We start from the raw sequence: 115,343 nt of genomic DNA, 5'->3' as shown, positions 1-115,343 counted from the left end.
GAGGACCGGACCCGGGTTCGTCCCGGCCACCCCGGCACCCCGGGCCGGCACCGTCAAGCTGCTGGATGTGCGGTGGACACCGCTGGGCGGCGGTGCCCATGAGGACCACCTGCAGGGCCATCTGCCCGGGGCGGTCTACGTCTCCCTCAATGATCAGCTGGCCGGCCACGGTGAACCCCAGGACGGGCGGCATCCCCTGCCCAGCCCCGAGGACGTCAGCCGGGCGGTGCGCATGTGGGGGATCGACGACGGCGACACCGTGGTGGTCTACGACGACTCCGCCGGAACCTCGGCGGCACGGGCCTGGTGGCTGCTGCGCCACGCGGGCATCCGCACGGCCTATCTGCTGGACGGGGCACTGCAGCTCTGGCGGGAGGCCGGGCTGCCGCTGCAGGCCGGGGAGGTCATCCCCGTGCACGGGTCCGCCCGGACCCGGTGGGACGGGATGCCGGTGCTGGACATCGACGCCGCCGCCGCCTTGCCGGAGCACGGTCTGCTGCTGGACGCCCGCGCGCCCGAACGGTTCCGCGGCGAGCAGGAGCCCCTGGACCCACAGGCCGGACACATCCCCGGCGCGCTGAACGCCCCGGCCACCTCTCACCTCGGGCAGGACGGCCGCTTCCTGCCGGCCGAGATGCTGGCAGAACGGTTCGCCGCGCTCGGTGCCGGTCAGGACGGACGGACCGAGGTCGGCGCCTACTGCGGCTCGGGCGTGACGGCGGCCCATGTGGTGGCCGCCCTGCAGATCGCCGGGATCCGCGCGGCGCTGTTCCCCGGGTCCTGGTCCGCCTGGTCCCACACACCCGGACGGCCCGTGGCCACCGGGGACTGAACTGCGTCGCAGACCGCACGACCCCCATTCCAGACAGACCGACCGAAGGAGAAGCCCATGAGCCCCTCGACCACCGTCTTCAGCCGCATCATCAACGGAGAGCTGCCCGGCCGGTTCGTCTGGAAGGACGAGTCCTGTGTGGCCTTCCTGTCCATCGGGCCGATCGCCCACGGACACACCCTGGTGGTGCCCCGTGCCGAGGTGGACCTGTGGACGGACGCCGACCCGGAGCTGGTGGGGCACCTGGCCCGCGTGGCCCAGACCATCGGCCGGGTCCAGGTGGAGGCGTTCGGCGCCCGCCGGGCCGGACTGATGATCGCCGGCTATGAGGTCCCGCACCTGCACGTGCATGTCTGGCCGTCCAATTCCCTGGACGACTTCGACCTGAGCCGCGTGGACAACAACCCGGACCCTGCGGATCTGGACGCCGCCGCAGAGAAGATCCGCGCCGGGCTACGGGTGGCCGGTCACGCCGAGTTCGTCCCCGAGGCCTGATCCGGGCTGTCCGCCTCCTCCGATCCTCTGTTCAGCCGGCGGCTGCCTTGAGCGCCTGGCGCACCCGCTTCTCGGACACGGAGACCGCGGTGCCCAGCTCCTGGGCGAAGTAGCTCACCCGCAGCTCCTCGATCATCCATCGGACCTGGTCCAACGCGGCCGGGATCGGCTGCCCCGGACGGCGTGCCCGCACCTGCTGCACGGCGGCGTCGAAGGCGTCCTCCAGCTCCTGGACCACGGCCATGTCCCGGGCATCGCGCTGCACGGCACCGCCGGCCTGAAGCTTCTCGATCCGCTTCTGCATCCCTTCCAGGTAGCGGGGCAGATGCTGCAGATGGGCCCATCCGGTGGTGGCCACGAACCCGGGGAAGACCAGCTGCCCCAGCTGGGACTTGATGTCGTTCAGTGCCGGGGCCATGGCCAGTGAGACGGTGCCCTTGAGGGCCTTGCGCACCTGTACGCCTCGAGAGAGGATCCGCTCGACCACGGCGGTCACCGCGAACACGGTGTCGATCAGTTCGGCCTGCACCCGCTCGAAGAGCCGGCGGAACTCGGCCTCGGTGTACGGCAGATCCTCTGGCAGCAGCCGGTCGATCGCCGCACGGGTGCAGTCGGCCACCAGCTGGTCCACGGACCCGTGGGGGTTCTGGGTGAAGGTCAGCTTCTCTCGGTTGTCCAGGTGGTCCAGCACGTAGCGCTGCGGGCTGGGCACCTGGGCCAGCAGCAGCGCGCCCACTCCGCCACGGTGCGCGGTGCGCTGGTCCTCTGGTGTGCGCATCACGGTCAGGCCTGCCGCGGGGGATCCGTCCGGCAGGGTCTCGGCCACCAGCGCCGGGTACCCGGTGATCTGCTGCACGCTCTGCCCGGTCCGCACGGTGCTCTCCACCCTGCGCGGCAGATCCCCGACCTCCCAGGCGGTCATCCCGTGACGCTCGGCCACCGCGGAGGTGCCGGCCCCTGGATCAGCTCCCGACGACGGCCCCGCCTCTCGGCCTCCCCGGTCACCGGGGGTGCCCCCCGGCACGGAGCCCGCGGCACCTGCAGCGTTCTTCCCACCGCGGCGCCCGGCACCGGTGCCCGGCCCACGCCCTCCGGGAGAGGGCGCTGGGACCGGTGCGCCGCCGTCGGGAATCAGGCCGGTGCCACCGGCCTGGGCGAGGGACTCGGCGATGGCCGTGCGGTTGGCCTGGGCCAGACGATCCTGCAGTGCGGCCAGGTCAGGACCGGCGCCCACCACGGCTCCGCGGGAGTCCACCACGCGGTAGTCCATCCGCAGGTGGTCCGGGACGGAGGCCGGGTTCCAGGAGTCCGGGGGGATGACCACGCCGCGCATCCGGCGCAGGGTCAGCTCCAGGGCGGGCAGCAGATCGTCGTGGAGGGGATCTGCCTCCTGGTCCAGCTGCTCCACGGCCGTGCGGGCCACGTCCGGGGCGGGGACGAAGTTCTTGCGCACCGCCTTGGGCAGGGAACGGATCAGTGCGGTGACCAGTTCGGCGCGCAGCCCCGGCACCAGCCAGCGGAATCGCTCTGGGTCCATCTGGTTCAACAGCAGCACCGGGATGGTCACCGTGATGCCGTCCGACTCCTGCGGCCCGGCGGCCGGGTTGAACTGGTACTCCAGGTCCAGCTCGATCCCACCGCCATCCGTGGGGTGGTGGAAGGTGGTGGGGAACTGATCGGTGTCCAGCTCCTCGGCGTCAGCAGCGAGCAGGGATTCGGTACTGATGTCCAGCAGCTCCGGGGTCTGATGCCGAGCCTTCTTCCACCAGGAGTCGAAGTGCCGTTCGGAGACCACATGGGCTGGGACGCGCTCATCGTAGAAGGAGAAGAGGTCTTCGTCGGAGATGCGCAGGTCACGCCGGCGCAGCCGGGACTCCAGCTCCTCCACCTCGGCCAGGGCCTGCTGGTTGCGGGCATAGAAGCGGTGCCGGGTGCGCCAGTCGCCCTCCACCAGGGCGTGACGGATGAACAGCTCACGGGAGAGGACCGGGTCGATCCTCCCGTAGCGCACCGCGCGGTCCGGGATCAGGGTGACACCGAACAGCGTGACCTTCTCCCGGGCCACCACGGAGCCGGCGCGGCGGGACCAGTGCGGCTCGTTGTAGGTGTGCTTGGCCAGGGACCCGGCGGCCTCCTCCGCCCACTCCGGCTCGATCCTGGCCACCATGCGGGCCCAGAGCCGGGAGGTCTCCACCAGCTCGGCGGCCATCACGAACGGGTGCCTCTTCTTGAACAGCGCCGAGCCGGGGAACACTGCGAACCGGGTGTTGCGGGCGCCGGCGTACTCTCGCTTGCGTTCGTCCCAGGAGCCGATGTGGGAGAGCAGGCCGGTGAGGATGGAGCGGTGCACCGGCTCGTGCTGACCCACCGGGTCCACGGGGCCGGCCGAGACCGAGATGTCCACGGACTTCGCCAGCTGGCGCAGCTGCTGGACCAGGTCCTGCCACTCGCGCACCCGCAGATAGTTGATGTGCTCGGCGCGGCACATCCTGCGGAACTGGTTGCCGGAGAGCTCCTTCTGCTGATCGCGCAGATACGCCCACAGGTTCAGCAGCCCGGTGAAGTCCGAGTTCGCATCCGTGAAGCGCGCGTGCTGCTCATCCGCGGCGGCCCGCTGTTCGGTGGGACGCTCGCGGGGATCCTGGATGGTCAGCGCCGCTGCCAGGACCATGACCTCGCGCACACATCCCCGGGTGCCGGACTCCAGGATCATCCGGCCCAGACGGGGGTCCACGGGCAGCCGTGCCAGCTTCCGCCCCACCGGAGTGATGGTGCCCTTGGGGAAGGTGCGGGTCCGGCCCTGCGCATCCCGCTCCGGCTGACCGGAGTTCAGGGCGCCCAGCTCGGTGAGCAGGGTGGCGCCGTCGGTGACCTGACGGGTGTCCGGGGGCTGCAGGAACGGGAAGTCGGCCACATCCGCTGGGGTCCGGGCCACGCCCATGGCGCACATCTGCAGGATCACGGCGGCCAGATTGGTGCGCAGGATCTCCGGGTCGGTGAACTCCGGGCGGGAGGCGAAGTCCTCCTCCGAGTACAGCCTGATGGCGATGCCGTCGCTGGTGCGGCCGGAGCGGCCCGAGCGCTGGTTGGCACTGGCCTGGCTGATCCGCTCGATCGGCAGCCGCTGGACCTTGGTGCGGTGTGAGTAGCGGGAGATGCGCGCGGTGCCGGTGTCGATCACGTACTTGATGCCCGGCACGGTCAGCGACGTCTCGGCCACATTCGTGGCCAGCACGATCCGCCGTGTCGTTCCCGTGCTGAACACCCGGTGCTGCTCGGCCATGGAGAGCCGACCGTAGAGCGGCAGGATCTCGGTGCCGGCCAGTCGCCGATTGGCCGCCACGCGCGGAGCCAGGGCCTCGGCCGCATCTCGGATCTCGCGCTCGCCGGGGAAGAACACCAGGATGTCTCCCGGTGCCTCCCGGGAGAGCTCGTCCACGGCATCGCAGACCGCGTCCACCGGGTCGCGGGTCTCCTCGGCGTCGTCGGTCTCCTCGTACTCGTCATCCGCTTCCGCCGGTGCGGAGAGGGGACGGTAGCGGATCTCCACGGGGAAGGTGCGGCCGGACACCTCGATCACCGGGGCGGGGACGACCCCGTCCACCGCGCGCTCGCGGTCCTGCCCGGAGTCCTGCTCGGTCAGGGGCCGGCCGAAGTGGCGGGCGAAGGAGTCTGGATCGATCGTGGCCGAGGTGATGATGACCTTCAGATCCGGACGCTGGGGGAGCAGCCGCTGCAGGTAGCCCAGCAGGAAGTCGATGTTCAGAGAGCGTTCGTGAGCCTCGTCGATGATGATCACGCTGTACCGCGAGAGCATCCGGTCCTGCTGGATCTCGGCCAGCAGGATGCCGTCGGTCATCACCTTGACCTGGGTCTGCTTCGAGGTCTCGGCGGTGAAGCGGACCTGATAGCCGACCGTGCGCCCGATCTCGGTGTCCAGCTCGTGGGCCAGGCGCTCGGCCACAGATCGTGCCGCGATACGGCGGGGCTGAGTGTGCCCGATCATCCCGTGCTCGGCCAGGCCCAGCTCCAGGCACATCTTGGGCAGCTGGGTGGTCTTGCCGGACCCGGTCTCACCGGCGACGACGACCACCTGGTGACGCTCGATCGCCTCCTTGATCTCGTCCCGGCGGGCAGAGACCGGCAGGTGCTCGGGATAGGTGATCTGGGGTGCGATCGCAGGCTGTGACATGGCACCGGCCAGTCTACGGTGGCCGGTGCCCTGGGCTCTGCCGTCACCTGACAGGGCCGAGTCAGCACGAAATCTGCATTGATTCTGATCAGGTGATCCGATCTGCCCGATTAGCCATCGAGAAAGAATCATGGAACGGTAGACGTCAAATCCTGTTGTCCCCGGGCCGACCTGTGCCCGGAACCCCGGGCGACAGTGCACCGAGACAGACCAGACAGAACTGAACGACGCGAGAGGAATCCTTGATGGATCAGGATCAGATCTTCAAGATCATCGCCGTCGGGCTGTACTTCGCCGCGATGCTGGGCATCGGGCTGTGGGCCTCACGGAAGAACAACGACCTGGACGACTACATGCTGGCCGGACGCAGGATGTCCCCGGGGGTGGCCGCGCTGTCCGCCGGCGCCTCGGACATGTCCGGCTGGCTGCTGATGGGCCTGCCCGGCGCGGTCTACGCCGCCGGGCTGGTGGAGGCCTGGATCGCCATCGGCCTGACCGTCGGCGCCTGGCTGAACTGGAAGTTCGTGGCTCCGCGCCTGCGCTCCTACACCGAGGTCTCCAACAACTCGATCACGGTGCCCTCCTTCCTGGAGAACCGCTTTTGTGATCGCACCCGCCTCCTGCGGATCGTCTCCGGACTGATCATCCTGGCCTTCTTCACCTTCTACGTCTCCTCGGGCATGGTGGCCGGCGGCAAGTTCTTCGAGTCCTCCTTCGGCTCGACCTACCTCTTCGGCATGCTGCTGGTCGCTGCCATCACCGTGGCCTACACCTTGTTCGGCGGCTTCCTGGGTGCCTCCCTGACCGATGTCGTCCAGGGGCTGATGATGCTGCTGGCACTGATCGCCGTGCCGGTGGCCACCATCGTCACCATGGGCGGCTGGGATGCCATCGTGGACTCGGTCCGCGCGGTCGACGCCGCCTCCGGCGAGGGTGTGGACCACCTCTCGCTCTTCGCCAACGCCACCTGGATCGGCACCATCTCCGCTCTGGCCTGGGGCCTGGGCTACTTCGGTCAGCCACACATCATCGTGCGCTTCATGGCCCTGCGCTCGGCCAAGGAGGCCGCCGTCGGACGTCGCATCGGCGTGGCCTGGATGGCTATCTGCGCCCTGGGCGCCGTGATGACCGCCGTGGTCGGACTGGCCTACTTCCAGGCCAACCCCACCACCCTGGACGACCCTGAGACCGTCTTCCTGGTGCTGAGCCAGGTGCTGTTCCACCCGCTGGTCGCCGGCTTCGTCCTGGCCGCCGTGCTGGCCGCGATCATGTCCACCGTCTCCTCGCAGCTGATCGTCTGCTCCTCCGCCCTGGTGGAGGACCTGTACAAGATCTTCGGCAAGGAGGCCACCCCCCAGCGCCAGATGTGGATGGGCCGCGCCGGTGTGCTGGTGGTCGCCGTGATCGCCGGACTGCTCGCCCTGGACCCGGAGTCCAGCGTGCTCGAGCTGGTCGGCTTCGCCTGGGCCGGATTCGGTGCCGCCTTCGGCCCGGTCATCCTGCTCGCGCTGTTCTGGAAGCGCTTCACCGCCATGGGTGCCCTGGCCTCGATGCTGGTGGGTGCTGTGGTTGTGGCGATCTGGGGCAACGTCTCGGACGAGGTCTGGGAGGGTTTCGCCCTCTACGAGATCGTCCCCGGATTCCTGTTGGCCTTGATCGTCGGTGTCCTGGTCTCCCTGGTGACCTTCAAGCACCAGCCCGGCGTGGAGGCCGAGTTCGACGAGGCGGCCTCCATCGCCGCCGGCAACGAGCCGACGCGCGCCGTCTGATCCACTGGCTCGGACGGCTGACCCGCCACCACGAAGCAGTGGCCCGCTCTCCTCGGGGGGAGCGGGCCACTGCTGTGCCGGGGCCGGCATGATGGCCGAGGTCAGTCCAGCGGCCGGGGGCCTCGGTAGCCGCGGAGGGAGACATCGGTTCTGAATCCCACGGACTCATACAGCGCACGGGCGGAGGTCTTCTCCTCTTGCACGGTCAGGTGCACATGGGTCAGGCGATCAGGATCAGCCGTCTCCACCAGGCGACCGGTCAGCGCCAGGATCAAGGTCCGCCCCAGTCCTCGGCGGCGTGCGGCAGGATCCACCGCGGTGAAGTCGATGTAGGCCTGGCCGTCGTCCTGGATCTGTCCGCTGGCGTATCCGAGCACCTGCTCGTCCTGCGTGGTCACCACGGTGAGGTGGCGTGTCAGCAGCTGCGAGGTGGTGGCATAGGCGTCCGGGAACTCGGACTCATGCAGATGCGCCAGACTGGGCAGGTCATCCTCGAGGACATCCCGTACGGTCACGGTCGACAGGACACTGCCCAGCTCCTTCACCACAGACCGTGCAGCCTCCACCGGCAGCACCATGGCGTGGTTCACCTCCGTGGGCTGCCACCCCAACCGATCCGCCAGGTCTGCCATGGCTGAGTTGCGGACCTCGCCGCAGATCTCCAGGGTGGTGATCTCAGCGGGCAGCTGCTCCACCATGGCTGCCATCAGTGGCTCACCCCAGGTCTCTACGGCATCCTCGCTGCCCCAGGGGCCCTGGATCCACGCGGTGGCGGGCTCCTCGTCCCACTCCACGGCGCACGCGGCCACCGGCTGGCCCTGGACGGTGACCACGCGGACGGTGTCCGTCCAGTCCTGGTCCAGGCCTTCCAGCTCGGCCCGCACCCCCTCCGCGGTGCCCCCGAGGTAGGCGGTGCCCGTGGCTGGATCGGACTGGCAGGCGATGATCCACTCCAGCAGCCGATCCGAGCCGAGCCAGGACTGGTTCAGGGCAACAGGTCCCTCGGCGGGTGAGGTCAGCGCGAAGGTCTCGGAGTCGCTCATGGCCCTCATTCTGGCACGCGCCGTGTCCGCAGCCTTCGGTGACCCGCGCCTCCCGGACATCTCGACGCCTCCGGACGCCACGACGCCCGGTGCCTTCTTGCTGGAAGGCACCGGGCGTCGTCGGGAATCCGCACCGGCCGGTCAGGCCGGGGGAACGGAACCCCTCCATGGGGCAGGGAGGGTCAGTCCTCGTCCACCACGTAATAGAGGCGCTTGTTCACGAACTCCTCCATGCCCAGCGGGCCGAGCTCGCGGCCGTAGCCGGAGCGCTTGACACCGCCGAAGGGCATCTCGGCGCCCTCTGCGGCGTAGGCGTTGGCGTTGGCCATGCCCACCTGCAGCTTCGAGGCAAGCTTCTCCGCGCGGCCGTCCTCGGTGGCGAACACGGCACCGCCCAGACCGAAGGGGGTATCGTTGGCCAGCTCCAGCGCCTCCTCATCCGAGGTGACCTGGTAGACCACGGCGGCCGGACCGAAGAGCTCCTCGTAGTAGGCGCGAGCCTCCTTGGTGACTCCGGTCAGCACAGCGGGCTCCACGTAGTAGCCGGGTCCGTCCACGCGCTTGCCACCGGCGTGCAGGGTGGCGCCGTTCTTGACGGCGTCCTCGATCTGCTCCACCAGGGCGTTCGCGGCGGCCTCGGAGGAGAGTGGCCCGTAGGTGCCCTCCTGCGGGTTCAGCGGATCGCCGGGCTTCAGGGCCTTGGCCTTCTCCACCAGGCCGGCCACGTAGTCGTCGTAGATGTCATCCATGACGATCATGCGCTTGTTGGAGTTGCAGGCCTGGCCGGTGTTCTCCAGACGGATGGCCAGGGCCTCCTCGGCGGCGGCCTTGGGGTCCTCGGCGGAGAGCACCACGTAGGGATCGGAGCCGCCCAGCTCCAGCACGACCTTCTTCAGGTGGCGTCCGGCCTGCTCGGCCACGGAGGCACCGGCACGCTCAGAGCCGGTCAGCGAGATGCCTTGGATGCGCGGGTCGGCGATGATCGTGGAGATCTGGTCGTGGGTGGCGAAGACGTTCTGGTACACGCCCTCGGGCACTCCGGCGTCGTCCATGATCTGCTGGATGGCCAGGGCCGACTGCGGGCAGATCTCAGCGTGCTTGAGGATGATGGTGTTGCCCAGGACCAGGTTCGGCGCGGCGAAGCGGGCCACCTGGTAGTAGGGGTAGTTCCAGGGCATGATGCCCAGCAGCGGGCCGATCGGCAGCCGCTCGATCACGGCCTTCTGCCCGTCGATGTCCTTGACGACCTGGTCCTTGGTCAGCTCCTCGCCGTTGTCGGCGTAGTAGGAGAAGATGGCGTCGCAGAACCGAGCCTCGCCGCTGCCCTCATTGGCCGGCTTGCCCATCTCGCGGGCGGCCAGCTGGGCCAGCTCCTTGCGCCGCTCGGTGAAGAGGGAGGCGACCTTCTTCACGATGGCCGCACGCTCGGACATGGGCCGCTTGGACCACTCCTGGTAGGCCTTCTGGGACTTCTCCAGCGCCTGCTGGATCTGCTCGTCCGTGGCGGTGTCGAACTGCTTCTCCACCTCGCCGGTGGCGGGGTTCTGGGTGCGGTAGCCCAGGTCTGCAGTGGATGGTGCGCTCATGTGTCACTCCTTGATGGGTCCAGCGGCGCCCGGGGTGATCCGGACGGGGGAGGGAGTCGCCGCACAGCGGTTCTCCCGTCACCGTCCATCCTCGCCGTTTTGGCCGGTGAAGTGAACCAGCGCACGGTGAACGGCGTTCATTTTCGCTGTCAGTGGACGCTGCGGAACCTGAACCACGGGGAGGGCCGGGCGCTGGGGCGGACTCCCGACGACGGCCCCGTCACCACACCCCGGAGGTGCCCCGCCTCCAGGACCCCACCAGATGGGTGTCCACCATCCCCACGGCTTCCATCAGTGCGTAGGCGGTGGTGGGGCCGACGAAGCGGAACCCCCGGCGCTTGAGCTCCCGGGCCAGCGCGGCCGACTCCGCGGACTGCGTGGGGACCTCAGCCACGGTCATCGGCGCCGGGGTGCTGGCAGGCTGGAAGGACCAGAGCAGCTGGGGCAGGTCACCGGGCAGGTCAGGGTCCTCGCGCAGGGCCAGGGTGGCTCGGGCATTGCCGATGGTGGCCAGGATCTTGGCCCGGTTGCGCACGATCCCGGCGTCGGCCAGCAGCCGCTCCACGTCGGCGTCGCCGAACTGCGCCACCGCCTCGGGGTCGAAACCAGTGAAGGCGGCACGGAACGCCTCGCGCTTGCGCAGGATGATCGCCCAGCTCAGGCCTGACTGGAACGCCTCCAGGCTCAGCCGCTCGAAGAGTCCCCGTTCATCGCGCACCGGCATGCCCCACTCGGTGTCGTAGTACTCCCGGAGCAGAGCGTCCCCGGACGCCCATGCCGGACGCAGCCGGCCGTCGTCGCCCCTGATCAGGTCAGGGGAGACCGGGGAGGCAGGGGAAGGAACCGAGACCGGAGCGGTCTGAGGATCCTGTTCAGCCGGCACGGGTGGGCTCCGGTGCGGAGGTGGAGGACGCCCGCCGGCGCCGTCGGTGCAGGGCTGCGGTGACCAGCAGCATCACGATGATCACGATCCCCGCGTAGCCCAGCAGCGGATAGACGATCCCGACCAGCTGGGAGAAGCCCACGCCGGAGAGCACCGCCGTGACCAGGGCCGTGCCGGCCGCCACGGTCCACACCGGGAGCCGGCGCAGGGCGTGCACCCGGCGCAGACGCTGGACGGAGCCGAACAGGCAGGAGACCGCGGTGGTGAACTGTGCCAGCAGCAGCACGGCCAGGAACAGGAAGGAGGCCCACGGGCCGATGCGCGCCGCCAGATCCACCATGGGCAGCTCGGCCTGGCCCACCGCCGAGGCGTTGACCATCAGTGCCGCCATGATCGCCCCCGCCATGGCCACCAGGGCCAACGCCCCGAGGAGCGCGCCGCGGCGCAGACCCCGGCCGGAGACCGCTGCGGCGCCCACCGGGGCGAGCACGGCGTAGGCCAGCTGGATGTTGAACGCCACATAGAGGATGCCGGACATCCACCAGGTGTTGATCAGCGGGGAGGAGTTCACCAGGGCCGTGGCGTCCTGGCCGGTGGGCGCCTCCGGTGTCAGGATCGCCCAGATCGCCACTCCCAGGGCCACCACGATGATCACCGGCACCACGGCCTGCTGCACGCGCACCAGCCCGGTCACCCCGGCCAGCACGCTGAGCACGCAGACCCCGGCCATGATCAGCGCGCCGATCAGGGGCGGCACGCCCAACGGCCCGGTCAGGGCGGCTCCGGCCCCGGCGAGCATGATCACCAGGGTGCCCAGCAGCGAGACCGTGATGCACAGGTCCGCGAACCGAGTGGGCCAGCGGCTGGAGGTGGGATTGACCAGATCGTGGATGTCCTGGGTGCGCAGCCGGTGGGCCAGGGTGAGCACTGTGGCCGAGAGCACGAAGAAGAGCAGGCCGGCGATCAGCAGGGCTCCGATCCCACCCCACACACCGAAGCTGACGAAGTACTGCAGGATCTCCTGACCCGAGGCATAGCCAGCACCGATCGTGGTGCCGATGAACGTGGCCGCCACGCCCAGGACCATGCCTGTCGTCGAGAGGGGGCGCCCCGCGAGGGCGGAGGAGTGCGGTGCTGCGGTGGAGGTCATTCCCTCCACTCTGTCACTGTTGAGGGCCATCCCGACGACGGCCACGTCAGCTCGGTCGGCAGCCCACGGCTGCACGGAGGTGAGGGAGGGGAAGGCCAGAGAATGGTGCCCCCGGCAGGATTCGAACCTGCGGCCTTCTGCTCCGGAGGCAGACGCTCTATCCCCTGAGCTACGGAGGCGGGGGTCCCGTGACGGGACTCGACCACAGTACACCGTCGCGCCCGGTGGCACCGAATCGACGCGGAGGGATCGCGGGGGCGGACGCATCCCGGCCGCGTCACGGGAGGCATCGGATTGGGGAGGGCCAGCGCCAGAACCCTAGACTGTGGCAGGTGACCCCCGAAGAACTCTCCTCCCTGCTCTCTGCCTGCCTGCGCGAGTCCATCGACGCCGGCGAGATCTCTCTGGACGCCGCTGACGTCCCGGCCACCGTGAAGGTGGAGCGACCCAAGAGCCGCGAGCACGGAGACTGGGCCACCAATGTAGCGCTGCAGCTGTCCAAGAAGGCGGGGATGAACCCGCGCGAGTTCGCCACCGTGCTGGCCACCCGTGTGCAGGACCGTGACGGCATCGCCTCGGTGGACATCGCCGGACCCGGGTTCCTCAACATCACCCTGGACGCAGCCGCCGCCGGCGAGCTGGCTCGGGCCATCGTGGAGGCCGGAGCGGAGTACGGCCGCAACGCGGTGCTGGCCGGACGCACCGTGAACATGGAGTTCGTCTCCGCCAACCCCACGGGTCCGCTGCACATCGGCCACACCCGCTGGGCGGCCTTGGGTGACTCGATCGCACGCCTGCTGGCGGCCTCCGGCGCGGATGTCACTGCCGAGTACTACATCAACGACGCCGGTTCGCAGATGAACGTCTTCGCCCAGTCTGTCTACAACCGCCTGCACGGCCTGCCCGTGCCGGAGGGCGGGTACCCCGGCGCCTACGTCCAGGAGCTGGCCGATCAGGTGCTCACCGAGCACCCGGACGTGCGCAATCTGACCGAGGAGGCCGCCCTGCCGGTCATCCGGGAGTCCGCCTACCGTTTTCAGCTCCAGGACATCCGGGACACCCTGGATGCCTTCGACGTCCACTTCGACGTCTGGTTCTCGGAGAAGGATCTGCACGAGTCCGGTGCGATCGAGGACGCCGTGGCCCGGCTTCGGGAGCAGGGCCACATCGAGGACCGGGACGGCGCCGTCTGGCTGCGCACCACCGACTTCGGCGATGACAAGGACCGCGTGCTGATCCGCGCCAACGGTGAGCCCACCTACTTCGCCGCCGACGCCGCGTACTACCTCTCCAAGAAGGACCGCGGCTTCCCGGAGAAGATCTATCTGCTCGGCGCCGACCACCACGGCTATGTGGGACGGCTCAAGGCCATCGCCGCCTGCGCCGGCGACGACCCGAACCACAACATCGAGATCCTCATCGGCCAACTGATCTCGGTCAACGGCGCCAAGCTCTCCAAGCGTGCCGGCAACATCATCGAACTCAAGGACCTGGTCCAGTGGCTGGGCAAGGACGCGCTGCGCTATTCGCTGGCCCGGTATCCCGCGGACTCGCCGATCACCATCGATCCCGAGGTGCTGCAGTCCCGCACCAACGACAACCCGGTGTTCTACGTGCAGTACGCCCATGCCCGCACCCGCGGTGCCGCGCGCACCGCCGAGGCCGCCGGCGTGGACCGGGGGGCGTTCGACGCCGCGCTGCTCACCGACCCCACCGAGTCCGAGCTGTTGGCCCGTCTGGGCGAGTTCCCCTCGGTCGTGGGCCAGGCCGCCAAGCTGCGCGAGCCGCACCGGGTGGCCCGGCATCTGGAACTGCTGGCCTCGGCCTACCACTCCTGGTATGCGGTCTGCCGGATCGTCCCGGTGGCCGGTGAGGACGGCCCCGGGGAGATCTCGGATCTGAACCGCACCCGTCTGTGGCTCAACGAGGCCACCGCCCAGGTCCTGGCCAATGGCCTGGCGCTTCTGGGCGTCTCCGCCCCGGAGCGGATGTGATGGCCGCCCACACCGCCTCGCCCCTGGCACCGGACTGGCTGCAGGTCCCCGAGGACGGCAACGCCCTGGACCCGGTGATCTTCTCCTCCGGAGTGAGTCGGCACGACGACGGCCAGCTGGCGGTGCAGGGCATCCCCGCCTCCCAGCTCGCAGCCGACTACGGAACCCCGCTGCTGGTGGTGGACGAGGACGACTTCCGGGCCCGTGCCCGATCCTTCCGTGATGCCTTCGACGCCGCATTCGAGGACTTGTGCGGGGGAGTGGACGTCTACTACGCCGGCAAGTCCTTCCTGGTCACCCCGGTGGCCCGCTGGATCGCGGAGGAGGGCCTGTGTCTGGACACCGCCTCCGGCGGGGAGCTGGCCGTGGCGCTGCGGGCCGGGGTGGACCCCGCTCGCATCGGCCTGCACGGCAACAACAAGTCTGATGGCGAACTGCGCCGCGCCCTGGAGGTCGGGGTGGGCCGGATCGTGGTGGACTCCCTGGATGAGCTGACCCGTCTCGCCGAGCTGGCGCAGGAGGCAGGTCTCACCGCACCGGTGATGCTGCGGCTGACACCGGGCGTGCACGCGCACACCCACGAGTTCATCGCCACCGCCCACGAGGACCAGAAGTTCGGTCTGTCCATGGCCGACTCCTCCTTCACCGAGGGGCAGGACCCGGACCTCTCCGCCGATGCGCAGCGGATGGACGGGCCGATCCCTGGAAAGTCTCCGGCGGCCCAGGCCGTGGCCCAGGCGCTGGCCGCTCCCTCGATCGAGCTGCGGGGCCTGCACTGCCACATCGGATCCCAGATCTTCGAGGCTGACGGCTTCGCCCTGGCCGCCGAACGGCTGCTGACCTTCCTGGCCGCCATCCGCCAGGACCACGGGGTGGAGCTGGAGGAGCTGGACCTGGGCGGCGGCCACGGCATCGCCTACACCAGCGCCGACGAGCCTCGTGCACCCGAGCAGATCGCCACGGCCTTGGCCGCTGTGGTCCGCGCGGTCTGTGAGCGGCTGCAGATGCGCTGCCCCCGGATCTCGATCGAACCGGGCCGGGCCATCTCCGGTCCGGCCGGACTGAGCCTGTACACCGTGGGCGTGCGCAAGACCGTGGCCGTGGACCATGCGGACGGGACGTTCCCGCGCCGCTACGTGGCCGTGGACGGCGGGATGAGCGACAACCCCCGTCCCGTGCTCTACGACGCCGACTACACCGCCGTCCTGGCATCACGGACCACCGAGGCGACCCCCGTCCTCTCACGGGTGGTCGGCAAGCACTGCGAGTCCGGGGACATCGTGGTGCGAGACGCCTACCTGCCGGAGGACCTGCAGCGCGGTGACCTGCTGGCCGTGCCTGCCACCGGCGCCTACTGCCATGCCCTGTCCAGCAATTACAACCTGCTCACCCGGCCGGCCGTCGTCGCCGTCAAGGACGGTGTCTCTCGGCTGATCATCCGCCGCGAGACCGAGGACGACCTCTTCGCCCGCGAGACCGAGTGAGACCGACCGATTCCTACGGAGGACCATTGACCACCACGCACGAGCCCCTCAAGATCGCCCTGCTGGGTGCCGGCAACGTCGGCTCCCAGGTGGCGCGGATCCTCACCGAGGACGCCGAGATGCTCCAGGCCCGCGTCGGGGCACGTCTCGAGCTGGTCGGCGTGTTCGTGCGCCGCACCGACGCCGAGCGCGAGTATCAGCTGCCCGGTGAGCTCTACACCACCGACGCCGAGGCCCTGGTGGACCAGGCGGACATCGTGATCGAGCTGCTGGGCGGGATCGAGCCGGCGAAGTCGCTGATCCAGCGGGCCATCTCCCGCGGCGCCGCCGTGGTGACCGGCAACAAAGCTCTGTTGGCCCAGCACGGCTCGGAACTGTACCGGGCCGCGGCCGAGGCCGGCACCCAGCTGTCCTTCGAGGCCTCCGTGGCCGGTGCCATCCCCATCCTGCGTCCGTTGCGGGACTCCCTCTCCGGCGACCGCGTCACACGGATCATGGGCATCGCCAACGGCACCACGAACTACATCCTGGACCAGATGGACACCACCGGGGCGACCTTCGACGACGCCCTGGCCGAGGCCCAGCGCCTGGGCTACGCCGAGGCCGATCCCACGGCGGACGTGGAGGGGCATGACGCCGCCGCCAAGGCCGCCATCCTGGCCAACCTGGCCTTCCATGCGCCGTTCACCCTGGACCAGGTCCACTGCGAGGGCATCACCGCCATCACCGCCGCAGACAACGAGGCGGCTGCTGAGGCCGGCTATGTCATCAAGCTGCTGGCCATTGCCGAGCGCATCACCACGCCGGGCGGGGACGGAGCTGACTCCACGGAGGGAGCTGTGCTGCGCGTGCATCCCACGCTGCTGCCCCGTCAGCACCCCCTGGCCGCGGTCCACGGGGCGTTCAACGCCGTGTTCGTGGAGGCGGAGAACGCCGGCGAGCTGATGTTCTATGGACCCGGGGCCGGAGGAGCGCCCACCGCCAGCGCCGTCATGGGGGACACCGTCTCCATCGCCCGTCGTCTGGTGCGCGGGGGACCGGGCCGCACCCACACCCCGCAGGCCACCCTTCCGGCGCTGCCGGTCGGTGACGCCACCACCAGCTACCTGGTGGTGCTGGAGGTCAAGGACCAGGCCGGTGTGCTGGCTCAGACCGCCGGTGTCTTCGCCCAGCACGGCGTCTCGATCGAGGCCATGCGCCAGGTGCCGCTGCCGGAGGGACACTCCGGGCATGCCGAGGCCGAGTCCTCCCTGCGTTTCATCACCCACCGGGCCCTGGAGCGGGACCTGGAGCAGACCGTGGCCGAACTGACGGCCCTGGACGTGGTCACCGATGTGATCTCCGTCCTGCGAGTGGAAGGCAACTGACCATGGCACACCAGTGGCGCGGAGTGGTCCGCGAATACGCCGATCGTCTGCCCGTGACCGAGCAGACCCGGGTCGTCACCCTGGGCGAGGGCGGCACCCCGCTCATCCCTGCACCGGCGCTGTCTGAGCTGGTCCAGGGCGAGGTCTGGGTGAAGTTCGAGGGGATGAACCCCACCGGCTCCTTCAAGGACCGGGGCATGACGATGGCCATCACCGCCGCCGTGGAGCAGGGGGCGAAGGCCGTGGTCTGCGCCTCCACCGGCAACACCTCTGCCTCGGCCGCCGCCTACGCCACCCAGGCCGGTCTGACCTGCGCGGTGCTGGTCCCGGACGGCAAGATCGCCCTGGGCAAGCTCTCCCAGGCCATCGCCCACGGCGCCACCCTGCTGCAGGTGGACGGCAACTTCGACAACTGCCTGGACGTGGCGCGCAAGCTGGCCGAGAACTACCCGGTGTTCCTGGTCAACTCGGTGAACCCGGCGCGCATCGAAGGGCAGAAGACCGGTGCCTTCGAGGTGGTGGACGCCCTCGGCGACGCCCCGGACTATCACCTGCTGCCCGTCGGCAATGCCGGCAACATCACCGCCTACTGGAAGGGCTACCGCGAATACGCGGCCCCCTACGTCAACCCGCATGAGGGGACCTCGGACGAGGAGCTCCCGGCCGTGTCCACCAAGACCCCTGTCATGTGGGGCTTCCAGGCCGCCGGTGCCGCACCGATCGTGCTGGGTCACCCGGTGACCGAGCCGGACACCGTGGCCACCGCCATTCGGATCGGCAACCCGGCCTCGTGGGAGCAGGCCGAGGCCGCCCGTGACGAGTCCGGCGGCATCATCGACTCCGTCACCGACGAGGAGATCCTGGAGGCCCACCGCTGGCTCTCCTCCAAGGAGGGTGTCTTCGTCGAGCCCGCCTCGGCCGCAGGCGTGGCCGGATTGATCAAGCACCATGCCCTGGGCAACGTCCCGGCCGGCAAGCGCTGGGTCATCACCGTCACGGGGCACGGTCTGAAGGACCCCCAGTGGGCGCTGAAGAACGCGGACGGCTCCGATGTCACCCCCCAGAAGGTGGACTATGACGTCGTCTCGGTGGCCGAGGCCCTGGGGCTGGTCTGATGGGCACCTCACCAGCGGTGCCGGGCCCCCCAGCAGAGTCCCGACGACGGCGCACGCTGCCGGCCGGGATCGAGGTCACCGTCTCCGTTCCGGCCACCTCGGCCAACCTCGGACCGGGATTCGACACCATGGGCCTGGCACTGGAGCTGCGCGATGAGGTCACCGTGCGCACCCTGGAGGCCGGCGAGGGCTTCCACGCTGAGGTCACCGGGGAGGGCGCCGGCCACCTGCCCACGGACGGCCGGCACCTGATCATCACCACGGTGCGTGCGCAGCTGGCGCGCGCGGGATGGGACCTGGGCGGACTGCAGCTGACCGCCCACAATCGGATTCCCCACGGGCGTGGACTGGGCTCCTCGGCCACCGCCCACGCCACGGCGGTGCTGATCGCCCAGGCGCTGCTGCCCCTGGAGGATCGATCCACCGAGGAACAGGTCCTGGACGCCGCCTCCGAACTGGAGGGCCACCCGGACAATGTGGCGCCCGCCCTGAGCGGGGGCCTGGCCCTGTCCTGGCAGGATCCGGCCGGGTACCGCTCCGTGCGGCTGGAGCCGCACGCACAGCTGGTCCCGGTGGTCGCTGTGCCCTCGGAGCCGTTGAGCACGGAGACCGCGCGTGGACTGCTCCCGGCTCAGGTCCCGCATGCTGACGCCGCCGCCAACGCCGGCCGTGCCGCCCTGCTGGTGCACGGGCTGACCACAGACCCCAGCGTGCTGCTGGCAGCCACCGAGGACCGGCTGCACCAGGAGCACCGAGCTCCCGCCATGCCCGAGTCCCTGGCCCTGGTGCATTCCCTGAGGGCGGAGGGGCTGGCCGCCGTGGTCTCCGGTGCCGGGCCCACCGTGCTGGTGCTGACCTCGGGCGCAGAGCAGGCCGAGCGGGCCGAGCGGCATATCCGCGAGGCCACCGCCAGCTCGGAACAGCAGTGGCGTGTCAGCGTTCTGCCCGTGGACCGCACGGGTGCTAAGGTGAAGGGACACCGCTGAGAACGAACCGGTCGGCCCTGCGCCACTCCGGAGAGCAGCGGGGACGTTGACGGGATCCGCACTGCACCTCTTCCCGGTGTCGGCCCCTTGGCCACGGAGTCCCGTGTGAACGTCATTCCCCTCAGACCCGGCACGCGCCAGCAGGCGCTCCTGTGGTCTGAACAGGCACCAGCCGGTGCCGCCCCCACCGTCCGGACCGCCGGATGGGTGGATCTGCATCCCGGTCTTCTGCAGCACGATCCTGTGCGGCGGCCGGACAACACCAGCAGGCTCGCTCCGTGCGACAGACCTGCCTGACGAGGGAGAAGGAAACCTTCGTGACCGACACCACTGACACCCCCGTGAGCACCGAGGACTCTGCCGCGCAGCGCCCGGCCGCCTCGAACGGGTTGGCCGGCCTCAAGCTGGCCCAGCTGCAGGCTCTGGCCTCGCAGCTCGGCATCACCGGCGGCTCGCGCATGCGCAAGTCCGATCTGGTCGAGGCCATCTCACGTCATCAGCGCGGCGGCGCCGTCGCCGACCGTGAGGCCGCCCAGCGCAGCTCCGCCGCCTCGAGCGAGGACTCCGCCGAGAAGACCGCCGACCAGGGCGGGGCCGAGTCCGCTCCCGCATCGTCTGCCCCGGCCGAATCCGCCGGTGAGGGCGAGTCCGCTCCCACTCGGGGCCGCCGTTCGCGCGGACGCCGGGCCGAGTCGCCCGCCGGTGCGGCCGAGTCCGCTCCGGCCCAGGAGTCCGGCTCCGAGTCCACCGCTGGGGACCAGCAGGCCGCCTCGACCGAGGAGCAGGGTGGTCAGGACCAGCCCTCCGGCCGCAGCCGCCGTGGGCGTTCCTCCCGTGGTCAGCAGGACCAGCAGGGCTCCGGCCCGTCCGGTCAGGAGCAGTCCGCTCCGCAGGAGCAGGGCGGACAGGACCAGAACACCGGCGGGGAGTCCTCCGAGCAGGACCAGAACGGCCGCGGCCGCGGCGAGCGCGGGGAACGCCGCAGCCGCAACGACCGGTCGAACCGGGGCGATCGCCAGGATGACCGTCAGGATCGCCAGGACCGCAACGAGAAGTCCGACCGGAACGACCGCGGCGAGCGTTCCCAGCGCAACGACGATCGTCAGGATCGCCATGACCGCAGCGATCAGGGCGGCTCCTCGAACCGCGGTGACCGCAACGACCGTCAGAACCGCAACGACCGCGACGACGAGGGCGGCTCGCGCCGCAACCGCCGCAACCGCAACCGCAACGATCGCCAGGATCGCAACGAGCGCGGACGCAACCGTCGTGGCCGCGGCGGCCCCGAGGTGGATGACACCGAGCTGACCGAGGATGATGTCCTGCTGCCCGTGGCCGGCATTCTGGACGTGCTGGACAACTACGCCTTCGTCCGCACCTCCGGCTACCTGCCCGGTCAGAACGACGTCTACGTCTCGCTGTCCATGGTCAAGAAGTACGGGCTGCGCAAGGGCGACGCCGTGATGGGCGCCATCCGTGCACCCCGTGAGGGCGAGAGCCAGAACAACTCCAACCGCCAGAAGTTCAATGCGCTGATCAAGCTGACCAGCGTCAACGGGCAGCCGGCCGAGGAGAACCCCACTCGTCAGGACTTCTCCAAGCTGGTGCCGCTGTACCCGCAGGAGCGGCTGCGCCTGGAGACCGAGCCCAAGAAGATCGGTCCGCGCGTGATCGATCTGGTGGCGCCCATCGGCAAGGGCCAGCGCGGTCTGATCGTCTCGCCCCCCAAGGCGGGCAAGACCATGATCCTGCAGTCCATCGCCAACGCGATCACCACCAACAACCCTGAGGTGCACCTGATGATGGTGCTGGTGGACGAGCGCCCGGAGGAGGTGACCGACATGCAGCGTTCGGTCAAGGGCGAGGTCATCGCCTCCACCTTCGACCGTCCGGCTGACGACCACACCACCGTGGCGGAACTGGCCATCGAGCGCGCCAAGCGACTCGTGGAGATGGGGCGTGACGTCGTCGTGCTCCTGGACTCCATGACCCGTCTGGGCCGTGCCTACAACCTGGCCGCTCCCGCCTCGGGCCGCATCCTCTCCGGCGGTGTGGACTCCTCGGCGCTGTACCCGCCCAAGCGGTTCTTCGGCGCCGCCCGCAACATCGAGAACGGCGGCTCGCTGACCATCCTGGCCACGGCTCTGGTGGAGACCGGGTCCAAGATGGACGAGGTCATCTTCGAGGAGTTCAAGGGCACCGGCAACATGGAGCTGCGTCTGTCCCGTCAGCTGGCGGACAAGCGCATCTTCCCGGCGGTGGACGTCAACGCCTCCGGCACCCGGCGCGAGGAGAACCTGCTCTCCTCCGAAGAGGTCAAGATCATGTGGAAGCTGCGTCGCGTGCTCTCGGGTCTGGACACCCAGCAGGCGCTGGAGCTGCTCACCAACAAGATCAAGGACACCCAGTCCAACGCCGAGTTCCTCATGCTGGTCTCCAAGACCACTCTGGGACTCAAGGGCGAGGACTAGGACCCCGACGGCGGCCCCCGGCCTTCCGCAGACCCACCGGCTCCACCGGTGGTCACCGCGGAGGGACGGGGGTCGACCCGTCTCTGCAGATCCGGCTGACCCGACCCCCTCCCAGGAGTGATCCCCGTGAGCATGTTCGACTCCGTGCAGGAGCTGCTGGATGAGCACCGCCAGCTCACCGACCAGCTGGCCGATCCCGCCGTCCACCAGGACCAGGGTCTGGCCCGCCGTCTGGGCCGGCGCTTCGCCGAGCTCAACGGGATCGTCTCCGCCCACCGCGCCTGGCAGGCCGCCTCCGAGGACCTGGCCGACGCCACCGAACTGGCCCAGGAGGACGCCGACTTCGCCGCCGAGGTGCCCCGTCTGACCGAAGTCGAGGCGGAGGCGGCCGAGCGGCTGCGCCGGCTGCTGATCCCGCGTGATCCGGACGACGGCCGGGACGCCATCTTGGAGATCAAGGGCGGCGAGGGCGGCGAGGAGGCGGCCCTGTTCGCCGGGGACCTGCTGCGCATGTACACCCGGTATGCCGAGTCCCGCGGCTGGAAGACCGAGATCCTCTCCTCCACGGAGTCCGACCTGGGTGGCTACAAGGACGTGCAGCTGGCAGTGAAGCGTCCGGCCTCCTCCACCGACCCGGCCGAGGGCGTGTTCGCGCATCTGAAGTTCGAGGGCGGGGTGCACCGCGTCCAGCGGGTGCCCGTCACCGAGTCCCAGGGGCGGATCCACACCTCGGCCGCCGGCGTGCTGGTCTTCCCCGAGGTGGACGAGCCCGAAGAGCTGGAGATCGCCGCGAATGAGCTGAAGATCGACGTCTACCGCTCCTCAGGACCGGGCGGACAGTCCGTGAACACCACCGACTCCGCCGTGCGCATCACCCATCTGCCCACCGGGATCGTGGTGGCCATGCAGAACGAGAAGTCCCAGATCCAGAACCGCGAGGCGGCCATGCGCGTGCTGCGTTCCCGCCTGCTGGCCCATCAGCAGGAGCAGATCGACGCGGAGAACGCCGCCACCCGCCATTCCCAGGTGCGCACCATGGACCGCTCCGAGCGGATCCGCACCTACAACTACCCGGAGAACCGGATCGCCGATCACCGCACCGGCTACAAGGCCTACAACCTGGAGGCCGTGCTGGACGGCGACCTGGGCCCGGTGCTGCAGTCCTGCATCGAGATGGACGAGGCCCACCGCCTGCAGGCACTGGGCTCCTCCGACGAGGCCTGAGCCGTGCAGACCCCTGAAGCGCAGCCGTCACCGCTGGAGCTGGGCCCGTGGATCCGGCATGCAGAGCGCAGGCTCGCCGAGGCCGGTGTGGACTCGCCGCGCGCGGACGCCGAACTGCTCGCCGGGCACGTCCTGGGCGTCTCCCGCGGCCGGGTCGCCTCCCTGGCCGTGATGGGCCACTCCCTGCCTCCCGACGACGTCACCCGCCTGGACGAGCTGCTCGCCTCCCGCGCGGCGCGGGTTCCGCTGCAGCACCTCACCGGACAGGTCATCTTCCGGCAGTCCCTGCTGCACGTGGGGCCCGGAGTGTTCCTGCCGCGCCCGGAGACCGAGGACGTGGCCGGACTGGCCGTGGACGCCCTGCTCGAGTCGAGTCGCAGGGCACCGCAGCACAGCGTCGTGGCCGTGGACCTGTGCACCGGGTCGGGAGCGATCGCCGCGGCCCTGGCCGATGAGGTCCCGGCTGCCGTGGTGCACGCCGTGGAACTGGACGCCGAGGCCGCCCGGTGGGCTGCGGCGAACCTGGAACGCCGCGGTGTCGCCCTGCACCTGGAGGACGCGCGGACCGCACTTCCCGGTCTGACTGGCCAGGCCGACGTCGTGGTGTCCAATCCTCCCTACGTCCCGGACGGACGGATCCCCCCTCAGGCCGAGGCCGCCCAGGACCCGGCGCTGGCGCTCTACGGCGGGGGAGCGGACGGCATGCAGATGCCCACGGCGATCATCACCACCGCTGCACGGCTGCTGCGACCGGGCGGGTTCTTCGTGATGGAGCATGACGAGACCCAGGGGGACACGGTGGCGCTTGCCCTGGAGCACACCGGGATGTTCACCCGGATCACCGGGCATGCAGACCTGGCCGGGCGGCCGCGCAGCACCTCGGCCCGGCGGATCGGCTCGCCGGGACCGGAGCAGCACCCTGTGGATGGGAGAATGTCAGCGTGAGTGAGCGAATCGACTGCACCGACCCCGAACGGCTGGCCGAGGGGATCGAGACCGCCCGTGAGGCCCTGTCCCGGCGAGAGTGCGTGGTGCTGCCCACGGACACCGTCTACGGGATCGGCGCCGACGCCTTCTCCCCGCAGGCCGTGGCCGTGCTGCTGGCCGCCAAGGGCCGGGGGCGCACCATGCCTCCGCCCGTGCTGATGGGCAGTGCCGATGTGCTGGATGGACTGGCCATGGATGTGCCTGAGGCGGCGCGGGAGCTGGCCCGGGAGTTCTGGCCCGGCGCGCTGACGCTGATCGTGCACTCTCAGCCGACCCTGACCTGGGACCTGGGGGAGACCCGGGGCACTGTGGCCCTGCGCGTGCCGGCTGATGAGATCACCCGGGGACTGCTGCAGGCCACCGGCCCGCTGGCCGTCTCCAGCGCCAACCGGACCGGCATGCCGGCGGCCACCACCGTGGACGAGGCCCAGCAGATGCTCGGCGAGTCCGTGGCCGTCTACCTGGACGGCGGCGAGCGCTCCAGCCAGCAGCCCTCGACCATCGTGGACTGCACGGTGGAGCCCTTCCGCGTGGTGCGCGAAGGTGCGATCCCCGAGGAGACGCTGCGGGCCCTGGTGCCGGAGGCCTTCGAGGCGGACGCGGTGGATGCCCCGGACGCCGAGTCCGCCGACGCCGCTGATGCAGCTGAGGACGCCGAGTCCGCACCGCAGTCAGGAGAGCGCTCCACTCCGTGAAGGTCTACCTGATCCTGCTCGCCCTCACCGCCCTGGTCACCTTCGCGCTGACCCCGGCGGTACGCGCGCTGGGCATCCGGGGCGAGGTCTTCACGCCGCGGCGCAAGCGCGATGTCCACCGCGAGCCCATCCCCAAGCTGGGCGGAGTGGCCATGGTGGTGGCCGTCGTCGTGGCCCTGGGCCTGGGTGGGCTGATCCCGTTCCTGGAGGGGATCTACACCGACCCGATGCCGCTGCGCGGTGTGCTGCTGGCGCTGCTGACCATCACCGTGGTGGGGGTGGCGGACGATCTCTGGGACCTGCACTGGAGCCTGAAGCTGACCGGCCAGATCGCCGCCGGGCTGATGATCGCCCTGCACGGCATCCGGGTGGAGGCCATGCCGGTGGGATGGATCCCCGTGGGCGCCGAGCCGGTGCAGATCGGGCTGACGGTGTTCGTGGTGGTGCTGACCATGAACGCCATCAACTTCGTGGACGGGTTGGACGGGCTGGCGGCGGGCATGGCGGCGATCGGCGGCTCGGCGTTCTTCATCTACACCTATGTCCTGACCCGGACGATCAACGAGTTCGACTACTCCAATCTGGCCACCCTGCTGATGGCGATGCTGGTGGGCGTGTGCATCGGCTTCCTGCCGCACAACTTCCACCCGGCCCGGATCTTCATGGGGGAGACCGGTGCCCTGCTGATCGGGATGCTGATGGCCACCGCTGCCGTGGCGGTCACCGCCGACGTGGGGGCCATGGAGGGCTTCCGCTTCCGCAACGTCCCGGCCTACATGCCCATCCTGCTGCCGATCGCCGTGCTGCTGCTGCCGCTGCTGGACCTGAGCATGGCCGTGCTGCGACGCACCGCCCGCGGGTCCAGTCCGTTCTCGGCGGACCGCGGACACCTGCACCACAAGCTCGTGGACGGCGGTTACACCCATCGACAGGCCGTGCTGCTGCTCTACCTGTGGTCTTTCCTGGTGGCCTACGGTGTGGTGTCCCTGAACTTCTTCGACGATGTCTTCGTCCTGCCGGTCCTGGGCGTGCTGCTGCTCGGGGCCGGCTGGCTGACCCTGCACCCCTGGGTGCGCCGGGGGCCGGCCGTGGAACGTGAGGAGAGCGCATGAGCCGCTGGACCAACCGCAACGGCTGGTGGGGGATCCTGAACCGCTGCCTGGTCGTGAGCGTCCCCGCTGTCCTGATCGGCGTGGTGGCCACCTGGTCGATGCGTGGTGCCGGGGAAGGCCAGGCCGCCGCCTCACTGGGACTGGGCGGAGCCGTCGTCGTGCTCCTCTCGGCGCTCACCCTGGCCGTGACCGCCTGGGTATGGGACAGATCACGCGACCAGGCCGTGGTGGTCTCGCTGGGGGCCTTCGTGGCCAAGGTGGTGCTGTTCGGTCTGCTGCTGACCGTGGTGCCGCGGCCGGAGTGGATCCAGGCCGTGCCGGCCGGAATCGGCGCGTTGGTGGGCATCCTGGCCTGGCAGGCCGCGGAGGTGCTGGCCTTCATGCACACCCGGCAGCAGATCTACGACGACGCCCCCTCCCGGTGAGCAGACCGTGATCCGACCGTGATGTCTCGAGCCGGAGCTGAGCGCACGTTCTGACCGGCCGTGATCGCACGGATTCTGCGCTGGATCTCGCCGCGACATGGTCAGGACCACTGCCCGCTGTTTGATAGGATCATCAAGGATTCATAACGACGGCCAGGACGGGCTGCCGCGACCTTCACTGAAGCAGCAACGGCGCCGCTGTGCATGTTCCGTTGACGAACACTTCCAGAGAGGACCAGCGTGCTCCCGATCGTGCTCGCCAGCACCACTGACCAGGGCGGATTCACGCCCCCGACCATCAGTGATGCTCACCTGCCCGACATCCTGCCCTGGGCGGCCGAATACGGCACCGGCTTCGGCAAGCAGATGCTCATGGTCATCCTCTCGGTGATCCTGATCTCGGCGTTCTTCATGATCGCGATGCGTCGGCCCAAGCTGGTCCCCACCAAGATGCAGTGGCTGGCCGAGTCCGGCTACTCCTTCGTCCGCAACGGCATGGGCCGCGACATCATCGGCGAGAAGGACTTCCGCCCCTGGGTCCCCCTGCTGTTCGGCCTGTTCTTCTTCGTGCTGCTGAACAACATCTTCGGCGCCATCCCCTTCCTGCAGCTGCCCTCCTTCTCGCATGCCGGCTCGGCCTATGCGCTGGCGCTGATCGTCTACATCATCTGGATCGGCGTGGGCATCCGCCACCACGGGCTGAAGTACTTCAAGCTCGCCGTGGTCCCCTCCGGTGTCCCCGGATGGATCCTGCCGCTCCTGGTGCCGCTGGAGATCATCTCCACCTTCATCGTGCGCCCGCTGACCCACTCCCTGCGTCTGATGGCCACCATGCTCTCCGGCCACATGATCGTGATGCTGGCCGGTGCCGGCGCCGCCTACCTGATCACCGAGACCGGCAACCTGGCCCTGCAGGGCACCGGCATCCTGGTGATCCTCGGCTCGGTGGCCATGTACTTCCTTGAGCTGCTGATCATGTACCTCCAGGCCTTCGTCTTCACCCTGCTGACCGCCATCTACATCCAGGGCGCGATCTCGGCGAACGACCACTGACCCACAGACTCCTCGGCGCCGGCGACGGCGGCGAGACCGCGGTGACCGGACCCCGTCCACCGCACCACCAGACTTCCTGATCCGGCCTCCATCGGGTCGTGGGAGGGACTACCTCACAACCTGCCGGATCCCACCGGCATCTTGAAAGGAACACCATGGAAATCACCGGCAACCTGAACCTGATCGGCTACGGCCTGGCCTCCATCGGCTCCGCCATCGGCGTGGGCCTGATCTTCGCCGCCTACATCAACGGTGTGGCCCGTCAGCCCGAGGCTCAGCGCATCCTGCAGCCCATCGCCCTGCTGGGCTTCGCCCTCGCCGAGGCCCTGGCCATCCTGGGCCTGGTGTTCGCGTTCGTCCTCTGATCATGCCCCGCCCGGGCAGTGCCCGGACAGGAATGACTGGAACACATCACCGAAGGATGGTTGATCAATGATCGGGACTGACGTGATCCTCGCTGCAGGCGAGGGCGCAAACCCGCTGGTTCCCAACTGGTGGGAGGTGCTCGTCACCGCAGTCGGCTTCGCCGTGCTGATGTTCATCGTGGTGAAGTTCATCGCCCCTGCCTTGGAGAAGTCCTACCAGGATCGCGTCGACGCGATCGAGGGCGGACTGGAGAAGGCCGAGAAGGCCCAGGCCGAGGCGAACGCCATGATGGCCGACTACCAGCAGCAGCTGCAGGACGCCCGCGTGGAGGCCAACCGCATCCGCGAGGAGGCCCGCACCGAGGGCGCTCAGATCCTGGCCGAGTTCAAGGAGAAGGCGGCAGCCGAGTCCGCTCGCATGACCGAGCAGGCCCAGGCGCAGATCGCCGCGGAGCGCCAGCAGGCCGTGTCCTCGCTGCGGTCCGAGGTGGGCACCCTGGCCACCTCCCTGGCCGGCAAGATCGTCGGGGAGTCCTTGGACGACGACGCCCGCTCCCAGCGCGTGGTGGATCGCTTCCTGGCCGACCTGGAGCGCAGCGAGTCCGCTCGCACGACCAGTGCAGGTGCTGCTGAGTAATGGCAGGAGCATCGAGCGATTCACTGGCCGCCGCACGACAGGCTCTGGAGCCCACGCTGGCCTCCGGCGGACTGCAGCTGGCACGCGACCTCTTCTCCACGCTGGACGTGCTGGACGAGAACGGACCGCTGCGCCGGGCCCTGACCGATCCCTCGTGGACGGTGGAGCGCCGGTCCGGTGTACTCCGCTCGCTGTTCAGCGGTCGGCTCTCCGAGCAGGCGCTGCAGGTCTTGACCGACCTGGCAGGTCGCCGTTGGTCCGGCGAGCGTGACTTCGGTGACGCCGTGGAACAGCTGGCCGGCACTGCTGTGGCCGCCTCCGCCGAGCGCGACGGCCTCTCAGGGCTGGACCGCCTCTCCCAGGAGCTGCTCTCCTTCCACCACGTCGTGGAGGAGTCCCACGAGGTCCAGCGGGCCATCACCGACCAGCAGGCTCCCGCGCAGTCGCGGGGGAACCTGGCTGAGCGGCTCACCGGCAACGGGTCCGAGGAGGTCCGCCTCCTGGTCCGTCAGGCGGTGGAGAACCCCCGCGGGCACAAGCCCGCCGAGCTGGTGCGTCGTTTCGCCGCGGCCGTCGCCGGGCGCCAGCGCCAGTGGATCGCCGACGTCACCGTCGCGCGACCGCTGAGCGATGAGCAGCAGCGGCGACTGGCCGAGGGCCTGCGCCGGACCTTCGGCCGTGACCTCAAGCTGGACGTGACCGTGGATCCTGCCCTGGTGGGCGGGGTGCGCGTGAAGGTGGGAGACGACGTCGTCGACTCCACGGTGGCCACCCGGCTGCATGACCTCCAGCGGAAGATGGCCGGCTGAGCCGGCACTGACGAATCCAGACGAAATCATCCGGTCGTCGACCTGCACTTCGCGTCGATGATCACCTATCAAGAGAGCAGGGACTGCAGATGGCCGACTTGACCATCAACGCTGACGACGTCCGCAATGCCTTGAACGAGTTCGCGGCATCCTACGAGCCGGCCGGAGCCGAGCGGGTAGAGGTCGGTCGCGTCGTGTCCGCAGCAGACGGCATCGCCCGGGTGGAGGGTCTTCCCTCCGTCATGGCCAACGAGCTGCTGCGCTTCGAGGACGGAACCCTGGGCCTGGCCCAGAACCTGGACACCCGTGAGATCGGTGTCGTCGTCCTCGGCGAGTTCAAGAACATTGAAGAGGGCCAGGAGGTGCACCGCACCGGGGAGATCCTCTCCGTGCCGGTCGGTGATGGCTTCATGGGCCGCGTGGTGGACCCCCTGGGTCAGCCGCTGGACGACATGGGCCCGATCGAGGCCGAGGGACGTCGCGCCCTGGAGCTCCAGGCTCCCACCGTGACCCAGCGCAAGTCGGTGGAGGAGCCCCTCCAGACCGGCATGAAGGCCATCGACGCGATGATCCCGATCGGCCGTGGCCAGCGCCAGCTGATCATCGGTGACCGCCAGACCGGCAAGACCGCGATCGCCGTGGACACCATCCTGAACCAGAAGGCCAACTGGGAGAGCGGCGACGTCACCAAGCAGGTCCGCTGCGTCTACGTGGCTGTGGGTCAGAAGGCCTCCACCATCGCCGGCGTCCGCGCCACCCTGGAGGAGCACGGCGCCCTGGAGTACACCACCATCGTGGCCTCCCCGGCATCGGACCCCGCCGGCTTCAAGTACCTGGCACCGTACGCCGGCTCGGCCATCGGCCAGCACTGGATGTACGGCGGCAAGCACGTCCTGATCATCTTCGACGACCTCTCCAAGCAGGCTGAGGCCTACCGTGCGGTGTCTCTGCTGCTGCGTCGTCCGCCGGGACGCGAGGCCTACCCGGGCGATGTGTTCTACCTGCACTCCCGGCTGCTGGAGCGTTGTGCCAAGCTGTCCGACGACATGGGCGGCGGCTCGATGACCGGTCTGCCGATCATCGAGACCAAGGCCAACGACGTCTCGGCCTACATCCCCACCAACGTCATCTCCATCACCGACGGACAGATCTTCCTGCAGTCGGACCTGTTCAACGCCAACCAGCGCCCCGCCGTGGACGTGGGCATCTCGGTGTCCCGCGTGGGCGGCGCGGCTCAGGTCAAGGCCATGAAGAAGGTCTCCGGCACGCTGAAGCTGGATCTGGCGCAGTACCGCGACATGCAGGCTTTCGCCATGTTCGCCTCGGACCTGGATCCGGCCACCCGCCGTCAGCTCCAGCGCGGTGAGCGTCTGATGGAGCTGCTCAAGCAGCCCCAGTACTCCCCGTACCCGGTCGAGGAGCAGGTCGTCTCCATCTGGGCCGGCTCCAAGGGCCACCTGGATGAGGTCCCGGTCGAGGATGCGCTGCGCTTCGAGCGGGAGTTCATCGACCACCTGCGTCGCAAGAACGTGGTGCTGGGCCCGATCGCTGAGACCGGCAAGCTGGAGGACTCCACGCTGGAGGCCATGGAGACCGAGATCGAAGAGTTCAAGAAGGGCTTCTTCGGCGAGGGCGACAACCAGCTGGTGGCCGCAGGCCATGAGGAGCACGACCCTCTGGCCGACGAGAAGGTCACCCAGGAAAAGATCGTCAAGCAGAAGCGCTGACCCGTCGGAGTGGGCCGGATCGACGTGACGTCGAGCCGGCCCACCCGGTCGAAGGAAAGGACCACCATGGGAGCCCAGATCCGGGTCTACCGCCAGAAGATCGCATCGACCTCGTCGATGAAGAAGATCTTCAAGGCGATGGAGCTGATCGCCACGTCCCGCATCGGCAAGGCACGCGACCGTGTCGCCGCCTCGATGCCGTACGCCAACGCGATCACCCGCGCCGTGTCCGCCGTGTCATCGCAGCAGGACATCGACCACGTGCTGACCGCCGAGTCAGACAATCCACGCCGTTCCGCCGTGCTGATCATGGCATCGGACCGTGGCATGGCCGGCGCCTACTCGGCCAACGTGCTGCGTCACGCCGAAGAGCTGCTGGAGAAGCTGCGCAGCGAGGGCAAGGAGGTCGACACCTACCTGGTCGGCCGCAAGGCACAGGGCTACTTCGACTTCCGGCACCGGGAGTACAAGAAGGTCTGGACCGGGAACACCGATGCCCCGCAGTTCGAGACGGCCAAGGAGATCGGCGAGGCACTGGTCTCCGCCTTCCTGCAGAACACCGACGAGGGCGGCGTGGACGAGATCCACGTGGTCTACACGGAGTTCCACTCCCTGGTGAAGCAGAGTCCCACCGTCGTCCGACTGCTGCCGCTGGAGGTGGTGGAGGAGGAGATCACCGAGGACACCGAGCTCCTTCCGCTGTACGAGTACGAGCCGGCTCCGGAAGACGTCCTGGACGCGCTGCTGCCGAAGTACATCGAGTCCCGGATCTTCTCGGCGATGCTGCAGGCCGCGGCCTCTGAGCTGGCCAACCGCCAGCGCGCCATGAAGTCCGCCGGCGACAACGCCTCCGACCTGATCAAGGAGTACACGCTGCTGATGAACAACGCCCGCCAGGCGGAGATCACCCAGGAGCTGACCGAGCTGATCGCGGGCGCGGACGCCCTGAACGCGTCCTGACCCGCCACCCCACGACATCCGCCATCCACAGAACGAAGTGAGAGAGATGACTGCCACCTTCAACGAGCAGGCCTCCGGCACCGCCACCGGCGGAGCCACCGGTCGTATCGCCCGTGTCATCGGCCCCGTGATCGACGCCGAATTCCCGGCCGATGCCATGCCCGCCGTCTACAACGCCCTCACCGCTGAGCTGACCCTCAACGGCGAGACCCGCACCATCACCTTCGAGACCGCACAGCACCTGGGTGACAACCTGGTGCGCGCCATCTCGCTGCAGTCCACCGACGGCCTGGTCCGTGGCGCGCAGGTGACCGACACCGGTGCCCCGATCTCCGTGCCCGTGGGCGATGTGGTCAAGGGCCACATCTTCAACGTGCTGGGCGAGTCGCTGGACGTGCCCACCTCCGAGCTGGACGTGCAGGAGCGTTGGCCGATCCACCGCGTCGCCCCGAGCTTCGCCTCCCTCGAGGGCTCCACCGAGATGCTCGAGACCGGCATCAAGGTCATCGACCTGCTGACCCCGTACATCAAGGGCGGCAAGATCGGCCTGTTCGGCGGCGCCGGCGTGGGCAAGACCGTGCTCATCCAGGAGATGATCACCCGCGTGGCCCGCAACTTCGGCGGCACGTCGGTGTTCGCCGGTGTGGGTGAGCGCACCCGTGAAGGCAACGACCTCTGGGTCGAGATGGACGAGGCCGACGTGCTCAAGGACACCGCCCTGGTGTTCGGCCAGATGGATGAGCCGCCGGGAACCCGTCTGCGCGTGGCCCTGTCGGCTCTGACCATGGCGGAGTACTTCCGCGATGTGCAGAACCAGGACGTGCTGCTGTTCATCGACAACATCTTCCGGTTCTCGCAGGCCGGCTCGGAGGTCTCGACCCTGCTGGGTCGCATGCCCTCCGCTGTGGGCTACCAGCCGAACCTGGCCGACGAGATGGGTGTGCTCCAGGAGCGCATCACCTCGACCCGTGGTCACTCCATCACCTCCATGCAGGCCGTGTACGTGCCTGCGGATGACTACACCGACCCGGCACCGGCCAACGTGTTCGCGCACCTGGACGCCACCACCAACCTGACCCGCGATCTGGCCTCCCGTGGCCTGTACCCGGCTGTGGATCCGCTGGCCTCGACCTCGCGCATCCTGGACCCGCAGTACGTGGGCCAGGAGCACTACGACACCGCCATTCGCGTGAAGCAGATCCTGCAGAAGAACAAGGAACTGCAGGACATCATCGCGATCCTCGGTGTGGACGAGCTCTCCGAAGAGGACAAGATCGTGGTCTCGCGTGCACGTCGCATCGAGCAGTTCCTGTCCCAGAACACCTACACCGCCAAGCAGTTCACCGGCGTGGAGGGCTCCACTGTCCCGATCAAGGACACCGTGGAGGGCTTCAACGCCATCGCCAACGGTGACCTGGACCACGTGTCCGAGCAGGCGTTCTACAACGTCGGCGGTCTGGACGATGTCGAGCGCAACTGGGCCCAGATCCAGAAGGACAACTGATCCATGGCCGAGCTCGAAGTCGAGATCGTTGCAGAGGACCGCTTCGTGTGGTCCGGGCCGGCACAGTCTGTCAGCGCCCGGACCATCGACGGTGAGATCGGCATCCTGCCGGGGCACACGCCCCTGCTGGCTGTCCTGGGCGACGGCGACGTCGTGGTCACCACCGCTGACGGTCAGACCGTGACGGCACGCGCCGAAGGCGGCTTCTTCTCGGTCAACCATGACCGCGTGGAGATCGTCGCCGGCTCCGCCACCCTGGACGGCGAGGCGCGCGGAGACAGCGCGGCCTGAGATGTCACCGATCTGGTGGACCCTGATCGGCGCGCTGGCGGGCGTCGTCCTCATGGTCGCACTGATGATGTGGTGGCGCCGGCGGACTCTCCTTCGGACCCCCGGGACCTTTCGCGCGCAGGTGCGGGAGGTCGGGGGATCGAGCAGGGGAGCCTCGGTGATCGGCCGGTACAACGAGGTGAGCCTGGACCTGATGAAGGTCCGGTCCATCGATCCCCGTCCCTGCTGGAGCACGGCCCGCCACCAGGCCGAGATCCGGCGCGAGGGGCCCGGGTCCCGTGAGGGATATGTCCTGGCCCGTCTCTCCGGGGGCAGGAGCCCCGTCCTGTTGGAGCTCAGTCACGAGGAGTGCTCTGGAGTGAGCGCCTGGATCGAATCCGGTCCGGTGACCGGGTTCGGAACGTGGCGGGAGCCACTGGGACGGCGGCCGCGCCGCAACGGCTGGTGATCTCAGCCCGCCGCTGATGCTCCCGCCGTGGCGCCAGAGAAGTGAAGACAGTCAATCGGCTCGTTCCGATCCCGGTCAGTGGATGGCCCGGGATCGGAACGAGCCGATCTGCTGTGTCCCGAGGCGGTGGTCAGAACAGCCGGGAGTCGGCGTCATCGACGCCCCTCAGCGCGTCATAGTCCAGGGTGACGCAACGGATCCCGCGGTCCTCGGCCAGGGTGCGTGCCTGAGGCTTGATCTGCTGAGCCGCGAAGACTCCCCGCACCGGGGCGAGCAGCGGATCCCGATTCATCAGCTCGAGGTAGCGCGTCAGCTGCTCCACGCCGTCGATGTCACCTCGTCGTTTGAGCTCCACCGCCACCGTGGCGCCGTCCGCGTCCCGTGCCAGGATGTCCACGGGGCCGATCGCGGTCATGTGCTCTCGCCGCACCAGGGTGTATCCCTCGCCCAGCGTGGTGATCTGATCGGCCAGCAGGCGCTGCAGATCCGCCTCCACACCGTCCTTGACCAGCCCGGGATCCAGGCCCAGGTCCTGACTCATCTCCTGATGGATCTCGAAGACGTGGATGACCAGTCGATCATCGGACTTCGTGGCCTGCACCGACCACACCTGGACCACACCCTCCTCGGCCAGCTCAGCGGACGGTTCCGCGATGCGCAGCGTGGCCGGGGGGCTCATCCAGTTCAACGGCTTGTACGAGCCGCCGTCGGAATGGATCAGGACCGCGCCGTCGGCCTTGACCATCAGGAGACGGACGGCAGGGGGAAGGTGCGCGCGGAGACGGCCTTCATAGGTGACGGAGCAACGAGCAATGACAAGACGCACACCCGGCAGTGTACCGGTGGCCCTGTGACACCATGGACTCATGCCCCGCTCCAACAGGCCCCGTCGCACCGCCCGTGTCAGCGGTGCACGCAAGGGTGGCGCCGGCGACCAGAGGTCTCAGCGCCGTCCAGGGGAGCCGGACGCGGTGGAGGCGCTGCTGGGACTGGACACGGGCTATCAGCAGCAGGATCACCATGACGGCGGTTGGCATGTGCGCCAGATCCCGTCGTGGCGTGCCGTCAAGGACTACACCTGTCCGGGGTGTGGCCGGAGCATCCGCGCTGGGGCGGCACATCTGGTGGCCTGGCGCAGCGACTGGATCTTCGGTGATGATCGTGCCGGTGAGGACCGCAGACACTGGCACCCCATCTGCTGGCGGACCCGGCGCCACGACGGTCGCTGACCTCAGAGGCGGTCCTGCCGGGGGATGAGCACCTCTTTGACGATGAGCATGACCGCAGCGGCAGCCGGGATGGCCATCAGGGCCCCCAGGACGCCGAGCAGCGTGCCGCCGGCGATCACGGCGATGACCGCGACGGCCCCAGGCACGGCGACGGCCTTGCTCATCACCCTCGGGGAGACGAAGTAGGCCTCGATCTGCAGGTAGGCGAAATAGATCACCGCGAAGATCAAGGCGGTCTGCCAGCCGGCTGAGAGCGCCACCAGCGTGATGATCGTCCCGCCGATCATGGCGCCGACCAGGGGGATGAACGCCATCAGCCCGGCGAAGAAGGCCAACAGGGCGCCGAAGGGCACCCCCGCGACAGTGATGGCGATGAAGGCCACCAGGCCGTTCAGGCCGGCCACGATCGACTGGCCGATCACGTAGTGGCCGACGGACGAGGTGATCTCATCTCCCAGGTACTGCACGCGTGCCCTGCGGGATCGGGCGGCCAGCCGGTAGGCCCAGTACTTCATCGACGGCAGCGAGGCCAGGAAGTACAGGGTCAGCACCAGCACGATGAGAATGGAGAAGCCGGTGTTGACGATCACCGTGCCGACGCCGAAGATCCCGCCGAAGAGTCCGGTGATGTTCGCCGAGTTGCTGACGAAGTTGGCGATCTCGGAGTCCACGAGGTCGCGCACCCCGAACTGCTCGTCCAGGTCCTGGAAGAACTCCGAGTCCATGAACTCCGAGACCAGCACCGGCAGACTCTGTACGAACTGGGTGGTCTGATCCACCACCGTGGGGATCAGCATGGAGAAGAACGCCGCCAACAGTGCCGCCAGCATCAGGACGGAGGCGGCGACGCCGACACCGCGCGGAGCACCCCAGCTCTCGATCCTGCGGACGACAGGGTCCAGGCCCAGGGCGATGAACAGCGCTGCGGCGATCCAGATCAGCAGCTGGGCGTTGCTGGTGAACACCCAGTAGAGGCCCAGGGCCAGTCCCACGCCCACCGTGAAGAGGAATCCGATCTGAATCGGGTGGCTGGGTGCGACCTGCACCTCACGGGGCTCCGGCACCTCATCGGTCGCGAGCGGCGGCTGTGCCGGCTCCATCTGGCTGACCTCGAATCGACGGCGAGGTCTGGCGCCCGGCAGGGACCGTCCGCTCAGACGGCTGCGGAGCCGAGCGAACCGCGACCTCTCCGTGGAGACCGCGGTGGGGTGAGGAACGGCTCTCGACTCGATCTCGCCGCTCTCAGTGGCCGGGGGGACAGGGGCAGACTCTGCGCCGGAGGCGTCCTGTGCAGGTGCGGACGACGGGCCGTGATGCTCGTCGGGACCGACGTCTGGGCCGAGTCCCCGGCCCTCGCTGGGAGATGTAGGGTGCGACACACTGCTCAGGGTACGGCACAGCTGAGCCCTCCAGCGTCTGCCGGGCGGACGTCGTCGTTATCATTCGGTGACCTTTCCCCGTATACTGCGATTCGGGCTGTGTCCAGGAGTTCTCCGCTCCCGCGACCGGCCCGATTCACTCTGTCCCCGAATGAACGGCTCTTCGCGTGCGCATTGTTTCCGGTCTCCTGGCCCTCCTGCTGGGCCTGGCCGCCCTGCTGGGCGGCATCGGTCTCCAGACGATCTGGACGCCTCCGCTGACTCTGACCGCCGAGGTGGGCGACGACCCCACCGAGGCGCCGCTGACGGTGATCACCGGTGAGTTCGCAGAGATCGATGAGGACCCGGTGGAGTACACGCTCACCGGTGACGGCGACTACACCGTGATGCTGGGACGGGAGCGCGACATCCAGGCATGGATCGGCGACGCGGCGCACAACACGGTGAAGGGCATCCAGACCGATGTCCCGGAGGGTGAGCAGCCGCACGTGATCGTGGATCACGCGGAGGGCGAGATGGAGGTGCCCAACCCGGTCGACTCGGATCTGTGGATCGAGACGCACGAGGCCTCGGGCACGCTCGAGCAGCGCTGGACGCTGCCGGAGGAGGACCAGACGGCGCTGCTGATCGCCGTGGACGGAACGGCGCCGGCTCCCACCGATGTCACGGTCACCTGGACCAACCGCGTCGGAGACAGCCCCTGGATCGTCCCTCTGCTGGTCATCGGCCCCCTGCTCATCCTCATCGGCCTGGGCCTGCTGCTCTGGGCCTGGCTGCGGAGTCGCCGTGGCGGGCGTCCGGCCGCAACTCAGGCGGCCGACCCGGGCCAGTCGGGCCGGGCCGGTGCGACCTCCGACAGGCAGAGCTCCAGCACTGCCCGACGGATGGGTGCAGGTGCTGCCGTGGGCGTGCTGGTCCTGGGAAGCTCTGTGTTGGCCCCGGCTACCGCATCACCGTCCCCCGAGAGCGCCAGTCCGAGTTCAGGCGATCAGACAGAGGAGTTCATTCCGGTGGTCGTGGACCAGCAGCTGGAACGGATCCTTGGGATGGTGGCAGGGGGCATGAGCCGTGGTGATGAAGCCCGCGATGCGGAAGCGCTGACCACACGAATCGGGGGATCCGCCCGAACCATGCGTGAACTCCACTACCGCAACAAGGGCTTCGACGATTCGCTGGTGGGTCCAGCACCGATAGCTGCTTCACCGATTCTCGCAGCCGCGGCGACCGAGGCACCTGGCTTTCCGCGCAGCATCATCGCGGTAACCGAAGGCGAACAGAACGAGACCCCGCAGGTGCTGTTGATGCAGCAGAACGGTCCGCGGCAGCAGTATCAGGCGAGGTTCGCCGTACCGATGACGCCGGGGTCAGATCTGTCGGGAATGCAGCTGGATCAGCCCGGTGTAGAGATCCTCGAGCTGGATCAGGCCGAGGGATTGGCCATGTCGCCTCAGCAGGCTGTCGATGGGACCGCGGCCGTCTTGACGGACTCAGACCACACCTTCAAAGACAAGTTGGTCTCCAACTCCTACGTCCAGGCCATCCAGGACTACCAGGAGAACCTGTCGAGGACAGCCCGGGACGCCACCATCAGGTTGAACCGTTCCGTGGCGACGGATCAGTCGCAGGCGATCCGTCTCCCCGACGGGTCGGCACTGGTGTTCGCCAATGTCTTTGCCAATGTGAATTCGAGTCCCAAGGAGCGTGGCGGCACCGTCATCGCCAGTGAGCTTGCACAGAAGGTCGCAGGCGAGTCCAGCAATGAAACCACGACCGCCTTGTACATGCGCTTCTATGAAACGATGGTGATCCACATTCCCCGAGAGTCGGCCACAGGTGAGGACGCCCGGGTCTCGCTCATCGGTTTCGAAGATGAGCTGTACCGGGTCTCGTACGGCGACTGAGTGTCCTGAAGAGGAGAGTCGAGATGACTGAACAGCCCCCCGCACCGTCCCACCTGCGAGGTGCGGTCGACCTGTCATCCCTGGCCGCCCGGCCGACCTCGGAATCCACCCGTTCTGCGGCGGGGCCGGACAGGGCCGATCAGGCCTCCGGCAGCTGGGTCGTCCGCGGAGTCGGCGAAGGGGAACTGCAGCAGCTCATTCAGCTCTCTGCCCGGGTCCCGGTGCTGGTGCATCTGCGCACCTCAGTCACACCGGTGAGTGACCAGCTGGACCAGCTGCTCACGCCCGCCGTCAACGGCCGGCAGGGGCGCCTGGTGCTGGCCGAGGTCGATGCGGACGCCCATCCTCAGCTGCTCCAGGTGTTCGGCCTGACGTCAGGACCGGCCGTGATCGGGATCCTCTCGGCTCAGCCGGTTCCTCTGCTGAACCAGGCGGTGGGTGCGGACCAGCTCGATTCCCTGCTGGATGAGCTGCTGCAGGTGGCCGCCCAGAACGGACTGACGGGCACGGTGCCGCCGCTCGGTCCGCAGGAGCAGGCTCCGGCCGACGCCCCGCCGGCGCCTCCGGCTCTGCCCCCGCTGCATCAGCAGGCTGTGGACGCCTTGGCGCAGGGAGATCCGGATGCTGCGATCCAGGCCTACCGCCAGGCGTTGAAGGAGAACCCGGGAGATGACGAGGCCGCTGTCGGCCTGGCCCGCGTGGAGCTGATGCAGCGCACTGCCACGCTGGACGCCGATGCCGTGCGCCGGGCCGCAGCGGACTCGCCCGATGATCTGGAGGCACAGCTGCGGGTGGCCGACCTTGACCTGGTCGGCGGCCACGTGGAGGACGCCTTCGCGCGGCTCGTCCGCTTCATTGCCCTCCACCCCGGTGAGGACCGTGAAACAGCTCGGGCGCACCTGGTCCAGCTCTACTCCGTGGTGGGTGATCAGGACCCGCGAACGGCTGCCTCACGGCGATCGTTGGCCACCGCCCTGTTCTGACCCGACGCAGGGGGAGAGCGACCCTGACGATCTCCTCCCCGAGGGGGAGGAGCCGGCACCGCGGCGTTGCTAGCGTGAGGTGCATGGATGAACTCGGTCAGACCCCTCCCGCTCGTCCCCAGGCCCCACCTGCAGTCCTCGGTGCAGACCCACGCGGCCAGGAGCAGGGCCGTCAGCCCCTGCCGGATCCAGACCACGCGCTGGTGATGCGAGGCCTGGCCAAACGGTTCGGTGAGAAAGTCGCCGTGAACGGCATCTCGCTGGATGTGCCGGCAGGATCGTTCTACGGCCTGGTCGGGCCCAACGGCGCCGGCAAGACCACGGCGCTGTCCATGGCGACCGGACTGCTGCGTCCGGACCAGGGGCAGGTCTGGATCCACGGCACGGATGTGTGGCAGGACCCGCTGCCGGCGAAGCGACGGATGGGTGTGCTGGCCGACGGGGTCCGACTCTTCGATCGCCTCACCGGAGAACAGCTGGTCACCTACGCGGGACTGCTGCGCGGCATGGACCGTGACACCGTGGCCGAGCGCACCCGGGACTTGCTGCGGGTGATGGACCTGGAGGCCGATGCAGGCAAGCTCGTGGCCGACTACTCCGCCGGCATGACCAAGAAGGTCGGCCTGGCCTCGGCGATGATCCATGCACCGCACCTGCTGGTCCTGGACGAGCCCTTCGAGGCCGTGGACCCGGTGTCCGCGGCGAACATTCGCGAGATCCTGGCCCAGTACGTGGCTAACGGGGGGACCGTGATCGTCTCCAGTCATGTGATGGACCTGGTCCAACGCATGTGCGACCACGTGGCGGTCATCGCCCAGGGAAACCTGTTGGCCGCCGGCACCGTGGACGAGGTGCGCGGGGAGCAGTCCCTGGAAGACCGGTTCGTGGAGCTGGTGGGCGGCCGCAGCAGCGGAGAGGGGCTGTCATGGTTGCGCACCTGATCCGTCTCAAGCTGCGCCTGATGGTCAATGGCTGGCGCCGCAGCACCATGCAGCTGGTCTTCACGGTCATCGGACTGGCCTATCTGGCCGGGATGCTCGGAGTGCTCTCCGTCGGGATGTTCGCGTTGGCAGGGGAGAGCGTGCAGGTGCGAGGAACCGCCCTCGTGCTGGCCATGTCGGTGGCGGTCGTGCTCTGGCTGGTCATCCCGGTCTTCGTCTCGGGAGTGGATCCCACGCTGGACCCGGTGAACTTCGTGACTTTCGGCATCCCGCCCCGGACCCTGGTGGTCGGACTGCTGTTGGCCGGCACCATCACTCTGGCCGGCCTGGGGACGGCACTGGGTCTGCTCGCCACCGTGGCCGCCTGGCGCGACCACCCGTGGGCGGCGGCGGCCGCAGTGCTCGGAGCCGTGCTCGGAACCCTGTTCTGCGTGGCTCTGTCCTACGCGGTGACCGGCCTGCTCGCCTCCGTGGCCGGCCGTCGTCGGGTGCGGGAGACCCTGTCCCTGATCGCCATGGTCCCGCTGGTGCTGGCCGGGCTGATCATCAGCCAGGTCGCCGACTCCATCGCCCAGCTCTGGGACCGGCTGCCGCAGATCGCCTCGGTGCTGGCCTGGACACCGTTGGGCTCCTTCACAGCACTGCCCTGGACAGTGGCCGAGGGACGGCTCGGCGAGGCGGCGGCCCTGCTGGGCCTGTGCCTGCTTTGGCTTGCCGGGGCGTTGGGACTGTGGATGCTGGCGATCCGTCGCAGTGTGGAGTCCCGCGGCGGTGCGGGGGCCACAGCCTCTCGCAGCACCGGTCTGGGTCTGATCGGTCGGACCCCGGCCACCCCGGCCGGCGCCGTGATGGCCCGGTCACTGATCTACTGGTTCAAGGACCCCCGCTACTCGGCGTCTCTGGTGATGCTGCCGGCGCTGCTGCTGCTGTTCTGGTTCCTGGGTCAGCAGGACGGGACCTACGGGCTGCTCCTGGCGCTGGGGCCCATCACCGGATTCATGCTCGGCTACGCGATCTCCGCGGACATCAGCTATGACGGATCCGCCTTCGCCCTGCATGTGACCTCTGGAGTGTCCGGGCGGGACGATCGGATCGGCCGGATCGCCGCGCTGCTGGTGTGGGCGGTGCCGGCCACACTGCTGATCACCCTCGGCTCCTGTGCCCTGGCCAACGAATGGGCTCCGCTGCCGGGTCTGCTGGGACTGGCCTTCGGTGCGCTGCTGGCCGGCGCGGCCGTCTCTGCCCTCGTCTCGGCCCGGTTCATCTATCCGGTGCCGCCACCCGGATCCAGTCCCTTCGCCACGCCGCAGGGGGCGATGATGCGGATCATGCTCGTCCAGCTGGCCTCGATGGCCGTGACGGTGGTGTTGGTCCTGCCCGAGCTGGTCCTGTTCATCGTGGCCTTGGTCACCGGAGACCCGCTGTTCCATTGGCTCACCCTCGGTGTGGGACTGGTCCTCGGCGCGGTGCTGGTGTGGCTGGGGATCCGCCTGGGTGGGCGGTGGTTCGACCGAGCCCAGGCCGAGACCTACCAGCAGGTGCTGCGGCACGCCTGACCCAGGGGCTGGGCCCACCGCGCCGGCGTGAGGGCGATAGACTCGTGGGCATGAGTCTGCCTGCTGATCCCGATCACCTCTCACCCGGTGCGCCCCAGGGTCCCGGCTCGGCCGGCGCGGCTGTGCTGGATCGCCAGGAGCAGCTCCAGGACGCCGAACCGGGCGATCACGAGCGCTTCTCGCACTACGTGCGCAAGGAGAAGATCATGGAGTCGGCACTCACCGGTGAGCCGGTGGTGGCCCTCTGTGGCAAGGTCTGGACTCCCGGCCGTGACCCGGAGCGTTTCCCGGTCTGCCCGGAGTGCAAGGAGATCTACGAGGGGCTGCGTTCCGGGGATGACTCCGGTTCCGAGTCCGGCGGGGGCCGGCGAGGCTGGTTCGGCGGCCGCGGCAAGGGCTGAGCCTGGTCCGGGCCTGCCGGGCAGGCCTGGATGATTCCCGACGACGGCCACACCAGATGGTCGTCCAGGGCACCGGAGGATCCGAGTGAAGGATGCGGTGCCGTGTCACGCCTGCCGGCGTGTCACCACGTGATGATGTGAAGACTCGCTGGACAGCGCGTTGCCGCGCGCTGTCCCGTGCTGTGTGCGGTGCCCCGCACACGTCCTGACCTGGAGGAGGTGCCCGTCCATGACCGATGACCTGTTCAGCGCCGCTGCAGCACCGGAGGCTCCCTCCGAAGGGTCTCTGTTCCATGTGGGCGAGGACATCCCGCCCGCACTGCCCGAGCGTGCTGCGTGGGGCACCGCACCCAAGCTGCGTCAGTGGCAGCAGGAGGCCCTGGAGCTCTACCTGCAGAAGCAGCCCCAGGACTTCATGGCCGTGGCGACCCCCGGCGCGGGCAAGACCACCTTCGCACTGCGCATCGCCAAGATGCTGATGACGGCTGGCACCGTCCAGCGGATCACGGTGGTGGCCCCCACCGATCACCTCAAGCGCCAGTGGGCTGATGCCGCGGCGCGGATCGGGCTGGCGATCGACCCCAACTTCAAGAACGCCGACGGGCGACACGGCCAGGAGTACATCGGCGTCGCCCTGACCTACGCCCAGGTCGCCTCCAAGCCGATCCTGCACCGCAACCGCACGGAGGCGGCCCGCACTCTGGTCATCCTGGACGAGATCCACCATGGAGGTGATGCCCTGAGCTGGGGTGACGGCATCCGTGAGGCCTTCGAGCCGGCCACCCGCCGACTGGCGCTGACCGGCACCCCGTTCCGTTCCGACACCGCGGCCATCCCGTTCGTGGAGTATGCCGAGGGGCCGGACGGGATCCGCCGCTCCACGGCCGACTACACCTATGGGTATGGGCCGGCACTGCGGGACCATGTGGTCCGTCCGGTCATCTTCATGGCCTATTCCGGGCAGATGAGGTGGAAGACGAGCACCGGTGAGGTGATGGAGGCCCAGCTCGGGGAGGCGGCCACCAAGGACATCACCTCCAGTGCGTGGCGGACGGCCCTGGACCCGGTGGGAGAGTGGATCCCCTCGGTGCTGCAGGCCGCCGACCGGCGACTGACCGAGGTGCGGCGCAACGTCCCGGACGCCGGCGGACTGGTGATCGCCACCGACCATGAGGACGCCCGGGCCTATGCCGCCCAGCTGGAACGGATCAGCGGTGAGAAGGTCACCGTGGTCCTCTCCGACGACAAGAAGGCCTCGGACCGGATCGAGCAGTTCTCCGAGGGCGAGCAGCGATGGATGGTCGCTGTGCGGATGGTCTCCGAGGGCGTGGACGTGCCCCGTCTGTGCGTGGGCGTGTATGCGACCTCCACGGCCACCCCCCTGTTCTTCGCCCAGGCCGTCGGGCGCTTCGTGCGTTCTCGACGCCGTGGCGAGACCGCGAGCGTGTTCCTGCCCTCCGTCCCGCAGCTGATGCTGCTGGCCAATGAGATGGAGGCCGAACGCGACCATGCCCTGGACCGGCCGGACGGGGCCGTGGGCGTGGAGGACCTGGAGGACCTCTCCCTGGCTCCGGAGGAGGATCTGCTGGCGGCGGCCAACCGCGAGGATCGCGCCTCGGACTCGCTGCACCGGGAGTCCTTCCAGGCGCTGGAGTCTCGGGCGTCCTTCGACAAGGTGCTCTTCGACGGTGGCGAGTTCGGCACGGGCGGGGCTGTGGGCTCAGACGAAGAGCTGGACTTCCTGGGGATCCCCGGCCTGCTCGACGCCGAGCAGGTGAGCGAGCTGCTGCGTCAGCGCCAGGCCGAACAGCTCAAGAGGCGACCGAAGCGCACGGAGACCGGGGCATCCCAGGCCGCGGCCGACGTCGTGGACCACCGCCGTCTCAAGGAGCTGAGGGCGACCCTGTCCAAGAACGTGTCGGCCTGGTCTGCTCGATCCGGCACCCCGCACGGGGTGATCCACACCCGGCTGCGGGAGATCAGCGGGGGACCGGCCGTTCCTCAGGCCACGGAGGAGCAGCTCACCGTGCGGCTGCAGACCCTGCAGAATTGGTTCGTCGGCCGGAGCTGAGGCTCAGCGGGACTCGCGCCAGTGCAGCAGGACCGCTCCGGCATCCTCCATCTCGGACAGGGCGTCCTCGGACCGCTCTGGGTCCACGCCGCGCACCAGGTCGGTGACCACGGAGGTGGCGTAGCCGGCATCGATCGCATCCAGCACCGTGGCTCGCACACAGTGGTCCGTGGCCAGTCCCACCACGGTCACCTCGGAGATGTCGGCATCCCTGAGCCAGTCATCCAGGCCCGGTGCGCCGTCCTCCACCGCCGCAGAGGCCGCCGCGGTGGCGCCGTAGGGTCCGACCGTCCCGGAGGGGGCATCGGAGCGCACTGTGTCCGGATCGCCCAGCTGTCCTTCGAACCCTGAGTAGGCGGCCTCGAACCGGCCCTTGAGGAACTGGGCGTCGATCAGCTCGGAGTCCAGGTCCGGGTGCAGGTCAGCGCCGGCCGAGCCTGCCACACAGTGGACGGGCCAGCTCTCCTGCCAGTCCGGATCGCTGTCTTGGGCGGCGGCGAAGTGGGGACCCGGGTCCACATGCCAGTCCCGCGTGGCGGCCACCTGGTGGAACCGGTGACCGGAGTCCTCCAGGTACTCGGAGATGCGGGCGGCCGTGGCGGCTCCACCCTCGACGGCCAGGGAGCCGCCTTCGCAGAAGTCGTTCTGGACATCCACGATGATCAATGCGCGCATGCTGTCAGGTCCTTTGGGCGAATTCAGAGGTCGACGACGGATCGACGGGGTGATGAGGTGAAGGGACGGTTCCCCGGTCGGCGGGGACTCAGCGACCGTTGAACAGGGTGGGGATGGCGGCCTCGCCTGGCTGGAGCTTGCGCACCGCCTGGGGCAGCTCGGCCAGGGAGGCCCGGTGGCGCTGCGCCGCGCGGGTCACGGCCTCGGGTCCGGTCCATCCCTCCTGGACCACACCGTCCAGCACCAGAGGCTGGAGGAGGGGACGGTCGTTGGAGTCCACCGGAGGCTGCTCGTTGACGCCGACCAGCTCGGCCACGGCCCGACGGCGGTCATCTAGGCGGCGAGCGGCCACTTTGCGTCCGCCCGTGGAGCCCTTGCCGGCGGCGGCCTTGGCCACATCCACCCACTGGCCGTCATCACCCTGCCGGGAGACGAGCTTGTAGACCATCGAGGCGGTGGGCGCGCCGGAGCCGGTCACCAGACGGGTTCCCACACCATAGGAGTTCACCGGAGCGGACTGCAGGTGGGCGATGGCGTACTCGTCCAGATCAGAGGTCACCATGATCCCGGTCTCGGTGTTGCCCAGTTCATCCAGCATCTGCCGCACCCAATGGGCCTGCTCCACGAGATCCCCTGAGTCGAGGCGGACATTGCGCAGCCGGGGTCCGGCGACCTCCACTGCGGTGCGCACGCCCTGCTCCACGTCATAGGTGTCCACCAGGAGTGTGGTGTCGGCGCCGAGTGCGTCCACCTGGGCCTGGAAGGCCTCCCGCTCGCTGTCATGCAGCAGGGTGAAGGAGTGCGCCGCGGTGCCCACGGTGGGCACCCCGTAGCGGATGCCGGCCTCCAGGTTGGAGGTGGAGGCGAAGCCGGCGATCACGGCGGCACGGGCGGCGGCCACCGCGGCCTCTTCGTTGATGCGCCGGGCCCCCATCTCCACGCAGGGCCGGCCCTGGGCGACGGAGGTCATGCGCGAGGCCGCCGAGGCCACTGCGGAGTCGTAGTTGAGCACGGAGAGCAGATAGGTCTCCAGGATGCAGGCCTCGGCGAAGGTGGACTCGACCTGCAGGATGGGGGAGTGGGGGAAGAACGTCTCGCCTTCGGCGTAGCCGTAGATGTCCCCAGTGAACCGGTAGTCGGCCAGGTACTCCAGCGTGGCCTCATCCACCACGTGGTGCTGGGCCAGGAAGTCCAGGTCCTCGGGGCCGAACCGGAAGTCGGCCAGTCCCTCGAGCAGACGACCCGTTCCGGCCACCACGCCATATCGACGCCCGGAGGAGAGACGCCGGGTGAAGACCTCGAACACACTGCGCCGGTGGGCGGCACCGGACTTCAGTGACGCCTGGAGCATGGTCAGCTCGTAGTGGTCCGTGAACAGGGACGTGGGCTGGATCCGACGCGGAGACCGCGCACTCGTCTGATCGATCACGCTGACACCCTACCCCTCTGCCCCGATCGCCGCAGATCGGCAGGGGTGCAGGCCCGGCACTACACTGGACGCCATGTCCCCGTCCCGCTGCGCTGCGCCCCGCGCCGCCCTCGCCTCATCGGCCCATCCCGGGGGAACCGAGACCGGCACCGGCACGGCCCTGCTGGAGCGTGAGGAGCTCTCGGTGGCCCGGCCCTGGCAGGTGGTGGTCTGGAACGACCCCGTGAACCTGATGAGCTATGTCTCCTATGTCTTCCGCTCCTACTTCGGGTTCAGCCAGGACAAGGCCCACCGGCTGATGCTCCAGGTGCATGAGGAGGGGCGGGCCGTCGTGGCCGCCGGACCCCGTGAAGAGGCTGAACGCCATGTGCAGGCCATGCACGGATACGGTCTCTGGGCCACCCTCCAACAGGAGCAGACCTGAGATGGCACGCGGATTCAAGAGCACACCGCGCGGCTTCGTGGCCGAACTGAACCGGCCCGAGCGCCGACTGCTGCGCACCCTGTTCAACGACGTCATCGAACTGCTGGGGGCCGGTGAGACCGTCCACCCGGTGACACCGGAACAGGACGCGCGGACTGCTGGCGACCAGTCGGATCCGCTCACCACGGCGGCGTCTGACCGCCAGGCCTCCACCACCGATGACGATGCCGCGTTCTGGTCCATCATCGGCGACTGGGACCCAGCCGCTCCGGATGCCCAGGGCCGGCTGCCCGAGGACGGTCTGTCCGTGGAGCCGACGCGCCAGGCGCCGACCGACCCTGCCCTGGCCCGGCTGCTGCCGGCGGGAGTGAAGGACGATGAGCACGCCGCCGGGGCGTTCCGGGCCGCCACCGAGGACGCTGTGCGCTCAGCCAAGACCGCCGACCTCCAACGCGCCGCAGCCGCCCTGCAGTCCTCGCTGATCGTGCTGGACGAGTCCTCGGCGGTGAGCTTCTCCCGGGCTCTGAACGACGTCCGTCTGGTGCTCTCGGCCCGGCTCGACATCCAGGACGAGGAGGACGCCGCCCGGGTCCATGAGATCGACGACTGGGCGCTGGCCCAGGACGTGGAGTCCTACATGGCACTGCTGTACAACTTCACCACCTGGCTGCAGGACACCCTCATGCTCGCCCTGTCCTCCCGCCTGCCGGACTGAGTCCCCCGAAGGAACCATGACCGCACCCCGCACCGACGCCGCCAACTCCGCCGTCCAGATCTCGCCCACCTCTCGCGTGGGGATCTTCGACTCCGGCGTCGGCGGACTCACCGTGGCCCGTGCGGTGATCGACCAGCTTCCCAGCGAGCAGATCGTGTATGTGGGGGACACCAAGAACAGCCCCTACGGACCGAAGTCCATCGCCGAGGTGCGTGCCTACGCCCTGGGCATCATGGACGAACTGGTGGACGCCGGGGTCAAGGTCCTGGTGATCGCCTGCAACTCCGCCTCAGCGGCCGTGCTGCGCGATGCCCGGGAGCGCTACACCGCGCGGTACGGGATCCCCGTGGTGGAGGTGATCCAGCCGGCCGTGCGCCGGGCCGTGGCCGCCACCCGCAACGGACGGATCGGAGTGATCGGCACGGAGGCCACCGTGGGATCACGGGCCTATGAGGACACCTTCGCCGCCGCCCCCCAGCTCGAGGTCCTCTCTGTGGCCTGCCCGCGGTTCGTGGAGTTCGTCGAGGCAGGGATCACCACCGGGCCGGAGCTGCTGGCCACCGCCGAGGAGTACCTGCAGCCGCTCAAGGACGCCGGTGTGGACACCCTGGTCCTGGGCTGCACCCACTACCCGCTGCTCACCGGCGTCATCTCCCTGGTCATGGGCGAGCAGGTCACCCTGGTCTCCTCGGCCGAGGAGACCGCCAAGGACGTCTACCGGGCCCTGGTACGCCATGGACTGGAGAACCCCGGGGGAGACGTGGGAGCCACACCCTCCGGCCACCAGTTCATCGCCACCGGCGACCCGGACCACTTCCAGGCGCTCGCCCGGCGATTCCTGGGCCCCGAGGTGCTGGCCGTGGAGCATGTGGACCACATTGCCGAGCGCTACCCCACCGGTGTGCTGGCCCGCATCACCCCGGACATGCTCGATCGCGCCCGCGGGGCGCGGACGTCTCCGGGCACCCCACCGGCCGATACAGTGGACGGCGAGGGGGCCGACGTCGGGCCCTCCCAGACCGCAACGGCGCAGGACGGGAGGACACCGTGAAGCTGACCATCATCGGAGCCTCAGGCTCCTTCCCCGGACCCGGTTCGCCCGCCTCCTGCTACCTGGTGACCGCCGAGGGGCCGGACCGCGACGGGACCGGCACCAGGACCTGGCGGATCCTGATGGACCTGGGCAACGGCGCGCTGGGCACCCTGCAGCGGTACATGGCGCTGGAGGACATCGACGCCGTCCTCGTCAGCCACCTGCACCCGGACCACTGCATGGACCTGTGCGGGCTGCATGTGGCCATCCGCTGGAACCCCTACGGCTGGAACGGTGTCCACGTCCCCGTCCACGGGCCGGCCGCCACCGCCGAACGGATGGCCACCGCCTACGGGCTGGAGCAGGACCCCGGGATGACCGAGGAGTTCGCCTTCCAGCACTGGCAGGCCCGCCAGCCGGTGCGGATCGGGCCCTTCACCATCACTCCCTATCCGGTGCGGCACCCCATCGACGAGGCCTACGCCCTGCGCGTGGAGACCGAGGAGGACGGGCCGGAGGGGGAGACCGTGCGCAAGGTCCTGACCTACTCCGGTGACACGGACTCCTGCGACGGGCTGGTCGAGGCCGCCCGGGACGCCGACCTGTTCCTGTGCGAGGCCGCCTTCCAGGAGGGGCGCGACGATGGGATCGACGGCGTCCACCTCACCGGCAGGCGCGCCGGACAGGCCGCCACCGACGCCGGCGCTCGCCGTCTCCTGTTGACCCACCTTCCGGTGTGGACGGACCCGCTGGCCGCCTCGATCGAGGCGCGGCAGACCTACGACGGGCACCTGGCCGTGGCCGTCTCCGGAGTGACCTACCGGATCTGACCGGACGTAGACTGGGGCCATGACCCCTCCCACCTCTGGTACCTCTTCAGCCATGCCCGCATCCCGTGCCGACGGCCGTGCCGTGGACGAGCTGCGCCCCATCACCATCACCCGCGGCTGGTCTGGCCAGGCCGAGGGGTCGGCCCTGATCGAGTTCGGGCAGACGCGCGTGCTGTGCACCGCCTCCTTCACCGAGGGTGTGCCGCGCTGGATGAAGGGCGAGGGGACCGGATGGGTCACCGCCGAGTATTCGATGCTGCCCCGTGCCACCTCCACTCGGTCCGCTCGCGAGTCGGTCAAGGGCAAGATCGGTGGACGCACGCATGAGATCTCCCGCCTGATCGGCCGTTCGCTGCGCGCGGTGATCGACCTGAAGGCCCTGGGGGAGAACACCGTGGTGCTGGACTGCGATGTGCTCGAGGCCGACGGCGGCACCCGCACCGCCTCCATCACCGGTGCCTACGTGGCCCTGGCCGAGGCCATCGAGTGGGCCCGTGGACAGAAGCTGATCGCCGCGAACGCCCAGCCGCTGAAGGACTCGGTGGCCGCCGTCTCCGTGGGGATCATCGACGGCACCCCCATGCTGGACCTGCCCTATGTGGAGGACGTGCGAGCCGAGACGGACATGAACGTGGTGGTCACCGGGGCCGGGGACTTCGTGGAGGTCCAGGGCACCGCCGAGGGCGCACCGTTCCGCCGGGAGGAGCTGGATGCACTGCTGGACCTCGCCCTGACCGGGACCGCTGAGCTGGCGGCCATCCAGCGCCAGACGCTGACCACCTCCTCCGAGGACGCTCAGTGAGCGGGGCCCAGACCGTCCCGTCGCCTCTCGTGGTCCTGGCCACCCACAACCAGGGCAAACTGCGGGAGCTGCGCGAGCTGCTGCGCGGACAGGTCCCGGGGCTGGATGTGGACACCCAGGTGGTGGATGCCGCCACTGCGGGCGCGGCCGATGTGCTCGAGGACGGGATCACCTTCGCCCAGAACGCCCTGAAGAAGGCCCGCGCGGTGGCCGAGCAGACCGGCCTGGTGGCCGTGGCCGACGACTCCGGTCTGTCCGTGGACATCCTCGGCGGTGCGCCGGGCATCTTCTCGGCACGGTGGTCGGGGCGGCATGGAGATGATGAGGCGAACCTGCAGCTGCTGCTCGCCCAGCTCGCTGACATCGGCCCAACCCACCGTGGTGCGGCCTTCATCTGTGCCGCCGCTCTGGCCGTGCCAGGTGGCGGTGACCACGTGGAGCTGGGCGAACTGCGCGGGACCCTGCTGACCGAACCGCACGGGGACGGCGGGTTCGGCTACGACCCGATTCTCCAGCCGGACGGACTGCAGGAGTCCTGTGCCCAGATCAGCGCTGAGCACAAGAACCGGATCAGCCACCGGGGGCAGGCCTTCCGAGCCCTGCTCCCGCATCTGGTGGACGCCCTGGACCAGGGGCAGTCTGCACCCAGCGCGCACTGATGTCACTGGACTTCACCGCCCTGGACTTCGAGACCGCCAACGGGTTCCGGGGGTCCCCCTGCTCGGTGGGCGTGGTGCGGGTGCGCGCCGGCGAACAGGTGGAGCGGGCGCACTGGATGATGCGCCCGCCACGAGGGTTCGACCGTTTCGACCCCCGCAACGTGATGATCCACGGGATCCGCCCCGAACAGGTGGCCCGCGCTCCCCGGTTCGCCGAGGTGTTCGACCAGCTCCTGGAGTTCGTGGGCGAGGATCCGCTGGTGGCCCACAACGCCGGCTTCGACCTGGGGGTGATCGAGTCTGCGCTCGAGGTCTCTGGACGGGATGTGCCGGCACTGGACTATGCCTGCAGCCTGGTCCTGGCACGCAAGGGGTACGACCTGCCCTCCTACGCGCTGCCCCGGGCCGCCGAGGAGGCCGGACACCCGGTGGCCCGGCACCATGACGCCCTGGCCGACGCGGAGGCCTGCGCGTGGATCGTGATCGACATCGAACGGCGGTCCCGGACGGACGGGACCCAGCGCAGCCTGGATGCCCTGCTGGCCGACCACGGGCTGCAGCGCCGGCAGCTGACCCCGCGGGCAGCCGGGCAGGGACACCTCTCCCGGGCCACCCGTCAGGCCCGGCAGCTGGGACCGGTGTTCGACGCGACCGTGGAACTGCCGCACGAGGCGCGAATGCCCGATCTGATGCACTGGCCCGACGAAGGGCCCAACCCGGATCCCGCACCGGACGCTGACCCGTCGCATCCGCTGTTCGGCCACCACGTGGTCTTTACCGGGAACCTGGGCATGCCCCGCCAGCAGGCCAAGGTGCGTGCCGCCGCCTGCGGTGCCCGGCCGGCCAGCCGGGTGGGGGCGGCCACCACCCTGCTGGTGGTGGGAGACGGATTCCGCTCCGAGGATCTGGACCGCGGTGCCGACCGGCCCGTCGGCGGTGCCGTGCTGCACCGCAAGACCCGCGAGGCCCTCGCCCGGCGCGCCCGGGGACAGCGCGTGGAGCTGATCTCCGAACCGGAGTTCCTGCAGATGCTGGACGGCAACTGGCCCGAGCTATCCCGCTGACGGCGGGCGCGGGCTGCTCGGACCAGTGGACCCCGTCAGTGGGTGGCGGCGGCCCAGCGGCGTGCGGCTTCGGCGACCACGGCGTGCTCGGTGATCCAGACCGGCAGCTCAGCGTCCTCCCCGAAGATCGCCATGCCGTAGTGGGCACCGAGCAGCTGCCCGGCCAGGGAGGCCGTGGAGTCCGAATCGCCGCCATGGGTCACCGCCAGACGCAGCGCCCGCTCGGCGTGCTCGTGTGCGGTGGCCGAACCTGCCTGGGTGGCCAGCACGGAGTACACGGCGATCGCCAGCGCCTCCTCAGCCACCCATCCTTCGCCGAGCTCGGAGGGCAGCAGGGTCTCGGGCGTGGCCGTTCCTGGGCCCTGGGGCCCACCTGCGGCCAACGAGACCGCACCTTGGAGTGCTGCCAGCGTGCCGCCGTCGGGGTCCTTGTCCGGGAGCTGCCCCAGCCAGTCCAGGCCGGACCGGACCGCCTCCTGCAGGGAGCGCCCACCCATCAGGGCAGAGATCATCAGCGCGAACGCCGCCGAGGACGTCCAGGCCGCCGGGTGTCCATGTGTCAGCACTGCGCCCTGCCGGGCCAGCGAGACCACCAGATGGTCCTCCAGCCGGGGGACCATGCCGTACGGCGCTGAGCGCATCACCGTCCCGCACCCCTTGGAGTCCGGGTTGCTCGGGTCGCCGAGCAGCCCCATGTCCGGGCGGTCCAGCCCGGACAGGCAGGCGTTGCCCGGAGCACGCTGGACATGCAGCTCCGTGTGGGCGTCGATCCACCGGTCCGGCGGCTGCGGCGCCCCGTCCGGGAAGCGGCCGTTCTGCGTCTTCCACCAGCGCAGACAGGCCAGCCACACACTCGCGGCAGGGTCGGCCATCTGGCCGTCGTTGGCCCACTCGATCCACTCCAGCAGCCCGTCCAGCACATAGAGGGTCATCTGGGTGTCGTCACTGATCGGCAGCCGCTGGCCGGAGCCGTCCAGCCGCACCCCCCGGACCTGGTCCGGGCGGAACAGGCCCTCCGGATGACGGTTCAGGATCTGCTGCTGGTCGGAGAACTCCACGGTGTAGCCCAGGGCGTCCCCGGCGGCTCCGCCGAAGAGCACTCCGAGCACCCGGGAGGGATAGTCAGGATCAGTGCCGTTGGTCATGGTCCCCATGCTAGGTCGGAGTCAGGACACGCTAACGCGTCCGGGGGCACCGCTACCGTGGTGTGCATGCTGATCCTCCACACCTCCGACTGGCACATCGGCCGCTCCTTCCACGGCACCGGCCTGCTGGACGCCCAGCGTGAGGTCCTCTCCCAGATGGCCCAGACCGTGCGGGACCGCGGGGTCGACCTCGTGCTGGTCGCCGGAGACGTGTATGACCGGGCGCTGCCCTCGGCGGACGCCGTCCAGGTGCTGGACGAGGCGTTGGCGGAGCTGCGAAAAGCTGGGGCGCAGGTGGTGCTGACCAGCGGCAACCATGACTCTGCGGTCAGGCTGGGCTTCGGGGGTGCGCTGATGGCCGCCTCCGGAGTGCACGTGCGCACCCGGGCCGAGCAGATCACCGATCCGGTGCTGGCGCCGGACCCAGACGGCGGCACGGTCGCGGTCTACGGCGTGCCCTACCTCGAGCCGCGCCACCAGGGCCAGCAGTGGGAGGTCGAGCCACACCACACCGCCGTGATGCAGGAGGCCATGGACCGGGTGCGCGCTGACTCCGCCGCCCGCGCCGCAGACCATCCGGAGGGACTGTGCACCGTGGTCATGGCACACCTGTTCGCCGCCGGCGGTGAGGGTTCGGACAGTGAGCGGGACATCGGCGCCGAGGCCGGCTCGCCTCAGGGCCAGGTGACAGGGACAGCAGAGCCCGACGGCGGCCACGCACCTCAGGTGGGCGGGCTCGGCCAGGTGCCCCTGCGGGTGTTCGAGGGGATCGACTACACGGCTCTGGGGCACCTGCATGGCCGTCAGCGGCTCTCCGAGACGGTGCGCTACAGCGGGTCGCCCCTGCCCTACTCCTTCTCCGAGCACCAGCACCGCAAGGGCGGCCTGCTGATCTCCACGGCGGGGGGCACGGTGACGGCGGTAGAGGAGGTGGACTGGAGCGCCGGACGGAGGCTGGCCGTGCTGCGCGGAGAGGTGGAGACCCTGCTGACCGATCCCACCCTGGCGTGGGCGGAGGAGGCCTGGTGTCAGATCACCATCACCGATGCCATCAGACCGCCCTTGGCCTACGCCCGGCTCAAGGAGCGCTTCCCTGGGCTGCTGAACTTCATCCTGGCCCCCGCCGGAGGGCCTCGGCGCACCGCCGGCACCTACGCCGAACGGCTGCGGCGGGCCGAGGGAGACGACCTCGCCCTCTGCACCGGGTTCGTGGACCACGTGCGGGGCAGGCCCGCCACGTCCGGAGAGACCGAGCTGCTGCGCCAGGCGCTCGCGGCCGCACGTCAGGAGCAGAGCGCATGAGGATCCACCGCATCGAGCTGCAGGCCTTCGGCCCGTTCGCCGGACGGGAGACCGTGGACCTGGAGCCGCTCAACGACGCAGGGCTGTTCCTGCTGGACGGGCCCACCGGAGCCGGAAAGTCCACGGTGCTCTCGGCCGTGTGCTTCGCCCTCTACGGCACGGTTCCCGGGCGACGCTCGGTGGACACGCTGGCCAGCACGTATGCCGCGCCGGGAACCCGGCCGGAGGTGCTGCTGGAGGTGACCCTGGGCGGCCGCAGATTCGAGATCCTGCGCTGGCCCAAGTACCTGCGCCCCCGGAAACGTCGCAGCAGCGACGGGTCCCAGTACACCGAGGAGAAGGCCGGTGCACAGCTGCGTGAGCTGCGGGACGGCACCTGGACGGAGCTCTCCGTGCGGGCGGATGAGATCGGTCAGCTGTTGGGCACGGTGCTGCCGCTGGACTCGGAGCAGTTCATGCACGTGGTCATGCTGCCCCAAGGGGAGTTCGCACGGTTCCTGCGCGCGGACTCCAAGGACAAGGAGATCCTGCTGCGCCGTCTCTTCGGCACCGGACGGTTCGACCACGTGGAGAAGGACCTGGCCGCACGCCACCAGCTGCTGGCCGACGCCGTCCGGCAGGACCAGCAGATCACTGACCGGCTGCGGGAGGAGATCGATGAGGCGCTGACCGACAGGCTGGGCTCGGACTGGGACGCCGACCGGACGAAGGACGCCGACGACCAGCCGGACGACGAGCCCGCCACCCTGCTCGACCGGACCCAGTGGACGGACGAGGACTGGTCCGTGCTGGCCACCGGTGCGGTGACCCGTGCGGTGGAGTCTGCGCAGCAGGAGGTGGAGTCCGCTCACCACCAGGCGGCCCAGGCCCGCGAGGAACTGACCCGGCTCGAGAAGCACCGCGCAGCCCTGGTGGCGGCCGTGTCCTGGGCCGAACGGGACGAGCGGCACCGGGCGGCCAGCGAGCAGACCGAGCGCAGTCGGGCCCGGCTGGAGCAGCACCGCACGGCCACGCCCCTGGTGCGCCGGTCCCAGGACGTGGAGCGAGCCCGGCAGAGGGCACTGCTCGCGCACCAGACGTGGGAGCAGGCCCTCGGCGCCCTGAGGGACGATGAACATGTCCTCGGCTGGGCGAAGGAGACGGACGGCGCCGCAGCCCTGGAGGCGGCGGGCCCCGGCGAGGACCTGGCACGGATCATCACTGGACTCCGTGAGGTCCAGAGTCAGGCCGACCGGGCCGTGGATGCCCTGGACCGGCATGCGGCCGATGACCGTCGTGCCCTCGAACTGGACGACGAGCTCTCCACGGGAGCCCTTCAGGACGAGGAGCTGTGCGCACGGATTGAGGCACTGAGTGTCGAGATCCAGCAGCTGCAGGACCGGATCAGTGGCCTGCAGGAGAGCGCGCAAGGGCTCACCGGAACCGCCGCCGGGCTGGACCAGGCGGCGGAGACCACCGCTCAGGCCGTCAGCCGGGTGACCGCTGCGCGGCGGATGCAGGAACTTGCAGACGAGGTCAGGGACGCCGAGCAGTCGCTGCGATCGGTGACGGACACGGCACAGGACACCAGACAGCACTGGCTGGATCTGGTGCAGAGGCGCCTGGACAACGCGGCCGCCCTGCTCGCCGCAGAGCTGGTGCCGGACCAGCCCTGTCCCGTGTGCGGCTCTGCCGAGCATCCCGACCCGTCGGGTGCCACCCCGCCGGAGGACACCGAGGACGACGCCCATCACCCCGCTCTTGATCTGTCCAGTGCCGCACAGGAGCGTGCCCACGATGCCTGGCGCACAGCGGAGACGCGGCGGGAGCAGGCCCAGCGCGTGCTGGACGATCTGCGACGTCAGGTGGGGCAGACGCAGGTCGTCGCCGCCGGTCTGAGCCTGCATGAGGCCGAGGAGCAGGCTGCCGCCGCGCAGGAGGCCCAGCAGCGAGCCGAACTGGCCGCCTCGGAGCTGGACCGCACGCAGTCTCAGCTGCGCCAGCTCGAGGCGCAGCTCGGTGAGCGACGTACACGGCAGGACCAGGAAGGTCAGGCCCGGGCCCAGCTGCAGACCCGCATGGAGCATCAGGGCGAGGAACGCGATCGGCTGCGCCGTCAGATCAGCGCTGCCCTCCAGGGACGATCGAGCCTGGCTGAGCTGCGTGAGGAGCTGATCCGGGCCCGCGGACGAGTGCAGACCGCCCTGGCGGCGGGCGAAGACCTGACCCTGCGCGAGGCGACCGTGAGCACGGAGCAGGCTTCGCTGGCACGCGACATCGCCGCCAGTGGGTACACCGATCTGGACCACGCTCGAGCTGCTCTGCTGGACGAGCCGCTCCATCAGGAGCTGTCCTCGGCGGTCCAGGCCTGGGACCAGGAGCGTGCGGCCCTGGCCGAGCTGGCCCGAACCGCCGATGTGGTCCAGGGGCAGGAGCTGCTGCGCCAGGGCGTGGCCGTTCCTGAAGCGGAGCAGATCGAAGCGGCCCGGCAGTCCGCGCTGGAGTCCACCGAGCGTGAACACGCCGCCCTGTCCGCCGCCGGGGGGATGGATGCGCTGCAGCAGCAGATCGACCAGCAGTGCGGCACCCTGCAGGAGGTCGGAGCGAGGTCGGCCGACCAGCGTGCGCGAGCCGTGGAGGTCGAGGAGCTGCTCAAGCTGGTCCGGGGCGGCGGTGAGAACGAGTACAGCATGCGGCTGGCCAGCTACGTGCTGACCGGACGCCTCGAAGATGTGGCGCAGGCCGCCACCGAGCGGCTGCTGACCATGACGGACGGCCGCTACGAGCTGGTCCATGATGACTCCAGCACCGGCGGAGCACGTCGTCGCGGCCTGGACCTGGTGGTGAGAGACCTCTACACGGACACGCTCCGCCCGGCTTCGAGCCTGTCCGGGGGAGAGACGTTCATGGCCTCGCTGGCTCTGGCACTGGGGCTGGCCGACACCGTCCAGGCAGAGGCAGGCGGTGTGGAGATGGACACGCTGTTCGTGGATGAGGGGTTCGGCTCCCTGGACGCCCAGACCTTGGAACAGGTCATGGAGGTCTTGGACGGTCTCCAGGCGGGTGGCCGGACGCTGGGACTGGTCAGCCACGTCGACCGGATGCGCCAGGAGATCCCCTGCCGTCTCGAGGTCACCAAGACCCGCCAGGGATCACACCTGACGGTGGTTCTGCCCACGGGCGGGGAGGACTACCCTGGACAGCATGCTTCGTGACGTCCGCTCCACCTTGACCGTCCGCCCCAGTCCCGGCACCCGCATGGTCTTCGCTATCGCCGTCGCCGAGGCCGAGGGTGTGACCTGTGATCAGGAGTCGCTGCGGGTGATCTCTCCGCACGGTGAGATCTCGGCTGTCGAAGTGCAGGACCACCATGGGGGGCGGCTCCATGTCATCGACATTCCGGAGGACTTCGAGGCAGCGCCCCGCCCGCCACGTGGGTCCGAACCCGAACGCGACACCGACGCCGACGGGTTCCCCCGGGGGTCTGTCGCGCCAGGGACCGTGCGTGTGGACTACCGCAGCCTCGTGCGAGGAGCCGAATCGGCCCCGGTCGGGGATGAGGCAGACCTGATCCGCTATGTGCGCCCCTCTCGCTACGCCGAGTCGGACAAGCTCTTCCCCACGTCCGGCAAGCTCTTCGGCTCCCTGACGGGGCAGGAGCTGGTCGATGCCGTCTCCTCCTGGGTGCAGAGCCACATCAGCTATGTGCCGGGGTTCTCCCGCGGCACGGACGGGGCGGTGGACACGTTCCTGGCCCGCCAGGGCATCTGCCGTGACTTCGCGCATCTGGTGGTGGCGTTGCTGCGTGCACGCAACACCCCTGCCCGAGTCGTCGCCGGATATGCTCCGGGCCTGCGACCGATGGACTTCCACGCGGTCGCCGAAGCCTGGGTGGACGGCGCCTGGCAGCTCATCGACGCCACCGGCCTGGCAGAGATGAGCTCCCTGGCCCGCATCGCCACCGGCGCCGACGCCTCCGACACCGCGTTCCTGTCCACCGTGCAGGGCGGCATCACGCTCGAGCACATCAAGGTCGACGCACACCTGCTGGAGGATCAGCAGGGCTGAGCCCTCGTCCCGACGCCCGGCGGCATCAGTCCTCGGACAGCCCCAGGCGCTCTCGGCGTCGCTGCCCGAACCCCTCCACCAGGCGGTACAGCACCGGCACTAGGACCAGGGTCAACACGGTGGAGGAGACCAGACCGCCCACGACCACGATGGCCAGTGGCTGGGAGATGAATCCGCCGTGACCGGTGATCCCCAACGCCATCGGCACCAGGGCCAGGATCGTGGCCAGCGCGGTCATCACGATCGGGCGCAGACGGTTCAGGGCCCCACGCTCGATGGCGGTGTCCAGATCCATGCCCTCGATGCGCCGGTACTGGTTGATCAGATCGATCAGCACGATCGCGTTGGTGACCACCACACCCACCAGCATCAGGAAGCCGATCAGCGACGGCAGCCCCAGAGCCGAACCGGTCACCAGCAGCAGCGCGATCGCCCCGGTGGTGGCGAAGGGGATCGAGACGAGCAGCACCAGCGGCTGGATCAACGACCGGAAGGTGGCCACCATGATCACATACACGATCGCCACCGCCGCCAACAGGGCCAGGTAGAGGTCGTTGAAGCTCTCCTGCTGCTGAGTGGCCGCCCCGCCGAGCTCGGCTGAGGTGCCCTCAGGCAGGTCGAGGCCTTCCAGAGTCTGGGAGACACGTCCAGACAGGGCGCCGAGGTCATCGTCGGCCGGCGTGACCGAGACGACGGCCGTCCGATCTCCATTGGTGGAGGTGACGGTGGCCAGGACCTCTTCGCGGCTGACCTCTGCCAACTCATCCAGCGGTCGGGGGCCGGACCCGGTCATCACCTCCACTCCGGAGAGGTCCTCGGTGCTCTCCACGGGAGCCGGGTCCCCGATCTGGACCGGATAGTCGGTGTACCCCAGGCGGATCGATCCGGCCGGCACCGGGTTCAGCGCCGCGGCGACCTGCAGTGCCACCTGCTCCTCGGTCAGCCCGGCTTCAGAGGTGGCGGCACGGTCCACAGTGACCTGCACGGTGGGGCGGGCCTGGGAGAGGTTGGAACTGACCTCCTGGGCGCCGTCCAGTGTGGCCATGGACTCACGGACCACGGCGTCGGCCTGGGTGAGCAGTTCCGGGCTCGGGGCGGTGATGCGCACTTCGATGTCGGAGGACATCCCCATGCCGCCGGCGGCGGAGAGACGGACCTCGCCCACGCCCGTCAGCTCGGCCAACTGATCGCGGGCCTGCTGCTGCAGCAGCTGCTGATCGACCTCGGGATCGGTCAGCACGGTGAAGGTGGCCTCGTCGGATGCTCCCCGCATCCCGGGGATGAATCCGGCTGAACCCGCCGTCCACTGCACATGGTGGACACCCTCGATGCCGCGCAGGACCTCATCGACCTGATCGGCGGCCTCAGCGGTGGTCTCCAGTGATGTCCCTGCAGGCTGAGTGGCGGTGACCGTGAAGGTGTTCTGGCCGGTGTCGCCCAGGAGGTTGGTGGGCACCAGCGGAACAGCCGCCACCGTTGCGCCCAGGAGCAGCGCAGCGGCCACCAGCGTCAGGCCCGGCCTGCGCTGGGTGACCCGGAGCACCGGTCGGTAGACCTTCTGCATCGGTCCGAGTCGACGGGTCACGGTGGTGCCGGGAGCCGGATCCGTCTCGGTCGATCCGTCTGCCGCGGCGGTGGGCTCGGCACGGTGCTGTGCCTGGGTGCGTGGTTGATGCCCCAGGAACCACCAGCACAGGACGGGGACGATCGTCAGTGCCACGAACAGGGAGGCCAGCAGGGCGATGGACATGGTCACGGCGAAGGGTCGGAACAGCTCTCCGGCCATCCCGCCGACCAGGGCCACGGGGGCGAACACGGCCACGGTGGCCAGGGTGGAGGAGGTGATGGCGGTGGCCACCTCGGCGGTGCCGTCCAGGATGGCACGTTTCTTCCCGACGTCGGCCGCCAGGTGGCGCTTGATGTTCTCCACCACCACGATGGAGTCGTCCACGACACGGCCGATCGAGATGGTCAGTGCTCCGAGGGTGAGCATGTTCAAGGAGTAGTCCGAGACCCGCATGCCGATCAGCGTCACCAGCAGTGACAGCGGGATCGAAACGGCCGTGACCAGAGTGGACCGGACCGAGGCCAGGAACACCAGGATCACCAGTACGGCGAATCCCAGTCCGAGGATGCCCTCCTGCACGAGGGTCTGGATGGACTGTTCGATGAACGGCGCCTGATCGAAGACCACCGTGATGGCGGCGTCCGAGCCCAGCAGGGCCTCCAGCTCCGGAACGAGCTCACGTACCGCCTGCGAGACGGAGACGGTGTCGGCATCAGGGGTCTTGGTCACGGCCAGGCCGAGGGTGTCCACCCCGTCGGTGCGCGTGATCGAGGTGGCCACATCATCGGCCAGCTCCACGGTGGCCAGCTCTCCCAACAGCACGCCGGCCGCTGGCGGTGTCGGTGCTGCAGGCGACTGCTGCTCGTCCGGCCGGGTGGGGGCGGCGCCACCGTCCGGGGCCGATGGTGGCGCTGTTCCCGGTGCCGCCGTGCTGCCGTCCGAGGCAGGCTGTGCGGCGTCGTCAGAGGGGATCACGGCGACTTGACGCAGATCCTCCAGCGTCTCGATCGGAGCGCCGGCCTGGATGGGCAAGGTGAGGGATCCCTCGGGGATCTGCCCGATCGGGAACAGGCCGGCGTTCTCCTCCAGCGCGGTCCGGATGTCCGCAACGGTCAGGCCGGCATCGGCCATGGCGTCGTCGTCGGGAAGGATGGAGATGTGCTGCTCGGTGCCACCGGTCACGGACGCTCCGCGGACTCCGTCCAGTTTCTGCAGACGAGGCACCGCGAGGCGTTCGATCTCGGAGCGAAGCTCGTTCAGGCCCGTCTCGCCCCCGCTGACCGCCATGAAGATCACCGGGAAGTCCGAGACCGAGCCGGCGAAGGAGCTGGTCTGGGTGTCCTCCGGCAGCTGCCCGGACACGTTCGAGACGGCCCGGTCCACTTGGGACCGTGCCCGGTTCAGATCGGTGCCGTAATCGAAGCGCAGGGCGATGGTGTTCAGGCCCGTGGCCGAGGTCGAGGTGGAGGACTCCAGATGCTCCACGGCCTGCAGGGCGGTCTCCAATGGTTCACCGACCTGCCGGTCGACGACCTCGGGGGTGGCACCGGGCATGGTGGTGGTCACGGAGACCACCGGGAACTCCAGGGACGGGATCAGCTCCTGTTTGAGCTGCCCGGCCAACAGGACGCCGAACACCGCCGTGAAGACGGTGATCAGCGCGATCAGGGCTCGATTGGCCAGGGAGAAACGTGCCAAGGCACCCATGATCGTCCTGTCGGGTCAGAGGCAGCCGTCAGGCCAGCTGCAGGGTGGCGTCCGTGGCCCGGGTGATCTCATCCAACAGGGTCGGCTCGTGGTTGAGCTGGTGCCCCAGGGAGGGGATCATCTCCCGCAGCTTCGGGGTCCAGGCCGCCATCTTGGCCGGGAAGCAGCGGCCCAGCAGGTTGACCATGATGGGGGCCGCGGTCGACGCACCGGGGGAGGCTCCGAGCAGGCCGCCGATCGAGCCGTCGGCGGAGGTGACCACCTCGGTGCCGAACTGCAGCACGCCGCCCTTCTTCGGATCCTTCTTCATCACCTGCACCCGCTGGCCGGCGGTGATGAGCTCCCAGTCTCCGCCCTCGGCCTCCGGGTAGAACTCACGCAGGGAGTCCACCTTCTTGCCCTGCGTCTTGGCGACCTCTTTGACCAGGTACGAGACCAGGGAGAGGTTGTCCTTGGCCACGTTGAGCATCGGCAGCAGGTTGTGCGGACGCACGGAGAGCGGCAGATCCAGGTAGGACCCGGTCTTGAGGAAGTTGGTGGAGAACCCGGCGTAGGGTCCGAACAGCAGCGAACGACGTCCGTCCACGAACCGGGTGTCCAGATGAGGCACGGACATGGGCGGGGCGCCCACGGAGGCCTGTCCGTAGACCTTGGCCATGTGCTGGCTCACGACTGCCTCGTCGGTGCACTTGAGGAACTGGCCCGAGACGGGGAAGCCGCCGAAGCCCTTGGCCTCTGGGATGCCGGAGGACTGCAGCAGGTGCAGTGCTCCGCCGCCTGCGCCGACGAACACGAACCGTGCACGCGAGGCGAAGGTCTCTCCGGCCGCCTTGTTCTTGACCTTGAGCTCCCAGCGTCCGTCCGTGCCGCGGGAGAGGCCGGTCACCTTGTGGCCGAAGCGCAGGTCCACTCCGGCGTCGCCCAGGTGAGTGGTCAGCTGGCGGGTCAGGGAGCCGAAGTCGACATCGGTGCCGCCCACGACGCGCGAGGCAGCCACCCGCTGGCTGGGATCACGGCCTTCGATCAGCAGCGGTGCCCATCCGCGGATGACCTCGTGGTCCTCCGAGTGCTCCATCGTCTGGAACAGAGGCTGGCTGCTCAACGCCTCGTAGCGCTTCTGCAGGTAGTCCGCGTGCGCATCGCCCCACACGAAGCTCATATGCGGCAGCGGGTTGATGAAGGTCTTGGGGTCACCCAGCTGCCCCTGCTGCACCAGGTAGGACCAGAACTGGCGCGAGACGTGGTACTGCTCGTTGATGCCCACGGCCTTGGCCGGGTCGACCGTTCCGTCGGCACCCAGCGGGGCGTAGTTCAGCTCGCAGAGAGCGGCGTGACCGGTGCCGGCGTTGTTCCAGGGATCCGAGGACTCCAGTCCGGCCTGATGCAGGTTCTCGTAGAGCGCGATCGACCAGTTCGGCTCCAGCTCCTTCAGGAACGCGCCCAGGGTGGCGCTCATGATGCCACCGCCCACCAGGACGACGTCGTAGGTGGTGTTCGGGCTCTGCTGGGTCACGATCTTCTCCTGGGAAGGCTGGTGATGGTGTCGGGGGCCGGCTGTCAGGCGCGTCACAGCGGCGTTCTGCAGACCTCGGCCACCCCCTGACTCTACTACTGCCGCGAGGGTGTGCGCCCCGTCATCCCTGTTCCGGGACCGGGACCACCCGGTCGAAACGTTCATCCAGGACGGGGGAGACCGGATAGGACTGGATCCGAGGTCCGGCGGCCAGAGCGGAGATCGGGAATGCCAGCGGGAGGGCAGGCAGATCCAGTGCCACCGACGCGGCAGCCTGGGCGTAGAGGTCCCGCCGCGCACTGGGATCAGCGGCACCGCGGGCCAGGTCGATCGTCTCGGAGACCCGCCGGTTCTGGTAGGCGAACTCAGCGTTGTCCCGTCCGAACAGCGGTTCGATGAAGCTGTGCGGATCTCGGAACTGGGCCGTCCGTCCACCGAGGTGGAACGCCCGTGTCGAGTGGGAGCGGACCCGGTGGGCGTAGTCCTCGTCCCACGGCACGGGGACGGGCCGCACCCTGATGCCCACTCGACCCAGATCGGCCGAGATCCGGGCATAGATCCGCTCGGGGGAGGGAAGGTAGGGCCGAGCCGTGTACACCGGGTACAGAAACTCCAGTTCCTCTCCCTCATAGGAGCTCAGCCTCAGGAGCCGCTCCGCTTCAGCCGGGTCGTATCCGTAGGTGGTGAGCTCCTCCGGGTCCACGCCCAGAGACGGCGGTACGAAGAAGTGTGCTGTGGAGGTGCCGGCCAGGAACTCCTCGGTGGCCAGTGCACGCCGATCGACCGCGTGGGCCACGGCCTGTCGGACATAGAGCCGGTTCATCACCGGGTGGCTCAGGTTCATGCCCAGGTACAGCACGGACACCGGGTCGCGCTGCAGGATCTGTGCACCGCCCTGCACGAGGGGACGCAGCAGGTCCGGCGTGACCACGTCGAACACGTCCAGCTCGTCACGGCGCAGATCGCGCAGGCGGTCCTCGGCTCGGGGCGAGACCTGCAGGGTGACCGGCCCCATCTGTGGCCTGCCTCCCCAGTACTGATCCCAGATCTCCAGGCGCAGAGGCCGTCGGTCATCCTGCGGGGCCTCGTCGAGCTCCCCGGCCTCGGCCCAGCGGTACGGGCCGGTGCCGGCAACGCGTGTCTCGGGAAGCTGGGAGTCCGGGGTCTGGGCCATGCGGGTCTGGGCCTGCTCCCAGGAGGCCGGGGAGGTGATCGCGAAGGAAGGGGCGGTCAGGGCGTCGAGCAGGAAGATGACGGGTTCGGTGAGGGTGATGACCAGGGTCGCCTCATCTGTCGCCTCGACGCTGTCGAACCGGCACCCGTCCTCGCCGGCGTAGCCGCCGAACACCGAGTCGAAGCTCAGTCGCGGCATTTGGGCGAGGCGGCCCGCCCCCAGCTCCTCGGGCAGCCGGGACCACCGTTCCACGTTGGCCACCACGGTCTCAGCGGTCAGCTCCGTGCCGTCATGGAAGAGGACGTCCGGTCGGAGGGTGAAGGTGTACTGCAGCCCATCCGGGGTGATGGTCCACCGCGTGGCGAGCAGGGGAGTCGGCGCCCCGGTGTCCGGATCCACGCCGACCAGCGTCTCAGCGACCTGGCGGGTGACGCGGTGGGACTCGGCGTCATCGGCCCAGGCCGGGTCCAGGGTGCGCGGTGGTGCGGCCGTGCCCACCCGCAGGGGGTGCACCGTGCTGACGGTGGGTTCAGGTGTGGTGGGCGTCGGCGCCGGGGAAGTGGTCTGCTGGCCTGCTGAGCGGAGGGTGTGGGCACAGCCGGTGACGGAGAAGGCCAGGGCGGTGGCAGCGGCGGAGAGGACGGTCCGGCGTGAGAGGTCCATGGACGTCATCCCCCTGTCGAAGAGTGGTGCGGGCGGGGGGACTTGAACCCCCACGTCCGGAGACACTGGAACCTAAATCCAGCGCGTCTGCCAATTCCGCCACGCCCGCATGAAGTCCCCGGCCGCACAGCGTCCGGGCACAGGCACCCATGGTACCGGGTGGAGGGGCTCGGCCTCCGTGGGTCAGTCCAGCCCCAGGTCCCGCCGCAGCTTGGCCACGTGTCCGGTCGCCCGCACGTTGTACTGGGCCAGAGCGACGGTCCCGTCCTCGGCCACCACCACCGTGGACCGGATCAGGCCCTCGTAGACGCGTCCGTAGTTCTTCTTCTCTCCCCAGGCTCCGTAGGCGGCGGACACGGTGTGGTCCTGATCAGAGAGCAGAGGGAAGGTCAGTCCCTCGGCATCGCGGAACCGGGCCAGCTTGGCCTGGGGATCCGGAGAGATCCCGACGACGGCATATCCCTCGGCCTGAAAGCTCGCCAGGGAGTCACGGAAGTCGCAGGCCTGCTTGGTGCACCCCGGGGTGGCGGCGGCCGGGTAGAAGTACACGATGACCTGACGTCCGGCGAAGTCGCTCAGGGAGACGGGCGATCCGTCCTGGTTCGGAAGGGTGAAGGCGGGAGCGGGCTGGCCCGGCGAGAGACGTTCAGGGGTGGTCATGGACCCACTCTGGCACTGCCGCCGAGGTGCCGCAAACGTGGACAAACCGATCAGGACGTCGGAGCCTCATCCTGTGCGCTGGACTCGGAGGAGGCGATCTCATCGTCCTCGCTCACCCGCGGCTGCGCCGCAGCGGCTGGATCCTCATTGCGGACCTCGGCCGCGGAGTCCAGGAAATCCTGGTCCGTGCAGTCGGGCAGCTCGGTCAGCCACAGCGGTTCGGGAGCGAGCACCGCCAGCAGCTCCTCGGAGGCGGCCCGGGGCACACCCTCGGCATCGAGATGTCCCGCCACCGGGTCGGCGTGCTCGGGGTCCTCCTCCTCCGCCTGGATCAGACACCACTGTGCGGCCTGGGCGGCGGTGAGTGGCTCGGGTGGCAGCGCAGCGACGGGCTCCGCGGGCTCCGAGGGGGTTGCCGGCGCTGCCGGTGACGACGGCTCAGCTGGTTCAGGCTGCGGTGAGGACGGGATGGTCTCGGCCGGCTCAGTCGGTTCGGCAGGTTCGGCAGGCACGGCAGGTTCGGCAGGTTCGGCAGGCACGGCAGGGAGTGCGGGAGCCGCGGGCTCCGACGGTGTGGGGGCCGGGACGGCCTGGACAGGGTCGAGAGGGCTCGCTGCCGGGGCCGGGGTCGACTTCGGGGCCGGGGGTGCCGAGGGCTCCTTGACCGGTGTGGGGCGAGGGACCGGCCGCTGAGATTCGGGACGCGTCGACGAGGCCGTTGCAGGTGTCGGTGCTGAGCTGGCTTGAGACGACGCCGCGGGTGACCGGGTGCCCGGGACGGGGCTGGACGACCGTGCGGTGCGCTGGCTCCGAGGGGCGATCTCGGCCTGGGCGGAGCGCGAGATCTCCTCACGCTGGTGGGTGCGGGGCGTCGTCGGGACCTGAGGTCTGGTCGAGTCCTGCACCACAGGGCCGGAGGCTCCGCTCGGTGCGGACGGGCGCTCGGCGGTGACGGGAGCATTGACCCGGATCGGCGCCAGACCGCGGCCTCCCGGCAGCAGATGAGCGGGGTTCACGTAGGTGCCGTCCACGGTCACCTCGAAGTGCAGGTGGCACCCCGTGGAGTTCCCGGTGGTCCCCACCAGGGCGATGATGTCACCCTGGGCGACCTGGTCGCCGGGTTGGGCCAGGATGAGCGAATTGTGGCGATAGGCGGTGGCCAGACCGTCGGCATGGTCGATGTCCACCCGCAGCCCACCCGTGCCCTTCCATCCCGACCAGGTGACGGTCCCCGCGGCGGCGGCTCGGACGGGAGTTCCGCAGCGAACGGCGAAGTCCTGGCCGATGTGGAACTGGACAGGGTCTCCGAGACCGGTGGGATTGGTGCGCCACCCGTAGACGGAGGAGATCGGGGCATCTGGGCCGATCGGATGGGCCAGGGCAGTGCCACCCTGCACGACGGAGGAGGGGGCCAACGCTCCGTGAGCCGCCGTCCGCTCGGAGGAGACGGTGCGGACGATCCGTTCACCGGTGCTGCGCCCGCGCGGCCAGCTAGGGCTGGCCTGGGGAGAGTAGTCCGAGTGCACAGCGGTGACGGCTGAGGACAGGACGGAGGAGTCTGCCGCCGTCTCGGCCTGCTCCTGGACGGCAGGGGAGATCGCTGAGGTCGAGAGGGCCAGGACCGAGGCCGCCACAGCGGCCACCCAGTGATGGAACACGAACCCAGCTCCTCCAGCTCATGGGAACGACGCCCACACGGACCCAGCCGGGCCGACGGGCGGTGATGTTCCCCACATCTGAGGACATCCTGTCACGGATGAGTGGGCGGAGACTAGCGCCGGGTGGGAACAGTGGGTGAAGCTGGGGTGAAGCACGAACGGCACCCGGACCGTCAGGTCTGGATGCCGTGTGGTGAAGCCGTGGTGCGCCCCCCGGGACTCGAACCCGGAACCCATTGATTAAGAGTCAATTGCTCTGCCAGTTGAGCTAGAGGCGCAGTGTTCTCCAGACCGTTTCCGGTCTGTGCAACGAGGAAAAACTGTACCAGAGCATCTCAGCGACCGCCAATCCGCTGGATGCGATCTCGGTCACCCCTAGGTGGGCTCGAGGAGGACGGCTCCGGTGGTCATTCCGGGGTCTCGGAGTAGAAGGCGTCCAAAGTGTCCATGAAATGCCCCATGAACTGGTGGAAGTCCTCTGAGTCATCCGCCTGGTCCAGCACCACGAAGCCCTCCTCGTGGTCACGAGCGGCGCCGACGGGGACGGCGGGAGTCGGCGAGACCTCGAACCAGGTGCGATATCCGGTGACCGTCTCCACCTGGTACCCGTGGCCCGTGTCCGCGAGGGTGGCGACGTTGGTGAGCGCGACGCTGGCCAGCGGAGCTGACGGCGGTGCTGCACCACAGGATTCCTGCCCGGCGGCTGACGCCACATCCACGGGGCACAGCAGCAGCTCGAGCGGCTGACGTCGGTAGCCGATGACCAGCGCCGGACCGGAGCCGGACGGCTGACCGTAGACCAGGTTGTAGTCGCCGTGATTGAGCACCTGGGTGTCGAAGACCCGGCGCAGCGCACGTTTCAGGTCCCCGCTGTCCATGCCCAGTATTTTAGGGAACGTTGTGATGCGGATCTCCTGGACAGGCCGGACTCCGCTGAGAGCGGACGGCGGCGGCGCGGTCCATCGGTCCGCTGGGAGACCGGGAGGCTGTCGTCGTGCCTCTGTCCGCGTCATGCACCAGTCACTCTGGTCGGCCGGACGGAGCTCGGATCTAGGATGGGCGCCATGACCAGCTCCACCGCAGACTCCGGCACCGCCGACGCCACTCAGCCCTCGATCGACATCAAGCCGCGCTCACGCCAGGTGACGGACGGCATGGAGCGAGCCCCCGCTCGCGGCATGCTCCGCGCTGTGGGCATGGGCGACGACGACTTCGCCAAGCCGCAGATCGGCATCGCCAGCTCGTGGAACGAGATCACTCCCTGCAACCTCTCCCTGGACCGCCTGGCGCAGGCATCCAAGGACGGCGTCCATGCCGGAGGCGGATACCCCCTCGAGTTCGGGACCATCTCCGTCTCGGACGGCATCTCCATGGGTCACGATGGCATGCACTTCTCTCTGGTCTCCCGAGAGATCATCGCCGACTCGGTGGAGACGGTGATGCAGGCCGAGCGACTGGACGGGTCCGTCCTGCTCGCCGGCTGCGACAAGTCCCTGCCCGGCATGCTCATGGCGGCTGCGCGCCTTGACCTGGCCAGCGTCTTCGTCTACGCCGGAACGATCATGCCCGGCTATGCCCAGCTCGAGGACGGGACCACCAAGGAGGTCACGCTCATCGATGCCTTCGAGGCGGTCGGCGCCTGCGCTCGCGGATTGATGAGCGAGAAGGATCTGGATGCGATCGAGCGGGCCATCTGCCCCGGAGAAGGTGCCTGCGGCGGCATGTACACCGCCAACACGATGGCCTGCATCGGTGAGGCCCTCGGGATGTCCCTGCCCGGCTCTGCCGCTCCGCCCTCGGCTGACCGTCGCCGCGACGCCTTCTCCCGCCGATCGGGCGAGGCCGTGGTGAACCTGCTTCGACTGGGCATCACCTCCCGAGACATCCTGACCAAGAAGGCCTTCGAGAACGCGATCGCGGTGACGATGGCCTTCGGCGGCTCCTCCAACGCCGTCCTGCACCTGCTGGCCATCGCCCGTGAGGCCGAGGTGGACCTGACGCTGGAGGACTTCAACCGGATCGGGGACAAGGTCCCGCACCTGGGCAACCTCAAGCCTTTCGGCGAGTACGTCATGTTCGATGTCGACCAGGTCGGCGGCGTCCCGGTCATCATGAAGGCGCTGCTGGACGCCGGACTGATCCACGGGGATGCACTGACCGTCACCGGCAAGACCGTGGCGGAGAACCTGGCCGAGATCGATCCTCCCGCCCTGGACGGCAAGGTCCTGCGCCAGTTGGACAACCCGATGCACCACAACGGAGGCATCGCCGTGCTGCACGGCTCGCTGGCCCCTGAGGGTGCCGTGGTGAAGTCGGCCGGCTTCGATGCCGAGGTCTTCGAAGGAACGGCCCGCGTGTTCGAGCGGGAGCGCCACGCCATGGACGCTCTGGAGGCCGGAGAGCTGCAGGCCGGTGACGTGGTGGTCATCCGGTACGAGGGCCCCAAGGGTGGTCCCGGCATGCGCGAGATGCTGGCCATCACCGGTGCCATCAAGGGCGCTGGCCTGGGCAAGGACGTGCTCCTGCTGACGGACGGACGATTCTCCGGCGGCACCACCGGTCTGTGCATCGGCCATATCGCTCCCGAGGCGGCCGACGGCGGCCCGATCGCCTTCGTCCGTGACGGGGATCGGATCCGGGTGGACATCGCCGCCCGCACCATCGACCTGCTGGTCGACGAGTCGGAGCTGGCCGGACGCCGTGAGGGCTGGCAGCCGATGGCGGCCAAGTTCACCACCGGCGTGCTCGGCAAGTACGCCAAGCTGGTCCATTCTGCCGCTGAGGGCGCCTACTGCGGGTGACCCCAGGACGGCGTGTGGGTCCACCCGCACGCCGTCCACCAGGTGGACATGCGTCTCACTATGCGAGACGCGCGGTGGGGTGATTGACACTCGGTGCGCACGCTCAGGAATACTGGATCCATGTTCAGCACCGGATGCTCCCGACGCATCGTCGTTATCCAGCGCGTGGCCTGAGGAATCCTCAGTCCGGCGGGTGAGCCCGCCGCCACGCGCCCACCCCCGAGCAGGCCGACCGGCCGTCGTCGGGGGTTTTCTGTTGGACCGCAGTGCAGGTCGACCACCCGGTCGGCCTGGGCCGCACAGCATGCACCGCCGCCAGGCGGCCGGACCGGGGAACACCCGGTCGGACCCAGGTACATCACACGTACATCTGAAGTCGAGGGCAGAGCACATGAGCACAGGAGCACGCATCACCCCCTCGGTGATGCCCGCGCATCCGTCCCGAGAGAACCGGTCCAGGTCAGAGGCGTCGACCGACAGCCTGGTCCCGGGGCCCAACCGCGTCTTCGAGCCGACGCCGATGACCGGTTCGCAGGCCATCGTCCGTTCCCTGGAGGAACTGGGCGTCACCGACGTCTTCGGTCTGCCCGGCGGAGCCATTCTGCCGACCTATGACCCGCTGATGGACTCCAGCCAGATCCGTCACGTGCTGGTCCGTCACGAACAGGGTGCCGGGCATGCCGCCCAGGGCTACTACCTGGTGACCGGACGGCCGGGGGTGGCGATCGCCACCTCCGGACCCGGAGCCACCAATCTGGTGACCGCGATCGCCGATGCCCACATGGACTCCGAAGCCGTGGTCTTCATCACCGGCCAGGTCTCCTCGGCCGTGATCGGCACCGACGCCTTCCAGGAGGCGGACATCGTGGGCATCACCATGCCCATCACCAAGCATTCGCGCCTGGTCACCCGCGCTGAGGACATCCCGCAGGCGCTGGCCGAGGCATTCCACATCGCCACCACCGGTCGGCCCGGTCCGGTGCTGATCGACATCTCCAAGGACGCCCAGCAGGGCAGCATGGACTTCTCGTGGCCGCCGAAGATCGACCTGCCGGGTTACCGCACCGTGGTGCGCGGCCATTCGAAGCAGGTGCGTGAGGCCGCACGGCTGATCCAGCAGTCTCAGCGACCCGTGCTCTATGTAGGCGGCGGAGTCTCGCGGGGACATGCCAGCCAGGAGCTGATGGAGCTGGCCGAGGCCACGGGGGCGCCCGTGGTCACCACGCTGACGGCACGTGGCGTGTTCCCGGATTCGCATCGCCAGCACCTGGGCATGCCCGGCATGCACGGGTCTGTCGGGGCAGTGACCGCACTGCAGATGTCAGACCTGCTCATCACCCTGGGTGCACGCTTCGACGACCGCGTGACCGGACAGCTGGACAGCTTCGCTCCGGGGGCCAAGGTCATCCACGCCGACATCGATCCGGCGGAGATCTCCAAGAACCGGTCCGCTGACGTGCCGATCGTGGGCTCGGTCAAGGAGATCATCCCCGAACTGACCGGCGCCGTGCGGGAGAGCCAGGAGGAGGACGGACCGGTCGACCTCTCCGACTGGTGGAAGGTGCTGGACAGCATCACTGAGACCTACCCCATGGGCTTCACCGCGCCGGACGACGGTCTCATGGCCCCCCAGAAGGTCATCGAGAAGCTCTACGAGCATTCCGGACCCGAGGCCGTGTACGTGGCCGGCGTGGGGCAGCACCAGATGTGGGCCAGCCAGTTCGTCGGCTACGAACGCCCCCACCAGTGGCTGAACTCGGCCGGACTGGGCACCATGGGCTTCTCGGTCCCGGCGGCGATGGGCGCCCAGGTGGGCAACCCGGACCGCACCGTCTGGGCGATCGACGGCGACGGCTGCTTCCAGATGACCAACCAGGAGCTGGCCACCTGCGTGATCAACCAGATCCCGATCAAGGTCGCCATCATCAACAACTCCTCCTTGGGCATGGTCCGTCAGTGGCAGACGCTCTTCTATGAGTCCCGCTACTCCAACACCGACCTGAACACCGGTCACGACACCGTGCGCATCCCCGACTTCGTCAAGCTGGCCGAGGCCTATGGCTGCGCGGGTCTGCGCTGTGAGCGCGAGGAGGACCTGGACGCGGTGATCGAACAGGCCCTGGCCATCAACGACCGGCCCGTGGTGATCGACTTCGTGGTCTCGCGGGACTCGATGGTCTGGCCGATGGTGCCGGCCGGCGTCAGCAACGACGACATCCAGGTCGCCCGCGACATCTCACCGGACTGGAACGAGGAGGACTGAGCCATGGCACGACACACACTGTCCGTCCTGGTGGAGGACGTCCCGGGCGTGCTGACCAGGGTCTCCTCCCTGTTCGCCCGCCGGGCGTTCAACATCCATTCCCTGGCCGTGGGGCCCACCGAACTGCAGGGCGTCTCCCGCATCACCGTGGTGGTGGACGCCGAAGGCGACCTGCTCGAGCAGGTCACCAAGCAGCTGAACAAGCTGATCAACGTGATCAAGATCGTGGAGCTGGCGCCGGAGGCCTCCGTCCAGCGGGACCACCTGCTGGTCAAGGTCCGCTCCGATGCCGGAACCCGCTCCCAGGTGGTCCAGGCCGTCGAGCTGTTCCGTGCCGCGGTGGTGGACGTCTCCACGGACTCGGTGACCATCGAGGCCACCGGTGCGGCGGACAAGCTGACCGCGCTGCTGGAGGTCCTGGAGCCCTTCGGCATCCGCGAGCTCGTCCGTTCGGGCACCATCGCCGTGGCGCGCGGCGGTAAGTCCATGACCGACCGTGCCATCCACAAGTCCTGACCCCAGACCTCTGACCCCCTGAACCTGAAGAACACCTCACCGCAAGGAGAACCGCTGTGACCAAGAAGTACTACGAGGACGACGCCGACCTCTCGATCATCCAGGGCCGCACCGTCGCCGTCATCGGCTACGGCTCCCAGGGCCACGCCCACTCGCTGAGCCTGCGCGACTCGGGCGTGGATGTGCGCATCGGCCTGGCCGAGGGCTCGAAGTCCCGTGCCAAGGCTGAGGCCGAGGGCCTGCGTGTGGTCACCGTGGCAGAGGCTGCCGCCGAGGCCGACCTGATCATGATCCTCACCCCGGACCAGGTCCAGGCCGAGGTCTACAAGGAGCACATCGCCCCGAACCTGCAGGACGGGGACGCCCTGTTCTTCGCCCACGGCTTCAACATCCGCTACGGCTTCATCCAGCCGCCGGCCGGTGTGGACGTGGCCCTGGTGGCCCCGAAGGGCCCCGGTCACGTGGTCCGCCGCGAGTTCGAGGCCGGCCGTGGCGTGCCGGCGCTGATCGCCGTGGAGCAGGACGCCTCCGGTCAGGCCAAGGATCTCGCCCTGGCCTACGCCAAGGGTGTGGGCGGCACCCGTGCGGGCGTCATCGAGACCACCTTCACCGAGGAGACCGAGACCGACCTGTTCGGTGAGCAGGCTGTGCTCTGCGGCGGTGCCTCCCAGCTGATCCAGTACGGCTTCGAGACCCTGACCGAGGCCGGCTACCAGCCCGAGATCGCCTACTTCGAGGTGCTGCACGAGCTGAAGCTGATCGTGGACCTGATGGTCGAGGGCGGCATCGCCAAGCAGCGCTGGTCCGTCTCCGACACCGCCGAGTACGGCGACTACGTCTCCGGCCCCCGCGTGATCGACGAGCGCGTCAAGGAGAACATGAAGGCCGTGCTGGCCGACATCCAGGACGGCACCTTCGCCAAGCGCTTCATGGACGACCAGGCCGCCGGGGCGCCGGAGTTCTCGAAGCTGCGCGCCGCCGGCGAGGCCCACCCGATCGAGAAGACCGGCCGGGAACTGCGCCAGATGTTCTCCTGGCTGAAGGACTCGGACGACGACTACACCGAGGGCACTGCAGCGCGCTGATCCGCGTGAGCTCCCCAGGTGCCCCGCTGCGGCCTGCGCGGCGGGGCACCTGGGGACTCCCGACGACGTCGCACCCGGTGGGGTCCAGCGTCACGTTCGCTGCCCCGGCGGGTGAGGCGTCGTCGTCGTCATAGAATTCAACTCGCCCGGCCGACATCTGCTCCGGCCACCCTCCATGACCCCCGAAGGTGGAATCCCTGTGTCAGCAACCAAGCCCGTCGTCCTGATCGCCGAAGAGCTCTCCCCAGCCACGGTCGAGGCCCTGGGGCCGGACTTCGAGATCCGCCAGACCGACGGAGCGGACCGAGCGAAGCTGCTGGCGCAGCTGCCGGAGGCCGATGCCGTGCTGATCCGCTCGGCCACGAAGATGGATCAGGAGGCGATCGCCGCCGCGTCCCGCCTCAAGGTCATCGCTCGGGCCGGCGTGGGCCTGGACAACGTGGACACCAAGGCCGCCACCCAGGCCGGCGTCATGGTGGTCAACGCCCCCACCTCCAACATCCTCTCGGCCGCTGAGCTGACCTGCGGTCACATCCTGGGCGTGGCCCGCAACATCGCCCCGGCCAACCGCGCCCTGAAGGCGGGGGAGTGGAAGCGCTCCAAGTACTCCGGCGTGGAGCTCTACGAGAAGAAGCTGGGCATCATCGGACTGGGACGGATCGGCACCCTGGTGGCCGAGCGCATGAAGTCCTTCGGCATGGAGATCCTGGCGTACGACCCCTTCGTCACCTCGGCCCGTGCGGCGCAGATCGGCGCGCAGCTGGTGGAGCTGGACGAGCTGCTGGCCCAGGCCGACTTCATCACCATCCACATGCCCAAGACCCCCGAGACGGTCGGCATGATCTCGGATGCGCAGTTCGAGACGATGAAGGACACCGCCTACGTGATCAACGTGGCCCGCGGCGGGCTGATCGACGAGGACGCCCTGGCCCGCGCCCTGGAGTCCGGTGCGATCGGCGGAGCCGCGATCGACGTCTTCTCCACCGAGCCCGCCACCGACCTGGACTTCTTCGCGTACGACAACGCCGTGGTCACTCCGCACCTGGGCGCCTCCACCGCCGAGGCGCAGGAGAAGGCCGGCATCTCGGTGGCCAAGTCCGTGCGGCTGGCCCTGGCCGGCGAGCTGGTGCCGGACGCGGTCAACGTGGCCGGTGGCGTGATCCACCCTGACGTGCGCCCTGGCATCCCCCTGGCCGAGAAGCTGGGCCGGATCCTCACGGCGCTCACCGCCGGAGACTCGCTCACGGCCGTGGAACTGGTGGTGGCCGGAGAGATCGCCGACAAGGACGTCAAGTCCCTGCAGCTGGCCGCCCTGAAGGGCCTGTTCACCGACGTGGTCTCCGACCAGGTCTCCTATGTCAACGCTCCGGTCCTGGCCGAACAGCGGGGCATCGAGACCCGGTTGACCACCACCCCCGAGTCCCCGGCCTACCGCAACACCGTCACCCTCAAGGGGGCCACCTCGGACGGCACCCAGGTCTCGGTCTCCGGCACGCTGACCGGGCCCAAGCAGATCCAGAAGGTCGTGGGGATCGACGGCTACGACCTCGAGGTCACCATGGCCGAGCACCTGCTGGTGTTCCGCTACACCGACCGTCCCGGCGTGATCGGCACGATTGGCCAGGTCCTGGGCGAGCAGGGCGTGAACATCGCCGGCATGGACGTCTCCCGTCAGGTGGAGGGCGGCGAGGCCATGGCCATCCTCACCCTGGACGCCACCCTGCCCGCCGGGGTGGCTCAGCAGGTCGGTGAGGCCATCGGTGCGGCCAAGGTGGCCGGCATCGACCTGGAGGACTGACGGCCCTGCCGCTGACGCGGGATCGGCACTGACCTCGGCCTGTCACCTGCCTGCTCAGGTGACAGGCCGTCGTCGTGCTGGGCCACAGGAGGCGACCGCCGGTGGGAGTGCGATATGTTTCTGCGGTGACCTCCTCTGCGCCGTACTACCTGACCACCGCCATCCACTACCCCAACGGGGAGCCGCACATCGGCCATGCCTACGAGATGGTGGGCACCGATGCGATGGCCCGGTTCCAGCGGCTGGACGGACGAGACGTGTTCTTCCTGACCGGGACGGACGAGCACGGTCAGAAGATGGCCCAGACCGCCGAGCGGGAGGGCATCACCCCGATGGAGCTGGCCACGCGCAACGCGGCGGCCTTCCAGCGGATGGACGATGAGGTGCTGGACGTCTCCTACGACCGCTTCATCCGCACCACCGACCAGGACCACCATGCCGCCAGCCAGGAGATCTGGCGCCGGATGGAGGCCAACGGGGACATTTACCTGGATCGCTATGCGGGGTGGTACTCCGTGCGTGACGAGCGCTTCTTCACCGAGGAGGAGACCGAGGTCCGCGAGGACGGTCAGCGCTGTGCCGTGGAGACCGGCACCGAGGTGACCTGGACCGAGGAGGAGAGCTGGTTCTTCCGCCTGTCCCAGTACCAGGAGCGGCTGCTGGAGCTCTACCGCACCCGTCCGGACTTCGCCGCGCCGCAGTACCGCTTCAACGAGGTCATCCGCTTCGTGGAGTCCGGACTGGAGGACCTGTCCATCTCCCGCACCTCCTTCGACTGGGGGATCGACGTCCCCGTGCCGGCCACCGGCGAAGCGCCCTCTGCCGACCATGTGATGTACGTATGGGTGGACGCCCTGACGAACTACCTCACCGGCGCTGGGTTCCCGGACGAGCAGTCCGAGCAGTTCCAGCGGTACTGGCCGGCCGATCTGCACGTGATCGGCAAGGACATCTCCCGCTTCCACTGTGTCTTCTGGCCCGCCTTCCTGATGAGCGCCGGCATCGAGCTGCCGCGGCGAGTGATGATCCACGGCTTCCTGAACAACAACGGGGAGAAGATGTCCAAGTCGCTGGGCAATGTGGTGGCCCCGGCCGACTGGGTGGCCCGCTACGGCCTGGATGCCGTGCGCTTCTTCCTGCTGCGCGAGTTCCCCTTCGGAGCGGACGGCTCCTACAGCCATGAGGCCGTGGTGGGCCGCAAGAACGCCGACCTGGCCAACAACCTGGGCAACCTGGCGCAGCGGTCGCTGTCCATGGTGGCCAAGAACCTGGACGGGAAGGTCCCCACACCCGGCGAGCTGACTGATCCCGACCGTGCGGTGCTGGACCAGGCCGCGCAGCTGCTGGAGATCTCCCGCGCGGCGTACGCCGAACAGGACTTCCACCATGCGCTGGAGCGGACCTGGGGGTTCTTGGGCGACGTCAACGCGTACTTCGCCGAGCAGCAGCCCTGGGTGCTGCGCAAGACCGACCCGGAGCGGATGGCCACCGTGCTGTACGTGACCCTGGAGGCGGTGCGGCGGGTCGTGCTGCTGGTGCAGCCGGTCATGCCCGCCTCGGCCACCCGCCTGCTCGATCTGCTGGGTGTGGATGCCGGGGGAGATGCCGGACGCACCGCTGCCTCCGGGACCGGGCCGCGCTCGTTCGCCGCCTGGGACGACGCCCTGGTGCCGGGCAGCGAGCTTCCGGCCCCGTCCGGCGTCTTCCCGCGCCATGAGGACCCCGCCGAGGCCTGATCCCGGCTCGGCCCTTGCCCCGCGATCGGCCAGGAGTCCACATCGTGGACACTGAGACCACATGCTGGAACGGTGGCGGAGGGCGGGTCTACGATCACCGTCATGGTGAGCACTCCTGAGACCTCTGCCCCTGTCAGCCCTGCCGGTGCAGCGTCGGCGCAGCCCGGTCCGCTGTCCATCGCCGTGATCGGCGGGGACGGCATCGGCCCGGAGGTCACGGCGGAGGCGCTGAAGGTGCTGCTGGCGGCCACGGAGGCCGCGGGGGACCCGGAGGTCACCACCACAGACTTCCAGCTCGGGGCAGACCACTGGCTCCAGACCCGGGAGACCCTCTCCGAGCAGACCCTGGAGCAGCTGCGCGGCTACGACGCCATCCTGTTCGGTGCCGTGGGCGCGGCCCCGAACGACACCAGGATCCCCTCCGGTCTGATCGAGCGTGAGCTGCTGCTGAAGCTGCGCTTCAGCCTGGACCACGCCGCCAACCTGCGCCCGGCCAAGCTCTACCCCGGAGTGCCCAGCCCGTTGGCCGATCCCGGCGAGATCGACTTCGTGGTGGTCCGCGAAGGCACCGAAGGGCCCTATGTGGGCAACGGCGGCGCCCTGCGCACCGGGACCCCCCAGGAGATCGCCACCGAGGTCTCGGTGAACACCGCGCACGGCGTGGAACGCGTGGTGCGCCACGCCTTCGAGCGCGCCCAGCAGCGGCCTCGCCGCCACGTCACCCTGGTGCACAAGCACAATGTCCTGGTCCACGCCGGTCACCTGTGGCGTCGGACGGTGGAGCAGGTCGCCGCTGAGTTCCCCGAGGTCACGCACGACTATCTGCATGTGGACGCCGCCACCATCTTCATGACCACCGATCCGGCCCGGTTCGACGTGATCGTCACCGACAACCTGTTCGGGGACATCCTCACCGACCTCGCCGCCGCCGTGACCGGAGGGATCGGCCTGGCCGCCTCCGGCAACCTGAACATCTCCGGCACCGGTCCCTCCATGTTCGAGCCGGTCCACGGTTCGGCTCCGGACATCGCCGGGCAGCAGAAGGCCGACCCCACGGCGGCCATCCTCTCGGGCGCGCTGCTGCTCGAGCAGGCCGGTCGCACCGAGGCGGCCCGCCGGATCGAGGAGGCGGTCCACGCGGACATCGCCGAGCGCTCGAACGGCTCGTCGCGCAGCACCGGGCAGATCGGCGACGCGATCGCCGCCAGCGTGACCGGCTGATCCCCAGGCCCCCGGGGTCGCCCACAGCACGTGATCAAGATCACCTGCGCTGTGACGGCCACCTATGATGGTCAGGACCGTGGCGCCCTGACAGGGACCCTGCTGACGCCTCGGCGGACCGTCCCACCCCGACCCACCGGTCGTCCGGTGCGACCCGTGACCAGAGAAAGGCACCTTCCGTGACCACCGACTTCGCCGTCCATCCCCACCCCGCACCGCTCTCCGACGCAGAGCGGGAGCAGATCCTGGCTGACCCCGGCTTCGGCGACCACTTCACGGACCACATGGTCTCGATCGACTGGACCAGGGACGCCGACGGCGCAGGTGGCGCCGGAGGCAGCTGGCATGAAGCCCGCATCGAGCCCTTCGGGCCCATCCAGATGTCGCCTGCCGCGGCGGTGCTGCACTACGCCCAGGAGATCTTCGAGGGGCTGAAGGCCTACCGCCACGAGGACGGTTCGGTCTGGACCTTCCGTCCCCAGGCCAACGCCGCACGGCTGAACCAGTCGGCCCGGCGTCTGGCCCTGCCGGAGCTGCCGGAGGAGATGTTCCTGGAGTCGCTGCGCCTGCTCGTCTCCACCGATCAGGCGTGGGTGCCCTCCGGCGACGGTCAGGCCCTGTACCTGCGCCCGTTCATGTACGCCTCGGAGAGCTTCCTGGGCGTGCGTCCGTCCCGCCAGGTGGCCTACAAGGTCATCGCCTCACCCGCCGGCAACTACTTCGGCGGCGAGCTCAAGCCGGTCTCGATCTGGGTCTCCCGGGACTACGCCCGTGCCGGTCACGGCGGCACCGGGGCGGCCAAGTGCGGCGGGAACTACGCGGCCTCGCTCGCCCCTCAGCTGCAGGCCGCGGCCCACGGCTGCGACCAGGTGCTCTTCCTGGACCCCACGCGGGACAACGCTGTCGAGGAGCTCGGCGGGATGAACGTGTTCTTCGTGTTCCGGGACGGCCGCATCGTCACTCCCGCCCTCACCGGCACCATCCTGGAGGGTGTGACGCGCCGCTCAGTCATCCGGCTGGCACAGGACCGCGGACTGGACGTCCAGGAGCGCACCATCACCCTGGACGAGTGGCGCGAGGGCGTGGCCAGCGGGGAGATCACCGAGGTGTTCGCCTGCGGCACCGCTGCGGTCATCACCCCCATCGGGCGCCTGTTCGACGGTGAGGACGTCATCGAGTCCGCCGGTGGCAGCGACGTCACCCTGGACATCCGCCGTGAGCTGCTGGAGCTGCAGACCGGACGCGGCGAGGACCGCCACGGCTGGCTCTATCGTCTGGCCTGACCGGCGCGCAGCGCCGGCTGATGACCCCAGGGCCTCCCGACGCCGGCCCGCTCACCTCGAGCGGCCGACGTCGGGACCTCTTTCACCTCCGTAGGATGGTGCCCATGCGCATTGCCCGATTCGTCGTTGACGCTGAACCTCAGTACGGACTCGTGGAGGGGGAGGCCGACGCACCCCTGGAGGAGCTGACGGTCACCGCCCTGCACGGGGATCCGTTCTTCCAGGGCGTCCAGCCCACCTCGCGCACCCATGCGCTGGAGGAGGTGCGCCTGGTCGCACCGATCATCCCGCGCTCCAAGGTGGTGGGGATCGGCCGGAACTGGGCCGAGCACGCCGCCGAGCTGGGCAACGAGGTGCCCTCCCGGCCCATGATGTTCCTCAAGCCCAACACCTCGGTGGTGGGTCCCGGCGAGCCGGTGACCCTGCCCAGCTGGTCCGAGGAGATCTCCTACGAGGCCGAGCTGGCCGTGGTGATCGGGACGATCTGCAAGGACGTTCCGCGCGAACGGGTGGACGATGTGGTGTTCGGGTACACGGTGGCCAATGACCTCACCGCCCGTGATGCCCAGCGCGGTGACGGCCAGTGGGCGCGGGCCAAGGGCTTCGACGGCGCCTGCCCGCTGGGTCCCTGGATCGAGACCGGACTGAAGGTCGCGGACACCGAGGACCTGCGCATCACCACCCATCTGGACGGCGAGCTGGTCCAGGACGGCACCACGGCGGACATGGTGTTCGGTGTGGCTGAGCTGGTCTCCACGGTCTCAGAGGCCTTCACGCTGCTGCCGGGGGACGTCATCCTCACCGGGACCCCCGCCGGGGTCGGGCTGGTTCGGGAGGGACAGCGCGTGGAGTGCTCCGTGGACGCGATCGGCTCGCTGGCCACCGTCTTCAGGAGCTGACCGCACCGATGCAGACTGAACGGGTGGAGGGTCCGGTGGCACTGCCGGGGGTGACCGGCGACGTGCTGGACGAGGGTCAGTGGACTGCGGGGCGACGGGACTCGATCGAACTCGAGCACCAGGACGGTGCTGCCCTCGTGCTGCATCATCTGCGGTCGGAGGAGGACCTCCTCGTCCATCGCGGCACCCAGTCCGACCTCACCACACTGACCACGCGGGTCCCCGAGCGTGGCGCAGCTGAGCTGCTCAGCATCGACCTCTCGGCACGGCCCGGCCCAGAGCAGGCAGCCACCCTGGAGGTGGCGGTCGTGGAGTTCGACGGCACCGGAGCGCCCCTGCGCACCACTCATCACGGACCGGGGGGTCCGCATCTGCACCTTTTCGGAGCGGACTGCACGCACTACCTGGTGGCGTTGAGGCTGCGCGGTGTCGGCTCCGTGCAGCTGCGGCACCTGCGGGTCCAGTCCCACGCCGGCAGGACGTTGCGGGAGATCACCGGAAGCGGGTCCATCCGGACACTGCAGGGGCCGGTCCGGCTGCACAATATGCATGGTGAGGTGGCCGAGGGGCAGTGGACCCCGGGACGCCGTCACGTCTTCTCCCTGGAGACTCGGGACCGCTCGCTCTCGGTGATCCACCACAGTGAGGACCAGGCCGACTACCTCATCCACCGGGGGAGCATGGCCGACTTCGCGGAGCTGACGACCTCGGTGCCGGGTCTGGGCTCCACCCGGATGCTCAGCATCGATCTGGCGGTGCGCTCCGATCCGGGGTCGGCGGCCAAGGTGACGGTGGCGGTGCTGGAGTTCGACAGTTCCGGAACCAAGACGGAGGTAACGTTCCACGGTGTCGGAGGACCCCGACTGCATGCGCTGCGACCGGACTCGACCCACGCCCTGATCGCCCTCCGAGTGATGGGCAGGGGTGCCCTGCAGCTGCGCCACCTGCGCGTGCAGCGCCATGACACCGAGGTGTTGCCCGTCGATCGGGCCTGGATGGCCGAGCGCGCACGGACTCCGCTGCCCGACGCCGTGCGCCGTGCGCTGTTGAGCGCCGCTCGAGCGCTGCCCACCACCAGTGGATCACGGCGTCACGCCCCCCGCGACCGTGCGATCGGGCTGATCGGAGACGACCGCGCCCAGGAGCTGTTCGACGGCTCGGTGCGCCGCATCGACCGCATCCGCCCGGGACATGTCTGGCCCGAGGAGTCCGAGTCGATGCCGGACCTGGTGGTGTGGGTCGCCGGGCGGGTGCACGAGTCCTCGCTGTGGCAGGATGACCAGCTCACGGAGGTGCTTCAGACCGCCCGAGACCGCGGCTGCCCCACGGTGTACCTGGACACCACCGGGACAGGACTGGCTAAGACGGGCCCTTGGATCCACGTCGACCACCTCTTCTCGGCAGACCCCCACCAGCAGACCAGCGGTGAGGCCGACCTGCCGCAGGGCAGGGTGCATGACCTGCCGTTCGCGGTGAATCCCCGGGTGGCGCATCCCATCGGCACCTTCCGATCGGTGGGCAACGGAGTCCTCCATGACGGAGGTCGACCGGCAGAGGAACGTCGTGCCCAGGACCTGGAGATGGTGCTGGACAGTGTGGTCGACTCCGGGGTTGACCTGATGGTGGTCGATCCGCATCTGAACGACACAGAACGTGCTCTGCCCGGGCGCTTCCGGTCGCTGTCCCTGGGCCCGATGGATCGAGCGGACACCCGAGCCCTGCGCAAGCTCTTCCGGCACCACGTGGCCGGGGGGACGGCGAGGCTGGGCGGCAGTCTGTGGGATGGCGACACCGCCGAGCTGCAGGCTCAGGGACTCTCGGTCCTCTCCACCTTCTCCAGCACCGTCTTCCACGCCCTTCCGGACGTGAGGTCAGTCACTGTCCCGGAGGACCTGGGTGAGCTGGACGGACCGATCACCCCGGTGGAGCTCGGAGCCCGCCTCGATGGGATCCGCAGGGCGCTGAGCGGGCATACGGTGTTCGACCTCGTCGACCACATTCTGAGCACCGTCGGTCTGGAGCCGGGGCAGGACAATGCCCGCGTCCTGGTCCTGGCCGACGACGTCGAGCAGGCACGCCCCTCCGTGCAACGCCAGACGCATCAGGATCTGATCCTCCGAGCACGGGCTGACTTCCAGGACGCCACAGCACTGGACGAGTTCTGCCGTGCCGAGTCGATCGCGTACCTGGCCCCGTGGTCTTCGGCCACCCACTACGGCGAGCACTATCTGCAGGACCGGCTCAACGCCTTCAGCTTCGCGGACTGTGACTACGTCACCCAGCTGGTGGATGCCGCCGACTGGCAGCTGGGCGAGCACCCGGTCCACGAGTACACCGAGACCTGCGGAGTTCCGGAGCACACCGTGTTCTCCCTGGCCCGGCAGCCGGCTTCTCAGTGGTGGGCCGTGCAGGACGGGGAAGAGCTCCTGGACGGATACGCCGCTGACCCCTACCAGGTGGACTGGCCCGTGGGACGACGCTTTGCGGTCGCGCCGAACCAGGACGCCGGGGGAGCACCCCGGCTGACCGTGGTCGTCCCGGTGTTCGACAACGGCCGCTACCTGCTCTCAGTCTCCCTGCCCAGTCTGCGTCGCCACCGGATGTGGCCGCAGATGGAGGTCGCCCTGGTGGACGATGGCTCGAGTGACCCTGAGACGGTGGAGATCTGCGAGTCGCTGGCAAGGGAATGCTCGAACATCAGCCTTCACCGGTTCGACGACGGGGGCAGTGGCAGCGCCTCGCGGCCACGCAACCAGGGCGCGCGTGCGGCCACCACGGACCTGGTGGCGTTCCTGGACCCGGACAACGAGATCAGCCCGGGCGGCTACGACCGGCTGGTGGAGACCTATGAGGAGCTGAACGCCTCCGGCAGCTCGGTGCAGTTCGTCGGGGGATACCAGGTCAAGGTGGACGAGCGGTCCCAGGTGATGGGCCGCCATGCGAAGGGGGTGCGGGTCCCGGAGGACATCCGCGCAGAGTTCTTCCACCGGGGTCGTTTCCCCCTGATCTCGACTCAGGCCGCGGTGATGGACCGAACGCTGTTCACGGAACGGGGTCTGGACTTCGTGGAGGGTGCCATCGGTGAAGACACCCTGTTCGGGTGGGAGGTCGTGCTGACAGCGGATCGGGTCGCGTTCACCGATCGGGCACATCTGCTCTACTACTCCGGCCGGGACGGGTCAGTGACGAATGTCCTGGACGAGTCCTTCTTCCGCAAGCATCTGATCCTCGAACGGGCGAGGGTCCAGCGGCTTCGGGAGTATGGGCTGTACCGGCGGTACGTGGACCAGCACCTCGAGCACTACCTGGAGAACTGGTATCGGCCGCGACTGGACCGTGTCCGAGATCAGGACCAGGCCGCCTGCCGGGCCATCCTGGCGGAGATCGAGAACCTCTACCGCACAGCTGAGGAGTCACCGCCGTCCACTGTCTGAGCGGGGACCGCCTGCAGCTGTCCGGCCGAGGCCATCGGCCGTGTCCCGGTGGTGCTCACCGGCGTGGCGTCCACCAGCCGCAGGATGCTGGTCGTCGCAGCAGGCCAACCGGCGGAATGGAACCCGGTCCGCTCGGCCCGGAGGCGGAAACTCACGTGCTCGGCCGTGCCGGCATGCAGCGGCAGCCGGATGCGGACCGGATCGGCGCTCAAGGACAGGTCCTGGCTCCACCGGATGCCGCAGGCCTCCAGCTCGGCGATCACCACACTGGTGGCCCGGGAGTTGGTCCACTCGTTCTCCAGCTCCAGCTCCACAGCGTGCGGCCCCGCACCCGGGACCGTCAGTCGACCGGTCCAGCTGACAGAGTCCCCAGGCCGGGGCCGATCGGTGTTCAGGCAGATCCGCAGTTCGGCGGCAGTCGCCCGGTGCCGGTCCCTGCCCAGTTCAGCCGAACTCTGCACCCCGGTGGCGGTGAAGCGCATCCCGGAGAACGCGGCCGTCAGATCAGCGGGTCTGGCGGCACCAGCCGCTCGGTCAGCCGTGGCCCTGAGGGCTGACAGATGACTGGTGTCCGGCCGCTCAGCCGCGGCGACCTGCTCGGCGCTGCGATCCAACGACTGACGAGCACGGCTCTCCAGGCCCTGGATGATCGCCCGGGTGCTCTCAGGCAATCCGTGGCGCTGTGCCGCGTGGATGCGGTCGAGGACCTCGTCGCCCGTGGTGAGCAGCGGAAGACAGAACTCACTGCGGTCGACCTCCTCGAAGTGCCGCCTGACCTTGGGGTCGTAGTCCAGGCCCACCACCGGCACGCCCAGCCGATGGGCCAGCAGCGCAGCGTGGAGCCGCATCGACACGAGCACGTCCAGATGCCGGTAGACACCCATCAGTTCGCTCAGTGAGGGACGGTGGGGGAGCTCGACTCGACGTACTCGTTCGGGCAGCCGGTCCACGACGGTGCGGATCACCTGCTGGTCGCGCTCGGGCCCCTGTTGGAACGGCACGGAGACCACCGCCAGGGGAGTCAGCTCCGCCAGCTGGGCCAACGCATCCACCACGGCCTCCACCACCGTGTCGAGCTCGTCACGATCCCAGGCCCGCAGGTTCAGGCCGACGACCGTGTGAGTGGCCCGCAGCCCGGCCAGCGTCTGCAGCGTGGCGCTGTCCTCCGTCGGGTCCTCGAGCGGCTCCGGCGAGGACAGGTCGAGGGCGTACACCACGTCCGGAGCGGTGGTGATCCGTGCAGCCGCCAGAGGGAGCGAGGTCAGCAGTTCGGCGGACTCGCTGTCTCGCACGGTGATCGAACTGGCCTGCACGGCCAGCAGTCGGACGCTGCCCCGCGCGGCCTGGCTGGTGAGCGGTCCGGCACCCATGCCGATCACATGGAAGGGCCGTCCCAGGATGCGGGCCATCATCGGAAGGATGCCGTATCCGGCCACAGACATCTTCGCCCCGGTGAAGAAGCTGAGCAGCTCGCCGGACCGCTCAAACGAGTAGTCGTGCCAGAGCCCGCCGCCGCCCAGCACCACGGCTGCCGCGGTGCGCACCTGGTGGGCCGCAGCCTCGTGGTCGTGGCGAGTGAAGGCCTGCAGTCCGTGGGCGCGTTCGGCCGCCCACCGGTTCTCCGCAGCCACAGTGACCTGCACGGAGGCGTCGGCGCGGTGGAGAGCCTGGACGATCGAGGTCAGGATGAGCTCATCGCCCAGGTTCCCGGAGCCGTAGTAGCCACTGACGATCACCTTCTTCGCCCGCGGCAGGATCGGCTCGAGCACATCCTCTCCCTGCAGACGGTGGAGGGAACCCAGCGCCTCCGTCCACAGCTGGAGCCATCCCTGGTCGGCAGCGGCCCCCTGGCCCACCTCGTGGTGCAGCACCTGGGCACGAGTCTGTCCGCCCAGTGTGGTCTTCACCCCTCCCGACGACGACACCTCCAGTCCCAGCACCACGTAGCCGCGCGCTCGGAACACGTCAGCGTCAGCCGGCCGCAGGAACCCTGCGCCGCCGGCATCGATGATCACCTGCGGCAGCACCCTCTCCACCAGCGGGACCAGCCGATCCAGGGCGACCGTGGTGCCGTCGGGGCCGAGCAGTCGATGGCCGTCCAGATCCAGGTCGACGACATGGTGTCCCAGATCGCGCAGGGCGGGGACGGCCGACTCCGGAAGCTCTTCCGGCCCTGGCCGGGTGAGGACCAGGATCCGCCAGAAGCGATCGCTGTCCGAGCGCTCGCGGTCGTCGAGGCGGCTGTGACCTGCATGAGTCGAGTGCGGCATCTGCAGTGGTCGATCCCTTCCTGATCTGAGCCCGCTCGAACGGCGGGTCCCCGCCAGTATCCCAGAGGCCGCTTCGGCCGGTCGCCGGACCTGCATCGGCGGATAGACTCGGGTCATCATGACTGACATGCCTTCCACGGCCCCTGCGCGGGCCGCATCCTCTGATGTCCCCGCTGTCTCCTCCGATCTGCCGGTCCGCGTCCGGTTCTGCCCGTCGCCCACCGGCACCCCCCATGTGGGTCTGATCCGCACCGCTCTGTTCAACTGGGGCTGGGCCCGTCACACCGGCGGGACCATGGTGTTCCGGATCGAGGACACCGACGCCAAGCGTGACTCCGAGGAGAGCTACCAGCAGCTGCTGCAAGCCCTGGCCTGGCTCGGCATCGACTGGGACGAGGGTGTGGAGGTCGGTGGACCGCACGAGCCCTACCGTCAGTCCCAGCGCGGGGAGATCTACCAGGACGTGATCGCCCGGCTCAAGGACGCCGGGTACATCTACGAGTCCTTCTCCACCCCGGAGGAGGTCGAGGCCCGGCACCGTGCCGCCGGTCGCGACCCCAAGCTGGGCTACGACAACCTCGACCGCGACCTCACTCCGGAGCAGGCCGCCGCCTTCCGGGCGGAGGGCCGTGAGCCGGTGCTGCGGGTGCGCATGCCGGACGAGGACATCACCTTCACGGACACTGTGCGCGGGGAGATCACCTTCAAGGCCGGCTCGGTGCCGGACTTCGTGGTGGTCCGGGCTGACGGCTCCCCGCTGTACACGCTGGTGAATCCGGTGGACGACGCGCTGATGGAGATCACCCACGTGCTGCGCGGCGAGGACCTGCTCTCCTCCACGCCCCGACAGATCGCGCTCTACCGCGCGCTCTATGCCATCGGCGTGGCCAAGTACATGCCCGAGTTCGGCCACCTGCCCTACGTCATGGGGGAGGGGAACAAGAAGCTCTCCAAGCGTGATCCGCAGTCCAACCTGTTCCTGCACCGCGATCACGGTTTCATCCCTGAAGGCCTGATCAACTACCTGGCCCTGCTGGGCTGGTCGCTCTCGGCCGATGAGGACATCTTCACCCGAGAGCAGTTCGTCGAGGCCTTCGACATCCACGATGTCCTGGCGAATCCGGCGCGATTCGACGAGAAGAAGGCCACGGCCATCAACGGCACCCACATCCGGATGCTGGACGGTGCTGACTTCCGGGATCGGCTGGTGCCGTACCTGCAGGCGGCCGAGCTGGTGGGCAAGCCGTTGACCGCGCGGGACCAGGAGATCCTCGACGCCGCCGCTCCCCTGGTGCAGGAGCGTGTCGCCGTGCTGGAAGAGGCCGTGGAGATGATGGCCTTCCTGTTCCAGGGGGATGAGCAGATCACGACGGCGGAGGGAGCCTTGAAGGGCATGCCCGCCGACCTGGGGGCGGCAGTGGGCGCAGCGCACAGCGCACTGGAGGCCGTCGTGGAGGATGACTGGACGGTGGAGAACCTCGAGGCAGTCCTGCGCGAGGCTCTGATCGAGCAGATGGGCCTGAAGCCGCGCCAGGCCTTCGGCCCGGTCCGTGTGGCCGTGTCCGGCAAGAAGGTCTCCCCGCCTCTGTTCGAGTCTCTGGAGATCCTGGGCAAGGCCTCCACGCTGGCGCGTCTCACCCGTTTCGCCGCCGAGCAGGGAGTCTGATCCGTGGCTGAGCCGCCGCAGGTCCGGGGCGTGCTCTTCGACCTGGACGACACCCTGGTGGACCTGAAGACCGCTCAGCTGGTCACCTTCGAGGAGACGGCCGCCCGTCAGGCGGAACTGACGGGCGGTCGACTCCCGGACCCGGGCCGCGTGGCCGCCGCGGCCCTCCACTTCGCCGCTGACGCGAACGGGCACTACCAGCGGTACGTGGACGGTGAGCTGGACTTCCTGGGACAGCGCTTCGCCCGCGCCCGAGATGCGCTGCGGATGCTGGGCCTGGCCGCCGAGCCGGACCCGGACCTGTGGGGTCCTGACGGGTACGAACGGATGCTGCGGTCCCGGTGGGCGCTCTTCGACGACGTCCCGCCGCTCCTGTCCCGGCTCGATGACGCCCGAATCCCCTGGGGAGTGGTGACGAACAACACTGAGGAGTATCAGCGCGGCAAGCTCGCAACGGTCGGGCTGGACCGGGTGAAGGTCGTCGTCGGGACGGACACCGCCGGAGCGCCCAAACCGGACGCGGCTCCCTTCCTCGCTGGCTGCGCCGGCCTGGGCCTGGACCCGGCGGATGTGCTCTATGTGGGCGACAATCCGCTCAAGGACGGGCTCGAAGCGCGGGACGCCGGCCTGGTCTCCCTGCTGATCCTGCGTCCCTCTGCGGTGCCCGGCGACCTGGGCGGTGGGGACGGCGGAACCTCCACCTCCCAGGTGCCTGCTGGCATCTGGACCGGGGACTCACTGGGGGCGGTGGCTCGTTTTGTCACCGGCGCGAAACCCCTGCTATAGTCATCACCTGTGCCGGAGAGATCCGGGACGAAAAACAAGGTATGACCCAGGGGTTCCGTTCCGTCGGAGTGAGGAGCCCTTGACAGACCTTGGGGTATGGTGTAATTGGCAACACAACGGTTTCTGGTACCGTCATTCTAGGTTCGAGTCCTGGTACCCCAGCGGAGAACGCCGATTTGGCAGGATCCACCGGAGGCTGATAAGCTGTCCGGGTTGCCTCAGCCAGGAGACTGGATGAGGCGGACAACTGAAGAAGCTGTTTCGCAGCGCCTGGCCCCATCGTATAGCGGCCTAGTACGCCGCCCTCTCACGGCGGTAACGCGGGTTCGAATCCCGCTGGGGTCACCAGGTACAGAAGGTCCGGATCGTCACCACGATCCGGACCTTCTGCGTTTTCCCTCCGATCAAGCACTGTGCCCACGCGGGTTACCGGGCAGTTGCCCCCAGTGCCATGATGGGACGGTGAGCACACCACCTCCTGTCCCGCCACGGCCACTGCGCCGACCAAGCTCCGGTTCCGCTGCCGTCCCTGAGCCTGCCTCCGCTGACCGCACTGCGGCGGAGATCTCCGCCGACGCCGTGGTCCTGCTCGAGTCCCTGCATCAGCAGCTCGGCGCCGCACGCTATCCACTGCGCCTGGACGGAGCCCCTGCCGCCGAAACCGCCCGAGATGCAGCGGTCCACCAGGTGGAGGACTACGTCCTGCCGAGGTACCGCTCCTTGGACGCGCCGCTGCTGGCCGTGGTGGGCGGCTCCACCGGCGCCGGCAAGTCCACCCTGGTCAACGCCCTGGTGGGTCATCCGGTCACCCGCGCCGGTGCCATCCGGCCCACCACCCGGCAGCCGATCCTGCTGCACCATCCACAGGACACCGAATGGTTCACCACCGCGCGGATCCTGCCGCATCTCTCGCGCATCACCGGGCACCGGGTCTCCGCGGACGATGCCGATTCCACCGTGTCCGCGGACCGGGCCGGCGTGGACCCGGACCCTGGCGCCATGGACTCCGTGGTGCTGGTGGCCGAGACCGGTCTGCCGGCCGGTCTGGCGCTGCTGGATGCCCCGGACATCGACTCCATCTCGGAGGACAACCGGCGTCTGGCCGGTCAGCTGCTCTCCGCCGCGGACCTCTGGATCTTCGTCACCACCGCCAACCGGTATGCCGACGCCGTGCCCTGGCAGCTGCTGCTGGACGCCGCCTCACGGGACATCACCGTGGCGGTGGTCCTGGACCGCGTGCCACCGGGCACCGAGGGAGAGGTCGCCGCGGACCTGCGACGGATGCTCACGGCTCAGGGGCTGGCCCACGCCGAGCTCTTCGTGGTGCCCGAAGCGCGACTGGACGAGCGCGGGATGCTGCCGGCCGGTGCCGTGAATCCCCTGCGGGGATGGCTGGGCTCCCTGGCCTCCACGAGCGGCACGCGCTCGGACGTGGCCCGCAGGACGCTCAACGGCGTGGTCCGGCAGCTGGCCGGACGGGCTGAGGAGCTGGCCGCCGCTGAGGACGACCAGCGCTCTGCTGCGGCGCGCCTGGCCGCCGACGCCGAGTCGGCCTATGCCCGGGCGCAGACCAACGTGTTGGCGGCCACCCAGGACGGCACGCTGCTGCGCGGCGAGGTGCTGCACCGGTGGCAGGACTTCGTGGGCACCGGAGAGTTCTTCCGTCAGCTCGAGTCCGGGATCGGACGGCTCCGCGACCGGCTCGGGGCACTGCTGCGAGGCAGACCCGCCCCCGCTGAGGACGTGGAGGTCGCCATCGAGACCGGGCTGCATGCGGTCATCGTGGAGCAGGCCGCCGCGGCCGCTGAAGAGACCGAGGAGCGCTGGCGGCAGGACGCAGCCGGGCGCCCCCTGGTGCAGAGCCGGGACCTTGGACGGCTCCCGGAGGACTTCTCCGAGCAGGCCGCCGCAGAGGTGCGCGGATGGCAGAGCGATCTGATGCGCCTGATCGAGAGCGAGGGGGCGGGGAAGCGGACCATGGCCCGCATCTCTGCTCTGGGCGTGAACAGTGTGGCGGTGACCCTGATGGTGGTCTCCTTCGCCTCCACCGGCGGCCTGCTGGGCATCGAGGTGGGGATCGCCGGCGGCACCGCCGTGGTGGGACAGAAGCTGCTGGAGTCCATCTTCGGTGAAGATGCCGTGCGCCGCCTGGCCAGGCGATCCCAGGAGAACCTGCATACCCGGGTCGAGACGCTGCTGGAGCAGGACTCCCGACGCTTCACCGAGCTGCTGGGCGAGGTCCGCACTCCGGAGGACACCCAGCGACTGCGTGATCTGGTCCCGCCTCTGGAGCGACTGTCCGAGGAGGGATCCCGATGAGCCCGCGCACCGCATCCGCCACCGACCAGTCCGCACTGGAGCGTCAGCTCCAGGCACTGGAGGAGGCCGTCCGTCTGGGCCGGGACCGCATCCCCGAGCCGGTGTTGGACCAGGCGCTGTCCGTGGTGGGCCGCTCCGGGGAGCGCCGCAGGCTCTCCGCCGAGCACACCGTGGTGGGCTTCTTCGGGGCCACCGGGTCCGGCAAGTCCTCCCTGTTCAACGCCGTCTCCGGTGTGGAGCTCGCTCGAGCCGCCGCCACCCGGCCCACCACCAGCGAGGCGCTGGCCGCCGTCTGGGGTGCCGAGGGCTCCGGACCGCTGCTGGACTGGCTCCAAGTCGGCCAGCGGCACCAGCTCGAGGGGGTCGCCCCGGGAGTGGATCCCGGAACCGCCTGGGGACGGGTGCAGGAGCAGGGCGGGCTGATCCTGCTGGACCTGCCCGACTTCGACTCCATCACCACCGCCCACCGGCAGATCGTGGAACGGCTGGCCGGCCAGGTGGACGTGCTGGTCTGGGTGCTGGATCCCCAGAAGTACGCCGATGCCGCCCTGCACCGGGACTTCCTGGAGCCGATGGCCTCGCACCAGGGGGTCACCCTCGTGGTGCTCAACCAGGTGGACCGGCTGGCCGAGCAGGACGTGCCGCGCGTGGTGGCCTCGCTGGAGCAGATCCTGGCCCAGGACGGACTGACCCAGGTCACGGTGATGCCGGCCTCGGCCCGGACCGGGGCAGGAGTGGACCGGGTGCGCGAGCAGATCGCCCGGGTGGCCACCGACCGCCATGCCGCCACCGAACGGATGCTCTCCGACGTCCGCTCTGCGGCAGCCCTCCTGGAGACCGGCCTGGTGGACGCGACCCCAGGCTCCGGTGAGCCGAGCGGCTCCGGTGAGGTGGCCGACGTCGGGACTGCCGAGGTCCGCCGACTCTCCGCCGCCCTGGCCCAGGCATCCGGGGCGGAGACGGTGGCCCAGGCTGTGGGGCAGTCCTACCGGCTGGAGGCCGGCTCACGCACGGGCTGGCCCGTGGTGCGCTGGCTGGCCAAGGTCCGCCGTGATCCGCTGCGACGACTGAACCTGCGCCGGGAGGGTTCCACCGATGACCCCCGTCTGCACCGCACCTCGCTGCCGGAGCGCTCTCCGGCGCAGCGCGCGGCGGTGGACGGCGCCATCCGCACCTTTGCCGAGACCGCCTCACAGGGGGCGCCGGAGGCCTGGCGCGCCTCGATCCGCCGTTCGGCACGCACCCACATGGACACGCTGCCGGACGATCTGGACCAGGCCATCTCGGCCACGGACCTGCAGTCCGGGCGCGGTTCGTGGTGGTGGCATGTGGTCAATGTGCTCCAGTGGCTCGCGTTGCTGGCCGCCGTGGTGGGACTGGGGTGGCTGGGAGTGCTCGCCGGCGCGGCCTACCTGCAGTTCCAGCTGCCCCCGGCACCCCAGGTGGAGGGCTTCCCCATCCCCACGCTGCTGGTGGTGGGCGGGCTGCTGTTCGGCATCCTGCTGGCGCTGCTGACAGCTCCGCTGGTGAGGCTGGGAGCCTCCCAGCGGGCATCCAGGGCCCGACGACGGCTGCGTGAGTCCCTGGGGGAGGTCGCGGAGCGGCGCGTGGTCGCCCCGGTGCGCGCTGAGATCGACCGGTACCGGGCATTCCGGCAGGCAGTCGGCATGGCACGGGGACGCCGATGACCTCACCCACGGTCAGCGGCCTGGGAGAGGCCGGGATCCTGCAGGTGCTGCACCGGCGCTTCCGGACGGTCCCGGCGGCCCAGGACTGGCCGGAGGGCTCTCTGGGCCCGGGAGACGATGCCGCCGTGGTCCCGGCACCGGACGGGCGCTTCGTGATCTCCACCGACGCCATGGCCCAGGACCGGGACTTCCGGCTGGTCTGGCCCAGCGGGGCGGTCGACTCGGGATACTCCACGGGCTGGAAGGCGGCCGCACAGAACCTCTCCGACATCAACGCCATGGGGGCGCGGGCCTCGAGCCTGCTGCTGGCGCTGACCATGCCCGGCCACACGCCGGTGCGGTGGCTGGACCGGTTCGCCGCCGGGATCGCCGGTGCCGTGCACCATCTGGGGGCGGACACCTGCCGGATCGCCGGCGGAGACCTGGGCGGTGACGATCGCATCACCGTCTGCGTCACCGTCACCGGAGATCTGGACGGCCGCCCCGCTGTCCGACGGACGATCCCTCGTGACCATCAGGGCGGGACCGGACCGCTGGACCTGGCGCTCTGCGGGAAGGCCGGCTGGGCGGCAGCGGGTCTGAGTGTGCTGCAGACACCCCGGACGGACCTGGACCGGGCACTGGACCGGACGGGCATCCATCGACTGGCCGCCCGTGCCGCCGCCGCGCAGCTGCGCCCCCGTCCGATCCTGACGGCGGGACCCACGGCCGCCGAGCACGGCGCGCTGGCCATGCTGGACGTCTCTGACGGCCTGGCGCGGGACGCCGCCCGCCTGGCCGCGGCAAACGGCCTGGACGTGGAGCTGGACGAGGACTGGGTGGAGCAGGCGGCCGCTGGACTGGCCCCCCTGGCGTCCGCGCTGGGAGAGGACGCAGCGGACTGGGTCCGCACCGGGGGAGAGGACTACGGGCTGCTGGCGGTGTTCAGCGGGGGAGCACCGCTGCCGCCTGGCTTCACTCGGGTCGGCCGGCTGGTGGCTCCCGGCGGGACCTCGCAGTCCCTGAACCCTGCACGGGCCAGGATCGGATGGGACCACTTCGGCGGCTGACGGCCACGCCGGGAGGCTCCGGATCACCCCTGCCCGGGGTCGAAGCGGTGGCCGAGGGCGGCGTGGGTGAAGCCGGCGTCGATCCAGTCCTGGGCGGTCAGGACGTTGCGGCCGTCGATGATCGCCGGGTGCTTCATCAGCGGTGCCAGCTGGGCGGGGTCCATCTGTTTGAACTCGTCCCATTCGGTGAGCAGGATCGCCAGGTCGGCTCCGGTGACGGCCTCCTGGAGGGAGTCCACGTAGTCCAGGCGTGGGAAGCGTCCGGCGGCGTTGCGGTTGCCCTGGGGGTCATAGACGGCGACGTCGGCCCCGGCGGTAAAGAGGCGATTGGCCACATCCAGGGCAGGAGAGTCACGGACATCGTCCGAGTCCGGCTTGAAGGCCACACCGAGGATGGCGATGCGGGTGCCCACCAGGGTGTGCACCGCCGTCGGTGTGGGAGTGGGCGCGGTGCCGCCGTGCGAGCGCACCTCGGCCGGCCCCGTGGAGTCGGTGCGCCCGGTGCGCACGGCGGCCAGGACCTGGACGGCGAGGTCGACCACGCGGTCGCGGCGGCGCAGGTTGATGTCGTCGATGTCGTTGAGGAAGGCCATGGTGCGGTCCAGGCCCAGTTCGGAGACTCGGGCCTGCAGGGCGCGGATGTCCTTGGGCAGGCAGCCTCCGCCGAAGCCGACGCCGGCGTTGAGGAACCGGCGGCCGATGCGCGGGTCGTGTCCGATGGCGTCGGCCAGGGTGGTGATGTCTCCGCCGACGGTCTCGGTGATCTCGGAGAAGGCGTTGATGAAGGAGATCTTGGTGGCCAGGAAGGCGTTGGCGGCGACCTTGACCAGTTCCGCGGTCTCGAAGTCGGTGCTGATCCAGGGGGTGGCCTCGGCCAGCGGTGCGGCGTAGACCTGGCGCAGCACCTGCTCGGCGTGGTCGGAGCGCACTCCCACGACCAGGCGGTCTGGGTGCAGGGTGTCCTTCACGGCGAAGCCCTCACGCAGGAACTCGGGGTTCCAGGCCAGCTCCACGGAGCCGGGCCGGCCGCTGCCGGCTCGGATGTCCTGGATGAGTCCGGCCAGCCGGGTGGCGGTGCCCACCGGGACGGTGGACTTGCCCACGATCAGCGCGTCCCGGGTGATGTGCTCGGCCAGGGAGGTCACGGCGGCGTCCACGTAGCGCATGTCCGCGGCGGACTCTCCGGCTTTCTGGGGTGTGCCCACGCCGATGAAGTGGACATCGGCCCAGTCTCCGACCTCCTGGTAGGAGGTGGTGAAGCGCAGCCGGCCGGAGTCCACGTGCTTGACCAGCAGCTCGGACAGGCCGGGTTCGTGGAAGGGCAGCTCCCCGCGGGAGAGGGCATCGATCTTGGCCGGATCCACATCCAGGCCCAGCACCTCGAACCCCAGCTCGGCCATGCACGCCGCATGCGTGGCACCCAGATACCCCGTCCCGATCACCGACAGACGCAGGGAGCGGTGCTGGGCGTGGGGGGTCGGTGCTGCAGCGGTCATCATGGTCCTCCGTCTCGCGGGATGTGCAGAGCCTGCACGGTCTGCGGTGAACAGTAGGACACCTGGATGAGCGAATCATTAACCGCAGATGGCGCTGCCCGGTTCAGCGACGACGCCCTGTTCCGTCCGACCAGGGCATCTGACCGCTGCTGACCGGATCAGGCAGCGAGGTCGGTGGACTCAAGGGGCCGTCGGCCTGGCGCAGCAGCTCGGTCAGATGCCGGGCGGCCCGCACCACGGTGTCTGCATGCACGCGCCCTGGCTGACGGGACAGGCGTTCGATGGGGCCGGAGATGGACACCGCGGCGATCACCCTCCCGGTGGGGCTGCGCACCGGTGCGGAGACCGAGGCCACGCCGGGCTCGCGTTCGCCCAAGGACTGGGACCAGCCGCGGCGACGCACCGCCGAGAGAGTGGTGGGCGTGAAGACCGACTCCGCCAGTCCCTCCACGAGCCGTTCGTGGTCCTCCCAGGCCAGCAGGACCTGCGCGGCGGAGCCTGCCTTCATGGACAGACGCGTCCCCACCGGGATGGTGTCCCGCAGGCCGACCGGCCGCTCGGCGCTGGCCACACAGATGCGGCTGTCCGCCTGACGGCGGAAGAGCTGGGCGCTCTCCCCGGTGGCGTCGCGCAGCCAGACCAGCACCGGACCGGCCGCCGAGGTCAGCCGGTCCTCACCGGCGGCCGAGGCCAGTTCGGAGAGGCGGCTGCCCAGCACGTAGCGACCCTGCAGGTCCCGTCCGACCAGACGGTGATGCAGCAGCGCCGCCGCCAGACGATGCAGCGTGGGGCGGGCAATGCCGGTGGCGGCTACCAACTGGGCCAGACTGGTGGGTCCGGCCTCGAGAGCATCCAGGATGGCGGCGGTCTTGTCCACCACCCCGACCCCGCTGGGACGATGCAGTGCGTGCAGTCCTGGGGTGTCGTCGTCGGGCCGGAGGTCCCCTGGTGAAGTGTCCATCATTCGATACTAGCGTCTCAATATGTGAGATGTCGCTGTGTGGCGTGGAGGCACCGCGGTCCAGGATGTCACAGTGGTCGGACCGTCAGGGAAGGACACAGGATGACTGAGACAGCAGCCGCGGGCACCCCCAGGACACACCGCCCGCGCACGTTGGCCGAGAAGGTCTGGCAGGACCACGTGGTGGTTCCCGGCGAAGGGGCGGGAGACGCTCAGACGCCCGACCTGCTCTACATCGACCTGCACCTGGTGCATGAGGTCACCAGCCCCCAGGCCTTCGAGGGTCTGCGTCTGGCCGGCCGTCCGGTGCGCCGACCTGATCTGACGATCGCCACCGAGGACCACAACACGCCCACCCTGGAGATCGACAAGCCGATCGCCGATCCGATCTCTCGCAAGCAGATCGAGACCCTGCGCGAGAACGCCGAGGAGTTCGGCATCCGCATCCACTCGCTGGGCGATGCCGACCAGGGGATCGTGCACGTGGTCGGACCGCAGCTGGGCCTGACCCAGCCGGGCATGACCGTGGTGTGCGGAGACTCCCACACCTCCACCCACGGAGCCTTCGGCGCACTGGCCTTCGGTATCGGCACCTCGGAGGTGGAGCATGTGCTGGCCACCCAGACGCTTCCGCTCAAGCCCTTCAAGACCATGGCCATCAACGTCGAGGGCACCCTGCGCGAAGGGGTGACCGCCAAGGACATCATCCTGGCCGTGATCGCCAAGATCGGCACGGGCGGAGGCCAGGGCTACGTCCTGGAGTACCGTGGCTCGGCCATCCGATCGCTGTCCATGGACGCGCGCATGACCATCTGCAACATGTCGATCGAGGCCGGCGCGCGGGCTGGCATGATCGCTCCTGACCAGACCACCTTCGACTTCATCCAGGGACGCCCGCACGCTCCGCAGGGGGCCGACTGGGATGCCGCCGTGGAGTACTGGAGCACGCTGGCCACCGAGGACGACGCGGTCTTCGACGCCGAGGTCTTCCTGGACGCCGACCAGCTCGATCCCTTCGTCACCTGGGGCACCAACCCGGGCCAGGGAGTCTCGCTCAACGAGTCCGTCCCCGCGCCGGAGCAGTTCGAGGACCTCAACGATCAGGCCGCCTGCCGGCGCGCCCTGGAATACATGGACCTGGAGCCGGGCACGCCGATGAAGCAGATCCGGGTCGACACCGTCTTCCTGGGCTCCTGCACCAACTCTCGGATCGAGGACCTGCGCACCGCCGCCGCCATCATCGACGGACAGGCCAAGGCCCAGGACGTCCGGATGATCGTGGTGCCGGGCTCGGCCCGTGTCCGGCTGCAGGCCGAGGCGGAGGGGCTGGACCGGGTCTTCAAGGACTTCGGTGCAGAGTGGCGTTTCGCCGGCTGCTCCATGTGCCTGGGCATGAACCCGGATCAGCTGGCGCCCGGAGAGCGCTGCGCCTCCACCTCCAACCGCAACTTCGAGGGACGCCAGGGCAAGGGTGGGCGCACCCACCTGGTCTCTCCCGTGGTGGCCGCCGCCACCGCGATCCGCGGCACCCTCTCCGCGCCTGCAGATCTCGGACTGCAGGTCCCGTCCGTCCCTCAGGAGGTCTGATCCATGGAGAAGTTCACCACCCACACAGGCGTCGGAGTCCCGTTGAAGCAGTCCAACATCGACACCGACCAGATCATCCCGGCCGTCTATCTCAAGCGGGTCACCCGCACCGGTTTCGAGGACGCTCTCTTCGCAGGATGGCGTCGAGAACCGGACTTCATCCTGAACCGTGAGCCCTACACCACCGGTTCGGTGCTGGTGGCCGGCCCGGACTTCGGCACCGGCTCCTCTCGAGAGCATGCGGTCTGGGCGCTGAAGGACTACGGCTTCAAGGCCGTGCTCTCGGCGCGTTTCGCCGACATCTTCCGCGGCAACTCCGGCAAACAGGGGCTGGTGGCCGCTGAAGTCGATCAGCAGGACATCGAGCTGATCTGGAAGGAGCTGGAGAACCACCCCGGCACCGAGGTCACCGTGGACCTGGAGAACCGCACGGTGACCTGCGGTTCCTTCAGCACCGGGTTCAGGATCGACGACTACACACGGTGGCGTCTGATGGAGGGTCTGGACGACATCGGTCTGACCCTGCGCAGCGAGGATCGGATCGCCGAGTTCGAGCAGAGTCGGCCGGCCTTCAAGCCCGCCACGCTGCCTGCCCGCACTGCCTGATCACTGCCGGGACCGGCGTCGGGTCGTATGCTGGGGAGGCGGATCCGCGCCTGAGGGCACCCCCGAGGATCCAGAGTCGATACAGAGCTCGCACCGTCGAGCGCGGAGGACAGTCACTGACCATGGGAAAACTCCTGACCATCCACGGCGGCAAGCCGCTGCAGGGACGAGTCCACGTCCGTGGCGCCAAGAACCTGGTGCCCAAGGCCATGGTCGCCGCCCTGCTCGGCGACCGTCCCTCGGTCCTGCGCAACGTCCCTGAGATCAAGGATGTCGACGTGGTCACCAGCCTGCTGCAGCTGCACGGCGTCAAGGTGACCAAAGACGAGGACACCGGGGACCTGACCCTGGACCCCGCGGACACCAAGTCGGCCGGCTCCACGGAGATCGACGCTCACGCCGGAGACTCCAGGATCCCGATCCTGTTCTGCGGTCCGTTGATGCACTCCATCGGCGAGGCCTTCATCCCGGATCTGGGCGGCTGCAAGATTGGCGATCGACCGATCGACTATCACCTGACCGTGCTCAGGCACTTCGGGGCGGTCGTGGAGAAGCGCCCGGGCGGCATCCACATCTCCGCTCCCAAGGGTCTGCACGGTGCCAAGCTCGAGCTGCCCTATCCCTCCGTGGGAGCCACCGAGCAGGTCCTGTTGACCGCCGTGCGCGCAGAGGGCATCACCGAGCTGCAGGGCGCCGCCGTGGAGCCGGAGATCCATGATCTGATCGCCGTGCTCCAGAAGATGGGTGCGATCATCACGGTCCAGACCGATCGGACCATTCGGATCGAAGGCGTCAAGACCTTGTCCGGGTACAACCATCGGGCGATCCCGGACCGCAATGAATCAGCATCCTGGGCGTCGGCTGCCCTGGTGACCAAGGGCGACATCTATGTCGAGGGAGCCATGCAGCGCGACCTCACGGCCTTCCTGAACACCTACCGCAAGATCGGCGGAGAGTTCGAGGTCGATGATGAAGGCATCCGCTTCTGGCACGGTGGTGGAACGTTGCGCCCCCTCGTGCTGGAGACGGACGTGCACCCTGGGTTCATGACTGACTGGCAGCAGCCGCTGGTTGTGGCGCTGACCCAGGCCGAAGGCGTCTCGATCGTCCACGAGACCGTGTACGAGAACCGGTTCGGCTTCACCGACGCCCTGGTGCGGATGGGCGCCTCCATCCAGCTGCACCGCGAATGCCTCGGCTCGGTGCCGTGCCGGTTCGGCCAGCGCAACTTCCTGCACTCAGCGGTCATCTCCGGACCAGCCATCCTGCAGGGTGCCCAGATCGACGTCCCCGACCTGCGAGGCGGCTTCTCCCACCTGATCGCCGCACTGGCCGCCGAAGGCACCTCGACGGTGACCGGCATCGAGATCATCAACCGCGGATACGAGAAGTTCATGGACAAGCTGACCGGCCTCGGCGCTGACATCGAACTCTCCGAGACCGCGCGGTAGTCCCGGTGAAGGCTCCCCTCTCCCTGCGGGTGGGATTCCTGGCTGCGGCCAGTGTGGTCCGTCCCGCCATGAATCTGCTCACGTCCAAGGACTGGTCCGGTCTGGAGCACATCCCGGACACCGGGTTCATCCTGGTGGCCAACCACATCTCCGAGCTGGACCCGCTGGCACTGGCCCACATGGTCTACAACCAGGGGCACCTGCCCCACGTGCTGGCCAAGGCCGAGCTGTTCCGGATCCCGGTGGTGGGGAAGATGCTCCACGGCATGCACCACATCCCGGTGGAGCGAACCCGTGGCGGGGGCGCCTCGCTGGAGGCGGCAGAGCGGGTCCTGGCCGAGGGCGGAGCGATCCTGATCTATCCCGAGGGGACCATCACCCACGATCCTCAGCTGTGGCCGATGAAGGCGAAGACCGGTGCGGCTCGCCTGGCCCTGAAGACCGGGGCGCCGGTGATCCCGGTCGGCCAGTGGGGCATCCAGGAGATGTTCCCCCGCCATGGCCGCTACCCCCGGGTCTGGCCCCGGAAGAACGCGCGCATCAAGGTCGGCCCACCGGTCCAGCTGAACGACCTGAGGACCGTGCCGCACACCCGATCCGTGCTGAAGGAGGCCACCGAACGAATCATGACGGCCATCACCACCCAGGTGGAGGACCTGAGGGGCGAGACCATGCAGGTGGGACGCTTCGACCCCCGTACCGGGACGCGGAACGGAGACTCTGCGTGACCCAGTCCGCCCAGGAGCCCGCGTTCAGGCTGCCGGACGACACCACCGCACTGAAGGTGGCGGTGCTGGGCGCCGGCAGCTGGGGGACCACCTTCGCCAAGGTGCTCGCCGACAGCGCCCGTCACCGGGGCGACGACGGCACCCAGATCACCTTGTGGGCGCGCCGTGAGGCGGTGGCACAGGAGATCACCCAGGAGCATCGCAACAGCCAGTATCTGCCGGAGATCGAGCTGCCCTCACTGCTCACCGCCACCTCGGACCTGAATGAAGCCGTTCGCGATGCGCATGTGGTGGTCGTGGCTGTCCCGGCCCAGCAGGTGCGGGCCACCCTGCTGGAGGTCAAAGACGCCCTGGACCCGGCCGTCGTCGTGGTGTCCCTGGTCAAGGGACTCGAGCGGGGGACGGATGCCCGGATGAGCGAGCTGTGCGCCGAGGTGCTGGAGCTGCCGCCGGAGCGGTTCGCCGTGGTCTCCGGTCCCAACCTGGCTCTGGAGATCGCTCGTGAGGAGCCCACCGCCACGGTGATCGCCTCCGCCCATGAGCCCACCGCCGCCCTGCTCGTCTCCCGGACCTCGGCGCCATACTTCCGTCCCTACACCAACACGGACGTGCCGGGGGCGGAGATCGGCGGGATCGTCAAGAACGTGATCGCGCTGGCCGTGGGGATCTGTGACGGACAGGGGCTGGGGGACAACTCCAAGGCCTCGGTCATCACCCGGGGGCTGACCGAGACCACGCGGCTGGCCGCACGGCTGGGGGCCAATGCCGAGACGCTCTCCGGCCTGGCCGGATTGGGCGACCTGGTGGCGACCTGCGCCTCCCCGCTCTCCCGCAACCGCAGCGCCGGGCGTCTGCTGGGCCAGGGACTGACCACCGCCGAGGTCTCCGAGCAGATGAGCCAGACCGCAGAGGGCATCAAGTCGGTCTCCGCCGTGGTCGACCTGGCCCGGCGGGTCGGTGTGGAGATGCCCATCAGCGAGGCCGTGAACGCCGTGGTCAACGGGCAGCTGGATGTACGATCGATCGCCGGACTGCTGTTGGCACGAGATCTGAAACCGGAAGGACCCCAGTGAGCCAGAACCCCGCCGAGACCGACAGACCCATCGGCGCGGACCGCGCGGCAACGCCCCCTGCTCATCGAGGGTCAGGCACAGACGGCCGGCTGCGCGTCATGGTCCTGTTCGGGGGACGCTCCAGCGAGCACCCCGTCAGCTGCGTGACCGCGGCAGGCGTGCTGCGCGCCCTGGACCCACAGATGTACGAGGTGGTCCCGGTCGGCATCACCTCCACCGGACAGTGGGCCGCCGTGCAGTCAGATCCGGATCTCTGGTCCCTGAGGGGGACCGAGCTGCCCCGCGTGCCCGAACCGGAGATCCCGCTGGTGCTCTCCAGCACGCCACACGGCCATGAGCTGCTGCCGGCACGCACCTGCGCGACGTCCGGACCAGTGGGACAGCAGGAGACGGACCCGATCCCCGGTGTCGGCGGCGTGGACGTGGTCTTCCCTGTCCTGCACGGGCCCTACGGTGAGGACGGGACCCTGCAGGGCCTGCTCGAGATGGCCGGGATCCCCTATGTGGGCCCCGGAGTGCTCGCCTCGGCTGTGGGCATGGACAAGCACTTCATGAAGGTCGCCTTCCAGGCCGCCGGGCTCACCGTGGGACCCTGGGAGACGATCACCGACCGGCAGTGGCTCACCGATCCACAGGCCGCCCTGGACCGGGCCGCCCGGCTGGAGTTCCCGGTGTTCGTCAAACCAGCGCGTGCCGGCTCATCGATCGGCATCACCCGCGTCACCGAGCCGGCCGGTCTGCGGGCGGCCGTGGAGGAGGCCCGACGCTACGATCCCAAGGTCGTGGTGGAGGCCGGGATCGTGGGCCGAGAGATCGAATGCGCCGTCCTGGACGGACACGGCACCCAGATGCCCCGAGCCTCTCTGCCCGGTGAGATCGTGGTCCATGATGGCGCCGACCACCATGACTTCTACGACTTCGCCGCCAAGTACCAGGACAGCAGCGCGGCTGATCTCTCCTGCCCCGCCGAGCTTCCCGAGCAGGCCATCCAGACCGTGCGAGAGCTGGCCGTGGTGGCCTTCGACGCTGTGGAAGCCGAGGGCCTCTCCCGGGTGGACTTCTTCTACACGCCCGACGGTGAATTCATCATCAACGAGATCAACACCATGCCCGGTTTCACTCCGATCAGCATGTACCCGGCCATGTGGGAGCGCAGCGGCCTGCCCTACGCAGAACTGCTGGACGAGCTGATCGACCTCGCGCTGGAGCGTGGCACCGGCCTGCGCTGAGCAGCCCAATGGGCGAGTCAGTCGCCCTCGTCCTGGCGCCCCGCGTCAGGTGCCCCTGCACTGGGCAGGGGAGGAGCCGTCGTCGGGCCCGTGGAGGTGCAGGCACCGCTGGCAGGGATCCGTCCCACCGCGGAGGCCAGGTCCACCATCACCGAGCTGGAGGCGGCGCGCGTGTCATCGAACACGACCTCGACAGCAGGGGAGCGGCCGTAGGTGGTCAGTGTCCAATGCGTCTGATCGTCCCGGGTCACCCAGTCGATCCCGTTGGCCGTGACACAGTGCTCCGTGGTGGGGCCGGGAGTGGGGACACCGCACCGCAGCACCACGGCTGAGGGGGCACCCCAGACGGCCGTGGCCTGGCTGTCCGTCTCGCGACGATCGAACCCGGCCACCTGGTCCGGCAACGAGACCATCGCCTCGGCGCACACCGGGTCCGTGGCCCCGGGCGCCGCTTCCACGTCCGCCACGGGAGCGCCGCAGGCAGCCAGGGCCAGTCCGACCGGGGAGAGAACCAGTCCTGCCGCCAACAGGCGGGCGCGGACAGGCAGGGGGTGCAGAGTGGGGGACATGGCATCCAGGGTACGTGCTGCCGCAGGGCGCTGGCGCGGTACCGTACCATGAGACGAGCCGAACTCGTATGGTCTGCGGTTCCGGCGTCACAGTCCGCTCCGCGCATGCACGGCCCCTCGCCGCCGTCCTGCCAGGTGCGAGCGGAGACGACCCCACCCTGGAGGAACTGGTGCCCGCAACCACGCCACATGAGGGTTCGGAGGGCGTTCGGCGCCCCCAGCGCGGCCGCAGAGCCGGCCGGTGGATCCTGGGCGTCCTGCTCGTCCTGGTGCTGGGCGCAGGCACGGTGGCCGTGGTCTATCTGTCCGGATTGGCCTCGACCTTCGACGACTCCACGGAGAAGTTCGAGACGGCGTTCCCTGCGGAAGACCAGCGACCGACCAAGGCTCCGACCCAGGAGGGTCAGCACGAGCCGCTGAACATCCTGCTCCTGGGCTCGGACTCCGGAGGCGGTTCCGGCGAGCGGGAGGACCTGCCCGACGTCCCCCAGGCCGGACGCTCCGACACCATGATGTGGGTCCACATCCCCGGCGATCGGGAAGACATCTTCGTGATGTCGGTGATGCGTGACCTCTGGGTGGAGATCCCCGGTGAAGGGGAGCACAAGCTCAACGCCGCCTACTCCTTCGGCGGGGTCCCCAAGGCCGTCCAGACGCTGGAGAGCATGTTCGGCACCCGGATCGACCATGTGGCCGCGGTGGACCTGGAGGGATTCCGAGGGATCGTGGACTCCCTGGGCGGCGTCACCATCGACAACCCGCGGGCCTTCAGCTCCGGCAACGGCGGCAAGGACTTCGCCGCCGGACCACAGACCATGGACGGTGACACGGCCCTGGCCTTCGTGCGTGAGCGGTACGCGTTCGCCGACGGAGACTACAGTCGCGTGCGCAACCAGCAGCTGTTCCTGCGGGCCGTGATCTCCGAGGTGCTCAACACCCGCACATTGACCAACCCCGGTCTCATCTCCGATATGGTGGAGACGATGTCGCCCTACCTCACGGTGGACGACACCTTGGACTCCGGAGAACTCGTGGAGATCGGCCGGACGCTCACCGGCATCCGCCGTGACGACGTGCAGATGTTCACTGTCCCCACGAAGGGGATCGGGCGAGCAGGAAGCCAGTCCGTGGTGTGGCCGGACTGGGATGGCATCCAGGAGATCGGTGCCGCCCTGCAGGACGACGATCTGGCACGGATCCAGCCTGCATCCTGACGCTGGGACGTCCGTGACCATGCACTGAGGGCCGCTGGCCTTGACACTATCGAAAGAGAATCCACGGTGGACCTGAAAGACTATCTGCGCATCCTTCGGGAGAACTGGCTGCCGATCCTGCTGATCACCCTGCTCGGCCTGGGAGTGGCCGCCGGGGCCACCGCCTTGACCAAGCCGAAGTACACCGCCACCACTCAGGTCTTCGTGGCCGTGGGCGGCGGGGACAGCGCCACCGAGATCCTTCAGGGCTCCAGCTTCTCAGAGAAGCGGGTCACCTCCTACGTTTCGCTGGCCACCAGCCCCCGCGTGCTCCAGCCGGTGATCGAGGAGCTCGACCTGGACACCACCCCCAGGAATCTGGCCGAGACCGTCACCGCCAACGCACCGTTGCAGACCGTGCTGATCAATCTCTCGGCCACCCACACCGATCCTGAGACCGCCGCGCAGATCGCGGACGCCACGGCGGCCTCGCTGATCAGGACCGTCGGAGAGGTGGAGACTCCGGGCGACGAACGCGAGCCGCTCGTGGACCTGTCGATCGTGGATCCTGCCGGGGTGCCGACCTCGCCCTCCAGCCCCCGCACCCTGCTGAACCTGGCCCTCGGGCTCGTGGTCGGTGCCGCGCTGGGCGTCGCCTACGCCCTGCTCAAGACCATCCTGGACACCCGTATCCGCCGCCGAGAGGACATCGAGCGGATCACCGACGCGCCGGTGCTGGGGGTGGTGGCCGAAGACAAGTCAGCCGAGGACGAACCGCTGTTGACGGTGGATGACTCCACCTGGGGCCACCGGGCCGAGAGCTACCGCCAGCTGCGCACCCACCTGAAGTTCACCAATGTGGACGGTGGCACTCAGACCGTGGTGGTGACCTCGTCCGTGCCGGGCGAGGGCAAGACCACGACGGCGACCAATCTCGCCGTCATGCTCGCCGAGTCCGGAACCCGCGTGCTGCTGGTCGATGCCGACCTGCGCCGTCCGCGCGTGGCCAAGACCCTGGGAGTCGAGGGCGCCGTCGGGCTCTCCACCATCCTCTCCGGTCAGATCGACGTGGAGGACGCCGTCCAGGTGTGGGGAGACTCGGCCGAGCTGGACGTGATCACCGCCGGAGAGGTCCCGCCGAACCCGTCCGAGCTGCTGGGCGCCGAGGCCATGGGGCGCTTCCTGGACTGGGCCCGCGAGAACTACGACATCGTCCTGCTCGATGCGCCGCCGCTGCAGCCGGTGACCGACCCCACCGTGCTGGCCGCCCAATGCTCCGGGGTCATCCTGGTGTGCCGTGTGGACGGATACAACCATCGTGATCAGCTGCGGGGCGCCCTGGAGAACCTGGAGGCGACCGGATCGCGGCTGCTCGGGCTGGTGCTGGCCCGTGTCCCGATCAAGCGCAGCGGCTACCAGTACTACGACTACCAGCCTGATGCTGCCGAGCCGACGGCATCGCACCGCTCCGGCGGTTCCCGGAAGCGGGCGCGGCAGAGGAGCGGCGCGTCCGTCACGGGCATGCGCTTCCGGTGAGGGGGCACCGATGATGGCAGCCACCGCGTCAGCGGCGCGTCGACGAGCGGACAGCGTCAGGTCCTGGCTTGCGCTGGCCGAGACCACGCTGGGCAACGCCTCGGACCGGCTCAATGCGATCAACATCTTCCCCGTGGCCGACGGCGACACCGGGACGAACATGTACCAGACGGTGCGTGCCGCCCGTCTGGCCGTGGACGAGGGCGGCTCGCTCACCGGCGACGAACAGGACCTCGGCGAGGTCCTGGCGCTGGCCGGCCGCGCCGCCCTGGACCAGGCTCGGGGCAACTCGGGGACCCTGTTGGCGGTCATGCTCACGGCCATGTCCGGTTCGCTGTCCGGACTGGACCGACTCACCGCCCCCGCCCTGGCCGTGGCGCTGGAGCGCGCCCGCACGGCGGCATGGGCCGCGCTCTCGGACCCGCAGGAGGGGACGATGCTCACCGTGCTCGCCTCCGCGGCGTCCACGGCGGCTGATCACCTGGCCGGCCTGCAGGGGCTCAGCGCAGCCGAGCGCGACGGGCGCAGGGTGCTGGCGGAGGCGCTGGACGCTGTGGTGGCGGCGGCCTGGACTGCGGTCGAGCACACGGAGGAACAGTTGGCCCCGCTGACCGAGGCCAGGGTGGTCGACTCCGGAGGCATGGGCCTGCTGCTGGTGCTGGATGCCCTGCGAGCCTCGGTGCTGGACACCGCGCTGGATCCCGACCTGGTGGATGGTCTCCACGGATTCGGACCCGAGTCGCCGCACATCCACGAAGTGATCGACCCGGTCGCTGGGTATGAGCTGATGTGCAGCATCCGGCTTGATCCGCTGACCGCGGCCACGCTGCGCTTCGGTCTGAACGAGGTGGGCGACTCGGTGATCATGAGTCCCCTGCACACCGATCCGGGCCCGGACGGTGCGGTCACGTGGCGGCTGCATGCCCACGTGACCGATGCCGACGAGGCGCTGTCGATGCTGCGCTCCGCCGGATCGCCGACCAACCTGGTCCTGGAGCCGCTGGCCGGCTCGGATGAGGCCTCCTGCATGTCGGACGGCCGCGGTCAGGACGGGCCAGCCGGGTGAGTGATCGGACCGTTCCCCGTGGGCCCGCGTCCACTGAGCCGCTGGACCAGCCCTTGGTCCGTCTGCTGGGGGACCGCACCGCCCAGCGGCTGGAGCGCGAGTTCGGCATGTCCACGGTGCGAGACCTGCTCGAGCACTTCCCTCGGCGCTGGATCGAGCGTGGCGAGCTGACTCCCATCGCCGCCCTGCCGGTGGGGGAGCAGGTGACCGTGGTGGCCCGAGTCATCTCGGTGAGTCGACGCCAGATGCGCAGCCGACGCGGATTCCTGGTGGACGTCACGGTGACCGATGACCACCCGGGCCGACCGGTGAGCTTGGCGATGGCGTTCTTCAACAGCCACGACGCCCTGCGTCGGCTGTCCGCCGGGACCCGGGCCATGTTCCATGGCAAGACCGCGATGTATCGAGGGCAGCTGACCCTGAACAACCCGGACTTCACCGTGCTGGACGAGGACTCGGCGCCGTCCACCCAAGACCTGGGGCCGGTGCCGGTCTACCCGGCGACGGGCAAGGTTCCCAGCTGGGTGGTGCGCAGCAGCGTGGAGACCGCGCTGGGCGCCGTGAACTGGTCGGCGATCACTGATCCGGTTCCCCCTGAGCTGTTGGCCGAGGCGGCCCCGGACGGCGGGGAGCCGCTGCCTCCGCTGTCCGAAGCCTATCGGCAGGTGCACCGGCCGTCCTCCATCGGCCAGGCCCGCCGCGCGCTGCAGCGGTTCGCCGTGCAGGAGGCGCTGATCCTGCAGGCCTCGCTCGGACTGCGGCGTGCCGCGAGTGCGGACGCGACCTCGCGGCCGTGGCCTGATCGGCCCGACGGACTGCGCCAGGCCCTGGACGATCGACTGCCCTTCGACCTCACTCCTGGCCAGCGTCGAGCGGGCGAGCGGATCGCTGCCGACCTGTCAGCCGGGCATCCCATGAGCCGTCTCCTGCAGGGCGAGGTCGGATCCGGCAAGACCCTGGTCGCCCTGCGTGCCATGCTGCAGGTGGTCGACGGTGGTGGACAGGCGGCCCTGGTGGCGCCCACCGAGGTCCTGGCCCAGCAGCATCATCGCTCCCTGCTCCAGGCCCTGGGGCCGCTGGCCGAGGGCGGGACGCTGTCTGCACCGGACGGACCGTCCACCACGGTGGTGCTGCTGACCGGGTCCATGTCAACGGCCCAGCGCCGCACGGCTCTGCTCGCGATCGCCTCGGGACAGGCCGGGATCGTGGTGGGCACCCATGCGCTGTTCGCCGACCACGTCCAGTTCGCTGAGCTGGGACTGGCTGTGGTGGATGAACAGCACCGCTTCGGTGTGGACCAGCGGGAGGCACTGCGGCAGGCCAATCCGGGGATCCATCTGCTCGTGATGAGCGCCACCCCGATTCCACGGTCCGTGGCCATGACGGTCTTCGGCGATCTGGACCTCACGGTCCTGGAGGGGCTGCCGTCCGGGCGGCAGCCGGTCGCCACCCATGTGGCCCGGATGTCGCACGGTCCTCGGGTCATCGCCCGGGTCTGGGAGGTCATCGCCGAGCAGGTGGCGGCCGGCCATCAGGCCTTCGTGGTCTGCCCCAAGATCGACCCCACCGACACCCTTGAGGATCACGCCGAGCCATCCGCCCCTGCTGACCCAGAGCTCTCCGGTGATGGCGGGGGACTGGAGGACCGTCGTCATGATGCCTCCGTGGAGGACATGGTGCCTCGGCTGCAGGGCCTGCCTGTCCTGCAGGGGGTGAGCGTGGCGGGTCTGCACGGCAGGATGTCGCCCGCCGACCAGGATGAGGTGATGGGCGGCTTCGTGCGGGGAGACCTGGACGTCCTCGTGGCCACCACGGTCGTGGAGGTGGGCGTGGATGTCCCCAACGCCACGGTGATGGCGGTGCTGGATGCCGATGCGTTCGGCCTGTCCACCCTCCACCAGCTGCGGGGACGTGTCGGTCGGGGTGGGGCCGCATCGGTGTGCCTGCTGGCCACGCGCCGTCCGGACGGTCATCCGGCACTGGAGCGTCTGGAGGTCCTGGCCGGCACCCAGGACGGACTGGAGATCGCTCGCGCGGACCTGCACCAGCGTGGTGAGGGCGACATCACCGGTGCCGCACAACACGGAGGCAGCCGACTGAAGGTGATCTCCGTGCTGCGGCATGCGGCGGTGATCGAGCTGTGCGCGGACTGGGTCGCCGTCCGACTCGAGCAGGACGGGGGGCTGGACGGGCACACAGCACTGCTCACCGCAGTGCGCCGCTGGGAGCAGGGGCACGCCGAGGCGGCAGACTATCTGGAGCGAGGCTGAGTGGAAGGGCGGTCACAGTGAGCAGGATCATCGCCGGACGAGCGGGGGGCCTCCCGCTCCGGTCGGTGCCGGGCACCGGCACGCGCCCGACGACGGACCGCACCAAGGAGGCGATGTTCTCCTGGCTCTCCTCCCGCGGCTGGCTGGACGGGACCGCCGTGGCCGATCTCTACGCAGGCTCAGGGTCCCTCGGCCTGGAGGCGTGGAGCCGTGGGGCCGCCTCGGTGCTGTTCGTGGAGAAGGATCGACGTGCAGCGTCGGTGTGCTCTGCCAACGTCCGGGCGGTGGCACAGGCACTGCGCTCCCCGGTCCCGCAGGTGATCGTCCGCCCGGTGGACGCCGTGCTGGACCAGCTCATCGCGGCCGGGCACCCCGCCGAGGCCGCCACCGGGCCTGCCGGTCCCTGGGATCTGATCCTGGCCGACCCTCCGTACCCGGTCGAGGGGGAGGAGCTGCATGCCACCCTGGAGCGGGTCGTCCGGGCGCTGGTCACGGACGGGCTGCTGGTGCTGGAGCGCTCGGCCCGCTCGGCGGAACCGTCCTGGCCAGCCGGTCTGGAGCCGGTGGAACAGCGCACCTACGGAGAGACCTCGGTCTTCTACTGTCAGCGGGTGGGCTGAGCGAAGGCCCCGTCCTGTGCCAGGTCTGCGGCCGCTCCGAGCCGGCGGACCGCCTCCTGCAGCACCTCCGGTCGTTTGCAGAAGGCCAGCCGCACCCAGCTGTGGAGCGGCCCCGGCTGATCCGGTCGGCACAGCGAACTGACGGGGATCCCGGTGACGCCTGCCTGCACGGTCAGCTCTCGGACGGCATGGGCTGCATCCTGGACTCCCCACGGCGCCAGGTCCACCACGGTGAAGTACCCGGCGGCGGGCACCACGGGGTCCAGACCGGCCTGGCGCAGCCCGTCCACCAGCAGGTCGCGGGTGCTGCGGAATCGGTCACGCTGGTCCGCCAGGAATCCCCGGTCATTCAGGAGTGCCTCGGCCACGGCCTCCTGATACGCGGGACCGGAGGAGTAGGTCAGGAACTGCTTGACGGCGCGCACCGCTGACACCAGTTCAGCGGGGCCGGTCAGCCAGCCGACCTTCCAGCCGGTCAGGGACAGGCTCTTGCCGGCGGAGGAGACCGTGATCGTCCGCTCCCAGGCTCCGGGGGTGCTGGCCACGGCGTGGTGCTCGCCGTCGTACACCAGGTGCTCATAGACCTCATCGCTGAGCACCAGCAGGTCGTGCCGGGAGCAGACCTGGATCAGCTGGTCCAGCACACCGCGGGCCAGCACAGCACCCGTGGGATTGTGCGGGGTGTTGAGCACCACCATCCGGGTCCGCTCGGTGACCACCGACTCCAGGGCGAGCGGATCGGGCTGGAAGTCCGGCGCGCTCAGGGGAACCGTGACCTGCACGGCGCCCGCCAGTGCGATCATCGCCGCATAGGAGTCGTAGAACGGCTCGAAGACGACCACCTCGTCGCCCGGCGAGACCAGGGCGAGCAGTGCTGCGGCGATCCCCTCCGTGGCCCCGGTGGTGATCAGGATCTCGCGGTCCGGATCCAGCTGCAGGCCGCGGTGCCGTTCCACGTGATGCCCGACGGCGGCCCTCAGGCTGGGCAGTCCGGTCCCGGGGGCGTATTGGTTCAGAGAGGCGGCGCCGGAGGTCGGTTCGGTCAGCATCGCCTGGGCGGCGATCTGCCGGATCCAGGCCGGGCCGTCGTGGTCGGGGAAGCCTTGACCCAGGTTGACCGCATCGTGCTCGCGGGCCCAGCCGGTCATCGTCTCGAACACCGTCGGCGTGGGTGCCGTTCCGCGCAGCAGACCGGTGGCTCGGGAGGCGCGCCGCCACGGCCCCTCCGGCGGGTGGGCGAGGGGCACCGACTCCGGAGATGACGTTCGAGGATGCTCCTGTGCGTCTGCCATGCGGTCCATAGTATGTTCGAGACATGCGCCGCGCCGTCTGCCCTGGATCCTTCGACCCGCTGCACCACGGTCATGTGGAGATCATCGCCCGTGCCACCAGTCTCTTCGACGAGGTGATCGTGGCCGTCTCGACCAACTACAACAAGACCCACCGCTTCGACGTGGACGAGCGCATCGCCATGATCCAGGAGACCGTCTCGTCCCTGCAGGGCATCAGCGTGGTGGCCATGGGGGAGGGCCTGTTGGCGGAGTTCTGCCGGAAGGTCGGTGCGAACTCTGTGGTCAAGGGGCTGCGCAATTCCACGGACCTGAACTATGAGATGCCCATGGCGACCATGAACCGACACCTCACGGGCGTGGAGACGGTCTTCCTGCCTGCAGACGGCAGGTATGCGCACCTGTCGTCGTCGCTGATCAAGGAGATCAGCCAGCTCGGAGGAGACATCTCCGAGTTCGTGCCGCGTGCCGTCATGCGCCGCTTCAGCGAGCAGTGACCAGTTGACCCAGCCTCCGTCCCCATCCGCTCGCCAGACAGGAACAGCCATGGACCAGATTCGACGCCCTCGCGCCCGCAAGGCGGTCATCCCGGCCGCCGGCCTGGGGACCCGGTTCCTTCCCGCCACCAAGGCCATGCCCAAGGAGATGCTGCCGGTCGTGGACAAGCCGGCGATCCAGTACGTCGTGGCGGAGGCGGCGGCGGCCGGTCTCGATGACCTGTTGATGGTCACGGGGCGGTCCAAGCGTGCCCTGGAGGACCACTTCGACCGGGTCCCGGCGCTGGAGCGGACCTTGGAGCTCAAGGGCGATTTCGACCGGCTCTCGCTGATCCAGGAGGCGACCAACCTCGGCGACATCCACTATGTGCGCCAGGGTGACGCCCGGGGCCTGGGCCACGCCGTGCTGTGTGCCCGCAACCACGTCGGCCACGATCCGTTCGCCGTGCTGCTCGGAGACGACCTGATCGATGAACAGGACCACCTGCTGACCCGCATGCTGGACGTGCAGCAGCAGTACGGGGGGTCGGTGGTCGCGCTGATGGAGGTCCCGGAGGAGAACATCTCGGCCTACGGCGTGGCCGAGGTGAGGCCCGTGCAGGGTGCTGACGATGACCTGGTGAAGGTCCATGGACTGGTGGAGAAGCCGGCGGCGGGGGAGGCTCCGTCGAATCTGGCGATCATCGGGCGGTACGTCCTGGATCCTGCGGTCTTCGACGTCCTGGAGCGCACCGAGCCTGGCCGCGGCAATGAAATTCAGCTCACCGACGCACTTCAGGTGCTCGCCGAGGGGACAGGCGAAGGCTTCGGCGTCCACGCCGTGGTCTTCCATGGACGTCGGTATGACACCGGTGACAAGCTGAGCTACCTCAAGGCCGTCATCACCCTGGCCGCAGCCCGTGATGACCTGGGTCCGGACCTGCGCGCCTGGATCAAGGAGTTCGCCGCGCAGCTCTGAGACGCAGCCCACGCCGGGGCCACGGTCGACGCGCCGAGCGTCAGCCGTGTGGCGGCCTCGACGCTGAACGCGTACACTGGACAGTCGGTCCTGGGGTGCACCCTGCCCGGAACGCCTTGGGGTGTTCCGGAGAAGGACCACCGCCCACACTGTCGGTCTGGAAAGGAGACGCTGGTGTCTGCATCGTCGTCAGTCCGCTCCGAGAGTCCGTGGGTCGTGGCCGTCCAGGACCTGATGCGCAGCACGGGGTCCATGCGGACCCTCGAGGATACGTGGCCGGCTCCGGAGGAGCTGTCCATTCCCCTGCTGGGCATCCCCGCAGGATCACCCGTGGACGTCGAGCTCAGGCTCGAATCCGTCCACGAGGGGATCCTGGCCACCGGCACCGCCGACGCGGAGCTGGTGGGGGAGTGCAGCCGGTGCCTGGACCCCATCCGGGACGGGATCACCGTGGACCTGCAGGAGCTGTTCATCACCGCCTCCGACGGAGACGGTGACGAAGAGCGTCTGGTGGTCCACGACACCGTGGACCTGGAGCCGGTGCTGCGCGATGCCGTGGTCACCGCCCTGCCGTTCCAGCCGGTGTGCCGTCCGGACTGCAAGGGCCTGTGCCCGGACTGCGGCATCCGCCTGGAGGATGCGCCCCCCGGACACGTGCACGACCAGGTGGACCCCCGGTGGGCCGCGCTCAGCGCACTGTCCACCATGGCGTCGTCGGAGCACTCCGACCATGCCGACCAGACCACATCCGACGAGACAGAGAAGAGATAGCCGTGGCAGTTCCGAAGCGGAAGATGTCCCGTTCCAACACCCGTGCCCGCCGTTCTCAGTGGAAGGCCACCGCGCCGACCCTGGTGAAGTCGGTGGAGAACGGTCGAGTCACCTACCGCCTGCCGCATCAGGCACAGGTGGTCACCGACTCGGCCGGCACCGCGCTGTTCCTGGAATACAAGGGCCGCAAGGTCGCCGACGCCTGAGGTGCCCATGGCACCGCGTCGAGCATCCCACGGGGCGTCGGCAGCTCGCCGGCACCCGTCAACTGAAGAGCTCTCTCAGCGTCTCGGGGTCGTCATCGACCCCGGGACGCTGGAGCTTGCCCTGACCCATCGGTCCTTCGCCTACGAGAACGGTGGACTGCCGACCAACGAGCGCCTGGAGTTCCTGGGTGACTCTGTGCTCGGTTTCGTGGTCACCGATCACCTGTATCGGGTCTTCGGCGAGCAGCCCGAGGGGGAGCTGGCCAAGATGCGCGCCGCCCTGGTCTCCACCCGGGCACTGGCCGTGGTCGCACGGCAGGTCCAGGTCGGCGACCACATTCGTCTGGGCGAGGGCGAGATCAGGACAGCCGGACGGAACAAGGACTCGATCCTGGCCGACACCATGGAGGCCCTGATCGGCGCGACCTTCCTGGACCATGGGCTGGATGAGGCCCGCGCACTGGTCCACCGCCTGGTGATCCCCCTGCTGGACGATGAGACCGCCATGGGGGCCGGGACGGACTGGAAGACCCATATCCAGGAGGCCGTGGCCGCTGGGGATCTGGGCAACATCGAGTACCGCATGGACTCGATCGGCCCGGATCATGACAAGACCTTCACCGCCACCCTGGTGGTCGGCGGGGTCTCCTATGCCTCGGGCACCGGGCCGTCGAAGAAGGAGGCCGAACGGCGCGCTGCGGCGGCATCCTGGGAGGATGTGCGCGCGGCGGCCGATGCCTGAGCTCCCCGAGGTCGAGGTCGTCCGTCGTGGACTTCGGCAGTGGGTCCCCGGAGCCCGGATCGACTCCCTCGAGGTGGTGGATCAGCGGTCTGTGCGCCGTCAGATCGGTGGAGTCCAGTCCTTCACGGCGGGGCTGATCGGCAGGGTCCTGCAGGAGCCATGCCGACGAGGCAAGTACCTGTGGATCCCGCTGCCGGCCGACGGAGTCTCCGGCCACCGCCCGCCGACGGACCGCCCTGAGCATGCGCTGGTGGTCCATCTGGGCATGAGCGGACAGCTGCTCGTGGACACAACGGGCACGCCCGATCAGCGGCACCTGCGGGTGCGACTCCAGCTGAGCGGCCCCGAGGTGTCCGACGCCGCTGCGCCGCACGGTGAGGAACGAACCGAGACGGAACTGAGGTTCGTGGACCAGCGCCTGTTCGGCGGCCTCTACCTGGACCGACTGGTCCCCGCTGGCGATGTCGCTGGGCAGAGCATCCCTTCGAGCGTCGCCCACATCGCGCGAGACCCCCTGGACGAGCACTTCAGCATGTCCACTCTGCATGA

At 69.2% G+C, this 115,343-nt stretch carries 93 protein-coding genes and 5 tRNA genes (2 of these 98 running past the window's edge); 74 read left to right on the top strand and 24 right to left on the bottom strand.

From position 1 onward, the window contains the following. Both BM355_RS03685 and BM355_RS03680 read left to right on the top strand, forming a co-directional pair. Positions 1-832, top strand: the 3' portion of a protein-coding gene (locus BM355_RS03685; protein ID WP_091694742.1) for a sulfurtransferase. Its footprint begins 113 nt before the window's first position; the window shows 832 of its 945 coding nt (coding positions 114-945); its start codon lies off the left edge, out of view; its stop codon occupies positions 830-832. A gap of 57 nt (positions 833-889) precedes the next feature. Continuing rightward, positions 890-1,327, top strand: coding sequence for an HIT family protein (locus BM355_RS03680; protein WP_091694739.1), 438 nt, complete (start codon positions 890-892; stop codon positions 1,325-1,327). A gap of 31 nt (positions 1,328-1,358) precedes the next feature. On the opposite strand, the gene hrpA is transcribed toward BM355_RS03680, so the two are convergent. Continuing rightward, a complete protein-coding gene (hrpA, locus tag BM355_RS03675) occupies positions 1,359-5,519 on the bottom strand; it encodes an ATP-dependent RNA helicase HrpA (RefSeq protein WP_091694736.1) in 4,161 nt (1,386 codons plus the stop codon). A gap of 245 nt (positions 5,520-5,764) precedes the next feature. Between hrpA and putP the strand changes: the two genes are divergently transcribed. Next, positions 5,765-7,288, top strand: coding sequence for a sodium/proline symporter PutP (gene putP, locus BM355_RS03670; RefSeq protein WP_091694732.1), 1,524 nt, complete (start codon positions 5,765-5,767; stop codon positions 7,286-7,288). Positions 7,289-7,389: 101 nt separating this feature from the next. On the opposite strand, the gene BM355_RS14300 is transcribed toward putP, so the two are convergent. The 5 genes from BM355_RS14300 to BM355_RS03645 all read right to left on the bottom strand — a co-directional run bounded on the left by BM355_RS14300 (position 7,390) and on the right by BM355_RS03645 (position 12,129). Further along, positions 7,390-8,331: a GNAT family N-acetyltransferase gene (locus BM355_RS14300; RefSeq protein ID WP_177227818.1), complete on the bottom strand. Its 942-nt coding sequence runs from the start codon at positions 8,329-8,331 to the stop codon at positions 7,390-7,392. Between the two features lie 182 nt (positions 8,332-8,513). Further along, positions 8,514-9,917 (bottom strand): NAD-dependent succinate-semialdehyde dehydrogenase, encoded by a 1,404-nt coding sequence (locus BM355_RS03660; protein WP_091694723.1) that lies wholly within the window; start codon positions 9,915-9,917, stop codon positions 8,514-8,516. A gap of 220 nt (positions 9,918-10,137) precedes the next feature. Then, positions 10,138-10,725: a DNA-3-methyladenine glycosylase I gene (locus tag BM355_RS03655; protein ID WP_218154304.1), complete on the bottom strand. Its 588-nt coding sequence runs from the start codon at positions 10,723-10,725 to the stop codon at positions 10,138-10,140. A gap of 64 nt (positions 10,726-10,789) precedes the next feature. After that, positions 10,790-11,950 carry a YkvI family membrane protein gene (locus tag BM355_RS03650; protein ID WP_091694716.1) on the bottom strand — a complete coding sequence of 387 codons (1,161 nt, stop codon included), beginning with the start codon at positions 11,948-11,950 and terminating at the stop codon, positions 10,790-10,792. A gap of 103 nt (positions 11,951-12,053) precedes the next feature. Then, positions 12,054-12,129: transfer RNA gene (locus BM355_RS03645), tRNA-Arg, on the bottom strand. Positions 12,130-12,282: 153 nt separating this feature from the next. Between BM355_RS03645 and argS the strand changes: the two genes are divergently transcribed. From argS to BM355_RS03545, 20 genes are all read left to right on the top strand, one after another. Beyond that, on the top strand, positions 12,283-13,944 hold the full coding sequence (gene argS, locus BM355_RS03640) for an arginine--tRNA ligase (RefSeq protein ID WP_177227817.1): 1,662 nt from the start codon (positions 12,283-12,285) through the stop codon (positions 13,942-13,944). Then, positions 13,944-15,428: a diaminopimelate decarboxylase family protein gene (locus BM355_RS03635; protein WP_091694709.1), complete on the top strand. Its 1,485-nt coding sequence runs from the start codon at positions 13,944-13,946 to the stop codon at positions 15,426-15,428. Before argS ends, BM355_RS03635 begins: the two co-directional genes overlap by 1 nt. A 26-nt stretch (positions 15,429-15,454) precedes the next feature. Next, entirely contained in the window at positions 15,455-16,795 is a 1,341-nt protein-coding gene (locus BM355_RS03630; protein WP_091694705.1) for a homoserine dehydrogenase, read from the top strand. A gap of 2 nt (positions 16,796-16,797) precedes the next feature. Beyond that, positions 16,798-17,910: a threonine synthase gene (thrC, locus tag BM355_RS03625; RefSeq protein ID WP_091694702.1), complete on the top strand. Its 1,113-nt coding sequence runs from the start codon at positions 16,798-16,800 to the stop codon at positions 17,908-17,910. Continuing rightward, positions 17,910-18,896, top strand: a complete 987-nt coding sequence (gene thrB, locus BM355_RS03620) for a homoserine kinase (RefSeq protein WP_091694699.1) — start codon at positions 17,910-17,912, stop codon at positions 18,894-18,896. Before thrC ends, thrB begins: the two co-directional genes overlap by 1 nt. A gap of 317 nt (positions 18,897-19,213) precedes the next feature. Beyond that, the gene (gene rho, locus BM355_RS03615) at positions 19,214-21,367 is read left to right on the top strand and encodes a transcription termination factor Rho (RefSeq protein ID WP_245760575.1); all 2,154 of its coding nucleotides are present in this window, start codon (positions 19,214-19,216) and stop codon (positions 21,365-21,367) included. A 132-nt stretch (positions 21,368-21,499) separates the two neighbouring features. Beyond that, complete coding sequence (gene prfA, locus BM355_RS03610) at positions 21,500-22,591, top strand: peptide chain release factor 1 (protein ID WP_091694693.1); 1,092 nt, start codon at positions 21,500-21,502, stop codon at positions 22,589-22,591. A 3-nt stretch (positions 22,592-22,594) separates the two neighbouring features. Further along, the gene (locus BM355_RS03605) at positions 22,595-23,536 is read left to right on the top strand and encodes a N5-glutamine methyltransferase family protein (RefSeq protein WP_245760574.1); all 942 of its coding nucleotides are present in this window, start codon (positions 22,595-22,597) and stop codon (positions 23,534-23,536) included. Next, complete coding sequence (locus tag BM355_RS03600; RefSeq protein ID WP_091694691.1) at positions 23,533-24,273, top strand: L-threonylcarbamoyladenylate synthase; 741 nt, start codon at positions 23,533-23,535, stop codon at positions 24,271-24,273. The genes BM355_RS03605 and BM355_RS03600 overlap by 4 nt, the downstream gene beginning before the upstream one ends. Further along, positions 24,270-25,385 carry an MraY family glycosyltransferase gene (locus tag BM355_RS03595; protein ID WP_091694688.1) on the top strand — a complete coding sequence of 372 codons (1,116 nt, stop codon included), beginning with the start codon at positions 24,270-24,272 and terminating at the stop codon, positions 25,383-25,385. Before BM355_RS03600 ends, BM355_RS03595 begins: the two co-directional genes overlap by 4 nt. Continuing rightward, the gene (locus BM355_RS03590; protein ID WP_091694685.1) at positions 25,382-25,810 is read left to right on the top strand and encodes a hypothetical protein; all 429 of its coding nucleotides are present in this window, start codon (positions 25,382-25,384) and stop codon (positions 25,808-25,810) included. The genes BM355_RS03595 and BM355_RS03590 overlap by 4 nt, the downstream gene beginning before the upstream one ends. A 240-nt stretch (positions 25,811-26,050) precedes the next feature. Then, complete coding sequence (gene atpB, locus BM355_RS03585) at positions 26,051-26,863, top strand: F0F1 ATP synthase subunit A (RefSeq protein ID WP_091694681.1); 813 nt, start codon at positions 26,051-26,053, stop codon at positions 26,861-26,863. A 155-nt stretch (positions 26,864-27,018) separates the two neighbouring features. Continuing rightward, positions 27,019-27,228 (top strand): ATP synthase F0 subunit C, encoded by a 210-nt coding sequence (locus BM355_RS03580; protein ID WP_091694676.1) that lies wholly within the window; start codon positions 27,019-27,021, stop codon positions 27,226-27,228. Positions 27,229-27,295: 67 nt separating this feature from the next. After that, positions 27,296-27,865, top strand: coding sequence for a F0F1 ATP synthase subunit B (locus tag BM355_RS03575; RefSeq protein ID WP_091694672.1), 570 nt, complete (start codon positions 27,296-27,298; stop codon positions 27,863-27,865). Beyond that, positions 27,865-28,674, top strand: coding sequence for a F0F1 ATP synthase subunit delta (locus BM355_RS03570; RefSeq protein WP_091694669.1), 810 nt, complete (start codon positions 27,865-27,867; stop codon positions 28,672-28,674). Before BM355_RS03575 ends, BM355_RS03570 begins: the two co-directional genes overlap by 1 nt. 89 nt (positions 28,675-28,763) lie before the next feature. Beyond that, positions 28,764-30,401, top strand: a complete 1,638-nt coding sequence (gene atpA, locus BM355_RS03565; RefSeq protein ID WP_091694666.1) for a F0F1 ATP synthase subunit alpha — start codon at positions 28,764-28,766, stop codon at positions 30,399-30,401. A 66-nt stretch (positions 30,402-30,467) separates the two neighbouring features. Beyond that, the gene (locus tag BM355_RS03560; protein ID WP_091694662.1) at positions 30,468-31,361 is read left to right on the top strand and encodes a F0F1 ATP synthase subunit gamma; all 894 of its coding nucleotides are present in this window, start codon (positions 30,468-30,470) and stop codon (positions 31,359-31,361) included. Between the two features lie 46 nt (positions 31,362-31,407). Next, a complete protein-coding gene (atpD, locus tag BM355_RS03555; protein ID WP_091694657.1) occupies positions 31,408-32,865 on the top strand; it encodes a F0F1 ATP synthase subunit beta in 1,458 nt (485 codons plus the stop codon). A 3-nt stretch (positions 32,866-32,868) separates the two neighbouring features. Further along, entirely contained in the window at positions 32,869-33,156 is a 288-nt protein-coding gene (locus BM355_RS03550) for a F0F1 ATP synthase subunit epsilon (RefSeq protein WP_091694654.1), read from the top strand. A gap of 1 nt (position 33,157) precedes the next feature. After that, entirely contained in the window at positions 33,158-33,604 is a 447-nt protein-coding gene (locus tag BM355_RS03545; RefSeq protein ID WP_177227816.1) for a DUF2550 family protein, read from the top strand. 130 nt (positions 33,605-33,734) lie between these two features. Here the strand turns inward: BM355_RS03545 and nucS are convergent, their stop codons facing one another. Next, positions 33,735-34,430, bottom strand: coding sequence for an endonuclease NucS (gene nucS / locus BM355_RS03540; RefSeq protein ID WP_091694646.1), 696 nt, complete (start codon positions 34,428-34,430; stop codon positions 33,735-33,737). Between the two features lie 40 nt (positions 34,431-34,470). Here nucS and BM355_RS03535 point away from each other — a divergent pair, with 40 nt between their 5' ends. Further along, positions 34,471-34,833 carry a hypothetical protein gene (locus BM355_RS03535; RefSeq protein WP_091694643.1) on the top strand — a complete coding sequence of 121 codons (363 nt, stop codon included), beginning with the start codon at positions 34,471-34,473 and terminating at the stop codon, positions 34,831-34,833. Positions 34,834-34,835: 2 nt separating this feature from the next. On the opposite strand, the gene BM355_RS03530 is transcribed toward BM355_RS03535, so the two are convergent. After that, entirely contained in the window at positions 34,836-35,933 is a 1,098-nt protein-coding gene (locus BM355_RS03530) for an AI-2E family transporter (RefSeq protein ID WP_091694639.1), read from the bottom strand. A 446-nt stretch (positions 35,934-36,379) separates the two neighbouring features. On the opposite strand from BM355_RS03530, the gene BM355_RS03525 reads away from it, so the two are divergent. The 6 genes from BM355_RS03525 to BM355_RS03500 all read left to right on the top strand — a co-directional run bounded on the left by BM355_RS03525 (position 36,380) and on the right by BM355_RS03500 (position 44,065). After that, positions 36,380-38,113, top strand: coding sequence for a hypothetical protein (locus BM355_RS03525; protein WP_091694636.1), 1,734 nt, complete (start codon positions 36,380-36,382; stop codon positions 38,111-38,113). 23 nt (positions 38,114-38,136) lie between these two features. Continuing rightward, entirely contained in the window at positions 38,137-39,096 is a 960-nt protein-coding gene (locus tag BM355_RS03520) for a tetratricopeptide repeat protein (protein WP_091694631.1), read from the top strand. 83 nt (positions 39,097-39,179) lie between these two features. After that, on the top strand, positions 39,180-40,037 hold the full coding sequence (locus tag BM355_RS03515; RefSeq protein WP_091694627.1) for an ABC transporter ATP-binding protein: 858 nt from the start codon (positions 39,180-39,182) through the stop codon (positions 40,035-40,037). Further along, positions 40,022-41,593 (top strand): hypothetical protein, encoded by a 1,572-nt coding sequence (locus BM355_RS03510; protein WP_091694622.1) that lies wholly within the window; start codon positions 40,022-40,024, stop codon positions 41,591-41,593. The genes BM355_RS03515 and BM355_RS03510 overlap by 16 nt, the downstream gene beginning before the upstream one ends. A 50-nt stretch (positions 41,594-41,643) precedes the next feature. After that, on the top strand, positions 41,644-41,994 hold the full coding sequence (locus BM355_RS03505; RefSeq protein WP_091694619.1) for a DUF3039 domain-containing protein: 351 nt from the start codon (positions 41,644-41,646) through the stop codon (positions 41,992-41,994). A gap of 229 nt (positions 41,995-42,223) precedes the next feature. Continuing rightward, positions 42,224-44,065: a DEAD/DEAH box helicase gene (locus BM355_RS03500; RefSeq protein WP_091694614.1), complete on the top strand. Its 1,842-nt coding sequence runs from the start codon at positions 42,224-42,226 to the stop codon at positions 44,063-44,065. Positions 44,066-44,068: 3 nt separating this feature from the next. Here the strand turns inward: BM355_RS03500 and BM355_RS03495 are convergent, their stop codons facing one another. Both BM355_RS03495 and BM355_RS03490 read right to left on the bottom strand, forming a co-directional pair. After that, on the bottom strand, positions 44,069-44,740 hold the full coding sequence (locus tag BM355_RS03495; RefSeq protein WP_091694609.1) for an isochorismatase family protein: 672 nt from the start codon (positions 44,738-44,740) through the stop codon (positions 44,069-44,071). Positions 44,741-44,828: 88 nt separating this feature from the next. Next, on the bottom strand, positions 44,829-46,166 hold the full coding sequence (locus BM355_RS03490; RefSeq protein ID WP_277244632.1) for a nicotinate phosphoribosyltransferase: 1,338 nt from the start codon (positions 46,164-46,166) through the stop codon (positions 44,829-44,831). Positions 46,167-46,242: 76 nt separating this feature from the next. Between BM355_RS03490 and clpS the strand changes: the two genes are divergently transcribed. The 7 genes from clpS to BM355_RS03455 are packed head-to-tail and all read left to right on the top strand — an operon-like array spanning position 46,243 to position 51,696. Continuing rightward, positions 46,243-46,593 (top strand): ATP-dependent Clp protease adapter ClpS, encoded by a 351-nt coding sequence (gene clpS / locus BM355_RS03485; protein ID WP_091694606.1) that lies wholly within the window; start codon positions 46,243-46,245, stop codon positions 46,591-46,593. Between the two features lies 1 nt (position 46,594). Continuing rightward, positions 46,595-47,308 carry a DUF2017 family protein gene (locus BM355_RS03480; protein WP_177227815.1) on the top strand — a complete coding sequence of 238 codons (714 nt, stop codon included), beginning with the start codon at positions 46,595-46,597 and terminating at the stop codon, positions 47,306-47,308. Between the two features lie 16 nt (positions 47,309-47,324). Then, positions 47,325-48,359 (top strand): glutamate racemase, encoded by a 1,035-nt coding sequence (gene murI, locus BM355_RS03475; RefSeq protein ID WP_177227814.1) that lies wholly within the window; start codon positions 47,325-47,327, stop codon positions 48,357-48,359. After that, positions 48,356-49,171: an MBL fold metallo-hydrolase gene (locus BM355_RS03470; RefSeq protein ID WP_091694595.1), complete on the top strand. Its 816-nt coding sequence runs from the start codon at positions 48,356-48,358 to the stop codon at positions 49,169-49,171. Before murI ends, BM355_RS03470 begins: the two co-directional genes overlap by 4 nt. A 19-nt stretch (positions 49,172-49,190) precedes the next feature. Further along, positions 49,191-49,973 (top strand): ribonuclease PH, encoded by a 783-nt coding sequence (rph, locus tag BM355_RS03465; RefSeq protein ID WP_281247554.1) that lies wholly within the window; start codon positions 49,191-49,193, stop codon positions 49,971-49,973. Continuing rightward, the gene (rdgB, locus tag BM355_RS03460; protein WP_091694587.1) at positions 49,970-50,632 is read left to right on the top strand and encodes an RdgB/HAM1 family non-canonical purine NTP pyrophosphatase; all 663 of its coding nucleotides are present in this window, start codon (positions 49,970-49,972) and stop codon (positions 50,630-50,632) included. The genes rph and rdgB overlap by 4 nt, the downstream gene beginning before the upstream one ends. Continuing rightward, positions 50,632-51,696, top strand: a complete 1,065-nt coding sequence (locus BM355_RS03455) for a 3'-5' exonuclease (RefSeq protein WP_091694584.1) — start codon at positions 50,632-50,634, stop codon at positions 51,694-51,696. Before rdgB ends, BM355_RS03455 begins: the two co-directional genes overlap by 1 nt. 35 nt (positions 51,697-51,731) lie before the next feature. On the opposite strand, the gene BM355_RS03450 is transcribed toward BM355_RS03455, so the two are convergent. Continuing rightward, on the bottom strand, positions 51,732-52,841 hold the full coding sequence (locus BM355_RS03450; protein WP_245760573.1) for an ADP-ribosylglycohydrolase family protein: 1,110 nt from the start codon (positions 52,839-52,841) through the stop codon (positions 51,732-51,734). A gap of 66 nt (positions 52,842-52,907) precedes the next feature. Between BM355_RS03450 and BM355_RS03445 the strand changes: the two genes are divergently transcribed. From BM355_RS03445 to BM355_RS03435, 3 genes are read left to right on the top strand one after another with little or no spacing between them, the layout of a single operon-like run. Then, positions 52,908-54,143: an exonuclease SbcCD subunit D gene (locus BM355_RS03445; protein ID WP_091695337.1), complete on the top strand. Its 1,236-nt coding sequence runs from the start codon at positions 52,908-52,910 to the stop codon at positions 54,141-54,143. Then, positions 54,140-57,337 (top strand): AAA family ATPase, encoded by a 3,198-nt coding sequence (locus tag BM355_RS03440; protein ID WP_091694577.1) that lies wholly within the window; start codon positions 54,140-54,142, stop codon positions 57,335-57,337. The genes BM355_RS03445 and BM355_RS03440 overlap by 4 nt, the downstream gene beginning before the upstream one ends. After that, the gene (locus BM355_RS03435) at positions 57,327-58,190 is read left to right on the top strand and encodes a transglutaminase-like domain-containing protein (RefSeq protein ID WP_245760572.1); all 864 of its coding nucleotides are present in this window, start codon (positions 57,327-57,329) and stop codon (positions 58,188-58,190) included. Before BM355_RS03440 ends, BM355_RS03435 begins: the two co-directional genes overlap by 11 nt. 25 nt (positions 58,191-58,215) lie before the next feature. On the opposite strand, the gene BM355_RS03430 is transcribed toward BM355_RS03435, so the two are convergent. From BM355_RS03430 to BM355_RS03395, 8 genes are all read right to left on the bottom strand, one after another. Beyond that, entirely contained in the window at positions 58,216-61,464 is a 3,249-nt protein-coding gene (locus tag BM355_RS03430; RefSeq protein ID WP_091694574.1) for an efflux RND transporter permease subunit, read from the bottom strand. A 28-nt stretch (positions 61,465-61,492) separates the two neighbouring features. Continuing rightward, positions 61,493-62,977 carry a malate:quinone oxidoreductase gene (locus BM355_RS03425; protein ID WP_091694571.1) on the bottom strand — a complete coding sequence of 495 codons (1,485 nt, stop codon included), beginning with the start codon at positions 62,975-62,977 and terminating at the stop codon, positions 61,493-61,495. A 121-nt stretch (positions 62,978-63,098) separates the two neighbouring features. After that, positions 63,099-64,814, bottom strand: coding sequence for an ABC transporter substrate-binding protein (locus BM355_RS03420; protein ID WP_177227813.1), 1,716 nt, complete (start codon positions 64,812-64,814; stop codon positions 63,099-63,101). 24 nt (positions 64,815-64,838) lie between these two features. Next, a tRNA-Leu gene (locus BM355_RS03415) sits at positions 64,839-64,923 on the bottom strand. 74 nt (positions 64,924-64,997) lie between these two features. Further along, entirely contained in the window at positions 64,998-65,474 is a 477-nt protein-coding gene (gene bcp, locus BM355_RS03410; RefSeq protein WP_091694559.1) for a thioredoxin-dependent thiol peroxidase, read from the bottom strand. Positions 65,475-65,524: 50 nt separating this feature from the next. Continuing rightward, a complete protein-coding gene (locus BM355_RS03405) occupies positions 65,525-67,132 on the bottom strand; it encodes a M23 family metallopeptidase (protein WP_091694556.1) in 1,608 nt (535 codons plus the stop codon). A gap of 202 nt (positions 67,133-67,334) precedes the next feature. Further along, positions 67,335-67,410, bottom strand: a tRNA-Lys gene (locus BM355_RS03400). Between the two features lie 129 nt (positions 67,411-67,539). After that, a complete protein-coding gene (locus BM355_RS03395) occupies positions 67,540-68,010 on the bottom strand; it encodes a hypothetical protein (protein ID WP_091694551.1) in 471 nt (156 codons plus the stop codon). A gap of 186 nt (positions 68,011-68,196) precedes the next feature. On the opposite strand from BM355_RS03395, the gene ilvD reads away from it, so the two are divergent. The 10 genes from ilvD (at position 68,197) to BM355_RS03345 (ending at position 84,168) form a co-directional block, all read left to right on the top strand. After that, positions 68,197-69,933 (top strand): dihydroxy-acid dehydratase, encoded by a 1,737-nt coding sequence (gene ilvD / locus BM355_RS03390; RefSeq protein WP_091695330.1) that lies wholly within the window; start codon positions 68,197-68,199, stop codon positions 69,931-69,933. Between the two features lie 391 nt (positions 69,934-70,324). Next, on the top strand, positions 70,325-72,196 hold the full coding sequence (locus BM355_RS03385; protein WP_091694548.1) for an acetolactate synthase large subunit: 1,872 nt from the start codon (positions 70,325-70,327) through the stop codon (positions 72,194-72,196). 3 nt (positions 72,197-72,199) lie between these two features. After that, positions 72,200-72,712, top strand: coding sequence for an acetolactate synthase small subunit (gene ilvN / locus BM355_RS03380; RefSeq protein ID WP_091694543.1), 513 nt, complete (start codon positions 72,200-72,202; stop codon positions 72,710-72,712). 56 nt (positions 72,713-72,768) lie between these two features. Next, positions 72,769-73,797: a ketol-acid reductoisomerase gene (gene ilvC / locus BM355_RS03375; protein WP_091694540.1), complete on the top strand. Its 1,029-nt coding sequence runs from the start codon at positions 72,769-72,771 to the stop codon at positions 73,795-73,797. A gap of 175 nt (positions 73,798-73,972) precedes the next feature. Continuing rightward, the gene (gene serA, locus BM355_RS03370) at positions 73,973-75,595 is read left to right on the top strand and encodes a phosphoglycerate dehydrogenase (protein WP_091694538.1); all 1,623 of its coding nucleotides are present in this window, start codon (positions 73,973-73,975) and stop codon (positions 75,593-75,595) included. A gap of 125 nt (positions 75,596-75,720) precedes the next feature. Then, positions 75,721-77,331: a methionine--tRNA ligase gene (gene metG / locus BM355_RS03365; protein ID WP_091694535.1), complete on the top strand. Its 1,611-nt coding sequence runs from the start codon at positions 75,721-75,723 to the stop codon at positions 77,329-77,331. Positions 77,332-77,433: 102 nt separating this feature from the next. Beyond that, positions 77,434-78,552 carry a 3-isopropylmalate dehydrogenase gene (locus BM355_RS03360; RefSeq protein WP_091695327.1) on the top strand — a complete coding sequence of 373 codons (1,119 nt, stop codon included), beginning with the start codon at positions 77,434-77,436 and terminating at the stop codon, positions 78,550-78,552. Positions 78,553-78,731: 179 nt separating this feature from the next. Beyond that, positions 78,732-79,835: a branched-chain amino acid aminotransferase gene (locus tag BM355_RS03355; protein ID WP_091694532.1), complete on the top strand. Its 1,104-nt coding sequence runs from the start codon at positions 78,732-78,734 to the stop codon at positions 79,833-79,835. Between the two features lie 104 nt (positions 79,836-79,939). Beyond that, positions 79,940-80,734, top strand: coding sequence for a fumarylacetoacetate hydrolase family protein (locus BM355_RS03350; RefSeq protein ID WP_091694527.1), 795 nt, complete (start codon positions 79,940-79,942; stop codon positions 80,732-80,734). Between the two features lie 8 nt (positions 80,735-80,742). Continuing rightward, on the top strand, positions 80,743-84,168 hold the full coding sequence (locus BM355_RS03345) for a glycosyltransferase (RefSeq protein WP_091694522.1): 3,426 nt from the start codon (positions 80,743-80,745) through the stop codon (positions 84,166-84,168). Here the strand turns inward: BM355_RS03345 and BM355_RS03340 are convergent. Further along, positions 84,129-86,438, bottom strand: a complete 2,310-nt coding sequence (locus tag BM355_RS03340) for a polysaccharide pyruvyl transferase family protein (RefSeq protein ID WP_091694519.1) — start codon at positions 86,436-86,438, stop codon at positions 84,129-84,131. The two genes, BM355_RS03345 and BM355_RS03340, sit on opposite strands and share 40 nt — an antisense overlap. Positions 86,439-86,556: 118 nt before the next feature. Here BM355_RS03340 and gltX point away from each other — a divergent pair, with 118 nt between their 5' ends. The 7 genes from gltX (at position 86,557) to BM355_RS03305 (ending at position 93,946) form a co-directional block, all read left to right on the top strand. Further along, on the top strand, positions 86,557-88,104 hold the full coding sequence (gltX, locus tag BM355_RS03335) for a glutamate--tRNA ligase (RefSeq protein WP_091694516.1): 1,548 nt from the start codon (positions 86,557-86,559) through the stop codon (positions 88,102-88,104). 3 nt (positions 88,105-88,107) lie between these two features. Beyond that, positions 88,108-88,890, top strand: coding sequence for an HAD family hydrolase (locus BM355_RS03330; protein ID WP_091694512.1), 783 nt, complete (start codon positions 88,108-88,110; stop codon positions 88,888-88,890). A 90-nt stretch (positions 88,891-88,980) separates the two neighbouring features. Continuing rightward, a tRNA-Gln gene (locus BM355_RS03325) sits at positions 88,981-89,052 on the top strand. A 110-nt stretch (positions 89,053-89,162) separates the two neighbouring features. Further along, a tRNA-Glu gene (locus BM355_RS03320) sits at positions 89,163-89,238 on the top strand. A gap of 216 nt (positions 89,239-89,454) precedes the next feature. Then, positions 89,455-91,209: a dynamin family protein gene (locus BM355_RS03315; RefSeq protein WP_091695324.1), complete on the top strand. Its 1,755-nt coding sequence runs from the start codon at positions 89,455-89,457 to the stop codon at positions 91,207-91,209. Next, the gene (locus BM355_RS03310; RefSeq protein WP_091694508.1) at positions 91,206-92,897 is read left to right on the top strand and encodes a GTPase; all 1,692 of its coding nucleotides are present in this window, start codon (positions 91,206-91,208) and stop codon (positions 92,895-92,897) included. Before BM355_RS03315 ends, BM355_RS03310 begins: the two co-directional genes overlap by 4 nt. Then, positions 92,894-93,946 carry a thiamine-phosphate kinase gene (locus BM355_RS03305; RefSeq protein ID WP_091694505.1) on the top strand — a complete coding sequence of 351 codons (1,053 nt, stop codon included), beginning with the start codon at positions 92,894-92,896 and terminating at the stop codon, positions 93,944-93,946. Before BM355_RS03310 ends, BM355_RS03305 begins: the two co-directional genes overlap by 4 nt. 23 nt (positions 93,947-93,969) lie before the next feature. Here the strand turns inward: BM355_RS03305 and BM355_RS03300 are convergent, their stop codons facing one another. Further along, positions 93,970-95,442 (bottom strand): UDP-glucose dehydrogenase family protein, encoded by a 1,473-nt coding sequence (locus BM355_RS03300; protein ID WP_177227812.1) that lies wholly within the window; start codon positions 95,440-95,442, stop codon positions 93,970-93,972. A 103-nt stretch (positions 95,443-95,545) separates the two neighbouring features. Further along, positions 95,546-96,346: an IclR family transcriptional regulator gene (locus BM355_RS03295; protein ID WP_091695322.1), complete on the bottom strand. Its 801-nt coding sequence runs from the start codon at positions 96,344-96,346 to the stop codon at positions 95,546-95,548. 159 nt (positions 96,347-96,505) lie between these two features. On the opposite strand from BM355_RS03295, the gene leuC reads away from it, so the two are divergent. The 6 genes from leuC to BM355_RS03265 all read left to right on the top strand — a co-directional run bounded on the left by leuC (position 96,506) and on the right by BM355_RS03265 (position 103,077). Continuing rightward, positions 96,506-97,990 (top strand): 3-isopropylmalate dehydratase large subunit, encoded by a 1,485-nt coding sequence (leuC, locus tag BM355_RS03290; RefSeq protein WP_091694496.1) that lies wholly within the window; start codon positions 96,506-96,508, stop codon positions 97,988-97,990. Positions 97,991-97,993: 3 nt separating this feature from the next. Next, positions 97,994-98,596 (top strand): 3-isopropylmalate dehydratase small subunit, encoded by a 603-nt coding sequence (gene leuD, locus BM355_RS03285; protein ID WP_091694493.1) that lies wholly within the window; start codon positions 97,994-97,996, stop codon positions 98,594-98,596. A 122-nt stretch (positions 98,597-98,718) separates the two neighbouring features. After that, a complete protein-coding gene (gene murA / locus BM355_RS03280; protein WP_091694488.1) occupies positions 98,719-100,047 on the top strand; it encodes a UDP-N-acetylglucosamine 1-carboxyvinyltransferase in 1,329 nt (442 codons plus the stop codon). 5 nt (positions 100,048-100,052) lie between these two features. After that, a complete protein-coding gene (locus BM355_RS03275; RefSeq protein ID WP_245760571.1) occupies positions 100,053-100,775 on the top strand; it encodes a lysophospholipid acyltransferase family protein in 723 nt (240 codons plus the stop codon). Next, positions 100,772-101,848 (top strand): NAD(P)H-dependent glycerol-3-phosphate dehydrogenase, encoded by a 1,077-nt coding sequence (locus BM355_RS03270; protein WP_245760570.1) that lies wholly within the window; start codon positions 100,772-100,774, stop codon positions 101,846-101,848. Before BM355_RS03275 ends, BM355_RS03270 begins: the two co-directional genes overlap by 4 nt. 98 nt (positions 101,849-101,946) lie before the next feature. Further along, positions 101,947-103,077, top strand: a complete 1,131-nt coding sequence (locus BM355_RS03265; protein WP_091694485.1) for a D-alanine--D-alanine ligase family protein — start codon at positions 101,947-101,949, stop codon at positions 103,075-103,077. A 17-nt stretch (positions 103,078-103,094) separates the two neighbouring features. On the opposite strand, the gene BM355_RS03260 is transcribed toward BM355_RS03265, so the two are convergent. Further along, positions 103,095-103,646: a DUF3515 family protein gene (locus tag BM355_RS03260; protein ID WP_177227811.1), complete on the bottom strand. Its 552-nt coding sequence runs from the start codon at positions 103,644-103,646 to the stop codon at positions 103,095-103,097. Positions 103,647-103,816: 170 nt separating this feature from the next. On the opposite strand from BM355_RS03260, the gene BM355_RS03255 reads away from it, so the two are divergent. From BM355_RS03255 to BM355_RS03235, 5 genes are all read left to right on the top strand, one after another. Beyond that, positions 103,817-104,860, top strand: coding sequence for an LCP family protein (locus BM355_RS03255; protein WP_245760569.1), 1,044 nt, complete (start codon positions 103,817-103,819; stop codon positions 104,858-104,860). A 66-nt stretch (positions 104,861-104,926) separates the two neighbouring features. Beyond that, positions 104,927-106,375: a tyrosine-protein kinase domain-containing protein gene (locus tag BM355_RS03250; RefSeq protein ID WP_091694478.1), complete on the top strand. Its 1,449-nt coding sequence runs from the start codon at positions 104,927-104,929 to the stop codon at positions 106,373-106,375. A 10-nt stretch (positions 106,376-106,385) separates the two neighbouring features. Further along, on the top strand, positions 106,386-107,441 hold the full coding sequence (locus BM355_RS03245; RefSeq protein ID WP_245760568.1) for a DAK2 domain-containing protein: 1,056 nt from the start codon (positions 106,386-106,388) through the stop codon (positions 107,439-107,441). After that, entirely contained in the window at positions 107,438-109,711 is a 2,274-nt protein-coding gene (locus BM355_RS03240; RefSeq protein WP_245760567.1) for an ATP-dependent DNA helicase RecG, read from the top strand. Before BM355_RS03245 ends, BM355_RS03240 begins: the two co-directional genes overlap by 4 nt. Positions 109,712-109,728: 17 nt before the next feature. Next, complete coding sequence (locus BM355_RS03235; RefSeq protein WP_091694475.1) at positions 109,729-110,331, top strand: RsmD family RNA methyltransferase; 603 nt, start codon at positions 109,729-109,731, stop codon at positions 110,329-110,331. Here BM355_RS03235 and BM355_RS03230 read toward each other — a convergent pair. After that, on the bottom strand, positions 110,316-111,623 hold the full coding sequence (locus tag BM355_RS03230) for an aminotransferase class I/II-fold pyridoxal phosphate-dependent enzyme (protein ID WP_177227810.1): 1,308 nt from the start codon (positions 111,621-111,623) through the stop codon (positions 110,316-110,318). The genes BM355_RS03235 and BM355_RS03230 overlap by 16 nt on opposite strands. Before the next feature lie 23 nt (positions 111,624-111,646). Between BM355_RS03230 and coaD the strand changes: the two genes are divergently transcribed. The 6 genes from coaD to mutM all read left to right on the top strand — a co-directional run. Then, positions 111,647-112,117 carry a pantetheine-phosphate adenylyltransferase gene (gene coaD, locus BM355_RS03225; protein ID WP_091694465.1) on the top strand — a complete coding sequence of 157 codons (471 nt, stop codon included), beginning with the start codon at positions 111,647-111,649 and terminating at the stop codon, positions 112,115-112,117. A gap of 49 nt (positions 112,118-112,166) precedes the next feature. After that, the gene (galU, locus tag BM355_RS03220) at positions 112,167-113,075 is read left to right on the top strand and encodes a UTP--glucose-1-phosphate uridylyltransferase GalU (protein WP_091694462.1); all 909 of its coding nucleotides are present in this window, start codon (positions 112,167-112,169) and stop codon (positions 113,073-113,075) included. A gap of 252 nt (positions 113,076-113,327) precedes the next feature. Then, positions 113,328-113,846: a YceD family protein gene (locus tag BM355_RS03215; RefSeq protein WP_091695298.1), complete on the top strand. Its 519-nt coding sequence runs from the start codon at positions 113,328-113,330 to the stop codon at positions 113,844-113,846. A gap of 2 nt (positions 113,847-113,848) precedes the next feature. Beyond that, positions 113,849-114,052, top strand: coding sequence for a 50S ribosomal protein L32 (gene rpmF / locus BM355_RS03210; RefSeq protein WP_091694458.1), 204 nt, complete (start codon positions 113,849-113,851; stop codon positions 114,050-114,052). A gap of 7 nt (positions 114,053-114,059) precedes the next feature. Then, positions 114,060-114,794 (top strand): ribonuclease III, encoded by a 735-nt coding sequence (rnc, locus tag BM355_RS03205; RefSeq protein ID WP_091695289.1) that lies wholly within the window; start codon positions 114,060-114,062, stop codon positions 114,792-114,794. Continuing rightward, positions 114,787-115,343, top strand: the 5' portion of a protein-coding gene (gene mutM, locus BM355_RS03200; protein WP_091695293.1) for a bifunctional DNA-formamidopyrimidine glycosylase/DNA-(apurinic or apyrimidinic site) lyase. 415 nt of this gene lie beyond the right edge of the window; only the first 557 of its 972 coding nucleotides appear in the window; its start codon is at positions 114,787-114,789; its stop codon lies beyond the right edge, outside the window. Before rnc ends, mutM begins: the two co-directional genes overlap by 8 nt.

Source organism: Micrococcus terreus, from assembly GCF_900116905.1.
GTDB lineage: Bacteria > Actinomycetota > Actinomycetes > Actinomycetales > Micrococcaceae > Citricoccus > Citricoccus terreus.
Note: the sequence above shows the minus strand (reverse complement) of the source record. Positions and strands in the feature narration are given on the sequence as shown.

Coding starts and splice junctions, on each gene's coding strand:
- BM355_RS03680 (WP_091694739.1), top strand. CDS start 890: ATGAGCCCCTCGACCACCGTCTTCAGCCGCATCATCAACGGAGAGCTG.
- hrpA (WP_091694736.1), bottom strand. CDS start 5,519: ATGTCACAGCCTGCGATCGCACCCCAGATCACCTATCCCGAGCACCTG.
- putP (WP_091694732.1), top strand. CDS start 5,765: ATGGATCAGGATCAGATCTTCAAGATCATCGCCGTCGGGCTGTACTTC.
- BM355_RS14300 (WP_177227818.1), bottom strand. CDS start 8,331: ATGAGCGACTCCGAGACCTTCGCGCTGACCTCACCCGCCGAGGGACCT.
- BM355_RS03660 (WP_091694723.1), bottom strand. CDS start 9,917: ATGAGCGCACCATCCACTGCAGACCTGGGCTACCGCACCCAGAACCCC.
- BM355_RS03650 (WP_091694716.1), bottom strand. CDS start 11,950: ATGACCTCCACCGCAGCACCGCACTCCTCCGCCCTCGCGGGGCGCCCC.
- BM355_RS03635 (WP_091694709.1), top strand. CDS start 13,944: ATGGCCGCCCACACCGCCTCGCCCCTGGCACCGGACTGGCTGCAGGTC.
- thrC (WP_091694702.1), top strand. CDS start 16,798: ATGGCACACCAGTGGCGCGGAGTGGTCCGCGAATACGCCGATCGTCTG.
- thrB (WP_091694699.1), top strand. CDS start 17,910: ATGGGCACCTCACCAGCGGTGCCGGGCCCCCCAGCAGAGTCCCGACGA.
- prfA (WP_091694693.1), top strand. CDS start 21,500: ATGTTCGACTCCGTGCAGGAGCTGCTGGATGAGCACCGCCAGCTCACC.
- BM355_RS03590 (WP_091694685.1), top strand. CDS start 25,382: ATGAGCCGCTGGACCAACCGCAACGGCTGGTGGGGGATCCTGAACCGC.
- BM355_RS03580 (WP_091694676.1), top strand. CDS start 27,019: ATGGAAATCACCGGCAACCTGAACCTGATCGGCTACGGCCTGGCCTCC.
- BM355_RS03575 (WP_091694672.1), top strand. CDS start 27,296: ATGATCGGGACTGACGTGATCCTCGCTGCAGGCGAGGGCGCAAACCCG.
- BM355_RS03570 (WP_091694669.1), top strand. CDS start 27,865: ATGGCAGGAGCATCGAGCGATTCACTGGCCGCCGCACGACAGGCTCTG.
- atpA (WP_091694666.1), top strand. CDS start 28,764: ATGGCCGACTTGACCATCAACGCTGACGACGTCCGCAATGCCTTGAAC.
- BM355_RS03560 (WP_091694662.1), top strand. CDS start 30,468: ATGGGAGCCCAGATCCGGGTCTACCGCCAGAAGATCGCATCGACCTCG.
- atpD (WP_091694657.1), top strand. CDS start 31,408: ATGACTGCCACCTTCAACGAGCAGGCCTCCGGCACCGCCACCGGCGGA.
- BM355_RS03550 (WP_091694654.1), top strand. CDS start 32,869: ATGGCCGAGCTCGAAGTCGAGATCGTTGCAGAGGACCGCTTCGTGTGG.
- BM355_RS03545 (WP_177227816.1), top strand. CDS start 33,158: ATGTCACCGATCTGGTGGACCCTGATCGGCGCGCTGGCGGGCGTCGTC.
- BM355_RS03535 (WP_091694643.1), top strand. CDS start 34,471: ATGCCCCGCTCCAACAGGCCCCGTCGCACCGCCCGTGTCAGCGGTGCA.
- BM355_RS03530 (WP_091694639.1), bottom strand. CDS start 35,933: ATGGAGCCGGCACAGCCGCCGCTCGCGACCGATGAGGTGCCGGAGCCC.
- BM355_RS03520 (WP_091694631.1), top strand. CDS start 38,137: ATGACTGAACAGCCCCCCGCACCGTCCCACCTGCGAGGTGCGGTCGAC.
- BM355_RS03515 (WP_091694627.1), top strand. CDS start 39,180: ATGGATGAACTCGGTCAGACCCCTCCCGCTCGTCCCCAGGCCCCACCT.
- BM355_RS03510 (WP_091694622.1), top strand. CDS start 40,022: ATGGTTGCGCACCTGATCCGTCTCAAGCTGCGCCTGATGGTCAATGGC.
- BM355_RS03505 (WP_091694619.1), top strand. CDS start 41,644: ATGAGTCTGCCTGCTGATCCCGATCACCTCTCACCCGGTGCGCCCCAG.
- BM355_RS03500 (WP_091694614.1), top strand. CDS start 42,224: ATGACCGATGACCTGTTCAGCGCCGCTGCAGCACCGGAGGCTCCCTCC.
- BM355_RS03495 (WP_091694609.1), bottom strand. CDS start 44,740: ATGCGCGCATTGATCATCGTGGATGTCCAGAACGACTTCTGCGAAGGC.
- clpS (WP_091694606.1), top strand. CDS start 46,243: ATGTCCCCGTCCCGCTGCGCTGCGCCCCGCGCCGCCCTCGCCTCATCG.
- BM355_RS03480 (WP_177227815.1), top strand. CDS start 46,595: ATGGCACGCGGATTCAAGAGCACACCGCGCGGCTTCGTGGCCGAACTG.
- murI (WP_177227814.1), top strand. CDS start 47,325: ATGACCGCACCCCGCACCGACGCCGCCAACTCCGCCGTCCAGATCTCG.
- rph (WP_281247554.1), top strand. CDS start 49,191: ATGACCCCTCCCACCTCTGGTACCTCTTCAGCCATGCCCGCATCCCGT.
- BM355_RS03455 (WP_091694584.1), top strand. CDS start 50,632: ATGTCACTGGACTTCACCGCCCTGGACTTCGAGACCGCCAACGGGTTC.
- BM355_RS03450 (WP_245760573.1), bottom strand. CDS start 52,841: ATGACCAACGGCACTGATCCTGACTATCCCTCCCGGGTGCTCGGAGTG.
- BM355_RS03445 (WP_091695337.1), top strand. CDS start 52,908: ATGCTGATCCTCCACACCTCCGACTGGCACATCGGCCGCTCCTTCCAC.
- BM355_RS03440 (WP_091694577.1), top strand. CDS start 54,140: ATGAGGATCCACCGCATCGAGCTGCAGGCCTTCGGCCCGTTCGCCGGA.
- BM355_RS03435 (WP_245760572.1), top strand. CDS start 57,327: ATGCTTCGTGACGTCCGCTCCACCTTGACCGTCCGCCCCAGTCCCGGC.
- BM355_RS03430 (WP_091694574.1), bottom strand. CDS start 61,464: ATGGGTGCCTTGGCACGTTTCTCCCTGGCCAATCGAGCCCTGATCGCG.
- BM355_RS03420 (WP_177227813.1), bottom strand. CDS start 64,814: ATGGACCTCTCACGCCGGACCGTCCTCTCCGCCGCTGCCACCGCCCTG.
- bcp (WP_091694559.1), bottom strand. CDS start 65,474: ATGACCACCCCTGAACGTCTCTCGCCGGGCCAGCCCGCTCCCGCCTTC.
- BM355_RS03395 (WP_091694551.1), bottom strand. CDS start 68,010: ATGGACAGCGGGGACCTGAAACGTGCGCTGCGCCGGGTCTTCGACACC.
- ilvD (WP_091695330.1), top strand. CDS start 68,197: ATGACCAGCTCCACCGCAGACTCCGGCACCGCCGACGCCACTCAGCCC.
- BM355_RS03385 (WP_091694548.1), top strand. CDS start 70,325: ATGAGCACAGGAGCACGCATCACCCCCTCGGTGATGCCCGCGCATCCG.
- ilvN (WP_091694543.1), top strand. CDS start 72,200: ATGGCACGACACACACTGTCCGTCCTGGTGGAGGACGTCCCGGGCGTG.
- serA (WP_091694538.1), top strand. CDS start 73,973: ATGACCCCCGAAGGTGGAATCCCTGTGTCAGCAACCAAGCCCGTCGTC.
- BM355_RS03360 (WP_091695327.1), top strand. CDS start 77,434: ATGGTGAGCACTCCTGAGACCTCTGCCCCTGTCAGCCCTGCCGGTGCA.
- BM355_RS03350 (WP_091694527.1), top strand. CDS start 79,940: ATGCGCATTGCCCGATTCGTCGTTGACGCTGAACCTCAGTACGGACTC.
- BM355_RS03345 (WP_091694522.1), top strand. CDS start 80,743: ATGCAGACTGAACGGGTGGAGGGTCCGGTGGCACTGCCGGGGGTGACC.
- BM355_RS03340 (WP_091694519.1), bottom strand. CDS start 86,438: ATGCCGCACTCGACTCATGCAGGTCACAGCCGCCTCGACGACCGCGAG.
- gltX (WP_091694516.1), top strand. CDS start 86,557: ATGACTGACATGCCTTCCACGGCCCCTGCGCGGGCCGCATCCTCTGAT.
- BM355_RS03310 (WP_091694508.1), top strand. CDS start 91,206: ATGAGCCCGCGCACCGCATCCGCCACCGACCAGTCCGCACTGGAGCGT.
- BM355_RS03305 (WP_091694505.1), top strand. CDS start 92,894: ATGACCTCACCCACGGTCAGCGGCCTGGGAGAGGCCGGGATCCTGCAG.
- BM355_RS03300 (WP_177227812.1), bottom strand. CDS start 95,442: ATGACCGCTGCAGCACCGACCCCCCACGCCCAGCACCGCTCCCTGCGT.
- leuC (WP_091694496.1), top strand. CDS start 96,506: ATGACTGAGACAGCAGCCGCGGGCACCCCCAGGACACACCGCCCGCGC.
- leuD (WP_091694493.1), top strand. CDS start 97,994: ATGGAGAAGTTCACCACCCACACAGGCGTCGGAGTCCCGTTGAAGCAG.
- murA (WP_091694488.1), top strand. CDS start 98,719: ATGGGAAAACTCCTGACCATCCACGGCGGCAAGCCGCTGCAGGGACGA.
- BM355_RS03265 (WP_091694485.1), top strand. CDS start 101,947: ATGGTCCTGTTCGGGGGACGCTCCAGCGAGCACCCCGTCAGCTGCGTG.
- BM355_RS03260 (WP_177227811.1), bottom strand. CDS start 103,646: ATGTCCCCCACTCTGCACCCCCTGCCTGTCCGCGCCCGCCTGTTGGCG.
- BM355_RS03245 (WP_245760568.1), top strand. CDS start 106,386: ATGATGGCAGCCACCGCGTCAGCGGCGCGTCGACGAGCGGACAGCGTC.
- BM355_RS03230 (WP_177227810.1), bottom strand. CDS start 111,623: ATGGCAGACGCACAGGAGCATCCTCGAACGTCATCTCCGGAGTCGGTG.
- coaD (WP_091694465.1), top strand. CDS start 111,647: ATGCGCCGCGCCGTCTGCCCTGGATCCTTCGACCCGCTGCACCACGGT.
- galU (WP_091694462.1), top strand. CDS start 112,167: ATGGACCAGATTCGACGCCCTCGCGCCCGCAAGGCGGTCATCCCGGCC.
- BM355_RS03215 (WP_091695298.1), top strand. CDS start 113,328: ATGCGGACCCTCGAGGATACGTGGCCGGCTCCGGAGGAGCTGTCCATT.
- rnc (WP_091695289.1), top strand. CDS start 114,060: ATGGCACCGCGTCGAGCATCCCACGGGGCGTCGGCAGCTCGCCGGCAC.